Here is a 115,343-nt window from a genome sequence, read left to right as displayed (position 1 = left end):
TTTAATTGGTGGATTGCGATCGGCTCAAGCAGGTAGTTTGCAAGTGTTGGGACAAGAACTTGCTGGTGCGACAGCAGGGCAACTCACCCGCGCGCGTCGCCATCATGGGTATATTTTTCAGGCGCATAATTTGCACGGAAGTTTGACCGCCCTGCAAAATGTCAAGATGGGGCTAGAACTTCACCAAAATATTTCACTTACCGAAATGCAAGTTCGCGCCGCCGAAATGCTTACGGAAGTAAGATTAGAAGAAAGAATTAATTATTATCCCGACGATTTATCCGGCGGACAAAAACAGCGCGTTGCGATCGCACGAGCTTTAGTAAGTCATCCTCAACTTGTTTTAGCAGATGAACCTACCGCCGCCCTAGATAGTAAATCAGGACGCGATGTGGTCACTTTGATGCAAAAGCTGGCTAGGGAACAAGGTTGCACAATTTTGTTAGTCACCCACGACAATCGAATTTTAGATATCGCCGATCGCATTGTCGAGATGGAGGATGGTAAATTGACTAACAATACAACCGCCCTATCGTCTGTTGCCTAGTTAATGAATTGAGTGGAAAGCTTTCGCTAATACACCCTACCCCAAGAGCGATCGCTCATAATTTCAATTACCAAATCTACCCCCCTAGAAGTTGCGGTTAATGGTTTGATAAATAACTCTGGATGCAGACTTATCCAAAAGTAATTAACAAATTGCTCTATTTCTAAGTCACTCATTCCCGATTTACCAAGCAACTTTGCTTGATGTTCGGCTTGTTGTCGCCACTGCAAACTCCAACGGTAATCGAGCGGATACAACAAAATCAAGCGATCTATTCGTTTCCATAAAGGTAAATAGTTTTGTAATTTCGCATTCATATCGCGGGCAAATTGGCGATCGCTATCGGTAATAATTGGCGGTGGTGCGGTGTCAAAAGCCCCCGGATCGATTGGTCGAACACCCACAAACCAACCCTCAAATAAAACAATATCCGCCCCTGAAATTGCTTCAGGAGTTCCTCGATCTCCCGCACCGTTATGAGCCGATTTATCAAAGCGGGGAAGGTGAATTATTGCGTCAAAGTTGGGCTGACGCAGCGCATCCAAGACATTTATACCCAAATCTAGATCGTGAGTACCAGGGGGACCGCGCCAAATTAAACGTGGGTCTTGCTGCTTTAAAATTAGGCGATCGCGATAGGTTTTGTACAAGTCGTCCAAAGACAAACTGCAACTACGATAACCCATCTCACTCAAGATTAATATTAGGATGGAAGCTAAGGTAGATTTGCCTGTTCCTTGTCCTGCTAAAATACCTTGAATTAAAGGTTTTGATTGCGATTGACGGTAGGACGCTATCAGCATCGCTAGAGGCAGCCACCAAGTCCACAGATTGGTCGCAAACTTATCTGCTGGTAGCTTTAGAGTTTGTTGATTAAATTGGCTGCAAGCAGGGTAAACAGTGCGGAAAATGGGCGCGTACTTATCCACATTTTCCGGTGTAATCCCAAAGGCTTTAGCCCGTGCTGCATCGAATAATTGCGATCGGCTATTTGCCAAAATTTGTTCAAGCCATAAATCCATTGGGAGTAAATTAAACGCTAAGTATTATTATAAAAATGAAATTTATCGGTATCGATCTAGGTTGGAAATCGCAACCAAGCGGACTGTGTTGCTTGGAATTGGTAGACGGAGAGTTGTATTTATTAGATCTAGACCGTATTGAAGCGATCGCTGACGTATTTTTTTGGTTAGATAACTGCGTTCAACTTGAAGATAGCGCGATCGTTGCTGTAGATGCCCCTACCATCATTCCCAATCTTACGGGAACGCGCGCTCCAGACAAACTTACCCACAAATATTTTGGACGTTACCACGCTGGTTGTTATCCCGCAAATCTCAGCTTTGCTTTTGCCGATCGCACTGTCGGTTTTGGCATAGAGTTAGAAAATCGAGGTTTTAGCCACGCACCAGAAATTACAGCGCAACAATTAGGTAGATACCAAATAGAAGTATTCCCCCATCCGGCGATTGTGGAATTATTTAATTTACCTTTAATCTTGAAATATAAAAAAGGACGCTTGTTAGAGCGCCGCTTGGAACTAATTAAACTGCATAAATATATTGTGGAAGTTTTACCTACTTTTCAACCTGCCCTTAAGCTAAATTCTAATCCGGTACTGTTGGCAGAAATCCCCTTTACAGGAGCCGCCTTAAAAGCATTGGAAGACAAGTTAGATAGTATAGTTTGCGCTTACGTTGGAGCTTATTGGTGGTATTGGGGACTAGAACGAAATATAGTATTAGGCGATCGCGCTACGGGTTATATTGTAGTTCCCAAACGCGAAATTTAACGGTGCTTTTTTAAAACAACGCGATCGCCATAAACCAATAATCGCTCTATAGTATCGATCCGATTTGACCAAACTTTAAATTGATAGGGATTTTCTAACCTGTAAAAGCGCATCCCATCTTTAAACTGCGACTCAAAGGAACTCAGAGCCGCCTTGGCGGTACTCAATCGCCCCGATGTAGGATTAGCCGCAAGTTCTGCTAAGGCAGTTTCTAGGACTTGTGCTTCGGTATCAAAACTCGATTGCTTGCTTTTAACCAAAATCAGTTGATCGCTGGCAAGCAGATAATTCCACTGCTGTTGCAACAATGTGAACCTCGCCGCCGCCGTATGAAAAGGTTGACGGTAAGGAATTGGCTCCTTTGCGCCGCCTTGGGTACGTTGAAAAATACCTTGCAAGTCGCTGTTAAGGTTTTCTACAGCAAATAGCGCATAACCGCTAATTGGCAAATCTCGCGCTAACTGAATTTGATCGACAGCAACGGGAGAAGTCAAGTTAAATAAGCGAATTCCTGGTACAACTAGCGCCGAACCTAACTTCACCGAGCTAATCCAAGGTTGAGCAAGACGCTGGAAACGGTAAGTATCCAAAGCGTAAGTCATAGGAATAATTAAGTCTATATCACCCCGTTGCGCCCATACTTCCCAGTGCTGCTGTAACTTGTTGAGGCGCTCTTGTTCGGGAAGCGGAAATACGGCAACGGACATAATTATATTCGGGCGCACCTGACGCAATTGCTGCGCTACTTGGGCAACAAAGGAATCGATTTGGGAGGTGCGAAAATTCGTCCATTTTTGCCACAAAACGCGATCGCGTGGGCTAATTTTAGTCGGATCTACGCCTGTTAATTGCCTAAACTGCTGCCTTGCCGCTTTACCATAGCCGTAAGTGCGGTCGGCTCCCGGATCTTGGAATGGGTAACGAATATAGTCTAGTTGCAAACCATCTATTTTGTAGCGTTGGGCAATTTCATTGCATAGAGCTAGTACGTACTGACGTGCTTCGGGATTTGCCGGATCTAAAAACGGCTTATTTTGACCGGGCGGAAACAAGCTTCCCCGGTTATCATAGCTTGCCCAATCGGGATGAGCGGCAAGCACGGGTCCCGGATAGTTTGCGGGCAGATTGACTAACGTGTTGTGACGTTGATTGCCAACGGCGAAAGCCCATACCCAAGCGTGTAACTCTATTTTTCTTTCGTGAGCTAACTTAACTCCCGATGCTAAAGGATCCCAACCTTTTACTAAAGGATTTGCTTGGGGTGCAACTTGACTTGGATAAATAGGATAGCCAGCATTAACGGTTTCGAGAAAAACGGTATTGATTCCTGCTGCCGCTAGTTTGTCAAAAACTTTTGCTAATCCTTGCTCGGAACCTGCGCGGACAATTGTGCCTCGATCTAACCATATAGCGCGAATTTCTGGTTGAGAAGTCGGGCGATTTGTGGGGTAGTTTTCCCACAATAGTTTAGAAGCTTTGAGCCACTCACTTCTTGCTTTGGTGTAGTTTCTCGTGCTAACTAGCTGGGGTAAAGTTTTGGCGATTTTTCTAGCTTCAGCCAAGGCTTGAATAGCGCTTTGGGGCAGGGTTGTAATTTTAGAACTAGCTATTTCTGTAGTTTCTGTGGGGCGATGAGCGCGCGAATTTGCGGCTAGTTGGGCGCTTTCAAATCTACCAATCAAGTTTTCCAATTCTTGACGCAGCGCGATCACTTCTACGCCCGTAATTGGACTTTTGGCGTTGGGGGCAACTAATCCCCTTGGTGCAAGCCTATCTAATGGCTCATCCGAGGCGGGAGTTACAACTTTAGGGTTAACTATAGCTATTGGCTGATTTGTAACTGTTTGACTTCTGGGCTTTTGAGTAACTAGAGGCAGATTTGGGTTAACGACAGTTCTATTGGTAGTTGGCTTGGCGGCTACCGTACCATTGCAGTTTTTTGGTTTATTAGTGCTTTCATTGGCAGTTAACTTGATATGACGACCAAGAGCAGCTTTTAACCATGCTGTATCAAATTCGGCAGCTGTGGCGGTATTTCCCCAATTCCAGCCTAAAAGCGTTGTGCGCTCTGTAGTGACGACGGCAGAAGGCGTATTTGGCGTTTGCCAAATTGCTGCTGTTTGGCTAGTTATCCCAGTGGGAATTACTGAGCCTCCCCAAGCTGTACCGCCTAGAGAATCTTTGACCCATTGTTGGGAATTAGTTTTTAATGGTTGTAATTTTGATGGCGCTTCAAATCCAAGTCCCCAGTAAGCTCCCAACAGACTCCGCATTAATTGCCGAACTCCAGGCTGACTTTTATTACCCACAGCGCCGCTAGTAATTACCCGTCCGCCTCTGCTCATCCATCCTTCTAAAGCGATCGCTTGGGCGGGGGATATTGTCTCTACATTCGGTAAAAATACCACCGGGCGATCGCTCAAATCTGTAACGCTTCTTACGTTTGCAAGATCGATCACGCAGTAATTTATTCCCGATGCTTGCAAGCGCGTGGTAATATTCTGCCAGTTTTGAGCATTTTCTCCGCTCCTAACTACGCCCAATATTTCTGTTTCTACGGCTTTGGTGGGCAAAGCAAATAACGGCAATAAGCTCGAACCCCAGGCGATTGCGCCCAACCAAACATACAAATTTCTTGCTACTTTTTCGCGGCTAAAAGTGACCCGAACTATTGGTAGCAGCACGGTTAAACTTAATTTTGTCGGCATTATTTAATACAGGTTTCGATTAGCTCGGCAATCCCCTGGACGGGCAAAATTGGCGTACTGAGTTTGGAAGATAGTTCTGTAACGGTCATGTCGTCTAAAAAACAAGTATCGCCATGCTTAAGAATCATAGCAGGTAGTAACACTCCATCACCTAAGTATTTCTGTTGTAACCCTGATAACAAATCTTCGCCAGTCAATAAACCTGTAACGGTAATACTCTGTCCCCAATAATTACTACATAGAGCAATCATCGTTATTTCTAAGTTTTCTACTTCATTTAGCCGCTCTACAATTGGCTGAAAAGCTTTTTCTACAGCGTTGCCTACTACCCAAGTAAGTTTTTTGGCTGTAGGGATTTGTTTGGGCAAGTTCTTGGCAGCTAAGTCAAATTCTTTGAGAAAAGAGCGAATCGAGCCTACACCATTATCTATCTGCGGATAGTTTTCGTAGTGAGCTTCGGGCGGTAGCTCTGCCCCTGCAATCAAAAACCACTCATCAGCTAACCAAGCAAAGGTAGATTTTAACGAAGTACGAAATTTGGTTTGCAGACTTTGCACTTGTTGGATGACTCCGGCGGCTTGCTCTGGTGTCACTGGAGTTAATTCGTCTTCAGTGGGGCGAAACTTGGTTAAACCTACAGGTACAACCGCAACGGAAGCTACGGCGGGGGGTTTTTCTTTGTGAAAAAAAGCCAAATCGAGTAGAGTTTTTTTTTAATGCTTGCCGTCATTTATCCCTGGACATACTACTACCTGAGCGTGAATTTTCAGCCTTTTTTGTTGAAACCACTTTTGTTGTTGTAATATTTCCCCGGCGCGAGGATTTTTTAATAGTCTAATTCTAATATCAGGCTCGGTGGCGTGGACAGATACATATAAGGGCGATAATCGCATTTGCTCGATTCTTGCCCATTCTTTTGGACTCAAGTTAGTGAGGGTGAGATAAGAGCCGTAAAGAAAGCTCAGGCGGTAGTCGTCGTCTTTGAAGTACAGGCTTTGACGTTTGCCGGGGGGTTGTTGATCTATAAAGCAAAAAGGGCAGCGATTATTACACTGAATCAAGTTGTCAAATAAAGCGCTGTCAAATTCTAATCCCAAGCCTTCGTCGTACTCTTTCTCAATTTCTACATGATGAGTTTTCCCAGTAGTGTCGATTACTTCTAGTTCTAATAGTTCGTCGGCGCACAAAAATTGATAGTCTATTAAGTCGCGGGGGCGCGTACCGTTGATAGCTACAACAGCGTCGCCCACCTCAAAACCCATTTCGGCGGCGATGGAGTCGGGAAGAATTTTAGTGATTTTGGCGGGGTTGGTGGCATTCATAAATCTTTGAGGCGGCGCGGCTTTTAACTATTTGGCAATAGGTTAGTTGCGATCGCAATTAGAATTGCAATCCCAAAAGCTAGTCTGTACCAAACAAATACCCAAGTGTTTTGAGTTTGTAAAAAACGCAGTAACCAAGCGATCGCTAAATAAGAAAATATGGCGGCGGAAATTACGCCCACAACCATTGTAACTATGCCATCGTTGCTTATTCCTACGTCTATTGCTCCTTTTAGTTCGACAAGTCCTGCTAAAGTAATTGCTGGTATGCCAAGTAAAAAGGAAAATCGAGCGGCGGCGGCTCTTTCTAAGCCCATAAACAACCCAGCAGTAAGAGTTGAACCAGAGCGCGATACGCCAGGAATGAGAGCTATAGCTTGAGCAAGCCCCATCAAAATGCCATCGGTAATGTTTAGCTTTTCAAAGTTACGTTTACGCTTGCCTATTTGCTCTGCTAATCCTAAAAGCAGCGACATTATTATAGAGGCAGTAGCGATCGCCCCTAAACTCCGTATAGGTGAATTATCAAAGTCTGGAATGAAGTTTTTTATTAATAGTCCAAAAAATACTATTGGTAAGGTTCCCAGCGCAATGCCGATAGCTAGGCGCAAGTCGTAGGATTTATAATTTTTTTGCTTAATTGCCGTAAATGCCCCGATCGTAATTTGAGTTAGATCGCTCCAGAAATACCACAACACAGCAGCTATACTTCCCAACTGAATTACGGCGGTAAAGGCTACCCCCGGATCTCCCCAGCCTAATAATACGGGGATTACTTTGAGGTGAGCGGTACTGCTAATCGGCAAAAATTCTGTAAGTCCTTGCACCATACCAAGAATAATTGCTTGAAAAATATTCGGCTGTGCGGAGGTTGTTACTGGTGTTGTTTGACCAAATACTTGCACTGGCAAAGTTGCTGCACTAGCTGTCACAGCACTACAAAGGGCTAAAAATCGATATTTTGCTGAAATCATAATTTGTTTGTTGTTGTGCGATCGCAGTTTCTCCTTAAATTGACACTTTTGCCAACCTCCGTCAAACTCTTTTAGCTTTCTATTTCTCGGTATTCCATAATAATTAAGGTATTATTAATATGCCCCCCCAGGGGATCGATCTTGTGATATCGTTAAGTAAGATTAAGTTAAGTAAATAATATTCATATAGTACCTTGGTTAACCAAACATTGCCCCCTTACAGCATCGCGACTTCCGCGCTGGCAACTGCCGAGCCGCCGAGAGTTAGCAATATAAATATTTCTTGGCAAGTTGGTTTTCGGCAAGCCTGGTTAATTTTTGGAGCGGCGGTTTTTTTTGTAACCGTGCCAGTATTTGTGGAAGCGCCGCTAGTGAGAGTGCTGCCGTGGTTGAGTTTGGTACTAACGGCGGGGTGGCTATGGCTGAGTTATAAGTTGATGAACAAACCCAAAACTTACATTTGGGGAGACTTATTACTAGGTTTTAGTTGGAGTTGGCTTGCAGGTTCAGTCTACTGGGGCTGGATGCGCTGGGAACCGTTGTTACACTTGCCTGTAGAAGCGATCGCATTGCCTTTTGCGATCGTCTGTCTCAAGCGCGGCTGGGGTAAGGTAGGCAATTATTTTTATCTGGGTTCTTTATTAGGAACAGTATTAACAGATATATATTTTTATTTAGTAGATTTGATTCCTTACTGGCGGCAAATTATGCAAGAGCCAGAACTAACTCCCACAATTTTGCACAGTGCTTTAGGGCAAGTTCAAACGCCTTGGGGACAAGGTTTAGCAATAATTCTCGCTACAGTATTGCTAGTATGTGGAACGCTGCCTTTACTTTCTAAGCAATTGCACTGGTGGGCGTTTGGGGGAGCAGTATTGAGTACGATTTTGGTCGATAGCTTATTTTTAGTTGCGGCGATCGCTGCATAATAATTACCCGCCTAGGATTGAAATCCTAGGCTACCAGCTAAAGTAAGCTGAAGCCGACTAAGAAATTTTTGCACGTAGTGTTATTACTGAGGAATTTACTTTCTTTTTTGCTTGCGTGTCTTTGCCCGTGCAGCTTCGTGGACTTGATTGTTGATTAAATAGCCAAAACCAGCTTGCTCCAAACGGTAGATAAAGTCTTCATATTTAGGATTTCAGTATAAGTTGAACGCGAGCAGCAAGATAAGTTTCTAACTCGGAAAGTGGAGCGATACCTTCAGCAAACCCAGCAAAACTGAGCATTGTGGGCAAATTTTCCGCCTCTCGCATTCCCACGGTGGGAATTACGGAGCTTAAAGTTTTTAGGGAGAAGTCATCAGCATTAAATACTGGGTTGCAATGGACAATCGATGTCGTTAATTTTGGATCTAGTTTGCTCCGGTACACCCGCAACACCTCGGCGGCTCCGCAAGGTGGATTGTTCTCCAAACCATCAGAGACAATTACTACCAATTGCGCACCCCATTCTAAAGCATCCAAAAGCGGCGTAGCTAGATCGGTTTGTCCGCGAGGGTTGAGTAATAAAGGCGTTTCTATAGGTGCAGACCAAAAAGCCCGATACTTAGAGGCAGCAGCTTTTAAAAAGTAATGAGCCGCTAAAGCTACCCCAAGAGGACGGCGGCGTTTTTCACCTGAATTCGTAAATTGCCTCTGCTTGGTAGTGCGCTTGTCTAAATTTCTCTAATAGCTCAGTTTTGTAAACTTGCTTTTGCCAATGGCGAAACAAAAAAGTACCGAGTTCCCCTGGTAGCTGTAAGTGAGCGTGAATAGCAATGGCTCGAACTTTTGAGCGATACTTGACGGCATCAAAACTGACATCTCGTTTTTGACAGAGGTAGTCGCGGGCGATCGCTCGACTGCGGCGATTGTTGATACGTTTTTGACGTAGTTGTGCTAATACTTTCCAAGCTCGTTGGGGTGGTAAAGCTTTGAGCGTAGCAGCAATCAGCGCTCCTTCTTCTGCTTTATGTTCGGGGAGGGTATCTTTTCCCGTCGCCAAAAGCTTGAGGATAATTTGCGACTGATTAAAATGATTAATCCCCGCCGCCAGAGTGCGCGCGTACAACAAGCGATAATTGCCGAGAATATAGTCATGCAAAAAGTCTATCGATACTTGCTGCCCGTAAGCATGATCATAAAACTCTTTTTGCCCCGTGCAGGATAGGCACGCATTAATAAACATAACCAAATCTTCTCGCGCTACCTGCTCTAAGCGACTATTCCAGCTAACCACAATTTCTCAAATTTATTAACTAGACTGTTTGGGGAATGGCAGCACGACTAGCTAGGACAGCTTCAGAGACTGGGTTCGGAAATCGCACCAGAGTCCCGCAAACAGCTTGCTCAACGTTAACACGATTTAGATTAGCTCCGCCAAGATCCCTACTTGGCAAGTCCGTGTTCTAGAGCGAAACGCACTAATTCTGTGCGGCTATTTGTCCCAGTTTTACTAAATAAACGGCTGACGTACTTTTCGACATTGCGGACGCTAGTTTGCAAGCGGCGGGCAATTTCTTTATTCATTAGTCCCGTTGTAACTAAATCCAACACGCTTTGTTCTCTGGGTGTGAGGTCAATTTTAAACGGTGTTGGAGTTTGAACGATCGCACTTTTTTGAGTCAAAATTGCTTTAATCTGGGCTATTTGATTAGCTAAATCGGCAATATCTGGGATCTCGCCATTTTCAGTTGCGGTGGAATTTGCGACTACGCGGCGCTCTAGCAAGTTTTCGACAATAGCTACCAATTCGTCAGGATCGAAAGGCTTAGATAAATACGCATCGCACCGCGCTTGATAACCTTGAATGCGATCGCCTGTCATGCCTTTAGCGGTTAAAAATATCACCGGAAGGGCTTTAAACCGAGGATCGTCGCGTAATTGCTTGAGAAACTGGTAGCCATCTACTTGCGGCATCATAATGTCGGAAATTACCAAGTCTGGGGTATTTTGTTGCATCAACTCCCAGCCTTCACGAGCATTACTAGCTACTTGGACGCTAAAGCCGCTTTCGGTCAAATAATCTTTGACAGCTTCGCGCAATCCCGGCTCATCATCTACCAATAATAGTTGTGCTGACGACATTAATTAGGTTTCCTCTAGGATATTTTTTAATTTAACGAAAGTTTGCAGGTAGTTGCGATCGCGTGGGTGTTTAAAAAGTCTTTTTGTTGGTAGTTCATGCTTTATATCCCTCTTTTTATAAATTTAGGAGGAGCGCCTTTATCTTACAATTTACACACCATCCCTTTTGAAAAATCTTCTAAGGATCGGGTGGTGGGATAAAAGGATCTGGAGCAAAAAAGTTATCGCCACCAAAACTACGACAATACCAGATAGCTAATTCTCTTGCATATTTAAGATGTCTTAAAGCAATGGGGTGTTCGCCTGTATAATCGTGGGCGGCTTGATTGCCAACTCGGCGAATTTCCTGAAATATTCTATGAATATCGTCGGGAAGATAACCCGTATTATGAAGGCGATTGAGCAAATCTAGTTGGGGTTCATTAGGAATTGCGTATAACCCAACTTTTTTGGCAACTAATTGAGCTAATAGTTCGCCAAATTGCCGCAATTTCATTAAACAAGTAATAGGATCTTTGGTGTAATACTGCTCGGCTAAAGTTGCTAGGTTTGCTAGTTGCGGCTCGTAAGTTTGTAGAAAAGCAAAGTTACCTGAATTACTGGCATTTTCTCGAAAGCTACGCGACTGAAATTGTTTTAATTGAGCGAGGGTTTTATTGTAGTTATCCCAGTCTTGTTTGGCGCTAAATTGGCTGGCGGCGGTTTGGCGATCGCTAATCGCTTTTGACAATTCTTCTTGATGGGCGTAAGCTTGAGCGCGACTTAAATAGGCTTCGGGGTAATCGGGTTTAATTTTTATCGCTTGAGAAAAATCAATAATCGCATCTTGATAATTGCCCATCGCACTGCAAACCTCACCTCGCCCTACATAACTCATCGCATCTTGAGGATCGATTTGTAAGGCTCGATCGAGATCGGCACTCGCTCCCCAAAAATCGCTAATTTGCAAGCGCAGTTTACCTCGGTTGCGAAGCGCGATCGCATTATCAGGATTTTGTTGCAAAGCGTGGCTAAAATCAGCGATCGCTCCTTGCTTGTCGCCCATTTTACTTTTCACCACCCCCCGACAACAATATACTTGCGCGTCTTTGTCATCTACCTTGATTGCCCAATCTAATGCTTGCAGCGCTCCCGCGCAATCTCCCATTTCCGCCTGCTGGAGAATCTGAGCTAATAATTGCTCTTGAGACAACATTATCGGTTGTTGTGGCGGCAATTGCGGGGCTTTCAGTGCCGAAAATTGCAATTTTTCAATCTTTTGCAGGCAAATACGGCAATTATCGGTGTCTTTTGCTGGCAAATATAATTTTGCAGCTTGCTTAAAACTAGCGACGGCTGCTTGAGTCATCGTTAACTTTTCTTCGATTATCCCTTTTAGTTGATGAGCGGGAGCATAATTAAAATTGCGGCTAATTGCGGCTTGGATATCTGCCAAAGCACCAGGGAGATTTTTCAACTCCAAGCGCCCAAAAGCACGAGCGTAGTAAAACTCCATCCGTTCGCGATCGCAATTGAGTGCGGCGGTGTAATCAAAAACTGCCTCGTGGACAAAGCCTAGTTTTAAGTAAGCTAGTCCTCGACGATAATAAGCATCGGCTAAATAAGGATCGAAAGCAATGGCTCGGCTAAAAGTTGCGATCGCACCTCGATAATCTCCTTGATGCGCTTGTTCTTTGCCTCGTTCGAGATAAGATGGCTCCATAATTGGCGCTTGTTGTAGTAGTACCTACTATATCTCAGCAATCTGTGGTAGCGATTTTGTTAGCCAAGCAAGGTGCTTAGGCAAAATTGATTGCGAAAATTGCACCTAACTATTTTATAACAATGCTTCCCACCAATGACGATGGGTGAGATACCATTGGACAGTACGACGCAAACCGTCTTCCATAGTTGTTGTAGCTGTCCAACCTAGTTGATTTTTGATTTTACTTGCATTAATTGCATATCTAAAATCGTGTCCTGGTCTATCTTGAACGTAGGTAATTAATTTATTACTAGGATGTACAGGTATCGTAGCCAATTCATCCATTAATGTACATATTTTGTTAACTAAATCGATATTTGTAATCTCATTATTGCCACCAATGTTGTAAGTTTCGCCAGGCTTACCGCGCTCAATTACCGCATCTATTGCCGTACAATTATCGCCTACATAAAGCCAATCGCGGATATTTTGTCCATCACCATAAATAGGCAGACTTTTACCCTGCAAAATATTGATACAAATTAAAGGAATTAACTTTTCTGGGAACTGAAACGCACCATAATTATTAGAGCAATTAGTAACAATTGTTGGCAAGCCGTAGGTGTGAAAATAAGCACGTACTAAGTGATCGCTGCCAGCTTTAGAAGCAGAATAAGGACTATTTGGAGCATAAGGAGTAGTTTCAGTAAAAGCAGGCTCAGCAAGGCTCAAGCTACCATAAACTTCATCGGTAGAAATATGCAAAAATAGAGGCTCATTTATAACTTTTGCCGTTTCTAAGTATTGATGGAAAGCCTCTAATAAGGTAAAAGTTCCGACTAAATTGGTTTGAATAAAAGCCGCAGGTTGAAGTATAGAGCGATCGACATGAGACTCCGCCGCAAAGTGAACGACGAACTCAATATTTTCTGATATTAGTAACTTGTCTACAAGAGCGCGATCGCATATATCTCCCCGCACAAAGGAAAAATTAGGGTTTTGCTGCAAAGCTTGCAAATTCTGCAAGTTTCCTGCGTAAGTAAGCGCGTCTAATACAACAATGCGATCGCACGGATAAGCAGCGCCCCAATAATGCAAAAAATTTGTGCCAATAACCCCCGCCCCGCCAGTTACCAATAACCGACGCATTTATTTTTAGCCTCTCTAAAGTTTGTTATTCATTAATTCAGCTATTTCAAAAGGCATCTTTAGGTCTTTGAGAGTTGCTTGCTGGAGGGGCGCTCAAAGGCGTGGTTGTTGATTCGGGGGAGGGAGTAGGCTGTTGCGTACTCTCTGGGGAAGGTGTCGGTGTAGATTCAGGAGTGCTAGTTGCTGGCGAAGATGTGGGCGTAGGAGTGCTAGTTGTCGCTGGCAAAGGTGTAGATTCAGGAGTGCTTGTTGTTGGCGAAGATGTGGGCGTAGGAGTTGGCTTTGCTTGGGCGCATTTACTAGCAAGGTAATCAAACTCAAGCCGAAAATTGTAATTAGTAGTTTTGCCAGTTTTAGCAAACTCGTAATTTTTCACGTAATTTTGCGCTTGCACAACATCTGGCTTGCCATTTTTGATAATCAAATTAGGTTCAGATAGTCTTTTACCCTCTGGGTTAACTACTACACCCACCACTGCGTAATCACCATCTAAAGAGCGATCGCAAGTTGTTAGTTTACTGCGAATTTGTTTTGTACTTGCATCGGGGTTTTGAGCTTGGACTATTGCTTGTTGTTGTTTAAATTTATCTAAGTTATCAAGGGCGGTTTTTGTTTCCTCTGATGGTTCGTAAGATGGATTGCGGGTTTGTCCCCTTAAAGCAGCAGCTATTTCTTGACGGCTCATGGAGCGAGTATTTGGTGATGGTGTTGCTTGGCTAGAGCGCCCTCTCAGTGCGGCGGCAATTTCTTGACGGCTCATAGAATGAGTATTTTGTGGTGTAGTAGCCGCCCTTGAAGGAACATTATTCCTCATACTATCGCGCATTGCTAATAACTCTTGTTTGCCTTTTTCTGGCAGTTTGTTGGCTGCTATTGGTGGGTTTGCGGGAGTGGTTGAAGTAGGTTGTTGCGTTTGTGGGGGCGGCGTAGCGGTTGCGATAGTGTCATCAGAGGGTAAAGTGCGATCGGGAGTCAAAGGCGTATCTGGCAAGCCGTTATTTGGTGGTACAACAAAAGGTGGTGCTTGAGGGATAGGTGCTTGAGGGGTAGAACCTACTGGGTAAGAATTAGGTTGGTTTCCTGAAGGTATGGCAAAGGAGGTAGTTGGTGGTGGTGGTGGTACAGGTCCTTGATAAACTTGTGGAGGTGCAGAATTTTGAGTGGGAGGAGTGTTGTAAATGGGCGCACTACCCGGCGGTAGTTGCAATGGTGGCATTACGCTTGTTTGATAAGGTGGTGCGGGCGGTAATGGTGGCAACTCGGTTAGTTGCGAAGCAAAAGGCGGTAGCGTGTTGTCTAGGGGAGTAGAAACTTGGGGGAGACGGCTTTGCTCTTGGGGGGACAAGTCTACAAGCCCGATAGTTCTTTGGGATGGCGGTTCATTAGCTTGGGAGTCGATGGTTAATCCGGGCAAAATCACCCATAGTAATCCATGAATGCCTAGGGAGGCTAGTACAGCTACACCAGTTGTAGATAGTAGTTTTTTGTTAGCAGCGTCAGACATAAAATATTTTTGAGTTGTGAGCGTTTTTTAACTTAATTTTCGGGCGGAAAAAGAATGATTGGAGGGTAAAACCATCCTATTTTAATCAGCAACAATATACTTGCGTTAGCGATCGCAAATTAAGAAAATTTAGTAATTACCTCGACTTGTGACTTGCACAATTAAAATCGAAAAGTAGGGCAACTGCAAATTTGGGCGATCGCGTAAGCTATTATAAATTACCATTTCTGGTTGAGTGGCTCGTTCGACAACTCGGCTGCGTTCTAGTAAATTACGTTGGTTTAAGATTTGCCATACTTGTTCGTATACGGAAGCAACTTTCATTAGCACGACTACATCTGCCCAGTCTAGTACGGCTTCTAGTTCTTTGATTTGATATATTGCTGGCAAAACTACTAATTTTTCTGAGGCTATTGTTAACGGCAATCCCAATACTGAGGCGGCTGCCATGGGCGAACAAACTCCAGGAATTGATTGTACTAAAGATTCAGGATGAATTTGCTGCAAGGTTTGTGCCAGGTAACTAAAAGTGCTGTAAAAACTTACATCTCCTTCACAGACAAAAGCAACATCTTCTCCCTGTTGCAAATACTGCCAAACTTGCTCGGCGGCGTTTTGCCACGCAGATTTTAGCACTGCCTGCTCTTGCACGTAAGGAAAATTTAAGGCTAGTTGCTGCTGATTATGGTTCATCCAAGGCGCTACAATTTGTTGAGCGATGCCGAGTTTACCTTTTATTCCTGCCGGAAAAGCAACTACTTTAGCTGTTTGGAGAATTTTTAGCCCCTTAACTGTAATTAATTCTGGATCGCCCGTACCGACGCTAATTCCGTATAAAGTGCCAATTTTCACGATAATAGTAGTCTGAAATTTTTATTATTGGCATATTTTCGAGCTTAAACCTAATGTTGCCTACAGTTATTTTGCCTGGATACTTGGAAAGTGCGATCGCTTATTTGCCATTGCAACAAGCTTTACAGCAACTCGGTTTTCTCACATCCACCGTACCATTACGCCGCCGCGATTGGCTGCCTACTTTGGGGGGACGACCTGTAACGCCGATTTTGCAGCAACTCGATTCCACGGTAAAGCTGGCTTTGGAACAATCGGATACCGGACAAATTAATTTAATTGGTCATTCGGCAGGAGGTTGGATTTCCCGAATTTATTTAGGAGAAAAACCTTATTTAGGGCGCAAAGAAATCCAGTCTCAAGCTCTTTGTCATGCTTATCCTTATGTTGCTAATTTAGTTACTCTTGGTACGCCGCACGTTAGTCAAGAGCGGTGGACGCGGTGGAATTTGGACTTTGTGAATAACAACTATCCCGGCGCTTTTTATCCTAGCGTCCGCTACATTTGCGTAGCGGGAAAAACTATTTTTGGCGAGTACTTTTCAGGTAAATGGCTGGCTTACAGTAGCTATCAGCAAACTTGCGGCGTGGGAAATACTTGGGGAGACGGGATTACGCCCATTGTGGCGGCTCACTTGGAGGGGGCGGAAAATATAGTTATTGAAAATGTTTTTCACTCGCCGCGCTCGTCGGGACTTTGGTATGGATCTCCAACAGTTTTACCCGCTTGGGTGTCTTATTTGAGTTAAGTTTGTCCTTTGGTATGAGATACACAAATTGGCGATCGCGTTAAAATTGTAAACAAAACTATACATTTAGCAAAATCGCCCCCTTAAATATGATTTCTACTTACGATTTCAGATTGCGGCGGACAGCCACTATATTATCAGTAGCGATTGTAACTTTAAGTGCGATCGCGGCAATTACGGGAATATTGCTATCTTTTTACTACGAACCAGCTGCAGGCGGTGCTTATCAATCGCTCAAGTGGATTGATACAGAAGTTACCAATGGTTTATTAATTCACACGCTTCATGACCAAGCGGGAACCTTACTCATAGGCGTGAGCTTAATCCAAATGATAGTAATGTTTCTTGGTAGACAATTTCGCTCTAGCTGGTTAACGGCTTGGGTGAGCGGTATTTTGTTGATATTGACATCGATTGGTCTTGCTTGGACGGCAATTATTTTAGATTGGAGTCAAGAAGGTTACTGGCGCTTTCGGATTGAATTAAGCACTATTGAGGCAATTCCGCTAATTGGTTCGACGCTGAGAGATATATTAGTTGGTGGCGGGGCTTTAAATACAACCACCGTAGAGCATCTTTACACTATTCATAGCTACTTACTATCGGCTGGAGCAATATTGCTATCGGTAGTCCATTTGTGGAGCATATTGAAGCAAGAGAAAGAGATGAAAGGAGAGATTGCTCCTGCACCAGAATTACCAGCATCCAAAGAAGCTGAATTTAACGTAAGATAGCGGGCAAAGTTACACCTAACGGGCATCTCCAATTAAGATAAATGGCGACCAATACAAAGGATGCTTGTCAATCAAGCTCAAATTTTCCTGACGTGCGATCGCTAATCAAACCCTAAAACAATATTTAAGGCTTGCTGATCTGCTGCCAATACTCATTTTCCAACGTTCCAGCCCTAGTTAGCAATCTCTGACAACTGACTGCGCGGATCTGACCCACATCTAGAAACCGATCTCGATCTAGACCATTTTCTGGGGAAGCTTGCACATTAACAGCATAAGGAGCTTGCTTGCTGCCAGGGCGAAATGGTAAGAAAATGGTTACTTCTCCATACTGATTCATCGTATTATTTTGGAGGATTAAGCAGGAACGGGTCTTTTGTACTTCTGCTCTTACTGTCGGATTCATTTCTACCCAGTAAATTTCTCCTCTACGATAAGTAAGTCTACCCTTCGGTATTTTCTAACCCATCGGCGATCGCAGCATCCCAAACTTGAATCTCCGCTAAATAGTCAGGATCGGAGCAGTCCTCTTGAAGCGCCTTAATTAATTGAGCTTCAATGGTGCGTTTGCGTTCTTGTACAAGTAATTGGTTCAAATACTCACTGCGATTACCCCCAGCTTGCAAGTCAAGGAACGCGACTAATTGCTCGTCCAAAGTTATAGCTATCTTTTGCTTCATATAAATTTCTGCTATAGGATATTTTTATCCTACTAAAACCTATGGCACTTTAAGCATACCTGTAGCAGCTATCCTGTAGAGCGATCGCTCTGTGAAAAAGTTGTAGTTCGCTAATGGTAGAGTTGGGCATTATTCCAATTCAAGGTTGAGCAGAGTCTTCTAGGAACAGTAAAAATGACGAGATTTTAATTGCTGTCTTTAAGGTTCTAGTTGAGATTGAGTAGTTGCTTTGGATTGTCTCAAGAGGTGAGATTGCGAGTGACAATAATGATAAGCACCATTTGGACTGATGACTCCAATCGCAGTTGTTACATAATGTTGTACCCAAAATACAAAAGCCCAAACTCTGATACTTGAAGGGACTCTGATTGATACTTCTCTATAACCACTTTTTGCTCTCTGTTCTTCTACACGAATTTTGAAAAGCTTACTTACTTTAGTAGGATATCCTTATATAATTCAAACGCATTAATAAGCTTAATCAGTAATTAGCTCATAAGTAATGTAATTTATTATACTTATTTTACCTGTACCATTGGATTTATTGATACGCTTACGAGGCAGAAAATTAGGGGACTGATAGGATAAAAGAAAGTAATAAAATAATGGCTCGATGTTTTAACTTATGGCTTTAAGCAATGTCCGCGATTTATATCAGCAGGTAATTTTAGAACACTACAAAAAACCGCGCCATAAAGGGCAAACAAGCCCCATCCACCGCCAGCAACGCGGACATAACCCTTCTTGTGGCGATACGATTGAACTAACCGTACAGCTAAACGAGACGGGCGACGTAATTGAGGATGTAAAGTTTGAAGGCGAAGGGTGTGCGATCGCTATGGCTTCAGCAGACTTGATGGCAGATGCTTTACGCGGTAAACAAATAGACGAAGCTTTGGCAATGGTGAAACGCTTTCAAGGCATGATGAAAGGTGAAGACGAGTTTCCCAAAGAATTAAGGAAACTAAATGTTATGCAAGGCGTAGCTCAATTTCCTGTCAGAATTAAGTGTGCTAATCTCTCTTGGCATACAATCAAAGCTGCTTTGGAAAACGACCAAGCAGAAGCTATTAGCAACGAAAGCGAGTAAATTAAGTCAATGCCAACTACTGCTACTTTTCTTACTGTCGCTCAATGGGCAGGTATTATCACCCTATTCTGTGCTTTTTTAGCAGTGTTAGGTTTTAGTTTCAAATGGGCTGCTAGATTTCAGCTAGTCGGCGTTACAGGCTTTTTTGGCGTACTGACGGGCGGATTATTTGCTTTAAGCTTAGTCCCCATTAGTCGCACATTAGTACCGGGGGCGGTCAAATTTGATAGAGTGTACGACGGTGGCGCAAATCAAGCAGTGATCGCTGTAGCACCCACCATTACCGAAACAGAGCTAGAAGCAACCTTGCGCCAAGCCGCCGGAAACTTGTACTCTTATGGTCGATTGGGGCGAGATGAAGATAAACTAATTATCCGCGCTAGAACGATTATCCATCCCCAAAAAGGAATGTCTAAGCCGCTATATATCGGGCAAGTCAAGCGGAGTCTTGTCAATAAAGAAGACCCCCAAATGCAGATTGAGATTTTCCCCGACAAATTTGCTCAATTACCCAAACCTGATGCCTCGTAAAAGTCGATGAACCAAGCCTCAACTTCTCCAATTTTTACTCTTAGTGTCGCCCCAGCTAAAGTATTACGCGGCGAACAACTGCTAGAACAAGCCGGAAACGCGATCGCACGTCTAGGTAAACGTCCTCTCATTGTAGGGGGCGATCGCACTTTAAAAGCTACGCTATCGCGCTTGCAGCCCGTTTTAGCAGCCCAGCAACTAGAAGCAACTACCGCGAGTTATGGTGCTGATTGTAGTGAGGCGGGTTTGGCTACTATGCGCCAAGCCGTGAAAACCCATCAAGCAGATTTTATTATTGGTGTTGGTGGTGGTAAGGCACTAGATGCGGCAAAGTTATTAGCGTATCAGTGTCATGTACCTGTAGTAACAATTCCCACCAGTGCGGCGACTTGTGCGGCGTGGACGGCATTATCTAATGTTTATTCTGAGCAAGGAGCATTTTTGTACGATGTTAGTTTGGAAAATTGCCCCAATCTACTCTTGCTCGACTATGATTTAATTGCAACGGCTCCTGCTTACACATTAGTAGCAGGAATTGGAGATGCGATCGCTAAATGGTACGAAGCTTCGGTTAGTAGCAGCAATTCTGAGCAAACTTTGATTGTGTCTGCCGTGCAGCAAGCTAGAGTATTACGAGATATTTTGTTTCAAAAATCTGCCGCCGCCTTGCAATTCCCCGGTAGCGCTGTATGGAAAGAAGTTGTAGACGCAACGGTATTACTGGCGGGAGTAATTGGCGGACTTGGAGGGGCGGAGTGTCGTACTGTAGCTGCCCATGCCGTGCATAATGGCTTGACTCACTTACCCGTACATAGCAGCATTCACGGCGAAAAAGTTGCCTATGGAATTTTGGTACAGTTGCGTTTAGAAGAAATGGTACAAGGCAATCAATTAGCTGCTACGTCTCGCCAACAGCTATTAAAATTTTATGCAGATATTGGGTTGCCGCTAAAACTAAGCGATTTGGGACTAGGAGACATTAGTTTAAAAGAGTTAGAACAAGCGGCAGAATTAGCTTTAGCGCCAAAGTCTGACATTCATCGCTTGCCTTTTAAAGTCGCAATAGAACAACTCTTAGCGGCAATGGTTTCTACCACTGCGCCTACTAATAATAAAGACTCCCTCAACCATGTCTGCATCAATGAGGAGGTCAAGAAATGAGTTTAAGTTGGATTAGTCCCGCCGATCGCATTCAATCCTTACCGCCTTATGTGTTCGCACGTTTAGATGAATTGAAGGCTAAAGCTAGAGAACAAGGTTTAGATTTAATCGACCTTGGCATGGGCAACCCCGATGGCGCTACACCCCAGCCGATTGTAGACGCGGCGATTGCAGCAATGCAAAATCCGGCAAATCACGGCTATCCTCCCTTTGAAGGTACGGCTAATTTTCGCCGCGCGATTACTAACTGGTATCACCGCCGCTACGATGTCAAACTCGATCCCGATAGCGAAGCCTTGCCCTTAATTGGTTCTAAGGAAGGATTAACTCATTTAGCGATCGCATATATCAATCCTGGTGACTTAGTTTTAGTCCCTAGTCCCGCTTATCCTGCTCATTTTCGTGGTCCTTTGATTGCTGGCGGCAAAGTTCACAGCCTGATTCTCAAGCCAGAAAATGATTGGTTGATCGATTTAGCCACGATTCCTGACGCTGTTGCCGAACAAGCAAAGATTCTGTATTTCAACTATCCTAGCAACCCTACTGCCGCCACTGCTCCCCGCGAATTTTTTGAGGATATTGTTGCTTTTGCCCGCAAGTACGAGATTCTGTTAGTTCATGACTTGTGTTATGCCGAATTAGCTTTTGATGGCTATCAGCCTACAAGTTTGTTAGAAATTCCGGGCGCAAAAGATATTAGCGTTGAGTTTCACACTCTATCTAAGACCTACAATATGGCTGGTTGGCGAGTAGGCTTTGTTGTAGGCAATCGCCACATTATTCAAGGATTGAGAACGCTAAAAACTAACTTAGATTACGGCATTTTTGCGGCTTTGCAAACCGCCGCCGAAACTGCGTTGCAACTCCCCGACTCTTATTTGCACGAAGTCCAAAATCGCTACATCCGCCGCCGCGACTTCTTGATTTCTGGGTTAGGCGAATTAGGCTGGAATATTCCTAAAACCAAGGCAACAATGTATTTATGGATTCCCTGCCCAGTGGGGATGGGTTCTACAGATTTCGCGCTTTTGGTATTGCAGCAAACTGGAGTAGTTCTTACTCCAGGAAATGCTTTTGGAGTTGCCGGAGAAGGTTATGTCCGAATTAGCTTAATTGTCGAATGCGATCGCTTGGCGGAAGTTTTGCAGCGTTTTAAACAAGCCAATATCTGCTACTCGTTAGTAAATATTTAGTGCTATTAGTTGTACTTAGATAAAAAGATAAAACGACTAACATCTGATACTGGACATCTAGCGAGAGTAGCCAAATTTACCTTTCTATCTTTGTTATTGGTAGTATCCACGTAGGTATAAGCTAAATCGATATTGCGATCGTTAACTTTTACACCCCAGTAAGATTCGTAGCCTACAGTTCCTGCCGAGACAGAATTTATTTTTAGAGCTTTAGGGACAGTATCGGCGCAAAGTTCGCAAAATTGATAAATAGTTTGACCTTTTTCGAGGCGAGATACCGCATCTATTGCTTGCTGCTTGCTCGTATAGGCGCATTGATCTGCATATACTGCCGATTCTACCAGAGCAAAACCAATGCCCAGAGCCACTACTTTGAACAGTTTTTCTACTTTCATAACGTTACCTACAATTAATTTTTTAAGACTACAACTAATAAGTTATAGTTCCAAAAACATCAATTTATAGTCCGTTTTAATAGATTTTTACTGAATCTAAAAATTTACAATAAAATTATCCTATCTCGCCTACGCTAACAGCTAAAGTCATCTCTAGCTAACTAATAAAACTTTTACAATCAGTCTAATTAGTTAAGTTCCACACTTAATTAGACCGGAAGCTAGTCGGCTTTAACTATCAACAAGCGGGTTGCAACTCTGGGCAGAATTTAATACCTAAAAATGGTAGATGCGCTGCAAGAAACTCCAAAGCGATCGCCTTTCCTTTTATTCATCCCTTTCCAACTTCATAACTTTCTTTAGCTGGAGAAGTTTCTGGAGTTATTGCCACATCGCCAAACCAAATTTGGATTTTTGGACCTGAAGGCGCAATTCGGACAATTACCCCATCTATAGCTGGTAATTGAGAAATACGTTGCTCATTTATATAAGTACCATTAGCACCCTTACTAATAATTTCCCAATTTCCGTTACTTTCTCGTAGTTCAACGTGCAAGCGTGAAACTACAGAACTATACAACACGACTTCATTATCTGTTGCTCTGCCAATCCGAATTAGAGATTTGTTATTAAATTTCCAACCTTGCATTGGAGTAGAGTCTTGGGGATGCAAAAGCATTAATGTAATCACGTTGCTAGTATTTTAAAAGTTACTAAGAAATTTGAAATAAGAAAGTTACCAAATCTCCTTTACCCAGAGCAATGCGATCGCCTGCACGCAAGCGATGGCGATTGCCATGAGGCAACGGGAGGTTATTAACATAAGTGCCGTTAGCACTGCCTACATCTTCAAGATAGTAAGTATCACCTTCTACTCGAATATCGGCATGAACTCGCGAAACAATTTCTGAATTAGGAAAGCCAGAAACATCTACATCTGGCGGAATGCGATCGTTTTGCTTGCCAATGTGGACTACCGATAAATTTGGCGGTAATTCCATTAATGTATCAGTTTGAATATGCAGCAGTCGCGCTTTTTGTTGCTGCAATTGAGTTGTGGAACTTAGATTAGGAACCATTGCCTTCACTTGGGGTGCTACTGCCGGTTGAGCTACAGACATAACTTGCTCCTCGACTGGTGGCATTAATGGTGGTTCTGGTGCTGCCACAACTGGTGAAACTGACGCTTCCGTTGCTGGCAGCATCGCTTCAGTTTTATTGCTGGCGACTAAAGGCTCTGGTTGTACGAGGGGTTCAGGAGCCATTAGATCGGGCATGGGTAAGGAAATATCTGTAGCAACACTTGGTTCTACTTCTGTTGCTTCACTTGTTGCAGCAACAGAAGTAGTCAAGTTGGAGCCGCACTGACCGCAAAAAGTCGCATCAGCTTGAACCTCTGCCCCACAGTTGGGGCAATTTGTCATGCTTGGTAAAGGAGTATAGCAAGCCTCGCAGGATTGCGCGCCTTCGGGGTTGGAGTGATTGCAGTTAGGGCAGACGATCATAAATGGGAGGTGAAGAAAAGAACAACTTTCGCTTATTGCCGGGGAGAAAGAGAATCTTCCTACCCCATTTAAGTTTTAGCCTGAGAATTTACCAAAGATGGTAATAATTATTTTATTATGAGGTTTCTGAGGGCAATTCATGACCTGCCGCTCGATCGAGGAGCCACCATAGCGTCCCTTGCGGTTGAATTAATCGGCTGGGGTAGGTATCAGCGTTCGCAACGGGAGCAAAAATTTGTGCCAAAGCCGCTCTTTTACTTGCGCCAGCAACTAAAAACATCACGCAACGAGCTTGATTAATTAGCGTGTATGTAAAGGTAATTCGCGGCTGCCCGTCTTTATTACCTACAGTAACCGCGCGATCGCTTACTTTCAAGGCGGCGGTATGGGGAAACAACGATGCTGTATGAGCATCATCGCCGATACCGAGCAAAATTATGTCAAATACTGGTAGTTCTCCAGGGGAAACTTGAAAAAACTTTAGTAGTTCTTGCTCGTATATGCTTGCAGCTACGGCGGGATCGGCTTCACCAGTTGGGATGGGGTGAATATTTGCAGCCGGGAGCGGGACTTTGTTCAACCAAGCAGTGCGTGCCATCAATTGATTGCTATCTGGATGGTCTGGCGGTACGTAGCGTTCGTCGCCCCAAAAAATATGAATTTTGTCCCAAGGTAGCGACTGCTGAGAAATCGCTTCGTACAGGGGTTTGGGCGTACTACCACCTGCTAAGGCGATCGCGCACGCTCCTCGTTCTGCAATAGCTGTATGAATGCGATCGAGAGTAATTGCTAAACTGCGTTCAATTAGCGACTCTAAATCTGGTAATACTTCAACTATTTTTTTCATTTCTTGCTCATCACTACTCATCATTTAGCAAGACCTACCGAAGTTACCACATTTTAAGTTCTCTTTAATTAGGTGGCAATTTTCTATTAGTTTACTCGTAGTTACAATAGCAAAAATTTCTAAGTTATTAACACTTAGCTTCATCATGCAGCCGCCCAACATTGTCAATAGACGCTTAATAATTTTTACTCGTTATCCAGAGCCAGGAATTACCAAAACCCGCATGATTGGCTTATTAGGAGCCGTAGGTGCAGCAAAGCTCCAGCGCCAAATGACCGAGCATACTCTAGCGCAAGCCCAACTATTGCAAAACTTTTATCCTGTCTCTGTAGAAGTGCGTTTTGCTGGTGGCGACAAACAATTGATGCAAGATTGGCTAGGTCAAGATATTGAGTGTCTGGCGCAAGGAGAGGGCGATTTGGGTCAAAAAATGGCAAATTCTTTACTCTTTGCCTTCCAAAATCAAATAGAATCAGTAGCAATTATTGGTAGCGATTGCCCTGGACTAACGCCTCAATTGATGGCACAAGCATTTCAACAACTGCATCAGGGTAGCGCTCTAGTGGTGGGTTCGGCATTGGATGGGGGTTACTACTTAATTGCTATGAGTAGATTTATCCCAGAATTATTTGTAGGTATTAGTTGGGGAAGCGATCGCGTATTGCAACAAACGGTAGAAGTCGCCCAAAAACTTAATTTGGCAACTACTTATTTACCGCCTTTAGCAGATGTAGATCGCCCAGAAGATTTGCCTATATGGGAGCAAATACAGAAAGAATGTTAACTTACTTTACGGTTTTTCTACGGTACGATAGAACCGCTCTGTCACACGCTAGTTATCCTCATGTCGGCAACCTTAGTTACGGTCGAAACTACTACTCAGCTTACAGACGATCTGATTATTCAGCCGCCTGCTGCGGGAGTATCTTTGCAAGGTCAAATCGAAGTCCCTGGCGATAAATCCATCTCTCACCGGGCTTTAATGTTAGGTGCGATTTCTCAAGGTGAAACTCAAATCCAAGGTTTACTTTTAGGTGAAGATCCCCGCAGTACCGCAGAATGCTTCCGGGCGATGGGTGCAGAAATTTCTGACTTAAATACGCAAATGGTGCGCGTCCAAGGTATTGGATTAGGACAACTCAAGGAGCCTGTAGATACCTTAAATGCTGGTAATTCCGGCACTACTTTGAGATTAATGCTAGGGCTACTAGCATCCCATCCAGGGCGACTATTTACAGTTACAGGAGATAGCTCGTTGCGATCGCGTCCAATGTCTCGTGTGGTTAAACCCTTGCAGCAAATGGGTGCAAATATTTGGGGACGTGCGGGCGCCTCTCTTGCACCTTTAGCTGTCCAAGGACAAACTCTCAAGCCTATTCACTATCAATCCCCCATTGCTTCGGCTCAAGTTAAGTCCTGCATTCTGCTAGCGGGATTAATGACTGAAGGACAAACGACTATAACCGAACCTTCGGTATCGCGCGATCATAGCGAACGAATGTTACAAGCATTTGGAGCGCAGCTTACTACCGATCCCCAAACTAAAAGCGTAACGATTACTGGGGGAGCTACCTTGTACGGTCAATCAGTAGTTGTCCCTGGGGATATTAGTTCGGCGGCTTTTTGGCTCGTAGCTGGCTCCATTGTCCCAGGCTCAGAAATTTTAATTGAGAATGTAGGGGTTAATCCCACCCGCACTGGGGTTTTAGATGCCTTAGAAATGATGGGCGCTGATATTAGCCTTGAAAATCAGCGCGTGGTAGCTGGAGAGCCTGTCGCCGATTTACGGGTACGTGCAAGTGCTTTGCATGGTTGCACAATTTGCGGGGATTTGATTCCCCGTTTGATTGATGAAATTCCGGTACTTGCTGTAGCTGCGGTTTTTGCATCGGGGACGACGATAATTAAGGACGCGGAAGAATTGCGAGTAAAAGAAAGCGATCGCATTACGGTAATGGCAAATCAGTTAAATAAAATGGGCGCAAAGATTGCTGAATTGACCGATGGGATGGAAATTACTGGCGGTACGCCTCTAACAGGCACAGAAGTTGAAAGTCATGGCGATCATCGCATTACTATGAGTTTAGCGATCGCCGCTCTCAACGCCAAAGGCAAAACTACAATTCATGGTGCGGAGGCGGCGGCTATTTCTTACCCTACGTTTGTTGCTACTCTCAAACAAGTCGGCGGCGAATTTTAAAATTTATAAAAATAACTATGGATGTCATCCCAGCAATTGATTTATTAAATGGTGCGTGCGTGAGGTTGTACCAGGGAGATTATGCGCGATCGCAAGTTTTTAACGACAACCCTGTAGAAGTGGCTTTGCAGTGGGCAGAACAAGGCGCTACTTTGCTGCATATTGTTGACTTGGATGGCGCAAAAACTGGTCAAGTAGTCAACCATCAAGCGATCGCCCAAATCGTTAAAGCTGTACCTATAAGAGTTCAAGTAGGTGGTGGATTACGCGATTTTTCTAGTGTCGAGCAATTATTAAGTTTGGGCGTACATCGAATAATTTTAGGCACTGTTGCTGTAGAACAACCGAAGCTTGTAGCCGATTTATGTCAAGCCTTTCCTAACCAGATTGTTGTGGGTATAGATGCTCGTAATGGTAAAGTTGCAACTCGTGGCTGGCTAGAAACTTCCGAAGTTTTAGCCACCGATTTAGCTCAGCAAATGCAAGACTTGGGCGCGGCTACAATTATTTACACAGATATTCATCGCGACGGTACATTGCAAGGACCAAACTTAGAGGCATTGCGCGGACTCGCCGCCGCTATATCTATCCCAATTATTGCTTCTGGTGGGGTGAGTTCAGTTACCGACCTCCTCAGCCTACTCGCATTAGAACCCCAGGGGGTAAGCGGTGCGATCGTGGGACGCGCTTTATATACTGGCGATATCTCCCTCAAGCAAGCAATTCAAGCGGTGGGACAAGGACGCTGGCAAGATATCCCGCCAGACTTAGGTTCTTCAGCTTTTGCTTAAAAATTAGAACTATAGGCAAGAGCAGGTTAAAACAATTTTTTAACCTGCTCTTGCCAAAACTGCCTACTTATTTTTTATCTGAGTCTTTGCCTGTTCGATCGCAATTTCTTTTACAGTTTGGTAAGAGTTAATATTTGCTGCGCCTTCAATTGCTTTTACTGCCAAATCTTGTACTTGTTTGAGTGCAGACTCAAGCTGTTTTGCCAATCCTTGAATTCGCGATTCTTGATTTTGAATTGTTTGTTCTAGTAAAATTAGGGAACTTTGTTCTGCGTACAGAACAAATGTACTATCAAGATTTATACATAAAGTCAAGGTACAAAAACATTATTTCTTCACAACCAAAGAAAAAACTTATATGTCTCATCAAAGCGGATAATAACGATAGTGCAAAAACAGGCAAGTAGTTTTTCATTCATGATTACCCGCGAACTGACCAAAAGTCCTCCTAGGGCAGAAATCGGACAAATGAGCCGCGTTTTAGTAGTAGAAGATGAAGAACTGATTAGGGAAATGCTTATTTTGGGCTTGGAAGGCGAGGGTTACACGACTTCCACCGCTACAGATGGACGTACAGCTTTAGCTCTGTTGCAAAACCCCGAACCGAACTTTGGCGAGCTTCCCTTTGACTTAATAATTTTAGATATCATGCTGCCCCAAGTAAATGGTATGGATATTTGCCGTTTACTGCGCCACCAAGGAAATCCCGTACCCATACTAATGTTGAGTGCCAAAGGCAGCGAAATCGATCGCGTTTTGGGCTTAGAAGTTGGTGCTGACGACTACCTAACCAAACCTTTTAGTATGCGAGAATTAATCGCCCGTTGTCGCGCTTTGCTGCGCCGTCAGCGTTTAGGCGGTTTACCTCAATTGCCTGTATTGCAGTTTAAAGACATTGCTCTTTATCCTCAAGAGTGTCGGGTAATGGTGCGCGGCGAAGAAGCTAATCTTTCACCAAAAGAATTTCGCCTTTTAGAATTATTTATGAACTATCCGCGCCGAGTATGGTCGCGAGAGCAGTTGCTAGATAGAGTATGGGGAGGCGATTTTGTGGGGGATAGCAAAACTGTAGATGTGCATATTCGTTGGCTGCGAGAAAAATTAGAAGTAGATCCAAGTCATCCAGAATATGTTGTTACGGTACGGGGGTTTGGTTATCGGTTTGGATAAGGAAAATGTCCAGGGTTAGAGTCAGCCAATAAGCTAAAATTGTTGTATTCCTAGCAAAAATCGTTAAGCTGATACCTAAGAGCTTAATAGTGCCTGTGCTTCCATTTTTCCTTGGGTTAGCAGTCGCAATTGGATTTTGGTTTTGGCAACAAATTCGACTTAAACGTAAATTGCGACATTTACTTGCGACTTTCGACACTGAAGTCTCTGAAGTGTCATTGCCTTTAATTCCCCGCTTGCGGCGAGAAATTGCGCTGCAAAACCAGCGCCAGCAAGAATTGCAATCCCAGCTACAAACTTGGGAAACATTGCTCGACTCAGCACCAATCGGATACTTGCAAGTTGATGAAGAAAATCAATTGCTATGGTGCAATCAGCAAGCCCAGCAATTATTGGGATTGCAGAAATGGGAACCAGGACAAGTGCGCTTGTTGCTAGAATTGGTGCGCTCTTACGAATTAGATCAGCTAATTGAACAAACCCGCGATCGCCAACTGCCCCAAATGCAAGAATGGGTACATCATCCAGATTGCGCTGATGCCGCAGCGATGAGCAATGTGCAAAAAATCAGTTTGCGCGCTTCTACCTTGCCTTTACCCCAAGCCCAAGTTGGTGTATTTCTCGAAAATCGGCAACCCATGGTAGAAATTATTCAGACGCGCGATCGCTTAGTTTCTGATTTAGCCCACGAATTAAAAACACCCCTGACTTCTATTCGCTTAGTAGTTGAGACTTTACAGCAGCATATAGATTTGCCGATGCGGCGCTTTGTCGATCGCTTACTACCAGAAGTTGACCGCTTAATTAGTTTGGTGCAAAATTGGCTAGAAATCACTCATTTAGAGCTAGAACCTCACAAAAAGTTAAATCTGCAACCTATAGAATTACAAAGTCTAATTTACTCTGTCTGGCAAAATCTAGAGCCTCTAGCCCAAGCTCATCATCTCCCGCTTTCGTACTCCCAACCATATCCCGTATGGATTCGGGCAGATAAATCTCGGCTAACTCAAGTATTTTTAAATCTACTCCACAACAGTATTAAGTACAGCCCCGCCCAAGCTACTATTTACGTGGTTATCAATTTGCTACCTACAAAACAAAACCCTAAAAAAGTCCAAATTAATGTTATTGATTGCGGTGTAGGTTTTCCCCTGGCAGATTTGCCCCATGTTTTCGATCGCCTGTATCGATGCGAAACAGATAGAACTCGGCATTCTGGAGACTCTATAAATTCACCGATCATTAATGGTAGTGGCTTAGGTTTGGCGATCGCCCAGCAAATTATTCTTGCCCACGGCGGTACAATTAAAGCTAAAAACCACCCCGATACTGGTGGTGCGTGGCTACAAGTAGAATTACCTGAAGTTATAGCTGATACTGAGTAACTAGAACTATATTAAACAAAGAGTTCTGTAACTGGTTGCAACCAAAAGTCGATAGTGAATAATGCCGTTTCCGATCGCAATTTTGAACGACCTCACTTTCAACGCCGTATCCGGCGTTTAGAGCGCGATATTTTACGCATGGGTGCTTTGGTCGAAAACTCCTTTCGATTGAGCCACCAAGCTTTATTTGCTCGTAATTTGACTGCTGCTAAACAACTCCCCTTACTTGATAAACAAATCGATCAGTTTTATCGACACATAGAGTTAGAATGTGCCGCTTTAATTACTTTAGAAGGACCTGTAGCCCAAGATTTGCGGCTTTTGAGTGCTTTTATGCAGTTAGTACGAGATTTAGAGCGAATTGGCGATTATGCTGAAGATTTAGGAGAAATTGCCCTAAAAATTTTTCCCTACCCTCCTCATAACTGCCTCCCTCAAATTGAAACGATGTCTCATCACGCTCAGGCAATGTTAGCGACAAGCTTAGTGGCTTTAGCAGATTTAGATGCTCAAGCTGGGCGATCGGTAAAACGGTTGGATGATGCTGTAGACACGGCTTATAAAAGTCTCTATCAAACTTTAGCCAACGAACGCGATATCAAAGGAGTTGTAGAGCCAATTTTGCTATTAGCATTAGTTATTCGCCATTTGGAGCGGATGGCAGATCATGCTACAAATATTGGTCAAAGAGTATCGTACATAGTCACAGGACAAAAAGGTTGAGTATAGATATGCTCTTGAATAGTTAGCAAAAGTTTTTTAAGCTTTGCTTAGAACTAAGCAAAAAGTACCAACCTTTAAGAAAATCTTACCTATTCTTAAACTTGCTGTTCTAATATTCAGGGGGCAATCAATCTATACAACGCTACTTTCCTGTGCCGCACTGAAAAACAATGACATTTAGAAGTATTGGGTTAGCAATAGAAGAATTACTCTATAGTCTTACTCTCATACATTCTAATTAGGCTTGTAATTTTGGTTGTAGACAACCTAGAAACTCACGACTACCTCCTTAGAAAATTGTCTCAAAATTTAGTTTAGTTAAACTTTTTAAATAATTAAGTAATAGGGTAGATGTATCAATAGCGGTTTTAACATATGGCAATTTCTGCTTTAAATTCAACCTTACCCTCTATGCTGACGCAGCGAATATTTAGTCGCCGCGAGATGATCCCACCACGTCAAGACATTTTATGGAAAATCGACCGTGGAGCAGTTAGAACTTACACTTGGAGCGAACAAGGCACGGTGATTGTTCTAGGATACTGGGGTAAAGGGGATGTAGTCGGTCACTCCTTATCACGGGTTAATCCTTACCAAATAGAATGTTTAACCAGTGTAGAGACAAGTCTCCTCCCTATTAAGTTCTGGAATGAAGCAATGGAAGCGATGCTTTCCCATATCCAACAAACTGAGGAACTTTTGAGCATTATTCATCGCAAGCCTGTATCTCTAAGGTTGTGGCAATTTCTAAACTGGCTAAGTCAGAAATTCGGTCGCGATGTAGATCGAGGACAATTAATTGATATAACAATAACTCATCAGGAAATAGCTGAAGTTATTAATACAACAAGAGTATCGGTAACTAGAATGTTACAGCAATTCGAGGAGGAGGGAATACTAATACGCCACCAAAGACAATTAATCATTCCTTTGGTAAACAACCAAAAAATTAAGTTTAGATGAAGCGTGAAAAATGTATATCTTTGTGTTGACACATTTAAGCAAAAGATTTGTATAATTGAACTTGAGGTTCGAACGAAAGTAGCAACAGTGCAAGTCAAAAAGCACATTACTACAACTATTATCTAAGGTGTGAGTGAGAGGAATATATGTCGAAAGTTTTTTGGAATGCGCTTAAACTAAGTCCAGTTTTATTGGGAGCTACTCTACTTGTAGCCAGTCGCGCTCAAGCTGCGGAATTATCTGCCGCCGACCTAGCCCCAACCCCAAGTGTAGCTACAAGCGAAACTCTACAGATTCAACCAGTTGACAGCAAATTAGTAGCAGTAAATGCTCCCGCAGCTACTACAGAAGTTGCACCAATCAATCCTGCAACTCAAGAAATTATTGAATCAGCACCAGTAGTTGTAAGCCAAAACGCTCCAACTGCTCCAACCAGCGACAACCTAGCTCAAGTAACTTCCGTTTCTCAGCTATCAGACGTACAACCTACAGACTGGGCGTTTCAAGCATTACAGTCTCTAGTTGAACGTTACGGTTGTATTGCTGGTTATCCCGATGGTACTTATCGCGGCAACCGCGCCTTAACTCGTTATGAATTTGCAGCAGGCTTAAATGCTTGTTTAGACCGCGTTAACGAACTAATTGCTACTGCAACGGCAGACTTAGTAAGACGCGAAGACCTCGCAACCTTACAGCGCTTGCAAGAAGAATTTTCTGCTGAGCTTGCTACCTTACGCGGTCGTGTAGACGCTGTAGAAGCCCGGACTGCGGAACTAGAAGCTAACCAGTTCTCCACTACAACCAAATTAACTGGAGAAGTTGTTGCGGCTGTTTCTGATGCTTTTGGCGATCAGCGAGTTGATGGCACAGATCTAGAAACAGATACCAACACTACCCTTAGCGCTCGCGCTCGTTTGAACTTCAATACAAGTTTCACTGGTAGAGATTTACTCAGAACTCGTTTGCAAGCTTCAAATATTGGTACCTTTAATACTGGTACTCCTATGACCCGCTTAGGGTTTGAGTCGTCAAATCCTGATAACCGATTTGAAATAGACGACTTTTTCTATCGTTTCCCCATCGGTGAGAGATTCCAAGCGCAAATTGACTTTGCTAATACTGAATACAACGATAACGTCTATACCTTCAACCCAGCTTTTGAAAGTAGCGGACGCGGTGCAATCTCTCGCTTCGGTCGCTTTAACCCCATCTATCGTGTAGGTAGCGGTGCGGGACTAACACTCAACTTCAACCCCAATGGACCAATTGGCGCATCAGTAGGTTACATAGCAAATACTGCAAATAATCCATCTGATGGTACAGGCTTATTTGATGGTTCTTTTGCTGCTCTTGGTCAAATTGCATTCCGACCCAGCGAAGCAATCAACATTGGTTTGACCTACGCTCGGACTTACGATAAAGGTAATGGTGATCCTGCGACGCAGGGGGGTGTTGCCGGAGCAGGTGCTGTAAGTTTATTTGATGGTACAGGTAGCACTCTTGCTAATCGACCTTTTGGTAACGTACCTACAGCAGCTAATCACTATGGTGTACAAGCTAGTTTCCGCGCTAGTGACAGGTTTACACTTTCTGGTTGGGCTGGACTTACAGACGCAGAAGATAAATTCCGGGGCGGCGACATTAGTGCAACTGCTTTCAACTACGCAGTTGCTCTAGCCATCCAGGACGTTGGTTCAGAGGGTAGCCAACTTGGTTTAATCTTCGGTCAACCCCCAAGAGTTACGGACAACGATTTGACCGTAGCTAATGCTGGTATTGCTGGTGGTGGTGGTGAAGACCCAGACACTTCCTACCACATCGAAGCACTTTACCGTTTACAACTCAACGATAACATCGCTGTTACCCCTGGTTTGTTGGTAATTCTAAACCCAGAACACAACGATGCTAACGACACAATCTATGTAGGAACCTTGCGTACTACATTCACGTTCTAGAAATAGTCAATAATTAATGTAAAACTCGCCTCTGCTAAATTAGCAAAGGCGAGTTTTAATTTTGGGCAAATTGCCCAAAAGCGATCGCAATTAACCAAAGCCTGTTAACCTCTGAGAGAAACTTCAGAAAACTAGCAAGCAATTATGCAGATGTCTGTAAGCGATCGCGATTCAAAAATAGAGCCAAAAGAAATTAAATTGCTCGTACTAGATATTGACGGCACGATCGCTGGAGAATCAAACGCTATCAATCCCCGCGTCAAGCAAGCTGTTGTAGCCGCGCAAAATCAGGGCGTACAAGTAGCGATCGCCACCGGAAGAATGTACTGTTCGGCTTTGCGTTTCCATCAAGATCTAGGCTCCAACTTACCCCTTTTAGCTTACCAGGGTGCTTGGATTCAAAATCCTAGTAGCGGCAAGCTTCACCGTCATTGGTGCGTTGCTCCCTCTACCGCCCACCAGATTCTAGACTACTTCGAGCAACCGCAATTGCGAAGTCTTCTGTCGGTACACTTTTACATCAACGATTGTTTGTATGTACGGGAAATCACTCCAGAAACAGAAATTTATGCCCAAAGATCTGGAATAGAAGCGATCGCTGTGGGAGATTTGCGTAGCGTCCTTGGTGATGCACCAACTAAAATTTTAGCTTTGAGCGACGATACTGAAGTAATCGACCGCTTGCTTGGTAACTTGCGCCAGCAATACACCCCCGCCGAACTATATTTGACTAAATCTGTTGCTACCTTTTTTGAAGCCACAAATCCTCTTGTCAATAAAGGTATAGGCGTGCGCTATTTGGCAGAAGAATTACTAAACATAAACGCTACTAACGTTATGACTATTGGCGATAATTTTAATGATGTAGAAATGCTAGAGTATGCGGGATTAGGTATAGCTATGGGCAATGCCCCCGCCGATGTCCAAGCTGTTGCTCGTTGGGTAGCCCCTAGTGTGGAACAAGATGGAGCCGCCATCGCTATTGAGAAATTTGTGCTAGAAAATAATTAAAATCAGAAAGAACACCGACGACTTGCCGTGTTTCGTCTCGGTGTTCCTGCTGGTTCGCTCCTCACACAGTAATAAATATACTTGAATAGGATTAATTTGTCATCCGTTGGAATTGTAGTTTTTATCTTAAGTACATCGCTTAGAGTTCTTGAGGGGCAAAAACTCCTAAGCGTTGTAACAAAAGTTTTAACACAGCGTAAGTCGCTAATATCAAACCCAACCGCGCTTGGGCTAATTTGGGCATTTGGGCATTTGTTTCGCCAAAAATTCGGCAGTGACGATAAAAATCTGCAAAAGCTTGACTCAAATTTGTAGCCATTTTTACCCAGTAGTCTATATTTGATTGAGTAGAACAACAAAGGTCATCTACGACCTTAACAAGCTGAATAATTAAAGCGTATTCTGCTCTATGTTCAAACTGCAATTGCTGAACGCAATTTAACCAGGGAAACGGCTGTGGATGATTGGCAACTAAAATACTGCTTTCCTGTAGCGCGATACTGTCAGGAAATATTGACTTAATTTTATTTACTGATATTTCTTCTAAAGCAATCAAACCCTCTGCTTGAGACAACTGCATCAACGAATAGCAACGTGCATGAGCATACTGAACTGCAAATAAATTAGACTTATTTTTCAAAGGACTAGAATATTTTGGTGAAGACAAATTAGTTAATGGGAGGAGTAAAAATGGTAAGCACTGAAGCCAATTTGCTAGTTTTAGCTCAGTTAGCTTGAATTGCAAAAAACCTGGCGCAGTTACAGCGACTGTAAAATCTTGCTGGTAGTGATTGACTTGAGTACAGAAAATAGCAAAGTCTTTTGCTATTTCTAAAGGAGGAATATTTAAAAGTTTACTGAATACAAATGCTACGTTAGACATATATGCTATTTCACAGCACTGGTTAGCTCGGTAGAAGGTAGTAATAGAATAAATTTGCCGCCTTGGGCTATTCACAAAATATTTATCCGCAGTCTTTTTTAATTGGCTTAAAGCTAATTGCTTAATTGCCGGGTAGGCAAAATTTAATTGACATGAGTGATATTCTATACTTGAGCAACCTGCCATCAAAAAAATAATTAATAAATTTAGTAATTTGACAAAAACATTGAATTCCTTACTTTCTACCGATGCGATCACGAATAAATCTATGGCATATATTTTTTATTACACTATTTAGTAAGCAATTGCTGATTTTTATTTAACTAGATTGAATTACAATAGCTACAATTTTACCAGCAGTAAAATTAACTAAACAACAAGTAAACTTCACAACTACAAGCATTCGGATAAATGTATAAGTATAATCTAGCTTGATAGCCTAAACGGCTCTATTCATTTGTACAGAAGTATCATTGCAGAAAATCGGTAATGACTGTAATTAATAATCTAACTTTTCGCGCTTTATTGCCATTTGCTTTAAATTATGCAATCCCCATCTTTTTCAGAGCCATCAAGACCTTTTTTAACTTGGCAACGGATTCTCGACTGGGCTAACGAGCATTATCGATGCCGTAGTTTTAGTAAGGACGAGCGAATTCCTGCTAGACCTGGATTGCTGTATTTAGTCCAACGAGGTGCTGTGAGACTTGTTGGCACTGCTCAACCTAGCACGACTGCAAGTCAGCTAATGTCAAGGCGGATCAACCGTACTCCTGAAGAAGCTTTTTTAGGCTTTGTAGGGGCAGGACAGCCTTTTGAAATTGTTGCTCAATCGCCATTTACACTGCAAAGTTACGCCCACGTAGACCAAACATCGGTAGTGTGGATGTATTGGCACGATTTAGACAATTGGCCCCACTTCCGCCGAGAAGTATTAGATGCGTTTCGTTACCAGCACCAGCGCAAGCTTTTATGGCTTAGTGCTTTAGGTCAAAGACGAACCATCGATCGACTTTTGGGGTTTTTGACATTGTTAGTTGAAGAATATGGCGAAGCTTCTATAAGTGAAGACGATCCAGAAACTTTACGCGGCTACTATTTACCTTTCCCACTTACCCATGCCCAAATTGGTAGCGCTATTGGCTCTACGCGCGTCACAGTTACCCGCTTGATGGGGAAATTGCGCCAGAAGGGTTTATTGATTAATCAGGGAGATAACTTAATTTGTTTGCCTGCCGCTTCAATAAATTTGGTACGGCATTAGTAACTAGCGAATTCTTACAAACCCGCTTTGGCTAATTAGTTCTTGCCCCTGATTTGAGATCAAGAAATTCACGTAAGCCTCTCCCGCCAACTGCTCAGTTTGACCGTTTTGTTTGACGATCGCAAATAAATTACGAGTAATTGGGTACGCGCCCGATTGAAAAGCCTCTGTGTTTAGCTGATTGCGCTTACTAGGACACTGAGACAACGGCACAAAGGGTTCTTGGTAGGGGGCAACTAATGCGTCAGATTTAAGCCCTAGGGGTATGGGCTTGATCGTACATTGAGGGATAACTTCAGGTGCGGAAGCATAGTAAATTCCCCCAGGGCTACTAGCTAGTTTTTGCAAAGCTTGAGTAGTAGTTCCAACAATTTCGACGTTGGCGGCAAACTTTTGGTTCCCCAAAACATCTTGGACAAAAAGCTCCACCGTACCCCCATCACTAACAGGGCGAGAAAAAGGTTGGATTGCAATATTTGCGCCGCCTAACTGCTGCCAGTTAGTTACTTTGCCTGTATAAATAGACCGGAGTTGCTCTATGGTTAGTCCGGGGATATTTAAGTTGGGGTTGACAGCTACCGCCAATCCATCAATGGCTACAGGAGTTTGTTGCAGCTTGAATCCTCTAGCTTGAGCGCGGCTTAATTCCGCGTCTCGCAGGCTTCTTGATGACTGAGCAAAGTCGAGTTTGCCATCAATTAACATTCTAATCCCCGTCGATGACCCCGGTGATTCTCCTGTAGGCGTAACGTACCGCAAACGAAATTCAGGACGCGCCGCTTGAATTGCTGAATCCACTCTTAACCGGATAGGAGCCCAAGACGTACTACCACCATAATTAAATACACCGCTAGGAACATTTTGCACCGCCGCAAAATCGCGATCGCCGTTGGCAGACGGGGGAGAATTTGCTTGGTTATTGCTATTATCAGGTTGCAAAGGAGAATTTGGTGAGCTAGTAGTTGGACTAGGACTATTGCCAGTTATTTTACTCAAATCAATCCCAGACCTATTTATGAACCACCATAACCCGCCGCCCACAAGCCCCGCAGTAATCAACAAAGCAAAAATGAGTACGGGAGTTTCATTTTTTTGGGACATAAATTGCTCGTACTTAGGGGTGAATAATTCCAAGCATAAACTTAACTCTATAACCTCTCAACGGCAAGAATTAGCGAATACTCACAAATCCTGCTTTGGCAATGAGTTCTTGACCTTGGGCTGTCAACAGTAGCTTGGCATAACCTTCTCCAGCTTGTTGGTCAATATCTCCATCTTGTTTAACAATTACAAATAAGCGGCGAGTAATTGGATACTTACCACTTTGAAAAGCTGCGGTATTTAGTTGATTGCGCTGCTGCGGACACTGAGAAAGTTCAACAAATGGCTCCTGATAAGGCGGCACAAATTCTGTTGCTTCACGACCCAAGGGTAAGGACTTGACAGTGCATTGGCTGACAACTTCAGGCGCGGAGGCATAATAAATTCCGCCGGGATTGGCAGCTACGGCTCTTAGAGCTTGCGTAGTTGTAGATATAAACTGGACGTTGCTACCAAAATCCATACCCTCTAAAATATTTTCGGCAAAAAATTCGATCGTACCGCCTTCACTAATTTGGCGCGAGTAGGGAATAATGGCTAAATCTGTACCTCCTAACTGCTGCCAATTAGTTAATTTACCTGTATATATTTCTTGCAGCTGAAGTAGTGTTAGACCAGAAACATTCATCTTGGGATGAACGGCGATCGCAATTCCATCAATGGCGACAGGTATTGCTTTAAGCTGCAAGCCTCTAGTCATAGCACGCTTTAATTCTTTGTCATTGATTGACCGAGAAGATTGAGCAAAAGCTAATTGACCATCTAATAGCATTTTAATACCGCTACCTGAGCCAGGAGATCCAGATGTCGGGTTAGTGTAGCGCAGCCGAAAATGGGGATGAACAATCTCAATTGCTGGATCGACTATGCCCCGAATTGGGGCCCAAGTTGTACTACCACCATAACTAAATAGCCCTGCTGGAATGTCTGTTAATTGGGCAAAAGTATTGCTACTAAGAGCATTAGTTGGCTTGGCTTGATTTGTAGTTAAATCAGTTAATTTAATTCCACCTTGAGCAAACCACCAAATTGCACCAGCTACCAAACCTAACGTAGTTAGTAAAGCTAAAACCAAAACCGTGGTTTCGTTTCTTTCAGACATAGGTAGTAACTACTGTTAGCGAATAAATCGAGCAAGTAACTTGTAAATCAATTGATATAGCGCCGTTAAAGCGATCGCAACTAACGCCGCTACTACCGCTAATAGTAATACAGCTTGCCGTACTCCAATTCCTAGAATGCTACCGATAGTTTTGGGCAAATTCGGCAAAAACAATACAAGTGTTAAAGTTATACCAGCAATAATTATCAAGTCCCATTTTTCAATCCAGCGCTGCCATTGAGCGAACACTAAAACTGTGAAAATCAGCAACCATGCCCCTGTACTAACCAACGTAGTGCTGAGAAAACTAAAAAGTGCGATCGCAATTAACCCGCCTTCAAATCCAGTAAAAGCCCCACTACTTAATAATTCCCAGGTTGAAAAAGAGGGACGATGTTGTTGTCGTTGTTGCCTAGCGGGCGGTGGAGCGGGTGGAGTAGTCGCAATTGGTACTTGACTTGGAATATTGGTTAAGTATGGCGTAGTATTTGCCCCAGAGCTAGGTGGCGAGGCTTGAAGGGTGGGGGCTACAGGAGTTGTCAGGGCATTTAATGCCTCTTGGGCAGATTGAAAGCGCTGATTTGGTGCAGCTAAAAGCATTTTCTCTAACACGTTTGCCAGGTTAGGGCTAATACTGACTTGCTTTTGCCAACTCCATTGATGGTTATAACTATCAAACAATTCTGTTGCTTCTTTACCCGTTAGTAGCATCACACAAGTAATAGCCAAAGCATACAAATCGGTAGATGGGTAAACTTGCCCGCCGGACATTTGTTCTGGCGGCGCAAATCCTAAAGAATAAACACCTGTTGAAGGTCTGCTAGTGGCAGTGCTGGCTACTTGCTTGACTGCGCCAAAATCTAACAAGTACAAGCGTCCGTTGCGGTGACGCATAATATTTGAGGGTTTGATATCTCGGTGAATAGAGCCGCTATCGTGGACAAATTTCAAAACTTTAAGAATTTCTGTTAGTACCTCCATGACTTCGGCTTCAGAAAACTTGCCTTTTTCTTGCAATTCTTCCTCTAAGTTTTTGCCATCAATAAATTCTTGAACCAAATAAAAAAATTGCTCTTGTTTGGAAGGTTGGAGACTGGGAACAGTTAGCTCGAAAAAAGCAAATAAATCTGGTATTTGGTTATTTTGGTTGCCGATTTGTTCTAATACTTCAGCTTCGCGCTCAAATAATTTTTGCGCCGTTTCTAGTTGAGTTGCCGTTAAATCCCCGGCGGGCTTGAACTGCTTGACTACACACTTGCGCAAACCGGGAGTGTAGCGATCGCGCGCCAAAAATGCCGCCCCAAATCCCCCTTTGCCTAACAATTTTGATGGTAAGTAACGCCCTATCAAAATTAACGGCATCCCGCAAGTAGTACAATACTTTTGCTGCGTCGTCTTCAAGGTTGCCGGAGCGTCTAGATCGGCAAAATTATTTTGCGGACGGGGGCAACTTGAACGAGTGCAATAGACTTCCATAAGTATTTATTAGCTTGGCTGTAGCGATAAGCAAGTAATTTGTTTATAACTTATGCTCATTAACTTTTAGCTAAATACTAATTTTTTAGGCTCAAGGTGAGGTAGGCATTGGGCGATCGCTTGTATCTGCTATTACATCAGTAATTAACGGCGGCGTATGTAAAATTTCCTTATTCCACCCTGGAGTCGCAAACTGGGGTAAAACTTCTTGGCTAAAAGCTTCCGCAGCTTTCGATCGGTAGCGATTGGGATTAAAAATTAGCCACAGCGTCCGTTTGACGACAACGCCCTCAATGGGGGCGCAGTGGAGGACATTCATTTGCAACTCTTTGGCGATCGCACTTAACGACACAAAAGCCGCTCCTAACCCCGACTGCACCGCGTTTTTAATTGCTTCAATAGAATTAAGTTCCATTTCTATTTTCAAGCGGCGCGTATCTATTTCACAGCGAGTCAAGACTTGATCGATGACTTTACGAATTGTCGATTGGGAATCAAGAGCAATAAATTGCAGTTTGTATAAATCGTCTCTTTGAATTGTATGCAGTTTGGTGAAAGGATGAAATACAGGTAAAATCAGCGCTAATTCATCTTCTGCGTAGGGGATAATTTCCAAGGATTCTTGCAATTCGCTTGGTACTTCACCGCCAATAATTGCCAAATCTACCTGCCCGTTGGCGACGCTCCAAGCCGTGCGACGAGTAGAATGGACGTGCAACTGGACGGCAACATCTGGGTACTTTTGCCGAAATAAGCCAATCATTTGCGGTAAAAGATAAGTGCCAGTAGTTTGAGATGCGCCGACAATCAGCGTACCGCCTTGGAGGTTTTGCAAGTCTTCAATCGCGCGGCAAGTTTCTTGACACAAAGTGAGGATTTTTTCGCCATAACTAAGCAAAAGATGCCCTGCTTCGGTCAATTGAGCGCGTCGTCCACCGCGATCGAATAAAGGTACATCTAATTGCCTTTCTAAGTTTTGAACCTGGAGGCTGACGGCGGGTTGAGAAACGTATAAACTATCGGCGGCACGCTTGAAGCTTCCTTCAGCAGCGATCGCTTTAAGAATGCGTAACTGATCTAAAGTGAAAGGAAGGTCAGACATATGGCTACCAAGATTTAAAAAAGCGGAAAATCTGTCTGGAGGGTTTTCTTCCACAGATTCCAAGAGAGTAGCAAATCTGTGAGGAAGGTTTTCTTCCACAGATTCCAAGAGAGCAGTGAAAGCAAAGAATCACATTTCGACATAGCTCAATGACCATTCCGTTGCTAAGGGTTTAGACTTTTGATTGAGTGCCAAGGCAGAGAGCTTGCTCTAAAAATTGACACTAGCACAACGCTATGGACTTTAGTTTGCCAAAGACACTTTGCAAGCGACGTTGGGTAACAGATAAGAATAATCTATTAGTTATCAGCCTAGTACAAACTATGAACCAAAAATTACTAATTAGCTCCTGAGTCTCTAGTAGAGGTTTGTTCTCTAGTAAAACAAGTATTGATTTTAAGTTAATTTATTTATGATGTCAGAAGCAGAAGATAAAGATCGGCAACATCCTTTACATCGCCGCGATCGCATTATTGTTGACGATTTACTAACATCCCCCCCAAATGATTACAACCTGGCGGAACTTGCTAGGCTGCGGATTCGTTACAACGGCTTTCCTGGCGCTAGAGATATTCAAGGGGACTTAGATCGAGTTTTGCACAACTGGAGTATGACAGAAACCGAGTTGTTTGCTAAAACTCGCCAAATCCACGCTCAAGCGCCGCTTTATAAGGGTAAAGCAAACAAGGGTGAAGATGAGGACTGGAATTAATATAACGTTCAGCACGTCAGCCATTCCAGGTAAACTGTTTTAACTAGCAACTATATTTTATATGTCTGATTTTTTATTAGAAGTTGGTACAGAAGAACTACCTGCAAGCTTTGTTGCGGATGCGTTGCAGCAATGGCGCGTACTTATTCCCCAAAGTTTGACTCAAAATAATCTTACTACTCAATCAGTGGAAGTTTACGGTACTCCTAGAAGGTTGGCTGTATTAATTACAGGTTTACCCGCTAAACAACCAGATAGAGAAAGTGAAGTAAAAGGACCACCATCGCAGGCTACTTTTAAAGATGGTAAACCAACTCCCGCCGCCGTAGGTTTTGCTAAAAAGCAAGGTGTAGAAGTAGATGAATTAGAAATTCGTCCCACCGATAAAGGTGACTTTGTATTTATTCGTCAAACTATTTCTGGACGCGCGACGGCGGAAATATTAGCAGAAATTGCTACTGGGTGGATATTGCAATTAGAAGGTAAAAGGTTTATGCGTTGGGGAGATGGCGACTTGAGGTTTCCCCGCCGGATTGAGAGATTAGTTGCTTTGCTTGATGATACAGTTTTGCCAATTGAATTAGTTAACGGTTCGGAAACTATAGTAAGCGATCGCATTACGGCGGGTCATCGCGTCTTACATCCGCCACTTGTTACCTTAAACAAGGCTAGTGATTATGTTAGTAGCTTGCGCTCGGCATTTGTCAATGTAGATGAAAAAGAACGACTTGCCAAAATTCAAGAACAAGTCGAGTCCGTAGCGCGGAATTTAGGCGGAAATTTGGCTAACTATCCAGAATTATTAGAGGAAGTTACAAATTTAGTCGAATGGTCGTCTGCTGTTGTGGGGAAGTTTGACGAAGAATTTTTACTCTTACCCCCAGAAGTAATTACAACGGTAATGGTAACTCATCAGCGTTATTTCCCAGTGTTTAAAGCAGTTAGCGGGAATTTACAAGGAATTAGCGATCGCGCTCGTGCCAATAACACCCAATCGGTTGATACTCTATTACCTTATTTCATCACTGTTTCCAATGGCGATCCCCTTAAAAGCGATATTATTGCGGCGGGGAATGAAAGAGTAATTCGCGCGCGGTTGGCGGATGGGCAATTTTTCTATAATGCCGATTTAGCAAAACCTCTAGAAGACTATTTACCAAAGCTGGAAAAGGTCACATTTCAAGAAGATTTAGGCTCGGTACGTGCCAAAGTAGAGCGGATAGTTAGGATTGCTAGGCTGATTAACGAGCAATTGCAATTAGACGCACTAGCAAGTCAAGAAGTTGAACGCGCAGCTTTATTGTGCAAAGCCGACTTAGTTACCCAAATGGTCTACGAATTTCCCGAATTGCAGGGAATAATGGGGCAAAAGTACGCTTTAGCCAGTGGAGAATCAGAGGCTGTAGCTACTGCAATTGAGGAGCATTACTTACCCAAAGGTGCAGGGGATGCAATGCCGAAATCTTTAGCTGGTCAAATTGTCGGGATCGCAGACAGGCTCGATACTTTGGTTAGTATAATTGGACTTGGAATGTTGCCAACGGGTTCATCCGATCCTTTCGCTTTGCGCCGTGCAGCCAATGCCATTATTAATATCATTTGGATGGCAGACTTGCCAATTAACTTAGATGCTTTGCTAGAACAAATTGCCAGCGAAGAAACCAAGGTACAGTTGCAAGAGTTTTTTATTCAAAGAATCCGCAACCAATTACAAGACGAGCGCTGTATTGACTACGACTTGGTAAACGCAGCTTGTAGCGAGAAAGACGCGGAATATAATTTACGAGCATTGACGGATTTATTAGATGTACGCGATCGCGCAATATTCTTACAAACCATCCGCAACAATCGTACTTTAGAGAAAATCTACGAAACCGTCAACCGTTCTACTCGTTTAGCAGCACAAGGAAACTTAGACACTACCCAATTAAACCCCCAAGAAATTGTAAATCCAGAGTTGTTTCAAAAGTCCTCTGAATCTGCTTTTTATGAGGGTTTAGTGCAATTAGTCCCCCAAACTCAAGCCGCAAAGAGCGATCGCAATTATCAGCAGTTAGTTGAAGCAATAGGCGAGATTGCGCCCGTTGTCAGCAAGTTTTTTGATGGAGACGATAGCGTACTTGTGATGGATAATGACCCAAATATTAAACAAAATCGTTTGAATTTGTTGGGTTTATTGAGAAATCACGCCCGCGTTTTAGGTGATTTTGGAGCGATTGTTAAAGGGTAGAAACAGATGAAAACGGCTCATATAATTGGACTTGGAAAGTCGGGGATTGCCGCCGCCAGGTTGTTAAAGGGTGATGGTTGGAATGTAATAATAAGCGATCGCGCTTTTAATGAAACTCTCCAACAGCAGCAAGCGCAATTAGCCGCCGAAGATATAGAAGTAAAGCTAAATTATTCGTTGAATTTAGAGGATGGGGACTTACCAAAAATCATCGTTGTAAGTCCTGGCGTGCCTTGGGATGCGCCTATTTTGGTTGAAGCACGCGATCGCGCCATCGAAACCATTGGCGAGATAGAACTTGCGTGGCGCGTTTTAAATACACCCGCTTGGGTGGGAATTACAGGGACAAATGGCAAAACTACAACTACAGCAATAATCGCCGCTATATTTCAGGCGGCGGGTTTTAATGCTCCAGCTTGCGGCAATATTGGCTACGCAGCTTGTGAATTGGCGTTAGAAGCAAGAAATAAGGGCATCACTCCTGATTGGGTAATTGCCGAGCTTAGTAGCTATCAAATCGAGTCATCGGCGAGTATTGCGCCGAAAATCGGCGTATGGACAACTTTTACACCCGATCATCTCAGCCGTCACCAAACCTTGGAGCGCTATTTTGAGATTAAAGCCTATTTATTACGGCAGTCTAAACAACAAATTTTTAATGGCGATGATGAATATTTAAGCCATCTAGGGGCTAGTTTTTGGCAGCCCTCAGCTTGTTGGACGAGCGTTAGAGGTAAAGATTATGTAATCGGAAATCCAAAGTTTGGAGCGTATATAGAGGCTGACTGGGTAGTATTTGGTGGCGAACAAATTGTCGAAGTATCGGCTTTGCGGATGGCAGGAAAACACAACTGGCAAAATCTGTTGATGGCGATCGCGGCGGCGAAATTGGCGGGAATTGATAATAGGGTGATCGCATCAGCTATAGCTAATTTTCCTGGAGTTCCTCATCGCTTAGAACATATTTGTACTTGGCAAGGGATAAACTTTATTAACGACAGCAAGGCGACTAATTACGATGCGGCGGAAGTTGGGTTATCGGCGATTGATAGAAAGGCGATTTTAATTGCTGGTGGCGAAGCTAAAGCAGGTGACGATAGTAGTTGGATAAAGGCAATTCAAGCTAAGGCGGCGGCGGTATTACTTATTGGCAACGCCGCCAAACAATTTGCCGAACGTTTGCAACAAGAGGGTTACACTCATTATCAAATTGTCGAAACAATGGATAAAGCCGTAATCAAGGCGGCAGAATTAGCACCACAATACAACGCTTCTGTAGTGTTACTATCCCCTGCTTGTGCAAGTTTCGACCAATATCAAAATTTTGAGCAAAGAGGCGACTCTTTCCGTCAATTATGCTTGGCGCTGTAACAATCTATGAGTAGCATTGACCACAACTTGCGCCGCACCTGCAAAAAAAGGGCGATCAATATTTGCTACCGTGTCGCTTGGTTGATGATAGTGAGGCGATCGCAAATTTGCCGTATCTGTAACTAATACCGCGCCAATTCCTTGATACCAAAAAGGCGCATGATCGCTGCGTAAAACATCCGGGGTAAATAAACCTTTAAGCGGAATAGGTAGAGTTATTACGGGTAATGTGGCGCTGTTGAAAGCATTAATCAGTTGCAAGTTTTCCGCATCGCTGACTACGGCTAGAAAGTCACCGCGATCGCCCTTGGCGCTACGCTGTGCGTAATCGCATTGTGTAATTGTTGCCAATCCTGGCGGGTATTTCTGACAACCAGGAGTATAGCAAGCAAACCCAATCATATCCATAACCACAACGCCGCTCAAGTTAGCTAAATTTGCTTTATTTGCCGTAAATGCCAAACTACCGCGCAAGCCGATTTCTTCGGCATCAAAGAAAACTAACTTTAAAGTCTGTGGAGTAGGGAGAGATTGAAAAATTCGAGCAATTTCGAGTAGAGTTGCAACTCCACTTGCATTATCATCCGCCCCAGGAGAACCGGGGACAGTATCGTAATGAGCAGCAACAATAATTGTGCCAGCTTTTGGTCTTACTCCCGGACGTTCGGCAACAATATTTATACCATCAGCAAAACGTTGTAGACTAGGCGACCAACCGAGACTTTTTAGAGATGCCGTGATGTAATTGCGGGCAATAGTGCGATTTTTATTGGTGTAGCGATCGCCTTTGGCGCTACGCTGTGCGTAATCGTGATTTAACTTCTGAAGATGTGTAAATAAGCGAGTTGTTGATACTTGTGGCGTAGAAAGTACAGGTTTACTTGTAGCTACTTTTTGCTTAATCTCAATCGGTGCAGATACAGGTTGAGGAGAACTAAAGAATTTACTACTAACTACTCCCACACCTAAGAGTAGTAATAGCAAAAACAGAATCAATTTACTCATTTGAAAGTGCGATCACCCCCTTTTTAGCATAACAACTAGGATAGGGCGATCGCACTGCTAATATTCAATTCCTGGTTGAGCTTTTACGCCTTGTTCGCGAAAAGGATGCTTAATCATCGTCATTTCTGTAACTAAGTCCGCGTGTTCAATTAGCGCCAAAGGAGCGCCTCTCCCAGTCAGGATAACGTGAGTATCTACAGGCTTTTCTTCTAAGCCAGCTAAGACTTCCTCAACCTGCAAGTAGCCTAGTTTTAGAGCAACATTTACCTCATCTAGCAGCACCAACTTATAATCAGGGTTGCGGATAAAAGTTAAAGCAGTTTGCCAAGCTTGCCCAGCTTTTTCAATATCGCGGCTTCTGTCTTGCGTTTCCCAAGTAAACCCTTCACCCATAGCATGAAACTCTAATTGTTCTTGCCATAGACTAAATACAGCCTTTTCCGCAGGTTCCCAAGCGCCCTTAATAAACTGGACGATCGCTACTTTATAACCATGACCTAAACTCCGCAACACCATTCCTAAAGCGGCGGTAGTTTTACCCTTACCATTGCCTGTATTGACAATAATTAAGCCCTTTTCTTGAGACGCTTTAGCTACGCGCTCTTGTTGTACTTCCTTGCGCCTCTGCATCTTGCTTTGATACTGTTCTTCAGTCAGCAGAGATGAGTTCGCTCCCGCTACATCCGTTTCATTGTTTAAAGAATTAGTTTGCATCAATTTTTGGCAATCACTATTACTAAAAATTGTAAGTTGAAACAGTAGGGAGCGGCATTTTTGGAAAGAAGGATTCTTCCCAAAAGATGCCTTCGCAATGTATTGCGTCCCTACGTTCGCAATTGATCTAGGATTGCTATATCTGTGGGGGATGAAAAGATGATAACAGTTATTCAAAAGGACATTACAACCCTAGAAATAGATGCCATAGTTAACGCCGCCAACAATTCTTTACTAGGCGGTGGTGGAGTTGATGGGGCAATTCATCACGCCGCCGGAATTGGACTTTTGCAAGAATGCCGCAAGTTAAACGGCTGTGCTACTGGTGACGCTAAAATTACTAAAGGCTACAACCTTCCGGCTAAATGGGTAATTCATACCGTGGGACCAGTTTGGACGGGTGGAAGACAAGGTGAAGACGATTTATTAGCTAGTTGTTATCGCCGCAGCTTAGAACTAACTAAAGATTATCAAATTAAAACGATCGCTTTTCCGGCAATTAGCACAGGCGTATACAAGTTTCCGGTAGAAAGAGCGGCAAATATTGCTGTTACAGAAATCCAAAAGTTTTTGAGCGCTAATAACCATCTAGAACAAGTAATTTTAGTTTGCTTTAGCAAGGATTCTTACAATTGTTACCTGGAAGCCGTGAAAAAACTTGCCGAAAATGGCTAAATTAGATCGGCGCGTCCATAATAGAGAACCAAAATAATGTCAAAACTGGCTAGTAACAAAATCTCCCCTACTCCTATGCAGCCCCAAATTGGCGTAGTAGATTTAATTGATAATTACTTCACTGCCTACAATTCAGCACGTCTACGGGAAATTTGCCAACTGCTGAGTAAACAAGTCTTGCAACCAGGCGTTACCGTAGGCGTAAGCTTGTCAGGGGCCATGACTCCGGCGGGTTATGGGGTTTCGGTACTTGCGCCACTTATCCGTAATGGCTTTATTGACTGGATGATTAGCACGGGTGCAAATTTGTACCACGATATGCACTACGGCTTAGGTTTTGAACTCTATAGCGGACATCCTTTTGTTGATGATGTCAAGTTGCGCCAAGAAGGAACTATTCGGATTTATGACATCATGTTTGGCTACGACGTGCTGCTAGAAACCGATGCTTTTATTCGGAAAATCTTGCAAGCCGAGCCGTTTCAAAAACGTATGGGAAGCGCGGAATTTCACTATTTGCTAGGTAAATACGTGCGGGAAGTAGAAAAGCAAATTGGCGTAAAGCATTCTTGTTTACTAGCTACAGCTTACGAGTGCGGCGTACCTATCTACACTTCATCCCCCGGTGATAGTTCGATTGGGATGAACGTTGCGGCTTTAGCCTTAGAAGGATCGCAGCTAATAATCGATCCCTCAATGGACGTAAACGAAACTGCTGCGATCGCCTATTCTGCCCGCGATTCTGGTATACCGGATGTAGAAGGGAAAAGCGCGGCGGTAATTATCGGTGGTGGTAGCCCAAAAAACTTTTTATTGCAGACTCAGCCGCAGTTGCATGAAGTCCTAGGCTTAGAAGAACGAGGACACGACTATTTCATTCAATTTACCGACGCACGCCCTGATACAGGCGGCTTATCGGGGGCTACACCATCGGAAGCTGTAAGCTGGGGCAAAATTGACCCCGAAGAATTGCCCAATACAATTGTTTGTTATACCGATAGCACGATCGCGTTGCCTTTACTAACTGCCTACGTGTTGCAAAAGTGCCAGCCGCGTCAATTGAAGAAGTTGTACGACAGACGAGAAGCGATGTTAGAGAAGTTGCGGACAGATTATTTAGCAGCCAAAACTCAGCCTATAGAGGAAATTCCGGCGGCGGTATCTTCCGAGCAAACTACAACTACTTATCCTTGTGGCAGAATGATTCCCAGTAGTTAGATTTTTTTAAAGCAGTTTACTTGAATCGCCTGGGATGAAAATCTCAGGCAAAAGCGCAAATCGCCTATAAAAATTATGCTGCTTAAAATAAAACAATCGCAAATATGATTTTTCTCCTAGCTTTATTAGCTTTTTATGTAGCCTGGAACTTAGGCGCGAACGATGTTGCAAATTCAATGGGAACATCCGTTGGTTCCAAAGCTGTCACGTTGCGCCAAGCACTGGTAATTGCTGGAGTTTTAGAATTTACTGGAGCGGTATTATTTGGACAAGAAGTATCGCAAACTTTAGCTACCGAAATCGTTAACCCCGCTTTATTTACGGATGCACCGCAAGTATTGTTAATTGGGATGGCTTCAGTTTTAATTGCGTGTGGCGCGTGGCTGCAAATTGCCACCAGTCGAGGCTTACCTGTAGCATCATCTCACGCGGTGGTAGGTGCGATCGCGGGGTTTAGTGCTTGCGCGGTGGGCATAAATGAGATCGCTTGGTCGTCTATTGGTTTAATTACTCTAGGCTGGATAGTTACACCGCTATTAAGTGCGATCGTTGCGGCGGTGTTTTATAGTGCGATCAAACGCTGGATTTTAGACCAACCTAATCGGCTAGAACAACTTGATGAGTGGATTCCTTGGTTGAGTGTAGCTTTAGTCAGTATATTTGGTGTAATTGTCTTACCACCGATTATTGATACGCCATTAATGGCTAATTTACCGCTTCCTAGTCACGATATACCTTTAGTGATAGGGGCGATCGCAGCTACGGGTATTACTCTAAATTCCTGGCGACAACTGAGTAATGCAAATCTTAGCGATCCTTCACCTGTAGAGCGCCAATTAGCCAAATTTCAACTATTAAGTGCTTGCTTTGTCGCCTTTGCTCATGGTTCAAACGATGTGGGAAATGCGATCGCGCCTTTAGCTGTAATTGCTTACATTAATAACACTGGTAACGTTCCCCAAGGAGTCTTAAATATACCTTTATGGATTTTGATACTAGGCGGCGCTGGTATTGTTGCTGGGTTAGCAGTTTGGGGAAAAAAAGTTATTGCAACGATTGGCGAAAGTATTATTTCTTTGCAACCTAGTGGTGGTTTTTGTGCGGAACTTGCTACAGCTACAACAATTTTGCTTGCTTCTCGCTTGGGTTTACCTGTTTCTACTTCTCATGCTTTAGTTGGCGGCGTTGTAGGGATTGGACTTGTGCAAAACTATAAGTCAATCCAATTTTCGACTATAAAAAATATTGCTTTAGCTTGGCTAGTTACTATCCCCGTTAGTGCCGCTTTAAGTGCGGGTTTGTTTAGCTTGGCCAGGTTGTTATTTCTGTAGCTAACAAGAAATATGCGATCGCGCGTTTAATGATTCAATCGTTGGTACGCCTCCAGCGTTAATCCAAGCAATTTGTCCAATCCGCCGATTGCGGGCGTACTCGCGGATAATATTGCTATTTCTGCCTTCTAGCTCCATCTCTACTTGCACTTTATGGTTTGAGTTTCTCAATTTTTGGGCATAAGCAAAAGCGGCGGCGTAAGCACTGGGGTTTTCTGGCACTACTAGCCAATTACTCGCAGGGGTAAACTTGGGTAACTGACTGCTACTAAGCAAGACTTGCTGTAGTTCTTCTATATTCAAAGCAAAGCCAATGCCTGGGGATGTTTCGCCTTGGGGGTGATAAAGCCCTAATAAGCGATCGTAGCGTCCCCCTTGCCCTAATATATGAGTTTGGTTGCTGTCCGTGACAACTTCAAAAACTATTCCCGTGTAGTAGTCCAAAGTCTGCACCAAGCTTAAGTCTAAAATTAAGGGAAATTGACTATTGGCTCCCGGATAGCACTCATCTAGCAAGGATATTAACGATTTAAGATGATGCACTGCCTCGGTTTGCGCTTCGTCCAAATCTAAACTAGCAACGCGCTGCAAGACATCGGCGGGATTACCGCGTAAGTCTAATAATAATAACGCCCGCGATCGCAACTGCTCGCTTAAGGGTAAGCTTTCTAACGTTACTCGATCTATTGATGCGATCGCTTTTCTAACCGTAGCTTGCAATTGGGGAGGAAAGGGCGATAATAAACTCCGAGCGATTCCCGCTTCTCCTAAAATCAACCGCCATCCAGTCGATAACCCTAGTTCTTGCAAACACTCCGCTACCAGTAATAGTATTTCGGCATCAGCGAAGCCACCACCACCGCCTAGCAACTCTACTCCTGCTTGATAAAATTCTTGCTGGCGATTGTGAGAACTGCCTTTAGTGCGGCGAAAAACGTTAGCTATGTAGTACAACCTTTGCGGATAAGTTACTCCCGCCATGCGAGTTACGGCGGCTCTAGCAATGGAGGCTGTAAGTTCGGGGCGCAAGCCCAATTCTTCCTCATCCGAGCCTTGCAATTGAATTACCGAGCGTCGCTCGATTGCACCCCCCGCCATCAGCGTGTCTAATCTTTCTAAGGTTGAAGTAATAATTTGGTGGTAGCCGTAGCGTTGAAATACTTGCTGCAACCGCTCCTCAATCCAGTGTTTTTGGGCAACATCTAGCGGTAATAAATCTCTTGCGCCCGTGGGTGGTTGATAAATCATTTATTTTTCTTCCCGCCAAACAATCCACCAAATAAACCGCCACCTTTTGGTTTATCTGAGCTATCTGTTGTTCTATTTAAATTTGTTTGCCCTTCGATTTTTGGTGTAGCCGCTGCTAAAACTTGTTTGCTTCTTAATGCCATTGGTTCATTTGGATTTAATTGTAAAGCTTTATTGATGTGAACCCTAGCCATTGTTAATTGATTTTGTTTTAAATAAACTATACCCATTAAGCTATGAGCAATAGTGTGGTTAGGTTCTAATTTTAAAGCGTCTTGCAATTCTACTCTGGCGTGAGGAAAGTTGTTCTTTTCCATCAACTTTTGAGCGCGACGCAGGTATTGATCGACTAGAGTTTCTTGGGCTGGTGTATCTGGCGGCGGGGGCGGCGTTTGTTTGCTTTCTCCTGGCGGTTTTTGGATACTACTTGGAAATGGTTGCGATCCAGAAATAAAGGCTTTATCTGCTTGACGCATCAAATAGACTAAATTTAGTTCGCTAATTTGAGCAATAATTTGTGTGACTTGCTCTAAGTCTTGATATTGATTGGGGGCGAGTTTATGCAGCGCAATTTTATAAATATGTTCTACATTGTTTGTTTTAGCCAACTCTTGAGATAGTTCGTGCTGCAATGGTGGAGGATTTTGTTCTTGTCTTACCCGTCTGCTAATATCTTTTAAAAGCACCAGGTATTCGGCACGCGATCGCTCTGTGGTAAATTTTTCGTAAGCTGGATTGACAATTTTAGAGAATAAATCGTTGGCTCTTTGTTTTTCGACTTCCCCTTTAGCTGCCGTACTATCAGGGTGCAAGCGGCGGGCAATTTTTAAGTATCGTTGGCGAATGTCCTTAAAATCTGCATCAATAGGTACGCCTAAAACTGCGTGGCAATCTGTAAAGTCAAATTTGAATAGCCCGATATCAATATGTAAAGACATAAAACGCTGTTCGCTTGCCTGTCATAAAAGTTTATTTACGGGTGCTACAATCCCCTTTTAGCTAAGTCAAAACGGTAACATCTATTCTTGGCTATTTAGCAATTATATTGCTTCTAGCAGCTTTAGCAGGTACTTTTATTAGTTCCTGACTCAAACTCTGGTGAATCAAGCCATTAGTAGCCAAAATTCGCCCAGATTCAATGCTCAACGGACTCTCATCATAAGCTGTGACTTTGCCGCCAGCTTCTTGAAGTAGAATTACTCCAGCGCTAATATCCCAGGGGGCAATTCCTCGCTCCCAGTAGCCATCCAAACGCCCACAAGCAACGTGGGCTAAATCTAGTGCTGCCGAGCCACTGCGTCGCACTCCTTGGGTAAGATGAGTTAGGTGACAAAATTCGGCATAATTATTATCTGCTGTTTCGTGGCGATCGTAAGCAAACCCTGACACCAACAAGCTTTCACTTAATTGAGTTGTAGCAGAAACTTGAATGGGGAGACGATTTTTGGTTGCACCTAGCCCCTTAGCAGCGCGGAATAGTTCTTGAGCAAAGGGATCGAAAATTACTCCAACTTCTGGTACGCCAGCAATCAATAGCCCAATGGAAACAGCAAAAAAGGGGTATTGATGAGCATAGTTAGTTGTACCATCAAGCGGATCGATTGCCCACAAGTATTGACTTTCTGGTAATCCTAGTTTGCCCGATTCCTCAGCAAGAATTGAGTGGTCGGGAAAGTGTCGCTGTAAAATTTCTAAAACTACAGCTTCAGAAGCTTGATCAGCAATCGTAACTAAGTCACCTGGACGACCTTTTTGAGTCGCCGTACCGATATTACCTAAATAACTGAGCAAGACTTCACCCGCCGCTAGGGCGGCTTCGGTGGCAATTTCTAGAAAACCTAACAATTGTTGTGGTGAAGTCATAGTTAGCGATACTGAGCGCGAAATTCGGCGGGAGTCATAGTCAACGGTTGCTTGGGGTTCCAGATTCCCTGCTCTTGAAGTCTAGCCCATTCTTGAGCGCGAACTAAGCGGGTGTCGTATTTGTGATTTGGCGACTTCATTGCCACAATTACTACTCCTTGTTTTAGCAAATATTCGTTTATTAGGCGATCACTCCACACGTAAGCTAAGTACCGCCCAAATTCGTCTTGCTTTTGTTCGTCAAGTTCGAGAATTACTTCTTTATCGGTGACTATTTGAGTTAACAAAGCTTTGGCTGCTTGTCCGTGAGGCTGTTGTTGCAAGTCGGGCGCGTCAATTCCAATTAGCCGCACTTGCATTGTTTTATCATTACTGACTACTTCTATCGTTTGTCCGCTAAGTACCCGTTTTACTTGTACAGTCAAGCCTTGAGGTTTGGTTGCACTCTGACACCCAATTAGTAGAATTAACAGTATACAAGCAAACTTTTTACTCCTCATCTAAGGGCAAACCCACTTTAACTTTACCTCTGCCGAAGTATTGCCCAAATTGGAGTTCGTAAACTTCATCTTCGTCTTGAGTTTCTACTTCTAAGTCAGAGCGAGGATAGCTTACACACAGTAGAGCATAGCCTTGTTTGCGCAATTCATGGGATAGACCCATGGCTTCAGGCTGATAGATTTCTCCCGATACTACCCGCACGGCGCAGGTGGTGCAAGCGCCATTGCGACACAAGTAAGGTAATTTTACCCCTTGATTTTCAGCATTTTGCAAAATGTAGCTAGTTTCGGGTACTTGGAGAGTGTGAACTTGGTTAGAAATGCGATCGCGTATCTTAACAGTGAAGTAACGAGTCATAATTAAAAGAAATATTTTCAGCTTTATTCAATTTAACGTCTCATTGCGTGTACAATTGGAGATCGCGACATCTGGAGAGGTGGCCGAGTGGTTGAAGGCGCAGCACTGGAAATGCTGTTTAGGGCAACTTAACGTGGGTTCGAATCCCACCCTCTCCGTTTTGAGAATCGTTTTAATACATTAGTTTGAGCCTATTACCTACAAGAAATAAATCTTGGACGTAAGGTTATTTTCACTATTTTATTGAATTTTTGACTATTGTTAGCAATTAAATTCAAAGACTTAGGTAAATCAACTGAGTATTTGCACTCTTTTTTATATCTAACCGTAAATCTACTATAGCTATCTGAATTTTTAGGAGATACCTTTTTAAACAGCATTTAAAAAGGTTGTTTGTTATGAATGAAGATTCAAATTTATTAGAACTAGCAAGACAGGGAAATATAAATGCTATTGAAACTATTTAAATCAGCAATTAGAAGCTAAAAATATTACGGTTAAAGTTGTTCTCAAAGATAGTTGCTTGCAAGTAATGCTGGTATCAGAACAAGTACCAGATCAACAATTTATAGCTGTTTTTACCTGCAAGAAGATAAAAAACTTAGGTATTGAATCTATTGAAAGGCTAAAGATTCACGGAAAACAAACAGAAGATGAGTTTCCTGCTTGGAGTCAAGAATTTGAATTAGCAGGAAAACAACCAACTTTATCAAGTTCAACCGTTGACAATCTTGCAAGCCATAATTTTCCCAAAGCATTACATACAACTGCGAATAAGAAGAATCAAGAGAAAAAAGTTAGTGAGAACAAGGTAGAAAATATAAGCAGTAGCAATAGAACTAACTATGATATTGAAACGTTGTTTCCTTTAACTAAAAAAATACGTTTATCCTTAATCGACGAAAATAGTAAACTTACTGCTTTTACTACTATTTTGATGCTTGTCTGCTTACTATATTTTCTGTCACTTCTTCTTCTTTTTTTAGAATGGGCTATAGGAGTGCCTTTACTTTTTTTAAGTATAGGTTCAGGATATTTAATTGCTGTATTAGCTAAACGAAAAAAATTGAATTCTTATACCTGTTTTACTTAGGATTTATTCTTTCCTTCTATGCAATACCACTTTTATTTATCGTTGCTTTTTTTAAATCTCAAGCTAAATCTGAAGCTAAATTACTAGCTCAAGAAACCAATAAAGTTAAGAAAACTCTATTGAATCCTAATGAGAATATCACTTTTCAACAATCAGCAAGCTACTTAGGAGGTATTAAAGGTCATCCTGAAAAAACAAACTACACTGGAGCGATTTTAGTTCTAGAGAATTTTTGTGCTTTCTACGATAATAATATCACTTGGAAATTAATGTATGAGCGTGTGAGTAAAGTAGAGCTTGGTTTATTTCAAATGGGTGAAACTCGTGCGTTATGGGCTAATGGAGATGTTGGACGGCAACTTCAGCAAACAAAAAACACTCTAGAGTTATATTATCTCGATAGCAATGATACTGAACGCTGTGCAAGGTTTCAAATTCATGGCGCGGCTACTATACAAGGCGAAGCAGTCAATGCACAACAAGTTTTAAATCATATTCTTGAGTTTAAAGATCAGTTTCTAGATAAAACTGCCGATAATGTAACCTCTTCTTTTTCCAAGTTAGAAAAACTAAAAAAGCTCAAAGATGAAGGAGTAATTAGTGAATCTGAATTCAATGAGAAAAAAAGTAAATTCCTTGAGGAACTATAAAATTAATTTCACCGAATTCAAGAGCAACCGTTTGTCAAGCAATCGAGCTAGGCATCTATTTTCTCACTTTTTCGCGCAATACCTAGCTTTGCTTTTCTCAAGCGGTAAGCATTTAAAGGACTATTACGAATGTCTGCTTCTACTAGAGCGATCGCTTCATCCAAGAGTAAATTGAGAGCATCAAACTGACGACAAACCTCGCGCATTTTCTCAATAGAGCGTCTTCTTGTTTCTGGATCGGGAATTCTTGGTTGGTTCATGACACATTCCAATTTCTCTTTGTATCTTGGACGCTGGCTTTAGCCGCCGCATTGGTAGCTTCTGCTTGTTCAATGGAATTTTCTAACAATTTTAAGATAGCAGAAGTAGCTAATGGTTGCGACTCATATACTCTTAAAAGTAAAGTATATAGTCGTGAGTAAGAAGTTGTTGCCCTCTCTCTAATCTTTTGGAGTTGTTCGAGTTCGGCAAGTGTTTCTTCATTTTCACCGAACTGCTCAAAGATAATTGCTTCTGTAGCGGTTGCTTCATCAATACGCTCTAATAGTTGCCTTTGCAAATCAAAGATGACTTTTACTGTAGTGTCTGGTAGCTTTGCCATGTGGTTTTATTTGTAGTGATGCGATCGCACTACACAGCATATTACGCTTGCAAGTAATTAATATTACTGGTCAATCCTAAGTAAGCAATTGTTTATAGGATTCAATAGCAGAAGTTTTATCTATACTTATATTCTTATAAAGAATAACCAAGGGCTAATTCATGTCCTCTCTGCGTTCTGCACGTACCAAAAAAAATCATACTGCCCGAAATGTAGGCAATCATTACCAGTCGTTATTTATCATGCTGGGCATTACTTTACTCATGTTTGGCGGGATTGGTAGCCGTTTAGCTTACTTGCAAATAGTTCGAGGTAGCCAGTATCGCCAACAAGCAGATAGCAACCGCATTCGCGTGATTCCCAAACAACCAGAACGCGGCAATATCTTCGATCGCAATGGTAAAATTTTAGCTAGTAGCCGCCTTTCTCATGCGGTATATCTGTGGCCCATGGCTCCCAAAAATGTAGCATGGGCAGCAACGAAAGCAAGACTTGCTCAAATTCTCCATACGCCGGAAGCAGAAATTCAAAAACGCCTAGAAAAAGCAGGCTACAATTCCTCAACCTTAGTACGAGTAGCACGGGATCTAACTCCGGCTCAAATTACTGCCTTAGCTGAATATCACAACCAATTAAAAGATGTGGAAGTGTATATAGAAGCGGTCAGAGAATATCCCAATGGTGAAATAGCTTCCCACGTCCTCGGCTATACCGGAGAAATGAGCGATCGCCAGTTAGTCAAAAAGCGCTCTCAAGGCTACCGTTTGGGAGATGTCGTCGGACAAATGGGGATAGAGGCAGCTTTTGAACAGCAGTTACGGGGAGAGTGGGGAGGACAACAGGTAGAAGTAGATGGAAAAGGCAGAATAATTAAAGTTTTAGGCGCAAAACCAGCTAAAACTGGGCAAGATGTTTACTTAACTATAGATTTAAACTTACAAAAAGCCGCAGAAACAGCATTAGGCGATCACCAAGGAGCAATTATTGCCCTAGATCCACGTAATGGTGAGGTTTTGGCAATGGTTAGCCGTCCAGCTTTTGACCCGAATATATTTACCAAACGCATCGCCCCGCAAACGTGGAAAAGCTTGCAAAGTAAGGATCATCCCTTTGTTAATCGCGCTTTGCGAGGCTTTACCCCCGCTAGTACATTCAAAATTATTACAACCACCGCCGCAATTGAATCGGGCAAATTTGCCCCTACTACCGTACTCCCAACTTATGCTTGCATGAACATCGGCGGTACTACCTTTTGCGACTGGAATCGCGCCGGATTTGGACCATTAGGATTTGCAGGCGCTTTGGCTTGGAGTAGCAACACATTCTTCTATCAAATTGGCAGAGGAATTGGCGGACCTACTTTAATTGACTGGACGCGCCGTTATGGGTTTGGGAAAAAAACAGGCATAGAATTAGCAGGAGAAGAAGCACGGGGATTGGTTGCTGATAATAAATGGAAGCAAGAAAACCTCGATTTGCCTTGGAGTGTAGGCGATACCGTTAATATGTCCATTGGTCAAGGGTTTTTGCAAGTATCCCCCCTGCAAACTGCGATGATGTTTGCTGTACCTGCTAATGGCGGCTATCTAGTCCAACCACATCTACTCAAAAATAACGAAACAGCAAAAACTTGGCGCAAATCTTTAAACCTCAAACCAGATACCGTGCGCGTACTGCGTCAAGGATTGCGTCAAGTAGTCGATGGCGGTACGGGAAAAGCCTTAAACTCCCCCAACATTCCCCCAGCGTCAGGCAAAAGTGGAACCGCCGAAGCTTTTGGTCATAAATCTCATACTTGGTTTGGCGGCTACGCACCTAGCAGTAGACCAGAAATTGTCGTTGTTGCCTTTGCCGAACATTCTGGCGGCGGCGGCGGAAAAATTTGCGCTCCAATGGTGCTGAAAGTGATGGAAGCCTATTTTAAGAAGAAATAGTGCTGGTATTTGGCACACAAATAAGGCTGTGGTAGGATAGTAAATTGCTGCATTATCAAATAAATTGAGTTTTTATGGCACTGACACAACAGCGCAAACAAGAATTAATTACTAGCTATCAAGTTCACGAGACTGATACTGGTTCCTCGGAAGTCCAAATTGCCATGCTGACGGACAGAATTACCCGTCTTAGCGAACACTTACGCGCAAATCAACAAGATCACTCATCGCGCCGGGGATTATTAAAAATCATCGGTCAACGCAAACGCCTTCTAGCCTACGTTCAGAAGCAAAACCGCGAGAAGTATCAAGCCTTGATTGCTCGATTGGGAATCCGTGGTTAAGGAGTAGTTATTATGGCTACCGAAAGCGATCGCCAACCCTTACCTTTTGAACCAAGCAAAAAAGCGTCTAAAGTAGCTAAAAGTACCGAAAAGCCTACTGCTAAAGCTAAACCCGCGAAAAAACTGCAAAGCAATTATCAGCCCCAAAAAGCCCCGGTAAGCCCCAAACAACAAGCAAATAAGCCACCATTTACCAAAGAAGAGATGGCACTACCAAAAGTAGTAAGCGATCGCATGGCGCGGCGAATGGCAGTATTTTGCGGCGTACCAACAGTTTTGGGCATGGTAACTTTAATTGGTGGCTATGTAGCTATCAGTCACGGGATCAAACCGCCTGGTGTCTTAGTCCTATTAGTTAGTATGGGCTTTTTGGGCTTGAGCGTTCTGGGAGTAACTTATGGTATTTTGTCTGCTTCCTGGGATGAGGAAGTAACTGGTAGTAAGTTAGGAGTGCAAGAATTCGCCGTAAATTGGGGACGGATGCTGGCAGCTTGGAAGGCAACACGGCAGAAAAACGTTTAGTAATTCTGGTTTAAGATGCTTGACATCAACTTTTTAGGGCAAACGCAAACATAAAAAACATCAACTTGCGTTTGCTCCCCCTAGAAATAAAATAATTTCTACAATTGAATAACTACCTTCAATCGAGGAATTTGCCATGATTGTAGTCATGAAAGCTGGTTCGCCAGAAGTTGAAATTGCCCGCATCAGCGAAGAACTAAATAGCAGAGGACTCACCGCCGAAAAAATTGTCGGCAAGCACAAAGTAGTCCTCGGTTTGGTGGGTGAAACGGCTAGTCTCGATCCCTTGCAAATTCAAGAAGTAAGTCCTTGGATCGAGCAAGTCATGCGTGTAGAACAACCATTCAAACGCGCCAGCTTAGAGTTTCGGCACGGACAAGCAAGCGAAGTAGTAGTTAATACACCTAATGGGGCAGTGCATTTTGGTCAAAATCACCCGATTGTCACAATCGCGGGACCTTGCTCGGTAGAAAATGAAGCAATGATTGTAGAAACCGCCCAGCGCGTCCAAGCCGCCGGAGCGCAGTTTTTACGCGGTGGTGCTTACAAACCCCGGACATCACCCTACGCTTTCCAAGGACACGGTGAGAGTGCTTTAGAACTACTCGTCGCCGCGCGGAGGGCAAGCGGACTTGGAATTATTACTGAAGTAATGGATGCCGCCGACCTTGATAAAATTGCCGCCGTCGCTGATATCATCCAAGTCGGCGCGCGAAATATGCAGAACTTTTCTTTGCTCAAGAAAGTAGGAGCGCAACCAAAACCCGTATTTTTGAAGCGGGGAATGTCTGCAACCATCGAAGAATGGCTAATGGCAGCCGAATATATTATGGCAGCAGGCAATCAAAACGTCATTCTCTGCGAACGGGGGATACGCACCTTTGACCGTCAGTATGCCCGTAATACCCTAGACTTATCAGTAATTCCTGTATTGCGGAGTCTTACCCACTTACCAATTGCCATCGACCCCAGCCACGGTACAGGTAGAGCCGAGTACGTCCCCTCCATGGCATTGGGTGCGATCGCGGCGGGAACAGATGCTTTAATGATTGAAGTTCACCCCAACCCCGCCCAGGCGCTATCTGACGGACCTCAATCTTTGACCCCAGACCGCTTTGATAGTTTAATGTCCGAGCTTGCCGTAATTGGTAAAGCTGTAAATCGCTGGCAGCAACCTACCGCCTTAGCATATTAAAATTATGTCTAAAGAATTTGTTATTGGTGAAAAAGTCCGAGTCATCACCCTACCTCCTTACCTCAAAACTGCCGACCCCATGCCGATGTTGCGTCCTGCCGATGTCGTGGCGCTAGGAGAAGAAGGTACAGTAAGCGATCGCCGTCCGGCAAATTATTGGGCGGTACGCTTTACTCAGGGGACTTTTTTAATTGATAGTCAGTACATCGAAGCTGTAACCCACACCACCGAACAAGTAGATTTGGGCTTGCAACCTAAAGACTTGTAGAATGTAAACTTATATTAATCATTTGGTATACATAAATGCGATCGCGTCGCACCTTTCTAACTCTCATACTTGTTAGTTGCTTTACCCTGCTTAGTTGGTTAAATACACCAATCGCTAAGGCAATGGGCGGTAAACTTCCAGCCATAAATCAACCTGCACCGGAATTTACTTTACCTACAAATACCGGAGATGGCGAAATCTCCCTTGCCGAACTTCAGGGTAAGTGGTTGGTAGTTTACTTTTACCCCAAAGACTTCACCTCTGGCTGCACTATAGAAGCGCGGAGATTTCAACAAGACTTACCTAAATATGTAGAAAAAAACACGCAAATTCTTGGTATTAGCGCCGATTCTGTGGATTCTCATGCCCAATTTTGCGACTCAGAGGGGCTAAAATTTCCTTTACTCGCAGACCCTACGGGAACTGTAAGCAACGCCTATGGCTCGTGGATGGGGGCGGTATCAGTGCGCCATAGCTTTATCATCGATCCGCAAGGAATTTTGCGCGAAACCTTTGTCAAAGTAAATCCCACTGTTTACAGTACCGAAGTATTAGCGCGGCTTGAGCAATTGCAATCGATTAGTTAAGTATCACAATATCCAATTCTTTGCCGGATTCAGCCCGTATTAGTCCAACTACCAGCAACCTAACCGCTTTATGGATATTTTGATCGTTGAAGACGAGCCAGAAATAGCGAGGTTGATCCAACTATCTTTGGAAAAAGAAGGCTTTTCTTGCCATATCAGCCGGGATGGTTTGAGCGCTTTGCGGATAATTCAGGAGCAACAACCAGATTTAATTATTCTTGACTTGATGCTACCTGGATTAGATGGGCTAGAATTGTGTGCCAGAATCCGGCAAAAACCTGGGGCAAAAGATCCTTATATTTTGATGTTGACAGCTAAGGGAGAGGAAATAGACCGAGTTATTGGTTTATCTACGGGGGCTGACGATTATTTAGTTAAACCTTTTAGCCCCAGAGAATTAGTTGCTAGAGTTAGAGCTTTATTGCGCCGCAGTCTCCGCCAAGGAGGACAAGCGCAGGTATATAAAACAGGACATTTTATAATTGATATAGATGGGCGCTCAGCTAGTCGGAAGTTGACAACTGAGGCGGCGGGAGAACTTCTCGATTTGACAACCTTAGAATTTAACTTGTTAACGGTATTTGTGAGCAATCCTGGGCGAGTATGGAACCGTACCCAGTTAATAGATAAACTTTGGGGTAGCGACTTTTTTGGTGATGAACGGGTAGTAGATACTCATGTTGCTCGGTTGCGGAAAAAAATCGAGCCAGATTCTAGCAATCCTACGTTTATTAAAACTGTTGTTGGTGTGGGCTATAAGTTTGAAGACTCGGCTAGTTGATTGTCCCTCTACCCAAAAAACTTTTAATCGGTGAATTTGCGATCGCGTTTATTTCTTTCTCACATTCTGGTGATGATTGTAGGCATCCTCAGCCTAGTAATTATTGGTAAAGTTTCTTCACCGCGCTTTTTTGTGTTGCGCCTAGAGGAGCTAGAAGGCACTGGTTATCGCTTGCGTTACGCTCGTCCCCAACTAATTGAGGGCTTTGAAAATGCTTGGTATCGCGGCACGCTTTGGTCTTTGGTCGTCAGCACCACTGCATCGGGAGCCTTGAGTTATTGGGTATCGCGGCGCATTGTCAAAAGTTTGACCCTAATGGAACAAATCACCCGCCAAATTGCCGCCGGACAATTAGATAGACGTTTACCAAATAGTGACATCCCCGAACTCGATCGCCTCAGCGCTAGTTTTAACCGCATGACTGCTAGTTTGGAAGGCGTAGAACAACGGCGGCGCGAACTAATTAGTGATTTGACTCACGAATTGCGAACACCTTTAACTATTGTCCGGGGATATTTAGAAGAATTAGCCGAGGGCGGAATAGAACCAACGGCGGAAGTTTATCTACGTCTATCCACAGAAACCAAGCGTTTAGAGCGGCTAGTCAATGATTTGCAAGAGCTTTCCAAAGCCGAAGCAGGTTATTTAGAAATTAATTTGCAGCCTGTAAATATTCGCCCTTTATTAGAATCTTTGGTGCAAAGATTCTCCGACCAACTATTAGACGAAAGCCCAATTTTACTTTTAGAATGCCCGCCCCAATTGCCGCTAGTGTGGGCAGATATAGACCGAACCGAGCAAATATTAGTTAATTTGCTCGGTAATGCGCTGCTTTATACAAATTCTGGCTCAATTAAGCTTTCGGCTTGGTCTGAAACGGGCAAATTATGGATAGCTGTAACAGATACAGGTATTGGGATTGCTCCAGAACATTTACCCCATATATTCGAGCGCTTTTATCGGGCGGATAGATCGCGATCGCGTCATTCGGGCGGTACGGGGATCGGGCTTGCTATATCTCGCCGCCTAGTAGAATTGCAAGGCGGCAAGATATCAGTCGAAAGTGAGTTTGGTCGAGGCAGTACGTTTAAGTTCTTTTTGCCATTGGCTTAATTACTGCACGTTCGCAGGTAATGCCCCAGGACGTACTGCAAGGTCGAGGGTTTGCCCGTTGCGCCGCAAGTCTAAGCGCAAGTTTCCACCCACAGAAGCATCTTCTACAGCTTTTTGAACGCTCTCCGCATCGGTTACGGCTTGACCATTTAGGCTTTGAATTACATCCCCAGCTTGTAAGCCAGAAGTAGCGGCGGGTGAATTAGGTAAGACGCGGACGACTAATACGCCTCGATCTTCGGCGATGGTTAAACCACTATCAGGATCGCTGTTAAAATTTTGCTTGACTTCTGGTGTAAGGGCTACCATCTCAATGCCTAAGTAAGGATGTTCTACCTTCCCTTGAGCAATTAGTTGATTGGCAATTCTTACCGCCGTATTGATGGGAATGGCAAAGCCCAAGCCTTGTGTACCTTGAATAATCGCTGTATTCATCCCCACTACTTCACCGCGCTGATTTAGTAGCGGACCGCCAGAGTTGCCAGGGTTAATTGCCGCATCGGTTTGAACAAATGCCACCCGCTTATCAGGTACTCCTACAGCGCTGCTAGAACGACCTGTAGCACTGATAATTCCAGTGGTGACAGTGTTATCAAGTCCTAAAGGATTGCCGATCGCGATCGCCCATTCTCCAGCTTTTAGTCCTTCAGAATTGCCTAACTTGGCTGTGGGTAAGTTATCTGCTTGAATCTTGATTACAGCTACATCTGTTACTGGGTCAGTTCCTAACACCCTACCCGTAAAGCGCCGACCATCTTTTAAGATTACGTTTACATTTGTCGCCCCATCAACTACGTGGGCATTAGTCAAAATTTGTCCATCTTTACTAATAATAAAACCCGATCCAGTTCCTCTTTCAACTCGGCTTCCCGATCTCGGTACGTTATTGCCAAAGAAGCGGCGCAAGCGTGGATCGTTTGGCAATTCACGAGTAACCGTGCGCGAAGAATTGATGCGCACAACGGCGGAACCAACTTGATCTACTACCGAGGTCACATAGTTAGGGTCGGTTGTACTGGGTAGTTGAGCAATCGTATTGTTTCCAATTGCCGGAGTCGCAGCGATTGCTGGGGCGGTTTGAGTTTGAGAAGCTATATAATTGCCAGAAAATGTTGCTCCCGCTCCTAGGAGCATCAGGGATAAATAAGTAGCCGATTTGCGCCAAGAAACTTTTTTCTGATTGTTCATTTTGAGTCTGCCGACGAAATGCAGGTTTAAGAATTTAACTATGTTGTTGCTTACTTTTATCAATCTATATCTTTGATATGAAGTTGCTATGACAGTGCTATTACGCGCCAATGAATTTTTTAGCAATGCCTTGCTCTATAGCAAAGGGTAGGTAGGGCGATCTCCTTACCTACCCTTTGTTCAAATAACTACTTTAAGCGAGATTTGCTAAAGCTTCTTCACGTTCAATTGCACTAAATAAATGATTTTTAGAATTAGCTACAGCTACTTCTAATTTTTGTTCTACTTCACTGTAATCAATATCTACTAAATTATACTCAGAGCCTTGGTGTTGTAATTGATTGGATAAAACTCGATCTTTTAGACCGTAATCCTTTAATAAATCCCCCGTTTTATTTGACTTGTTTGGGTTAAGAATTACCGTAAACTGCCTCTTGAAAATTATTGAAAATATTGTTCCATGATAAGTATTGGTAACAATATAAGCAGCTTTTTTGAAATATCCTAGCCACGATTTAGGCTCGGCTTCTATAATATTTATATTTGCTACTTGATTAGCTTGTCCAATGGAAACTATTATCAATTTTCTATCTCTAGCAGTAGTTTTGATAAAGTCTTCTTCTAAGCTTGTAAAACTTTGCTGATTGTAAATTAAAAGATATTGTTCTTTCAATTTTGGCAATACTATAATTGGATCGTAGTTAATCAAAAATGTAGGATCTACAACTTTTGCTGCCGGAAGATTGCATTCTTTTTCTACTAGCCGCAAGCTATTAGCATCTCGAACCAAAATTGTATCAAAAGCTTTTAGTAATTGAAATATTGACTCTTGATGTTGTCCTAAACTATCGGTATCGCTAAAGCTGGCAGCATAACTCATTCTCCGACAACCAGTCTTACTATCTATAAAGTCTAAAAAAAACGCCGAATCAAAACCATAAACTGGATCGATCCGCCATATTTGATCGCTACCACAAATTACCAAATCATAGTGCTGATGATGTTTTTTTAGGCTGGCTCTTGTGTAGGCTCTTTTTTTGCTTAATGGTAAGTTATCAAGGACAAATCTCCTCATATTTAAGCATTTTCTTAAATTAATAAAAAGTTGAGTATTAATTTGGAGCTTTTTATTAATTGGCTGAATTGGTCTAAGGAAAAAGTGCCTAAGCATGGAATAGGGTTGATAGTTGATAATTTCTACATTGTTCCACCCTTGATGCTTAATGGCTGTTAGTAACGCATAGGCTTGTAAAGTTGCACCGTAGTTTGTCGTACAGTGATAAGTCAAAATTCCAATTTTCATTTTTCACTAATAAAGGTTGACGTTTAGGAGTCAAAGTACAATATTGAAACTCCTTACTACTCCTAGGGCTATTTAATTATTTATGTAATTCAAACGGAACAATCGTTAAAAACCTCAAGATTATTTTAGTAAAATTTAACACATAGATAGTTATAACAAAAATTTAGATTTTATACATTTATTTAACTGCTTGTCGATTAAGGGGAGTAGATACAAACAACTAAAGATTGCCGTACCTAGGAGTAAATTTAATCCTATAGGTGTTAATTTAAACCAAAAAAGACGCTTTAGTTTACCAATTATAAAACGTCTCTATAAAAATGCGATCGCAATTCTCAGAATTTGTAGCTTAATAATTGAATTGCCATATCTTTTTGGGGCAAGCTACCCGTACTAATTGTCACAGTATCGCTATCTGAGCGGCGTATGGTCGTACCCTGCATCAATGCCAAAAACTGGTCTACTCCCACCAGGTCACAACTACTGCTATCCGCCGCTTGAGTGCTGAAATGAGTCGGAATTACTAACTTCGGATTTAGCTGACTAATCGCTGCTTGGGCTTCGGTCGGGTTGTAAGCTTTAACGCCACCGCCTACGGGTATTAAAAGCACATCAGGACGACCAATGAGAATTTTTTGCTCAATAGTAATGGGAGCCGCCGCCCCACCCAAATGCACGATATTAATTCCCGCTTGTTGCCAACGCCACACTACATTATTGCCGAATCTTCTACCATTAACGCGATCATGTAAGGTATTAATTCCTTGCACTTGAATACCATCAAATCGATAAACTCCAGGCTCGTAAATCAACTGAGGCTTACCTGGCAAGCCTTCTATGGCTCCTTCATCCAATAATTGACTGCTAATTAGCACTAAACCTGCTTCCACCTTGGGCGCGCGGTATTTTGCCGTACAGCCAATAGTCCGAAATGGATTAACCAAAATTCGCGTTTTGCCACTACTAAACAAAAAACAAGTATGACCTAACCATTTAACTGACAAAGAATCACCAGTTTGCGCCGTTGCACTCAAACTTGCAAACAAGGTCGTTGCTAACCCCGCTCCCGCGTAGCCTAATATTTGTCGCCGTTTCATAAATTTCTCCCTCACCCTATGGACGACTGTAGCTGTGCCAAAAAGTTTCGCAACAGTTGCTTGCCTAAAGTAGTTAGTACACTTTCAGGGTGAAACTGTACGCCTTCAATATGGGGATAGTTGCGATGTCTGACTCCCATAATGGTTCCATCTTCCACCCAAGCTGTAATTTCCAGCACTTCCGGGCAAGTTCGCGGCTCAATGACTAAACTATGATACCGAGTTGCGGTCATTGGGTTATCTAAACCGCGAAAAACACCTACTCCTGTATGAGTTACTTGCGACGTTTTGCCGTGCATTAATTCGGGAGCAGAAACAATTTGTCCCCCAAAAACTTGCCCAATGCTTTGGTGTCCCAAGCACACGCCTAAAATCGGTAACGTTTGTCCCAGTTGACGAATTATCTCTAAAGAAATCCCCGCATCTTCTGGGCGACCGGGACCTGGAGAAATAACTATTCCATCTGGCTGCAATTGGCGGATTTGCTCAAGGGAAATCTGGTCGTTACGGTAAACTTGAATAACTGAAGCAACCGGAAACTCTGTCCCTAGTTCTCCTAAATACTGTACCAAGTTATAAGTAAAGCTATCGTAATTATCAATAACTATAATCAAAACTCAATTTTCTCCTAGTTTAGGTTGGTAGCACCTCAAAATTGGCTACAAATAAGCTTGCTCTTTACCCCCAAAGATCCCGCATTTGGGCAATTAATGGCGGCATAATTAAAACTCCCGCAACTAAAACTGCTACCAACGCAGAGACTAAAACCGCCGCCGCCGCACAATCTTTAGCTATTTTGGCTAAGTCGTGATAAGACTGCTTGACGGTCAAATCGACGACCGATTCTATTGCTGTATTCAATAGCTCCATCACCAACACTAAACCACAAGTTAGTCCAATTACTGCCATTTCCAGAAGTGGCAAGTGTAAGAAAATTGCCAATCCCATCGCCAAAACACCCACCATTACATGAATGCGAAAATTACGCTGAGTTTGAAAAGCATAAGCTATTCCACACCAAGCATATTTGAAACTAACAAATAAATTTGTGGCGACAAGCCACGATAACTCGCGCTTAGCAGCAACCTTTTCTGGTCGGGTGGGCGTTGATGTCGGAGGGTTTTGAGACATAGACAGGAGACGACAACAGAAAAAGTAGTTATTAGTTGGATAGTTATAGCAGTTTTGATTGCATTTGGGGGCATAATCCTGCTAGAAGGTGCGAATTAATATATTGATCTAGATTTAGAGATTATATTCGCCATTGATAGTCAGCCCGATAAGTTGTAATAAAACTGCTTGCCGCTCTAGCATCAGTAATAAGCTAGTTTCATCAGGATGATCCCAACCTACTAGATGCAGTAGACCGTGAGTTGCAAGCCATGCTAATTCTGTTTGCAGTGAATGCGCTTGTTGAGTAGCTTGGCGATTGGCGGTATCTACTGAAATAACAATATCACCAAGATATAGCGGCAGATGCGATCGCATTTCTTCACTCATGGGAAAATCTACTTCTAAAGCCGCAAAAGCCAGTACATCGGTTGGTTTATCTTGCTGGCGGTATTGGTAGTTAAGAACTCTAATTTGGGCATCGTTAGTTAAGCGCAAACTAAGCTCATAATTATTCGCTACGGGCAATTGAGATTTTAAGTCCTCCATCCAGCACTCAAACCATGTTTCCCAAGGAGTGCTGGCATCTGTCTGTAACTCTAAAGATTCATCAATGCGGCTGTCTTGTACGCTTACTTCTACTTCCACCTTTTCTCCATTTGGTTAGCGCGTCAAGTAGGCAAGCCCTACCAACACTGCTAATAAAGCGATCGTTGTTAAGGCAAAATGTTTTAAAGAAGTTCCTCGCTTCTGTACCATATTCCGCATGGCAAGCTTAACATAACTTGATTTTGCTTCTGCTTGTTCTGGTTTCTCTGTAGTTGGTGCGTTCATAATTGCCTTTTACTTCTAAAACTATTTACTTCATCAATTTAACAGACCCTAGATCCGCAGAAAATGTCTTTAGCTATTGACTAAGTGATTTTCTTGCCGCAAATAAGCTTGGATAAATAAATCAATTTCCCCATTCATCACATCCGTAACCGCCGTTGTCTCCACATTAGTTCGTAAATCTTTTACCATTTGGTACGGATGAAACACGTAATTGCGGATCTGATTTCCCCAAGCTGCTTCTACTATATCGCCGCGAATTTCGGCAATTTCTTGCGCGCGTTGCTCTTCTGCAATAATTAACAGCTTTGCTTTTAAAATCGCCAAGGCTTTCTCTTTATTTTGCAGTTGACTTCGTTCTTGGGTACAGCGCACAGCAACCCCCGTCGGAATATGGACGATTCTAACAGCAGTTTCTACTTTGTTGACATTTTGCCCACCTTTACCACCCGCGCGAGTTGTCGTAATTTCCAAATCTTTTTCCGGAATATCTAATTGAACAGTGTTGTCAATCAGAGGCATTATTTCCACCCCAGCAAAACTTGTTTGTCGCTTGTCGTTGGCATTAAATGGCGAAATTCGCACCAAACGATGAGTACCTTTTTCCGATCGCAAATAGCCGTAAGCATACCGCCCAGAAATTTCTACAGTGGCAGACTTTAACCCTGCTTCATCTCCCTGGGAAATTTCTGCTAAGTTGACTTTATAGCCCCGTGTTTCTGCCCAACGAGTGTACATTCTCAATAGCATTTCTGCCCAATCTTGAGCATCCGTACCCCCCGCGCCAGCATTGATTGTCAAAACTGCGCCTTTTTCGTCATAAGTACCTGATAGCAGTTGTTGCAACTCCCATTGGTCGAGTTCGCGGCTAAGGTTGTGGAGGTTTGTTTGAGCTTCAGCAAGTAGCCCTACATCATTTTCTAGCTCTAATAGCTCTAAAACCGCCTTGGCATCCTCTAAACTAGCTTGCCACTTATGATATTGCTGATGGTGGTCTTTAAGGTTGTTAAGCTCTTGTAAAGTCTTTTGCGCCGCATCTTGGTCTTCCCAAAATTCTGGCACTGAAGCTACTTGTTCTAAGTCTTGAATTTTCGCGTTGAGTGCAGGAATGTCAAAGATAGTCCTGAGTTTTACCCAGGCGGCTAGACAACGTGGCAACTTCGCGCTTGATATCTAAAATGTCCATAGCGATCGCGCTTTTGTTTACATATACGTGCATTGTCTATTTTAGCCCTAGCTGAGTCTGAGGCAATGAGTACGGAGGTTGTATTTACGTAAAGCTCTCCGGGGGGAGTATCCCTCCGGAAGACTTTACTCAAAGCTAGATAGACTTTAATACCTCGAATCTGCTAAACACGAATCTTCTGTTTCTTCAATCGGCAACGCTTGTTTCCTCAATTAAACTTAATCATTTATTCAATTACTCAGAGAATATACGTAGAAATGCGCTTCTAGCCCGTAAGCTCTTTGGGAATTTCAGTAAAACAACGATGGTTTGTTCCGGCTATTCTACGGACAATAATCTCAGGGATTTGAGGAAAGTTCAAGCAGCAAGTCCTCAATTATTACTAAGTGATAGAGATTATTATTTAAAGTAGGATTTATATGACGGCAACTCAATCTTGTATCAAGTCCAACAGCCTAGAATTATTAGTTGCATATTATCAAAATCCCTCTATTGAACTTCGCAATAGATTAGTCAATTTACACGCCGGGTTAGTACGCAAAAGCGCCCATCAATTTAGCCATCAATGTACCGAACCTTATGAAGATTTGGAGCAGATTGGTTATTTTGGTTTAATCCGTGCTATTGAGCGTTTTAATCCCAAACAAGGCTATGCTTTTAGTTCTTTTGCCGTACCTTATATTCGCGGCGAAATCATGCATTTTTTACGCGATCGCGCTGGACTTGTAAAAATCCCCCGCCGTTGGCAAGAAGTTTATAACCAGGGGCAAAAAGTTCGTAAAGAATTAACAATAACTTTAGGTCGTTGTCCAACAGATACGGAACTTGCGCGTCAGCTTAATGTGTCTATTCAAGAATGGTACGACAGCAAATTAGCCGCTCAAAATCGCATGGCTTTAAGTTTAGATAGCACGGTAGTACAAAATATTGATTGTGCATTAACTTTGGGTGATATTTTGCCTGATAGACAAGCTAATACCATGCAACAACAAGCTGAAGATCGAGAACAATTACACGGCGCAATGAGTCAATTAGAAGAGAACACTAGAACTGCCGTTGAATTTGTATTTCTTAAAGAACTTTCACGCAAAGAAGCCGCAAAAAGAATTGGCATTAGTCCAATGACAGTGACTAGATACTTGCAAAGAGGGAAAGAGCAATTGGTATCTTTACTTCAATCCCAAATGATGCAAACTGGCGCTTAAAAATCGGTTTTAACTTTTCAAGCAAACAATTTTAGAAAATCTGATTATGAAAAACATAGCTAATACTTTAGAACTAAATATTTCAAAATTAATGACTATAGACAAAATACATATCACTAACTTCACGCATAAATGGGTGGAAAATAAAAAAATAGCTAAAGCAGAAAATAATAGCAAATGTAAAGGTATCAAGGATGATACAAGTTCCTTACTATTAACAATGCTGGACTTGGTATGTGAAGAAAATTCTGAATTTCCATTAAACAACTCGCAATTTTACAGTGATGGAGTAGAAATATTACTAAAACAATGGGATAGCAACTGCGATACAGAAGGAAGTGAAATATACAAAAAAATCTCCTTGCAGAGTAAGCAAGATTTGCTGAGTTATATTGCTTCCAAAACCTTTGCTAGTGGTGATTACTTTTTTACACAGCAAGCCGTAGAAGAATATATTAGCGATTACATTAATAATTTACCCAATGCTACAACCAATATTCAGGAATTACAACTCAACAGCAAGGCAGTATTAAAATCTATTGAGTCCCAACATGGGGTAATTGTCCAGCAGTCAAAAGGTATTTACTCGTTTTCCGATTTGGCACTACACGAGTATTTTACAGCTAGAGAAATTGCCAATAGCTCTACTCCTCAACAATTAGAAAAATCTCTACAAAATTTAGTAGATAAATTAACAGAAAATCGCTGGCAAGAAGTATTTTTATTGTTAGCTGGGATGTTACGCAACGCTGACTATCTACTTAATTCAATCAGACACCGAGCTAATGCGTTAGTTGCTAAGGACGAAATTTTATTGCATTTCCTCAAATGGAATACCCAAAAAGCCCTTGAAATCAAAGCACCTTACAAAGCTTCAGCTTTCCGCGCCTTATCTTTAGAATTTATCCTCAACCTTGACTTTGATTTTGCCTTAGCGTTAGACAATGATTTTGCCTACGATATTGGGTTAAATACCTCTCACTTACACATTTACACTCAAGAACTAAAAAATTGTCAGTTTAGCAAGCATCAAAAGCAAGTATTAAAGCAATATTACTACGCCAATAAGCTATTGGCAGATTGTGTCAATCATTCTCGCTATGTCAGCCGCCCGGTGCGCGAAGAAATCGCCGACAATATATTAATTCCCTTTGATATGTGGCAGCAAACAAATAAGTAAAAAAACACTACTTTAAAGGGGATAAAAACATGAACTTAACAACATTAAAGTGGACTAAGAATGTAAACAAACCATAACGGTGATGATAAATACTGGGCTTATCAAGACATCGAGCCAGATTTGAAAATATTTCCATTACATTGGAAAAAAGATTGCAAAGACAATGCTTATAAGCCAAGAGAAGGTGAGCTTATACTTTTAAGACAGCGTACGAAAGTAACTCATATTGTAAAAATTCTAAATAATACTCTGTATGATAATTGCATTGGTAAGGACTTTAATATTTGCCGTCTAGTCCAAGCAGTTTGGATGGTGAATTATTGGGATACCCCTCCAGAGCAAAACATAGTGTTTGATTATGATGTCCGTCTTGAAGGAGGTAAAGTTATGCAGTTGGAAACTCCCAAGTTTAGAGAAAACTGGGATAACCGAGGAGGGTTACAAGCATTTCAAAAGCACGTTCAAAAAGTGCTTAATCTTGAGTCCAGACCGCAACCAAGTTTCCGAGAGTTAGATGAAGTTGGAGAAAGCGATCGCATATTGAATTGAGCGAAAGCAATTATGCCTGTACTTGATGAAAGCTTAACGCGATCGCAAATCAGCCATAGCCCCCTTAGTCACCGATGCGATCGCGCTATCGGTGGCTTTTGGTAAATGGTAATACTTCCCCCCCGAAGTTGCTGCCAATTCCTTGGCAAAACCTGTAGAAATAAACTTATTTTCCGTATCAATTACCAATAACTGCATCCCCAAAGCCCGAATTCTTGCCGCAATATTGAGCAACTCAGCTTTGATATCGGGCTTCTCGCCTTCAGCGAGAGGTTCGCCCAAACTGCGCGACAAAGAAATATTCCCGCGTCCATCGGTAATTGCGACAATTACCACCTGCCCAATATCGCCGCTCATTTGGGCATTAGTGCCTACTCTCACAGCCTGAGTCAAGCCGTGCGCTAGGGGAGAACCGCCACCGCAAGGCATTCGTTCTAGCCGCTTTTTGGCGGCGGAAATGGAACGAGTAGGGGGTAATAATACTTCTGCCTGTTCGCCGCGAAACGGAATCAAAGATATTTGATCGCGGTTTTCATAGGCTTCTGTTAGTAGGCGCAACACCGCACCTTTTGCTGACTGCATCCGATTTAACGCCATTGAGCCTGAAGCATCGACCACAAAAACAATTAAAGCTCCAGCTTTGCGGACTAGGCGTTTGACGCGCACATCTCCTTGTTCTACTACTACCCGCTTATTAGGTTGACGTTCGCGGCGGGCTTTTTGATAGGGAGCAGCCGCTCGTAGTGTTGCATCTACAGCAATTCGGCGCACCGTACCTTTAGGCAACATCGGCTTAATATAACGTCCGCGATCGTCGGAAAAAATTACACTCCGAGCGCCAGATTTTCCCCGCCGTTGAGCCATTTGTGCAAAATACAACACGCTGGGGTCAAGAATTACCCCTTCCGCATCAAAAACAAATTCTTCGGGAATACTAGGCTGTTCTTCCTCTTTTTGTGGTTCTTCTGGTTCTTCTTGCTCGTCTTGCTCTTGCTGGGATTCCTCTTGATTTTGGGGAGGTGGTGGCGGTGGGGGTGGCGCGTCCTCTGGGGGCGTTTGAACTGTGGTTGCTCTAGGGACGATCGCAAGTTCCACCCCTCGGCGCAAATCTTCCGCATTCACGCTGTTTCGTCCATCTATCGCCGCCGCCGCTTTAGCTACTTTAGCTGCAAATAATTCCGCTCTATGTCCTTGTACCCCCGCGCGAATTGCTTCATCAACTAAGTAAATAATTTGCTCATGGCTAATAGTGACATCTTTGAGCCATTCTCTCGCCAAAATAATTTGAGTTTTGAGATTGTCTAAGTCTTCGTCATACTGTTGCAGAAAGTCTTGAGGGGAAGCCGAGTATTGAATAACTTGGTCTACAGCTTGGACTCTTTGATCTAAACCCAGGATGGCATCAGCGCTGAGAGTAATAGCAATGCGATCGAGCAAATGCTCTCGTAAAGCACCTTCTTCGGGATTGTAAGTAGCCACAAATAAGGGTTTGCAAGGATGCTCGAAACTAATACCTTCCCGTTCGATAAAGTTGCGCCCTTCGCTTAAGACTGTTAACAACTGATTGCTAACTTGGTCGTCTAATAAATTAATTTCATCTACATACAAAACTCCCCGGTGGGCCTCGGCAAGTAATCCCGGCTGAAAAACTGATTCGCCAGTTTTTACCGACTGCTCTACATCTACCGAGCCAAGCAACCGATCTTCAGTAATACCAAGAGGAATTTGGACAAAGGGAGCCGGAATTACTTTTGTATCGAGGCTATCAATTCCTGGTTCTTCGTTGCAGATGCTCTCTATCACAACCTCAATAGGTGGCAATAAAGCATGAAGGGCGCGAGCCATCACCGATTTTGCCGTACCGCGCCTACCAGCAATGGCAATTCCCCCCAATCCTGGATCTACAGCTACTAGCAATAAAGCTAATTTTATGGCTTCTTGACCTACCACCGCCGTTAAGGGAAAAGTAGGAATTGAGAGAGAGGGCATGGTTTTTATCGTTAGTTGCTTTAGATCAGCATATCAAATTTAACTACCTCACCAAAGAGACAGCTAAAATATAAATAACTAAGCATTTTTTTTGCAGCCTCTTTTATTTTTATGTCTCTACCAATAGTCGCAATTATCGGTCGTCCCAATGTGGGCAAATCAACAATAGTAAATCGTCTGGCAGGTACGAATGCGGCTATTGTGTACGATGAACCTGGAATTACGCGCGATCGCACTTATCTCAATGCCTACTGGGGCGATCGCGATTTTGTCGTGGTCGATACTGGCGGGCTAGTATTTGATGACGATACCGAATTTTTACCCATGATCCGCGAACAAGCTGCCCTGGCACTCAAAGAAGCTAGTGCCGCCCTGTTTATCGTAGACGGTCAAGCAGGGATTTGCGCCGCCGATGAAGAAATTGCCCAATGGCTCCGCCAACAAAGCGTCCCGGTAGTTCTAGCGGTCAATAAATGCGAATCTCCTGAACTAGGTTTAACCCAAGCAGCGCAGTTTTGGGAATTAGGCTTAGGCGAACCCTTCCCAATGTCGGGAATTCATGGCAATGGTACGGGAGAATTATTAGACGCAGTAATTTCCTACTTGCCTCCTACTGACCAGCTTCCTGAAACCGAGGAAATAAAAATCGCGATTGTTGGGCGACCAAATGTAGGCAAATCTAGCTTGCTGAATGCTTTTGTTGGTGAAAATCGCGCGATCGTTAGTCCGATTTCTGGCACTACCCGCGATGCGATCGATACTTTAATCGAACGAGATGGCAAAACTTACCGTTTGATTGACACCGCAGGGATTCGCCGCAAGAAAAACGTTGAATACGGAGCCGAATTTTTTGGCATCAATCGCGCTTTTAAAGCGATTCGCCGCGCAGATGTCGTTTTGCTAGTGCTTGATGCGGAAGATGGCGTGACAGAGCAAGATCAAAAATTGGTGGCGCGGATTGAAGAAGAAGGACGCTCCTGCGTCGTCGTCGTCAACAAATGGGATGCGGTCGAGAAAGATTCTTACACAATTTACGACCACGAAAAAACTCTCAAAGAGCGCCTGTATTTTATTGAATGGGCAGAAATGATTTTTGTGAGTGCCAAAACGGGGCAGCGTGTAGAAAAAATCTTAGAATTAGCAGATACGGCAGCCACCGCTCACAAACGCCGAGTTAGTACCTCAGTAATTAATGAAGTCTTAGAAGAAGCCCTGCGCTGGCATTCTCCACCTACTAGCCGCCAAGGTCGTCAAGGCAAAATTTATTACGGGACGCAAGTTAGTACCCAGCCACCCGCGATCGCTTTATTTGTCAATGAAGCCTCGCGCTTTCACGAAAACTACAAGCGCTATATTGAAAGGCAGTTTCGCCAACAACTAGGGTTTATTGGTACTCCCATCCGCTTGTTTTGGCGCAGCAAAAAAGTCCGCGATGTCGAAAGCACTGGCAGCAATGCCAATCGTGCTACGCGCGTTTAAAAGCAATTAGCAATACTCTGGACTAAAAAAATTTTGATCGATCGTCTTTGCCCTAAAGTCGATTACGATTCGATTATGGCGCTACAAGCTAAAAGCTAAAAATGGATTTACTGCGAAATCTTCCGATTGGGCTATACCTAGAACAACCGATTACTTGGCTGCACAAACTCGATCCTAGAGTAAAGCTAATTTGGCTATTAAGTTTTTTAGCTGCACCGATTCTAGCTAGTTCGCCTTGGCGGATTGCCTTAGTATTAATGCTAATTGCTATTACTCTAAGTGCAAAAATTCCGCTTAGAGCATGGCGGCAACAAATGGGTTGGCTGTTGATGCTATCTGGTTTTGTGTTTCTTTTAGGTGCTTTTGTCCCCGACTCTTTTGATGTCAACTACCAACCCCGCTTACCATCAGTAGAGCCGACTTCTACTGCCTCCGACTACCAATATGTATTATTCCAAATAAATCGATTTACTATCACCCGGCGATCGCTTGATTTGGCAATCCGTATTAGTACAATTATATTTACCCTAATTTACAGCAGCAATCTCTACTTGCTCACAACCGCTCCCGAAGAAATTACCGCCGGGATTGAAAGCTTAATGCGCCCTTTGCGCCGCTTTAAAGTTCCAGTTACAGAAATTGCTTTGACGCTAACTTTGTCTTTACGGTTTATTCCTTTGGTTTTAGAAGAAGTCCAAAACCTGATTCGCTCTGTCAATACCCGTGCTATTAATTGGAAAAAGCTTGGTTTGAAGGGAGCAATTAGAATATGGATGTTAGTAGCCGAGCGATTGCTAGAAAACTTGCTGTTAAGAGCCGAGCAAATGGCTAATGCGATGACAGTACGGGGTTTTACCAGCCCAAATCAACATCGAGTCCAGTGGCAGCAGTTACGGCTAAAAACAATTGATGGTATTGCGATCGCTTGTTTAGTAGTATTTTGGATAGCTCGGCTACTTCCCTTGCAATTAATTGGCTACCGATAGCCCTCTTAACTTATAGAATAGCGATCGCAATTTTGTATAAATACCATTACTCAAGTATTGTTTTACGTATATTAACAAAGTTAACCGTTTATAGTTATCGCTATTTTGCAACTCAGGAGAATAAAATAATGCCTGCTTGCGGTAGGCATTTGCTGTTTTATAATCTTTCTGAAGCAGAGGTTTCCAAGCTATGGAAAGATACGCACGACCATAAGCTCGATCTTTCAAGTATTGCAAGTCAGCAGGAACAGATTGAAATGTTTTATCAATGACTTTTAATCGGTGAAATAAATGCTTGTGTAAGTTGTTAGATTTGCTTTTGAGATGCTGGCGGTAGGAAACTAAAGGCTCTCTAATTACAGCAAAAGAATATTTTGCTGCAATGCGAATCCACATATCCCAATCTTCCGCAGACAGTAAATTAGTATCAAAAACTCCAACATCTTCAAAACAACTGCGCCGGATCATCGGGACACTACCGCACAAAATTAGATTTTCCTCTATTATTTGGTTCCAGGCATTGCTCCCAGCTTCTGGCGTTTGCACAGTGGTCAAATAATTCCCTTGCTCGTCTATATTCTCAATCCAAGTATTTACTAAGCCTACATCAGGATTTGCTTCCAAACACTCTACTTGTTTCTCCAGTTTTGTTGGCTTCCATAAATCATCACTATCTAAAAAAGCTATATATTTTCCTGAAGCAAGAGCAATACCTTGGTTTCGAGCTACAGCTACACCTTGGTTAGTTTGTACTACTCCCTTTATACGTGCATCGGTTAAATTACCAACCCACTCTTGCGTTCGATCCGAGCTGCCATCGTCAATAATTATTACTTCAAAATCATTAAACGTTTGATTGAGTAGACTTTCTAAAGTCTCCGGTAAGTAAGCCATGGCATTGTACGTAGGAATAACCACTGTTACCGTCGGCATAGGTTTGCTTTTTGTTTTAATTAATGACTGTATGATACCTCGAACATTTTTATTTGCAACTAACTTTTAACATTTAGTTTTTGGCTCTTGGAGGTTTAAAATAGCAATCTCAATCTGTTTGTATAAAACGTAACTATTAAGTTGTAATTGGCTTAGGACTGAGTAATTTTTATAACTCAAATTATTGATAGTTCTTAACCGTTAGTTAATCTTTGCGCTCAATTCGCAATTCAAACAGAGGCTACCAGTAAACCTTCCTAAAAATTGTCTGCACCATACATTTATATTCCATCTTTGCCAAATCTTTATAAAAGCCCCGAAATAAGTAAAGAATCTAACATAAGCCCAAAATACCTATAAATAAGAAAAATTCTCCAAGCTAAATTACGTATGCTTAACTTAACAGCGAAAAAAAGAGGACTAAAAAATAGCTTGCTCAAATTAGTTAAAAATTAAAAAATGCTATGAGAGTTGCTTTTGTGGTAGCCAAGTTTCCAGTATTATCGGAAACATTCATATTGAATCAAATTGTAGGTTCAATTGAACGCGGGCTTACAGTTGATATTTATGCACTTGAAGGTAGTGCATACATAGATACGACTAAGGTGCATCCAGATGTAGAAAAATACAACCTCCTCTCATGTACGCACTATGTGCCTAAAATACCAAGGAATCTTTTAGTTCGCGCTCTTAAAGGTGTAGCTCTATCTCTTGGCTTTTATCAAGATCCTTTGCTGTGGTTGCGGAGTCTCAATGCGATCGCTTATGGTTCTCAAGCAATGTCTTTGCGACTGCTATACCAAGCCAAATTTTTAGTAGGCAAAAAACCCTACGACATTATTCATTGTCAGTTTGGCACTATCGCCCTGGCGATGATGGTACTACGCGACCTCGATGCGATTCAAGGTAAGTTAGTTACATCCTTTCGGGGCTATGACATCAGTGAAGTTATCCAACAACAAGGAGAAGAAGTTTATGACGAACTATTTGCAACTGGAGATTTTTTCCTGGCAAACTGTGATTACTTCAAAAATCGATTGCTAAAACTTGGTTGCGATCAAAGCAAGACATTTGTATTGGGGTCGGGTATAGACTGTAGTAAATTTACTTTTAGTCCTCGCACTTTCCCTGCGGACGGTGTAGTGAGAATTGCCACTACTGGTCGCTTGATAGAGAAAAAGGGTATAGAATACTGCATCCGTGCCGTTGCCAAACTTGCTAAAACTAACAAAAACGCGAAGTCTGTCGGGATGAATAATTCATCCGACGAGCTTCGCATTGAATACAACATCATTGGCGATGGTCCCTTAAAAGCACAATTGCAACTATTGATAGATGAATTAGGGGTAGGCGATCGAGTGAAAATTTTAGGATGGAAAAAACAGCAAGAGATCGTTGAAATTCTCGCTCAATCTTCTATTTTTATGGCGACAAGCGTTACAGCTTCTGACGGGAATCAAGATGCTCCTGTTAATACGTTGAAAGAAGCAATGGCAATGGGAATGCCTGTAATTGGCACTTTGCACGGTGGCATTCCCGAACTTATTGAAGATGGTGTTTCAGGTTTTTTAGTTCCAGAAAGAGATGTAGATGCACTAGCATATAAACTATCTTGGCTAATAGAACACCCACAAAGTTGGCTAAGTATGGGTCAAGCAGGTCGTGCTTATGTAGAGAAACACTATGATGCCAATCAGCTTAACGATCGTTTAGTAGAAGTTTATGAACAAGTTATGGCTGAAGATGCTAATAAACTAAGCACAAATCTTAGGTTCGCTTAACCAAAAGCAAGTTTATAGCTAAAACTTGAACAGTCAGATTTTTAGTAACAACTGCTAATAACCTCGTAAAGCAGCTTCATTTAAATTCACCAGGAGAAAGTAATGAAGAATTCGCAATTGACAGATTATCAAGTTACTATCGTTGTCTCGCCTAGAGAGCGTTTTAACCATACTCGCCAGTCTCTTGAAAGTATCTACGAACATACAAAGTTTCCCTTTGAACTCATTTATATAGATGGTGGTTCGCCAGAAAACATCAAAAGCTATTTGCAGCAAGCAGCAAGCGAGAAAGGGTTTGAATTAATTAGAACAGATTACTACCTCTCACCCAATCAAGCCCGTAACATTGGTTTATCCAAGGTAAATAGTAAGTATGTTGTCTTCGTAGATAACGATGTAGAGATGACACCAGGCTGGTTGAAAAAACTTGTAGATTGTGCGGAAGAAACAGGCGCTACAGTAGTTAGTCCATTAATTTGTCAAGGTACACCAGTGCATGAAATAGTCCACTGTGCTGGAGGAGAATCAGGGGTACTGGTAGAAAATAAAGATGGTAATGTTCGGCGGCGGATTCTAGAGAAAATCTACAAACAAGGTCGGTCGGTTACAGACGTGCGCGACGGCTTGAAGCGAGAGCAAACTGGGCTTGCAGAATTTCATTGTATGTTAGTTCGTACTAGCATATTTGAGCAGATTGGTCAGCTAGATGAAGGTATGCTCAATACCAAAGAACACGTAGACTTTTGCATGACAGTAGTAGCGGCAGGTGGGACGGTTTACTTAGAACCAGATTCAATCATCACTTATGTACCGGGACCTCCTTTAGAGATGTCTGACATGGCTTATTATATGTTGCGTTGGAGCGATGCCTGGGAACTATCTAGTTTGCAGCACTTGCGTGCCAAGTGGGATCTCACCGAAGACGATTACTTCAAAAATAAGTACAAGCGCTTGGGATGGCGACGACACATGACTCTAATTGAACCTTGGATAAATCGCCTTTCCTTTGGAAAAAGCAATTCGCTGTGGAAAAGAGTTATCCGTAAAATCTTTGTTACTGGCGACAAAACTGCAAATAAGTACATTACTAAATACTACGAGCGCAACAACTCTAAGTTCCAGCCAGTACAGGCTGGAACTCAACCGCAGTAGGCTACAACAACATCATCCCGGAGTTAAAGACAAAGCCAAGTCGTCCAGATTTTACCTACCTTAATACAACATACTTCTTGCAAAAGTATGTCGGTACTTATAAAAGAGCTTGTTGCGCTAAGGCAAGTTCGTAATTGTAAAGTCCAGCTATCAAGTTTGTTTCGTAAACCAAAACGACGACGATTGCGATAGTAAAAGAAGCAATGGCGATGGGAATGCCTGTAATTGGCACTCTGCACGGTGGCATTCCCGAACTTATTGAAGATGGTGTTTCAGGTTTGTTAGTTCCAGAAAGAGATGTAGATGGTTTAGCCGAGAGATTATCTTGACTGATAGGAAATCCTGCTGATTGGATAAGTATGGGTCAAGCAGGTCGTGCTTATGTAGAAAAGCACTACGATATCAATCAGCTTAATGATCGCTTAATAGAGATTTATCAACAGATCGCAACGGACAATGTTAGTGCAAACAGAGAAATGAACTACAAACAACTTGCAAATTCTAAAAATATTTAACTAAAACGGACAGACTTACTAGCTAAATTTTTAAAAAGTGAATTTTTGTACTAACTTGTCAAGCTAATTGCGTTTAATTTTATCAGGAGAAAGTAGTGGAGAATTCGCGAATGATAGAGCCTCAAGTTACAATTGTTGTCTCGCCAAGAGAGCGTTTTAACAGTACTGCTCAATCTCTGGAGAGCATCTACAAGCATACACAGTTTCCTTTTGAACTTATTTATGTAGATGGTGGTTCGCCAAAAAATATCAAAAGTTATTTGGAACAAGCCGCGCGTGAAAAAGGATTTGAATTAATTAGAACAAATTACTACCTGTCGAACAATCAAGCTCGTAATATTGGTCTAGCTAAGGTAAATAGCAAGTATGTCGTCTTTATCGATAACGACGTAGTAGTTGCGCCAGGGTGGTTAAAAAAACTGGTAGAGTGTGCAGAAGAAACAAGCGCTACAGTAGTCAGCCCATTAATTTGCCAAGGGACACCTCTCCATGAAATAGTCCACTATGCTGGCGGAGAATCCACTTTAGTAATAGAAAACAAAGATGGTAGCGTCAGACGGCGGATTTTGGAAAAAATTTACAAACAAGGTCAATTGGTTGCAGAGGTGCGTGATGGACTAAAACGCGGAGAAACAAGGCTGGTAGAGTTGCATTGCGTGTTTGTCCGTACAAGTATATTTGCTAAAATCGGTCAGCTAGATGAAGGTATGTTGAATACTAAAGAACACGTAGACTTCTACATGACAGTAGTAGAAGCGGGTGGAACAGTTTACTTGGAACCAGATTCCCTAGTCACGTTCTTGGGCGGCGTAATAGAAGCCGCGCTCAACGAAAGGGCGATACACAAGAGAAAAGTTCACTTAGAATCAGATTCTCTAGTAACTTACGCACCAGTACCTCTGTTAGAGTTTTCTAGTGTGGCTTATTATATGTTGCGTTGGAGCGATGCTTGGGAACTAGCCAGTTTGCAGCACTTGCGTACCAAATGGAATCTCATGGAAGACGAGTACTTCACAAAAAAGTACAATAATCTAGGATGGCGACGACACAAGACGCTGATCGAGCCGTATATAAACCGCTTTTTATTGGGAAAAAATATTTCTTTATGGAGAAGAATTGTCCGTAAAACCCTTGTCATCGCCGACAAAATTGTTAATAAACACATTACCAACAATTACAATCAAAACAAGCCTAAGCAGCAGCCAGCCCAGACTGTGAGCCAATTGCGAGAGTATGCGGCAACAACATCATCCCAGAGTTAAAGACAAAGCTGGGTCATCAAGATTTTACCTACCTTAATACATTGAAAAAGCTTGAGACACGCAATTCCAACACTATGTGTCTCAAACCTTTTTTGGCTAATGTTGTAACCTTGCTATCAGTCGATGTTTCTTCAGAAAATTATGTATTGATAGTTTACAAAGTGCCGATCGCTGAAGCAACAGGCAATATTTGTGAATGTAAATCACGCCAGTACAACATAAACTATGAACTCAACAAGTTTATTTTCTAACCGAGCAACAAACTACGTCAAGTACCGTCCAAGCTATCCCTATACGGCAATTGAAGCCATTTTAAAAGGGCTAGGCGCATCGCTAACAGCAGCAGATATTGGTGCTGGCACAGGCATTGCCTCGCGCCTTTTGGCTGAACGTGGAGTAAAGGTTGTTGCTATTGAACCCAATGGCTCGATGAGGATGGCTGCGGACCCTCACCCGTTAATAGAATATCGTGATGCTACCGCCGAACAAACCAATCTATCTGATGCCTCCGTTGACTTAGTTACTTGCTTTCAGGCTTTTCATTGGTTCCAGCCAATACCAACTTTAAAAGAGTTCCATCGCATTTTGAAACCGTCAGGGCGATTAGCTTTGATCTGGAATGAATGGGTTGCCAAAAACGATGTTCTTGCAGAATTTAACAGCATTGTTTCTCAAGCTTTACCAAATAATGCGCCGAGGGAAAAGCAAAGCGGTGCAATGAACCCGTTGTGGTCGAGTCCAGATTTTAGGCACATCCGTCGTCATAAGTTTATGCACAAGCACGAGCTAGATTTGACTGGGCTTGTAGGGTACGCCCAAAGTAAATCTTTTGTTCCTCAAGAAGGAACCGTACATCAGGAACTGCTCTCAAATTTGCAGAAGCTACACGCTCGATGGGCAGACGATCGCGGCATAGTCAGTTTACCCTACTGCACTACCATTTATACTGCTTGCCCCCACACTTCCAAACTTAACTTGCCGATGATGCCACCTTGGTTTGTGGGCAAATGGCGAAAATTGAATCAAAAAGCACTTGATTTGCTCAAAGCTTAATAGAAAAATATTTTGCAAGCGATCGCCATGTAAAATCAAAGCTTGCAGTTATTGGCTCGGCTAATGACTGCAAGCTATTTGAATAGATTTAGATGAAAAATTGATGCAACAAAGTTGGTACTGGAAGTCACTACCATTAGAAAATCGTACGGGCGCGGAGATTTTTGCAGCTTTGTTTGGTCATGCCGAGATTTGTACGCTCTTAGAAAGCCCTCTACCGACAAAAGGCGATCGTACTTCCCTTGCTAGATATTCGATTTGTGCCGGATCTCCGCGCCTAGTTGATGGATGTCTGCAAATGTGGACACCACCAATTGGCAAGATTTTTGCCCTTCTTGACGAACTCCTCAACCAACCATCTGTAGAAAAAAACCTCAATTACTGCCCCAAGGAGCTACCTTTTACTGGCGGTTGGTTGGGTTGGCTGGGGTACGATGCCGCCTGGGGAATCGAAAAATTGCCCTGGCTTAGAGCCGATAGTTTGCCGTTTCCGGTTGCCTTTTGGTATCAACCAGAAAGTTTTGCTGTGTTAGACCATTACGAACAAATTCTCTGGTTAGCCGCCGCAAATATTAGTCAACTAGATACCCTTGCAAACCAACTAACATCATCCCTTACTCCCCCAGTTCCTTTTGCCTCAGAGACATCTCCAGTCTTTTTCCTCACAGAGCAAAGTGACTACGAAGCTGCCGTTAGACGTGCCAAAAAATATATTCAAGCTGGCGATATTTTTCAGGCTAATCTATCGGTAAGATTTGGCACTCAAACTACTACCGATGCCTGGGAAATTTACCGCACCTTGCAGCAAATTAATCCTTCACCTTTTGCAAGCTTCTGGCAGACACCTTGGGGGAAAGTAATTAGCTGCTCTCCCGAACGACTGGTACAACTGCATAATGGCATTGCTCAAACAAGACCCATTGCCGGAACGCGATCGCGCGGAGCGACTTTAGAACAAGATAACAGGCTGGCTCAAGAGATGATGGCAAGTCTCAAAGAACAATCCGAACATATTATGCTAGTAGATCTTGAACGCAACGATTTAGGGCGAGTGTGTCAGTGGGGATCGGTCAAAGTTGATGAATTACTCACCATAGAACGCTACAGTCATGTCATGCACTTGGTAAGTAATATAAGCGGAGTTTTGCAACCCCAATCCGCGATCGCGCTAATTCGTGCTATGTTTCCTGGCGGGACAATCTCCGGTTGTCCCAAAGTTCGTTGTATGGAAATTATTGAAGAACTAGAACCCTTGCGTCGCAGCTTATTTTATGGTTCCTGCGGTTATCTTGATTGGCGAGGAAACTTAGACTTAAATATTTTGATTCGCACTTTACTCGTAACTCCAAATAGCCGCACTAACTCGGTATGGGGTCAAGTAGGAGCCGGAATCGTCGCCGATAGCGATCCCGAAGCTGAATGGTACGAATCTCTGCAAAAAGCCCAAGCCCAGATTGCAGCTTTATGTATTTAGATCCAATCCCTCTACTGGGTAAAAAAAATTTCAACTACTTTTTGCACCCAAAGCAAGCTATTATCGGCATAATCTGCCTAATTCTTTGGAAAGTTGGTGTTACCTGCGTCAAGATTTGATGAACACAGAAAACTATATAAATCATCCAACCTTTGGTTTACTTTCTAGAATTTGCGTACTCGAACAACACCAAGAGTTATTTACTACCCTCTATGCCCAGCGCTTGTTTTTTTTAGTTACCCACGAACCGTCCGGAGGGGGCATGAAATTTGAATCTGTCAGCCGATCGCAAGCTCGGTTATTTCTAGAAAATCGTTTGCGCCTATTGCGCCGAAGCGGGCAGTATGAAGAGTACGAACAACTACAAAAAATTCTGCAAAGCACTTTCCAATGAGTCTGATTATTGCCGAACGGATTAATCAAATTCGTCAAAATTTTCCGCCTGATGCTGTCAAGCTGATTGCTGTTAGCAAACAAGTGCCTGTAGATGCAATGCGCGAAGCTTACGCTGCGGGAATTCGGGATTTTGGCGAAAGTCGCGTCCAAGAAGCGCAAGCAAAGCAATTGCAATTAGCAGATTTGACCGATATTACCTGGCATTTTATTGGCAGATTGCAAAGTAATAAAGCTAAAAAAGCTTTGGAGTTGTTTCAGTGGATTCACTCGGTAGACAGCTTAAAATTAGCACAACAATTAAATAAACTTGCGGAAGAAATCAATCGCAAACCTCAAGTGTGCCTGCAAGTAAAAATAGAGAGCGATCCGCAAAAAACAGGCTGGACTGTACCTCAGCTATGGGCAGATTTACCCCATTTAGATCGGTGTCACAATTTACAAATTTGTGGGTTAATGACAATTCCGCCCTTGGGATTGGATGAGGGTCAAATAAAAAGCGTGTTTGACCGCACTCGCACCTTGCTTAAGGAAATTCAAGCCCAAAATTGGGCTTCTTTGCAACAAATGCAGCAATTGTCTATGGGAATGTCTGACGACTATACAAGCGCGATCGCCTCCGGTTCAACCATGGTGCGTTTAGGCAGAATTTTGTTTGGAGAACGAGTAGTCAAACAAGATTTATAAGTGCAAAGGTTGCGTTAATTACTAACATGGGTTATTAATCTTATAAATTCATAAACTGCCAAAAAGGCATTGCTCGGCAAGAATTTATAGTGCATTTTTAGGCTTGTCCTATTGCACTTGATAAAAGTTGCTTTTACAAGTTAACTAAAGGTGTAAATCGTCAGGAGGAAAGTAAACAGTGAACAATATTTTTTCAAAGTTGCGAGAATTTGTGGGTCTAAACGACCCAATTGAGTACGAATACGACGAATATGAAGATAATGGTAATGGCGATGGCTACCGCACCACATACCAGCAAGAGCAAATTCAATCTATGCCAGAAGAAGAACGCAGCCAACGTCGCCGGATGCGTGAAAGAATTTCCGTTGCGCCAGACAACGCCGAGATGGGTACACCACTAAATAATGTGATTGGTATGCCAGGAACAAATAATAGCACCTATGAAGTAATAGTAATGGAACCGAGATCGTTTGAAGAAATGCCCCAGGCAATTCAAGCCCTGCGCGATCGCAAATCGGTAGTCCTTAATCTCACCATGCTAGATCCCGATCAAGCCCAAAGAGCCGTAGATTTCGTTGCAGGTGGAACTTATGCCATAGACGGTCATCAAGAGCGGGTAGGGGACAGTATCTTTTTGTTCACGCCCCTCTGCGTTCAAGTTACAACTCAGTCTGGCAGCGTTCATGAAGTCGTGCAAGCTCAAGTCCGCGCCGGACGCAGTACAACCCCAACCGCCGCTTGGACACCCGAATCTACGCGCATAGCCCAATCTAGCTAATAGTTGTTAAATGTTTATATAAGGGGCAATAATTCCCGTAAGCTAGGGTTGCTCCTGTCAAAAACAGGGGAAAATAACAACTGCTCGTAAAAGGATAATTCCGTTGCTCGAACGCAAGCTTGGTTTAATAGGTGGCGGGGTAATGGGCGAAGCGCTGTTATCCCGCTTAATAGTCGCACAAATCTATCAACCCCAAGAAGTGATAGTCAGCGAAGCCAATGAGCAGCGCCGTCACTATTTAGCTAACCAGTACGGCGTACAAGTAACTACTGCCGACAATCAAGGGTTAGCCGATCGCGCCTCAGCGATTTTGCTGGCGATTAAACCCCAAATATTTGCAGAAGTTGCAAGTTTGCTCAACCAATCTTTGACTAAAAACGGCTCAAAACCATTAATAATTTCGATTTTGGCAGGGGTGAAGTTGAGTCAATTAGAGTCCGCCTTTCCCCAAATGCCTGTAATTAGAGCAATGCCCAATACCCCAGCTACGGTAGGCGCAGGCATCACCGCCTTGTCTCTAGGTACTCATACAAGCGATGAAGATCGCCAAAACGCCAGTCAAATATTTGCCGCCGTCGGCGCTGTGGTAGAAGTTCCTGAAAACTTAATGGACGCAGTAACTGGATTATCAGGATCGGGTCCAGCTTATGTCGCAATGATAGTGGAAGCCTTAGCCGATGGTGGGGTAAAAGTTGGCTTGCCAAGAGAAATTGCGATGCAACTAGCCCTTGCAACCATCAAAGGTACAGTAGAGTTATTACAAGCAACAAAAATTCACCCCGCCGAACTAAAAGATCGAGTTACAAGCCCTGGGGGAACTACCATTGCTGGCGTAGCTGAGTTAGAACGAGGTGGGCTGCGCTCGGCTTTGATTCAAGCGGTGCAATTAGCCACAGCGCGATCGCAAGAATTAGGCAAATAAACTCCGGTCTTGCCGTCAAAATATTTAATTAATAATTTGCCCTACAATCAATGTAGACCAAGTATTGATAGACCAAAAAGTTGGCAATGCCGATCTGCCTTCAATATATATTGCCTCTCGCCTAACTAAAAGTGGACGTTTCCCAAATATTTCCCGAACTAGATTTAAAAAATATATTTCCGTTTGAACTAGACGAATTTCAAATTCAAGCGATCGCGGCTTTAAACGAAGACAAGTCAGTAGTGGTGTGCGCGCCCACAGGTTCGGGCAAAACATTAATTGGAGAATACGCTATTTATCGCGCCCTCAGCCGGGGACGGCGAGTATTTTATACTACACCTCTTAAAGCACTATCTAATCAGAAATTGCGCGATTTTCGGAACGCATTTGGAGCAGACAAAGTAGGACTATTGACGGGAGATGTTTCGATTAACCGGGAAGCGCCAATCTTAGTAATGACTACAGAAATCTTCCGCAATATGCTTTACGGCACTCCCATCGGTGAAGTTGGCACGTCGATGCAGGGCGTAGAAGCCGTAGTATTGGACGAATGCCACTACATGAACGATCGCCAACGCGGTACGGTGTGGGAAGAATCAATTATTTACTGCCCTAGAGAAATTCAATTAGTTGCTCTTTCTGCCACCGTTGCCAACAGCGACCAACTTACCGACTGGATTAATACGGTTCACGGACCTACTCAACTAATTTACTCAGACTTCCGCCCTGTACCTTTAGAGTTCAAGTTTTGCAATCTCAAAGGTTTATTTCCTCTCCTTGAAGGCGGCAAAATTAATCCTCGTCTCCGACCAAAACGAGGTAGCATTGACGCTCAAAAGGCTAAAGATGCTAGACGCAACGGTGCAAGACCTGAAGCACCAAGTATAATTTACCTACTCAATCAACTAAATTCTAGGGATATGCTCCCAGCTATTTACTTTATTTTCAGCCGTAGAGGTTGCGATAAAGCCGTAGAAGATCTGGGAACGCTGACATTAGTTAATTCCTCCGAAGCAGCACAGTTGAAGTGGCAAATTGATGAATTTTTACAGCGCAATCCGGATGCAGGGCGTTCTGGACAAGTTCAGCCCTTATATCGTGGCATTGCAGCTCACCATGCGGGAATATTACCAGCATGGAAGGGGTTAGTCGAAGAACTATTCCAACAAGGACTAATCAAAGTTGTATTTGCAACGGAAACCTTGGCAGCAGGAATAAATATGCCTGCTCGAACCACAGTAATTTCTAGTTTATCCAAACGCACCGATCGCGGACATCGGTTATTAAACGCTTCCGAGTTTCTGCAAATGGCAGGTAGGGCAGGGAGAAGGGGCATGGATAAGCGCGGCTATGTCGTCACTGCGCAAACACCCTTTGAAGGGGCAAAAGAAGCCGCCTACTTGGCTACAGCTAAAGCCGACCCCTTAGTTAGTCAGTTTACGCCCACCTATGGCATGGTACTGAACTTACTACAAACTCACACCCTCGAAGAAGCAAAGGAACTGGTAGAACGCAGCTTTGGGCAATATATCTCCAATTTGTACTTAAAACCCCGATACGAAGAACTTGCCCTTGTTCAAGCACAACTGGCTCAAGTTCAACAGCAGCTTGCATCAGTAGATCCGATGCAGTTGCAAAACTATGAAAAGTTGCGGCAACGGCTAAAAGTTGAAGCCCAGCTATTAAAAACTTTACAAGAGCAAGCCGCCGATGACCGGATAGAGCAACTAAGTTTAACGATTAGCTTCGCCATGACTGGCACTCTCCTCAGCTTGAAGGGCAAAAATGTCGCCACTTCCGTACCTCTAACCGCCGTGCTAGTCGCCAAAACCCCAGGAGCGGGACAAGCACCCTACCTAGTGTGTTTAGGGGCAGACAATCGCTGGTATGTAGTTACAACTAGCGATGTTGTAGATTTGCACGCCGAGTTGCCACCAGTAGAAATTTCTAGCGATCTTTTGCCTCCTGTAGAAATGCCGATCAAACCCGGACAATCTCGCCGAGGAAACCAAGAATCTCAACTGGTAGCGGCTTTAATTCCTAATTCGGCAGCTATTATTCACACTGCGCCCGAAGTTTTAGCTCAACAACAGCGTGTTGCAGCAGTAACAGCACAAATTGAGACTCATCCCTTACACGAACTAGGTAATCCAGCAACACTTTTCAAACGTCGCAATAAAGCAATCGAACTAGAAACTGACCTTGCTATCCGGCAAGCAGAATTAGAAAAAACCTCCCAGCGTCACTGGGAAGAATTTTTACATCTGATCGAAATTTTGCAGCGATTTGGTTGTTTGCAAGACTTAGTACCTACAGATTTAGGTCAGATTGCCGCCGCAATTCGCGGCGACAATGAATTATGGATCGCTCTTGCTTTAGCTAGTGGCGAATTTGATGAATTAGATCCCCACTGTTTGGCGGCGGCGGTAGCAGCTATCGTTACCGAAACCCCCCGTCCCGATACCTGGGTGCGTTATACCTTGTCTATTCCCGTAGAAGAAGCCCTAGCAGGCTTGCGCTCTACTCGTCGGAATCTATTTCAATTGCAACGCCGTTACAATATCGCTTTACCAATTTGGTTAGAGTACGATTTAGTTGCTCTACTAGAAAATTGGGCGCTGGGGGTAGATTGGGTTGAACTATGCAGCCACACAAGTTTAGATGAGGGTGATGTGGTGCGCCTCTTGCGCCGCACTTTAGATTTGCTGTCGCAGATCCCTTACGTCCCCCACTTGCCAACCTCTTTACAACGCAATGCTTATCGCGCCGTGCAGTTAATAGACCGCTTTCCTGTGAATGAAACGGTTTAGTAAAGCAGAATTGACGGCAACGATATTTGGCTCAATTGAGATAAATGTATTGTAGGATACGGAATTGCAGTTAAAGATATTGATGCAATGAGATTCACTGCACTCAATTGATAGATGTAAAAGGTTAGATTAAGTGGTGAAGAAAATACTGATTACGGCAGCGATCGCCCTAATGCTGCTAGGCTCCGCTTTAATGTCTCCAGCCTTGGCTGCCCCCTTTGATGCTCAAGCGGCGGTGACAACTGCTCAGACGGCGGCGGATACAGGGTTTATGTTGATTTGCTCTGCCCTAGTATTGTTGATGACCCCAGGGTTGGCTTTTTTCTATGGCGGGTTTGTCCGCGATCGCAATATTTTAAATACGCTGATGATGAGCTTCTTGCTCATGGGTATAGTCGGAGTTACCTGGGTTCTTTGGGGTTATAGTCTGTCTTTTGCTCCAGGGTTGCCTTTTATTGGTGGCTTGCAATGGTTTGGTCTTAACGGTGTTAGTCATGTAGATACAACAGGCTATCTACCCAACTTTGCTTACGAAAACGCACTCAAAGCTGCTGACCTAAACTATAGCAACGTAGAGTCATACGCCTCAACCATCCCTCACCAAACATTCATGATCTATCAAGCAATGTTTGCAATTATTACTCCAGCCCTAATTTCTGGAGCAATTGTCGAGCGAGTCAGCTTCCGGGCTTACGCCCTATTTGTGCTAATTTGGTCAACTTTTATCTATTGTCCTCTAGCGCACATGGTCTGGGCAAAAGGTGGGTTTTTGGGCTTGTACGGCGGCATTGGCGCTCTAGATTTTGCGGGCGGTACAGTAGTCCACATTAGCTCTGGGGTTTCGGCTCTAGTCGCGGCGATGGTAATTGGTCCGCGCAAAACCTATCCGACTCAGTTAGCGTCTCCTCACAACGTACCTTTTATCTTGCTAGGTGCGGGTTTGCTGTGGTTTGGTTGGTTTGGCTTTAATGCTGGTAGTGCTTTTGCTTCCGGGAGCTTGGCTACTGTTGCTTTTGTAGCTACCAATACGGCGGCGGCGGCGGGGGCTTTGACTTGGTTAATTTTAGAAAAAATTTTACGCGGCAAACCAACGGCTGTAGGGGTGGCGACTGGTGCAGTTGCTGGTTTAGTCGGCATTACACCCGCCGCCGGATTTGTGACCCCTCTAGCTGCCATATTAATTGGTAGCATTACGGCGGTGTGCTGCTTTTTTGCCATTAGTGTCAAGCATAAATTCCAAATTGATGACTCTTTAGATACTTTTCCCGTGCATGGTGTGGGCGGTACTGTAGGAGCAATTTTAACCGGAATTTTTGCTACCGTTGAAGTCAATGAGCTTGGTAAAGATGGGCTACTGCGCGGTAATTTCAATCAACTAGGAATTCAAATAGCAGCGATCGCTGTTGCCTATATTTTTGCTGGCGTTGGTACGTTTGTAATTCTCAAAATCCTTGATGCCACTGTCGGTTTGCGGATCTCCGCCGAGGAGGAATATCAAGGTATGGATATCCACGAACACGGCGAAGAAGGCTATGGAGAAGAATTTGCTGGTGGCATAAATATCAAGCAAAATTCTTAGCCTCTGCGCACAATAGACTTCTGACAAAATGCTTATAAGTTTACTTGAGTTCTTAAGTTGGGCAGATCGGTGAGCGAGTTAAAGCGTAAACCGACATGATTTGCTGTAAAGCTCGAACAAAACTTTGCTTGTTTTGAGATTATTGCTGAAATTATTTAGTTATGGAAAGAGCGAACCTGCCCGTAAGCTTGTAAGTTTATGGGCAGGTTTTTAAGTTGAGCCACTAACAGAAAGAGCCTCACCCAAAACGTTCCGCTATTGCCTAGTATGACTTGCTAGATAAATCTCCCGGTCGCTTGGTTATATTCCCATGAGTATCAGTTTCATAAAGCCCAGTAGCATCGGCTTCTTTGAGGAACCCACTGTATGCTTCCATGCCATGTTCGCTAATATCCAAGCCTTGAAATTCTTCTTCCGCAGTCACGCGAATACCCAAGGTAGCCTTGAGTGCCAACCAGAAAATTGTACTTAGGAGAACAGTAAAGCCGCCTACCGAGACAATACCGATAACTTGCGACCAAACTTGCTGAAAACCACCACCCAATAGTAAGCCCCTGATTGGTCCTAAACCTTCTCCATATAGATTCAAAGCCCCAGCAGGTCCTTCGGCAAATAAACCTACCGCCAGGGTTCCCCAAATGCCACAAACTAAGTGAACGGAGGTTGCACCTACAGGGTCGTCAATTTTGATTCTGTCAAAGAAGGTAACAGAAAAGACGACAATTACTCCCGCGATCGCCCCAATTACTGCTGCCCAATGCAAGCTAACAAAAGCACAACTTGCTGTAATCCCGACTAAGCCTGCCAAGATCCCATTGATAATCATCGACAAGTCAGGCTTGCCAAGATATAACCAAGCTGTGACTGTAGCAGCAATACCACCTAAAGATCCTGCTAAGTTCGTTGTTAAAGCAATATGGGCAATACTTGGATTTACGGACATTGTTGAACCAGGATTAAACCCAAACCATCCTAGCCAAAGGATCAAAGCGCCCAAAGTGGCAATGCTCATATTATGTCCTGGCATTGCTACCGACTCTCTATTTTGATATTTGCCTAAGCGAGGTCCTAATAAGGCTGCACCCATCAAAGCTGCCCAACCACCAACGGCGTGAACCACCGTCGATCCGGCAAAGTCCCAAAATCCAGCTTTTGCTAGCCAGCCACCACCCCAAATCCAATGTCCTGTAATTGGGTAGGCAATACCGACAAGTAAAAGACTAAAGATTAAAAAGCAAACAAGTTTAATGCGTTCGGCAACAGCGCCAGAAACAATTGTTGCGGCAGTTCCGGCAAACACTAACTGAAATAAAAACTTTGCTCCTAGGGGTACGCCTGTCCAATTTAGAGCGCTAAAAACACCTTGATAGGCATCTCCAGTAGCGGGGCTGTTGTCCGCTCCACTTAAGAACCAGCCATTGGTACCAAAGAATGGATTGCCATCACCGAACATTAAGCCAAAACCAATCGCCCAAAATGCTACGGTAGATAGCGCAAATACGATCAAATTTTTCGCCAGAACGTTAACGGCGTTTTTCTGACGGCAGAACCCAGTTTCTAGCATACAGAAACCAGCATTCATAAAAAATACCAAAAAGGCAGCGATCGACACCCACAATGTGTCTATCCCTACCCTCAAGCTTTGCAAGTCTTGCGTTACCTTGTCAGTAGTTGCAGGCGGTGCCTCTTGGGCAACTGCTGCGTAACCCCATACCAGCACAATCAAGATTGCTAGAGGAATGCAGGCTTGCCAACTAGGAGTTAATTGTTTAATTGCCCGCTCTAACTGAGCTAAAATCGGGATACCTTTGTTAAAGCGCGACTTTGAATACCCGTATGGTCGCCTTTTCTTGTTTTTCAACTTGTGCTTGTGCGTGAGTCTTACCTTCATCCGTCGCAACGATCCTTACTTAAATTAGTAAATACTTAATAAGCTGGTAAAATCTTAACTTCTAACAACATCGAGCTTTAGCCCTCGAAAAAGTCACCCAAGGGCAATAGATAAGCCTAAAGTAACTTGTCCTTTGACTAAAACTAAAATGTGTTGTTAACACCTTTTGAGTAGTTAATCTTGTATCAAGAAAAGCATAATTTCTGTATAAAAGATTACAAATATTTGAATGCGATCGCGAAACGGAGGTATTTGATAAATTTATGCTTTAGTTGTTTGCAAATAATCCAGTATTTACACTTAATCTCTCGTCAACAAATAAATTATGTCACCGAAAATATACTGTTTTCGATCTAAATAATCTGCAATAGCTTAGATATGGAAAGCAAGTTAGCCGTTGCCTGAATAAAATTATTCAGGCAATTTTTTATGTACATTCGCTATTTGGGTTAAAAGGTAAGTTTTGATTAATTGCCTCAATTTCTTTGTGTTCCATCAGGTTTACCTCTTTGATATAAGGCAATAATATTTGAGTCAATCGGCGATTGTAGAAGCGGTGCAAACTGTGATTGGGGCTTGCCGGAAAACCTCGCCGTTTTTTGTGTCTGCCACCCGCACCGGGGTCAAAAGTTTGAATTTTTCGACTAATTGCCCACTCGATCGGCGCGTAATAGCAAGCATCAAAGTGCAAGCAATCAATATCTTGAAAACTACCCCAGTAGCGTCCGTAAAGGCGATCGCCTTTAGTCAAGCAAAAAGACATTCCCATCGGTTGGCGCTTATCCAACTGGTTATAAGCGGCTACAAATACCACCCGATGTCGATAATTGGCGTGTAGCTGCTCAAAAAATCCCTTAGTTAAATACTTACTTCCCCACCAGCCAAACTTGTCGCAAGTATCGGCGTAAAAGCTATACATGAGCGGAAACAAGGACTTAGGGATTTCATCGCCCGTTAATACTTGCAACTGCAAACCAGCTTTTTCGACAACTTTGCGTTCGCGCTTGATATTGCGGCGCTGATTGGCGTTGAACATTTTCAAATAATCATCAAAGGTTTGAAATTCTTGATTTTGCCAAATCGAGCTATGGTGCAGCCAAGCCGTAAAACCATGCCGCTCTAATACAGGTTTCCATTGGGGATCGACATAGAGAAAATGACAGCCTGAAATGCCTTGGCGATCGCAAAAGTAATCGATCGCCCCCACCATCAACCCGGTAATCTCGTCCTCATCTTCTCCCGGCGCAATCAAAAATCGATAGCCTTCAGCAGGCGTAAAGGGCGACATTCCGAGTAATTTTGGGTAATACTCCACCCCAATGCGTTGCGATACTTCTGCCCACTGTTGGTCAAAAATAAATTCGCCGTAGCTATGCCCCTTAAGGTACATAGGTGCTGCGGCGATTAATTGGCGATCGCGCCAAATAGTTAAATGATTCGGCAACCAACCAGCCTGCGGTATGGCACTCCCAGAGCTTTCTAAATTATTTAACCATTCCCACTCTAAAAAAGGCGTTTTGAGAGGCATAGCGAGGGCATCCCACGCCGCTTGTGGGACTTCCGCAATCTTGTTAATCCAAGCAACTTTATAACTAGGCTGAATCGATTTGACCATACAAAAAATCTATGACAGCAAGGCTACTTCTACAGCGTACTCAAATCGTCCCCGCGTTGGCGGCGATAATGCAAAAAAACTTCCGAAGCAATTACTTTTGCTGATAATAGTTTTAAGCGCGGTGCAACGGCTTCAGTAAATCCTTTCCCGTCTACAGGACTGGGTGCATTAATGCCCCCTAGAAGCAACGGACAAACCGTTAGCCACAATTCATCAATCAAGTCGGCAGCCAACATCGCAGCTACCACCTCACCACCACCCAATACTGCCAAACGCTTTAAACCCATTGCAGATAGTTGTTGCAGGGCATTAATCCAATCAATCCGACTTTTAGCAACTGTTTCGCAGACAATAATTCGGTCAAATTCCGGCTGATTGTGCCATAACTTTGCGCCGTAGCTTGTAGTTAATAAATACCGAGGTACAGGTTGGCGAAAAAAGCGCCATTGGCGATCGAGATTGGCACTGCCAGAAACAACAATTTGAATTGGTTGCGGCGGTAACAATTGTTGGTATCTTTGTTGTATAAGTTGTGGCTCAACGACACGTATAGTGGAGCCGTAAGCTCGGAGCGTACCCGCACCGAACAAAACGGCATCGGCGGCGGCAACTTGCTCCTCTAAGTGAGCTTTGTCGGCTGGGGAAGAAAACCGCGCAGGCGACTTCTCCTCCTCAGCAATTTTGCCATCGGCACTCATTGCCAAAACTACGGTAGTATAAGGACGATTTTCTGGTGGTATCATCATGCCTACTTAGTAATTAGTTGAGAAGACACTTGTACATAGATAACAGCTTTTTAAGAGAGAGCAGGATACTATGACGGGTGAGACGACTATTTATACAATCTAAAGTCGGAATTTATTTATAAGTATTGCCACTTAACAAAGGTATTTCTTAAATTGGTCTGGAGAATCAAGCATTTAAACTGTAGGTATCAAAAATATCCAAAATCTAGAAAAATTTTGCTCTTACAATCTCAGATCGTGAGGAAGTCAAAAAAAACTGATGTTATTACTACGCTCGTAAATATTTTTAGGGTTTGTCTTTCCTTGAGGACATTGTCATATGGTTAAGCTCAATCAATCCTCGTTTCGCCGCATTTTGCTGTCGAGAATATTGCTTTTGAGCGTACCAGTTTTGTTGATCGGTGAAGCGGTAGCATTCCGCAAAGTCCGCTCTAGTATGCTAGAAACATCGCGCCAGCATCTCAATGTCAGTGCCGTCCGCAAAAGCGAACAAGTCGTCGAACAAATCGCTACCATGCAATCAAAAATGCTGTTAGCAAGTCAAAGTACAGCACTCCAGTCAGGTTCGCCGACTGCGATCAAACAATTTTTGGCAAAGTTCAATCTGCAGTTCCCAACTAATACGATTAAGTGCCTTCAACTGACGAGCTTTCCAGAAGATAGACTAATTGCTAGTACCTGCAACGAGGGTGATTCAGTCTTAGAAGCAAACTTGCGATCGCAAGTACAAGCAAGTTTGCCCCCAAAGCCGCAAAGTGTTGAGATTAAATCTGTATTTACGACTTTAGCGCCTGCCAACAAACAATTGCAGCTACTACTATCTACGCCTGTATACAATAATGCGCTTCGGCAGCGTTATGTTTTGAAAATGCAAGCGATGTTAAACAGTCAACGATTACAAGGCATTACTCGCGAGTCCGATTTGAGATCGTTGGCAGATTCCACCGTAATAATTGCTGAAAATGGTACTATTATCGCCCATCCACTAACTGAGCGGGTAGGAGGAAATATTAGTCAAGAGATAGATCCTCAGCAATGGAAAAAAATAATTAGGAATGCGTCTCAACAAGAAAATGGCTTCAAAAATTTATTTTTTACCCACAAGGGCGTACCTCTACTAGCAAGCTATCGCGCCATTGATAGTCCGATTACTCAGGAGTTAGGGCAGCACTGGATTGTACTTGCCGTAACGCCCCAAAGCACGGCGTTAATGGGTTTGGAAGAAATCAAATTAATTTTATTTTTACTAACTTTGAGCTTGCTAAGTGCCAGCTTGTTCACCGCCTTGCGTCTAGCACGGGAACTAGCAGAACCCCTAGAGCAACTACGAGACTACGCCCTCAAGCTGCAAAATCACCATGAAGTCAAACGGATGCCCCATAATTTTAAAATTAAGGAGTTTAATCAGTTAGCGGCGGCTCTAGATCGGATGGTAGAACGGCTAAAAATGTCCGCAGAAGCCATAGAAATAGCTTGGCAAGAAGCGAAAGCCGCCAACGAGAGTAAAAGTAATTTTTTGGCAACCACTTCTCACGAACTGCGAAACCCCCTCAACGCTATTATCAATTGCATTCGTTTAGTTCGAGATGACTGCTGCGACGACACGGAAGAAGAAGAGGAATTTTTAGAACGGGCAGAAGGCGCAGCAATTCATTTATTGGGCATTATCAACGACTTACTCGACATTGCCAAAATTGAATCTGGCAAGCTTTCTTTAGCAATCGAAACTCTCAACTTGGAGGAAGTATTGCAAGAAGTAATTAGTTTGCAAGCACTTCATATTCAACAAAAAAACTTGGAACTAATCGCAACTAGAACCACCGAACCAATTGTAGTTAGAGGCGATCGCGCTAAGTTGAAGCAAATACTCATCAATATCATTGGCAATGCTGTAAAATTCACCGAAATTGGCAGTATCACTATCAAAACCCAAATTGAAACTGAGGCAAATAGCAACAATTTGCGGGTAGCAATAATTGTTGAGGATACAGGCATAGGTATCAATCCATCGCAGCAACACAAACTCTTTCGCCCCTTTGGGATGGCTGATGGCACAACAACGCGAAAATTTGGCGGTACGGGGTTAGGACTTGCTATTTCAAAAAATCTAGTGGAACTAATGGGCGGCAGTATTATGTTGTGTAGTGCAGGTCTTGACCGAGGTACAACAGTAGCGATTGCTTTACCTGTAGTCAATGTTTTGGAACCGCCCCAAGACTTGCCAGTGCTAGGCACAACTTTTTTAGCGGCTACTCCCCCTGCTGGCTCAATGCCATAAATGCTACTTGAGCCGCAGCCTGTTCTGCGGCTTTAATCGAGCGTCCCTTCCCTTGACCAAGGTGCCGATCTTGCAGCCAAACTTCAGCAGTAAATCGCTCCTCTGCGCTTTCCGGGCGGTGCTGTAGCGTATTTTCTACCACCCGATACTCTGGTAATACTTTAAAGTGACCCTGAGTCCATTCTTGCAAGGCAGCTTTGTAATTGAGCCGCGCTGGATCGCTGCGAATTTCTGTGGCTAATTGTATAAAGTGCGGATCGAGCCAAGGTCTAATTAGTTCTAAAGTGTGAGTGCTGAGGTAAAACGCACCTAATACGGCTTCAAAAGCATCTGCTAACCTTGACTGTTGACCCTCCTTGTCACTACTTGTTACTAGCAAGTAGGGTTCGATGCCATAATGAGTTGCCAAAGAAGCCAAAATGCGATCGCTTACCAGTACCGAACGAATCGCCGCAAACTCCCCCACTTTCCAATCTGGGTAAACTTCCCACAATACTTCTGCTGCTACAAGCCGCACCACCGCGTCACCCACAAATTCCAACTGTTCGTAATTTGCCTCCGCCGACACGCTTGGATGAGTCAGCGCCAAATCCAACAATTGCCAGTTTACCGGAGCTTTTGCTGGAAGTCCGAATATTTGGAGCAATTTTGCTAATTGCTTTTGGCGACGCGGATAACTCAAAAAGTTCGACATGGAAATTGTTTAGCAGCAAGTTTGAGCAAATTGTCTATATTATTGGCACAGTTTGATTGATTTGCTGGAAAAGTAATTAAAGAAGTCGCATTTTCCTTTGCTCTAAACCCCGATCTTTATGGATTTACCGCTAATTTATCATCCCGATTATGTTGTACCTCTGCCAGAACAGCACCGTTTTCCCATGCCCAAGTTTCGGCAACTGTACGAACTATTATTAAAGGATGAAGTCGCCCGTCCATCGCAATTTTTTCTGCCAGAAACTCCCTGCCAGCAATGGTTAGAGCTAGTTCATACCTCCGAATACGTGCAAGCTTACCTCCAAGGAACCTTAGATGCTAAAGCCCAGCGTCGGATTGGCTTACCCTGGAGTCCAGCATTGGTTAAACGGACTTGCACCGCCGTAGGGGGAACAATTTTTACCGCCCAACTCGCCCTCAAATATGGTTTGGCTTGCAATACGGCGGGGGGTACTCATCATGCTTTTCCGAGTTACGGATCGGGTTTTTGTATTTTTAACGATTTAGCGATCGCCTCGCGCGTTATTCAACACCTCAATCTTGCCCGCAAAATCTTAATTGTTGACTTAGACGTGCATCAAGGGGATGGTACGGCGTTTATTTTTCAAAACGACAACAGCGTTTTTACTTTTTCTATGCACTGCGAGGTTAATTTTCCTGGTACTAAACAAGTCAGCGATTTAGATATTCCGCTTCCGGTGGGAATGGAAGATGAGGATTATTTACAAACTTTGGCAAGTCACTTATCAGATGTCCTAAATCAAGTGAAGCCCAATTTAATTTTATACGATGCCGGGGTAGATACTCATATAGGCGATCGCTTGGGTAAATTAGCCCTTACCGACACGGGCATTTTTCGTCGGGAAATGCAAGTTCTAAGTACCTGCATTGCTGCTAGATACCCAGTGGCGTGTGTAATTGGTGGCGGTTATGCTGACGATCTTAGTAGCCTAGTATATCGTCACTCTTTGCTGCACCGCGCCGCTAGTCAAATTTATCGTCAATACAACCTATAAACAATTTTGACCAATATTTGCTTTATTTTTTCCCATAGCAAAAGGTATGGCGATTCCATACCCTTTGATTTAGACAGTATTCCGGCTTTGAGAAATTAATCCTTACTGAATATTTACTTGCTTGGGAGTTGTTGGCATCCCACCAGCCATAGGATTATTCTGAATAACATATTTATCTTTGTCTACTGGCACTAAAATGTAGGCAGTTTGAGTGTCGCTTGGCTGTTGCGTAGCAGTCTGTTCATTTTCTGCTCCTGATATAGGTTCGCTGACAGCATCCACCGTACTTTTTACATTCTGGCTTATACTTTCACCAGCCGTTTTAATTACGTCGGCTGTCCCTTTAACGGTGTAATTAACGTTTTGAGCGGTACTCTTAACAACGTCTACTGTACCTTTCAAGTTTTGGTTAACTTCGTCCGCCGTACCCTTGACACTCGTGCCAACGTCTTTGAGTGTATAGTCTACATTTTCAGCTACATTCTTGACGGCACTTCCTACACCTTTAACGGTGGCATTCACGCCTTCGGCTGCACCTTTAACAGCATCGCCAACACCTTTTACGGTATTGTTTACGCTTTCAACAGTAATTTTACTAGCAAAAGCCGCCGCCGCTGCGCCCATCAAAGCCCCAAAAACTGCTCCAACTCCAATAGCTGCTACGTTATAACCCTTATTTGTATCTACTTCTACACTATCTTGAGGAGCGGTCTGCTCTTCTGTAATTGTATTCATAGTTTCGTCTTTATCTATCGAAACGCGATCGCTCATTTTAATTATCTCCTTGGGACTAAAACTGATTAAGTATTGTCAAATAAAGACAATACCTGTTGTTTTTCACAGGCATTTTTTAGCTAAACAAATTGCACTTTATAACTTTTTGATTACTGACTCTTGTAAGCCTGTAAGCAGATATAGTTTAAATTGAGCAATTTATGCCAACCTTTTGTAGCTTTTAACTTAGTTGCAAGGCGTGGAGTTGAATTTACTTAGCTTAGGAAGCAACTGCTTACTTTTCCACGCACTTGCCACTACAAGAAATCTTTAAGTCAAAAGGGAAACGTTTCTTTCTAGGTTTAGTATCAATAACGTTTCCTTAGATAAACTTACTCCTGAAAATCAGATGCTTGCTCGTTGAATTGATCTGTTTGGTAAGTATCTTGGCTTTGCTGATTCAATTCGTCAGGCATTAAACTACTTTCCTCAGATTCTTCGGGCATTGCGGGTTCTACAATGATTGTGCGCTCAATAATTCGTTCTTTTTCTACAGGAATTAAAACGTAAGTTGTTTGGGGTTCAAATTCTTGGTCAGCAGGATTAATATACTCAGCAGTTTGCTTTAGCTGATCTGCTGCGTTTCCTAGGGATTTTTTAGTACCCTCTGCGGTATTTTTTAGCGCATCTACCACTGGACTTACTAAGCCTTGGTTAACACCTTCGGCTACGGTTTTCGCTGCATCACCAACGCCTTTAGCAGCGACGTTAACACCTTCCCCTACACTCTTCACCGCGTCGCCAACACCTTTGGCAGCAAGATTAGCACCTTGAGCCGTTTTTTTATTAGCCAAAGCAGCCGCTAATGTACCTAAAGTAGCTCCAAGAAGCCCGCCAAGTAAAACTTTATTTAAGTTATTATTGCCTTTTTGCTCGTTGGATTGAGGCTTATTGTTAGAAGCTTTTTCTCCAGGAGTTGAATTGCCATTAATATTTTCATTTTTAGGTGTTTCGGTATTTGTACTTCTACCGACTGCCCGGATATAAAATTGTCCTACTGGAACGTTACCAATGTTTTCATCTTGCTGATTAAAAACTGTTTGTGGATCTAAATTCATAACAACGATCTCCTTGATTTGTAAATAAATTGAATGTTTGCAAAGTAAAATTACTGACTGAGCAAGACTGTAAAAAATACAAGTATTAGCACCTATTAATTAGCTACTTTGCAAAGACTTAAATATTTGAGGCAACCTCGAATTTACTTTAAGCTTGCTACTTTTATATCCTGCTGCTTATCAGTAATCTAACAATTGCCGACCGCCACCTTCACTAGACTAAAGGTGTACATCACTAAATTCGTAGTCTTTCTTTAGTTGTAATTTATTCGCTCTGACTTAAGTAAAATATTTTTTATCAAATAAAGCTGGGATATTTTTTCCTATCAATTGTTATTGAGCAGAACATTACTGTTATTTCAAAAAGTAGGAAATAAGTGATAAAAGGTGAAAATGGCTAATAAACGGATAAAATCTCAACCGAGTTGTAAATTTGGCTAATTATCTAGTTAAAACTAGGTATTTGCGATTAATTGCCTAGTTGGAGTTAAATAAGCAAAAGACAATACTGAAACGCGATCACGATGGTAGGGATAAATGATAAAATCGAACATTATCAGCCAAAAAAACGGATTAGGTGAATGCTGCAATTAGCTTAGACTTAGCGGCAAATAAATTTCCGCCTTTGTAAGCTTGACGGTGTAAGGAGCGAAAACAAAGCAATTACTAGAATATCGCCACCCTAGACTAGGCTCTTATTCTGAAGACAGATGAAGCATTTTGTTTTGCTGGATACAATTTTTTAAAACTGCCGAGGAAAAATCTGTGCTGCTATCAAAGGGCTTTGAAATAGAGATGTATACGGGAACGCCTCAAGGCGATATTGTTGGTCTTTCCGACCAAATCGTGGCATCTGTTGATGGGTATATGCGCGAACCAGATAGCCGCAATGTGGAATATATCACCCAGCCCTCTAGTCAATACGAAAAGCTCTTATGCGACCTAGTGCTACCTCGGCAACGGTTGCGAAAGTATTTGCAGCGCTTAGGAGATTACACGCTCATTCCTGGCAGTACCTTATCATTGGGTGGCAGCGACACTTTTTACAGATCTGATCCTCACAACCCCTACCACGACTATATTGAGCAGACTTACGGTACTAAAGTTGTTACCGCTAGCGTCCATATAAATATTGGTATTGACGATCCGGAATTACTCATGCAGGCGTGTCGTCTTGTCCGGGTGGAAGCACCTTTATATCTTGCTCTTAGCGCTTCTTCACCATTTTTAGATAGCAAAGTTACTGGGTATCACTCTACTCGTTGGGGATTATTCCCCCAAACTCCCACCGATGTCCCCTTATTTACAAGCCATGCCCATCATATTGAATGGGTAGAAAACCAACTCGCCGCCGGAACAATGCAAAATGTCCGCCATTTGTGGACTTCCGTGCGACCAAATGGTGATCGCCGTCCTTACGATCTCAATCGTCTAGAGCTAAGAATTTGCGATTTAGTCACTAATCCAATTTCCTTACTAGCAATTACTGCTTTTATTGAAGCTCGTCTTTGGCAGTTGCTCTCCCATCCCGACGAATTAGATCCGCTTGTTAGCAGCACCTTCTCGCCCGCAAGTTTAGTAGAAGTAACCAAAAATAACGAAGAATTGGCGGCGGCTCAGAGCTTAGATGCTCGGTTAACTCACTGGCAAGATGGTAGAAATATTGTAGCTAGAGATTGGATTGAAGAAATTTACTCGCAAGTATGGGACTTCGCCAAGCAAAAAGGTTTTAGCTGTTTTCTCTCACCCTTAGTAAAAATTCTCCGCGAAGGTAATGAAGCCGAGCAATGGCTGAGACTAAATTCTTGCGGCTTCGATCCTAGGCAAGTTATTACCTATGCTCAGGCGGCTATGGCAGAACAAGAATTAGAGTTAGAAGACAAACTATGTCCGTCTTTGCTTGCTTAAATTGTCCAAAAACTTCCAAAGTATATTCCCAAAGCAAAATATCTAATTGATTAGTACCAACTATTAATAAAACCTATGTAAAAATCATAGGCTTTATTAAACTATGATATTGCCCAACAACTCGTTTTTCTGGTGCAATACAAGCGTAAATGCCTGAAGTTGTCTTAATTAACCCCCAAATTCCCCCGAATACAGGCAATATTGCCCGCACCTGCGCTGCTACCTGTACCAAGCTACACTTAGTCGCACCTCTAGGATTTGAAATTAGCGATCGCTACCTCAAACGTGCAGGACTAGACTACTGGCCCTATGTAGATTTGCACTGTCACGAATCAATTGCTGCTTTCAAAGCTTACCAGCAGCAGCAAGGAGGGCGCACAATTGGTTTTAGTGTTGCGGGCAAATGTAGTTATTTAGACATCCAATATCAACAGGATGATTGGCTTCTATTTGGCAGTGAAACTACGGGATTGCCGCCAACAGTTTTAACTTCTTGCAGCACCACAGCATACATTCCTATGAGCCAGCCAGGAGTAAGGAGTTTAAACCTATCCGTAAGTGTTGCTGTCGGTTTATTTGAAGCTTGTCGCCAACTGCGCTTACTAAAATAATTGCAAATTTATCCGTAATTTTACGGCGAAAATAATGTCTTTAAGTTTAGTTGTATTTGCCAAAACTCTCACTTATCTCTGCTTTTAAGTAATTCAAAGGAAAAATTTAGCAGGCAAATCAGCTATAAGAAATTCCTATGATATTTGAGAGAGTTGACTGCAACTTGAGCGCAACTTTTACGCTCCTAATTGAGCCAATTGAAGAGCTTGCAAAGCAGTCATAGAGCTAGGTTGCAGTGAATTGATAGCTAAAAAATATTTTGTGGAGGTAAATAAAGAATCTCCTCGCTGCCCTTGTTTTTATTGAAGTAATTAGCTAAATTTTGAGGCTGTATTTCAATTAATCAAAGCACGTTGAACGTGAGGTTATGTTACAAAAATCTAATTATTCTTTGCGACTGTCAGCGACTTAGCCTATGCTAAATCGAGAAAATTATGTAGATCTGCCATTGTGCGCGATCGCTTACTTTAAATTCTTCATTTGTTTGGCTTAGAGATGGCACAGATTACTTTATAACCAACAATCAATGTTTGCTAGCAAAATGCTCAGATATTGAAAAGTTCCCAAAGTAGTGTAAACTTGTGTAAATTAAATTATCCGCAAGACTATGAATCAAATTATGTCTGTTGGATGAGGGCGAAAAGAAAATTATAGTGTTGTTAATGCAAGACCATAATTGATTAAATAAATCAAAAGTAGTCAAGCAGAGCATGTTTCTAGGAGGTCGTTTTTGAAACGAGCATGGACTAAAAAGGTTAAAAGTTTGCCTTGTGCAATCGACAGAGAGGCACTGGAAAGACAATTACAGCCACAGCCAAAAGTAAAATGTCGGATATTTCGGACTTCGGCGGCAATGATTGGCTTGACGGTATCCATAGGAACGCCAAACCTTCTGCTGGTACAAGCAGCCCAAGTACCAGAGAGTATTAGCAACGGATTAACGCCTATTCAGGACTCTGCCCCAGAAACGGTGCTATTACCCCCAGCAACGCCAGTACCTGCGGTAGTAACACCCAATCCGTTGAGCGCTGCACCTACACGAGGTATAGCTAAACAGCTAATAGCCAAGAAAGTTGTTATACCGACTTACAATCCGCCGACTTTAATAATTCAACCCAGCGCACCAGAAATAAACTCTACTCCTGAAACCCAGCTATCTAGTCAAGTAGCGACGCAAACACCAGTTGTAAAGCAGGATGTAAGAGCTTTACTAAAGCAGCACCAACAAACAACCGCCTTAGAGCATCAACAGCTAGCAACTAACGAGGTAACGCTATCGACGGAAGCTAATGAAAAAGCTGAGATAGCCCAAAATCAAGCATTAGAAACTGCTTCTACTCCAGTAGCTATCAATTCCAGTCCCCTGGAAGTTGCAAGTTCAGAGGCAAATAATAGTGGTTGGACAGCAAAACAAAGGCTGCTAGTAGACAGGTTAAGAAATCAAGAAAATCCTGCGTCGGCAAACAAAGAAACAGTACAAGCACCTATCAGCGCTAATTTAGCTGTACCAGCAACCAGCCAGCCGCCAGTAGAGTTGTCAGCCCCAGAAATTGGCTCAACAGAACAAACCTTGCCAGCACCTCTAGCTACCGAAACACCAGCAGTAGTGGCAACGGGCAATGAAAGCATGGAATTTGAAGCGCTACCATTGCCTGCGGAAGCAATAACATTGCCGACAGCAGCGCAAGATAACCAAAACGTAGCTACTATTCCAGCAGAAATTGCCCAACCTTTGCCTGCTAACACCGCAGGGACACCAGTAGCACCAACACTGCAACCAGTATTTGTAATTCCAGAGGGAGTTATAGCTCAGCCAGCAGACACGGCTCCAATCGCCGCAGCAGAAGTTGATAAACAAGTAGCAGCCCAAGTGCCTAAAGCAGAAGCTACTCTAGCGACAAAAGCAGTACCTAGTGTCAACGAGCCAATTATAGTAACTTCCACAACGTCAGAATATCAAGTAAAGCCAGGAGATACCCTTACAAATATTGCATCGGCACATCGCCTATCTCTCCCAGTAATTGCTAACTTCAACCGTTTGCCAAATCCAGACTTGCTGCTAGTAGAGCAAAAAATAAAACTCCCAAGCTTGACTAGCATGAAGACCCAAGCAAACGTTGCGGTTTTGCCGCCAATTGTAAAAGTAGAACCATTGGCACAGGCTAATAGCCTCACTGCCCCGGCACTACAAAAACCTGTACTAACATCGCAAGCCTCAGCTTATACAGGTGTGGGCGGTAATGTAGAAGAATCAGTAGCAGAAGCAAAGCCATTGGAGCAAACAGCCCTCGATGACTTACGAGTACAGTACGTCCTGAATCTGCAAAACGACGTACAGAAGCTAAAGCATAAATACTATGCTCGAAATAACAGCAACCCTGTGGTGACAGCACAGATTCCAAAAAGTAATCGCCTACCCGCAGCAATCAAGCCTAGTAGCTTAAATGACGAACCTATCAATCCAGATTTCCGAGTTGCTCAAACTTTTCAAGATCTAAAGCCTATACCGCAAAAGAAATTAGTCAATCGCGTAAACTATTCGGCTCCGGCTACAGTTAGAGGCAGAGTAGCGACCGCTCCCGCGAGCGCAGATAATTTGGAGGAATCTTTCACTGGGCGGCAAGTTGCTCCAGAGTTACCACCTTTAGCTCCAGCTTTGAACTATCTGCCTCAGCCTAGTAGCACGGCTCCTTTGAAGGGTTATATATGGCCAGCAAAGGGTGCTTTGACATCTAAATACGGCTACCGTTGGGGACGGATGCACAGAGGTATTGATATTGCCGCGCCTGTTGGAACGCCAATATTTGCCGCAGCACCGGGTGTAGTAATTAAGTCTGGTTGGAATAAGGGAGGATATGGCAACTTAGTTGATATCCAGCACGCCGACGGTTCTTTGACTCGCTATGCTCACAACTACAAACTGTGGGTGCAGCCCGGTCAATTTGTAGCGCAAGGGCAGCACATTTCTGATATGGGTAACACGGGACGCAGCACTGGTCCTCACCTCCACTTTGAAGTACATTCTGGTGGAAAAGGTGCAGTTAATCCTATTGCTTTGTTACCAAAAACTAGGTAGAAAGCCTTTAATTCCATAGATGGTTTTGTAAGCCTGTTCCTATATTAGGAACAGGCTTACAATTTATTTGAAGTTATTTAGCATCCCATAAACTGCCCAAATTGCCATTGGACGGAGATAGTGGCAAGCTCGGAAGGTTCCTACTGCCGTAATTGCTTCGGGAGTACGAAATTGCAGCCCATTGTTGTAAATTTGTTGCACCACCGTTTCTGTAAGCTTAAATGCTTCCTCTTTCATATCCATTTGGATTAGAAAAGCTGCTATACCAAAGTTGATACCCGTCCACACTTCCAAAGGATGAGTAGCATCAGGGTTTTCTGGGGAACCATCAATTTTTAAGCCGTTAGCAGCACCGAAAGCACCATTGTGGAATTTGAGAAAGCAAGCATCGTAGACAGTTTTGAGGCTAGAAAGAGCGCGATCGCGTTCTACAATATCGGGTAAGCCGAGTAATCGGGCATAAAATTGCCCGCACAACTGATCTGCCATCACTACATCCGAACCGCTTTCGCTATCGAGGCGATAATACTGTCCGTTCCAAAGTTTTTCTTGATAAATTGGACGCGATTGTGATAACCAAGTTTGATAGGTAGCAATTGTTTCAGCAATTGGCGGTTGATTTAAGGGAGAAGTCAGCATTTCTCCTAACGGGTGATCTGGGGGATAACTCATTAAAGTTTTGCCAATAGCGATCGCACTTTCTAGTCCCGCTAACCACAATCCGCCACAGTAGGCACTAACTCCTTGCAAGCGCCAATCGTCAAAAGTTTGATCGGGCGCTCCTGAATTTTCGGGGATACCATCGCCGTCAAGGTCAAAAGTTTTGAGATAATTTAAAGTCTGGACAATTGCTGCCCAACAATCCCACAATAATTCCCAATCGGTAGAGCCTGTAAGGACAAAATCGCGGTAGACTTGCAAGACAAAATCGCTAGGTAAATCTTTCCATAAGTTGCAATCTTGGTAGCTAGTGTAATTAGTCTTTTCCCAAGGGTGTTCGTTTGGTGCGCCTAAATCGTGGGGAGTCGCGTTAGCAACTTTTCTTAGTCCCGTAGCTTTGTTGTAACCAATTTCTCTAATCGTGCGATCGCTTGTCGAAATTGCTCTGGCGTAAGCTCGTAAAATAGATTTATCTAACTTTGACCACAGCATTAATAAGCCAAACGATCCATACAGCCGGACATCCAAGCTTTCATACCAACGGTAATCTACGCATTCTAAGACGGCAAATTGTCCAACTGGATCGCGTTCATCTGCCGCACTCCACAGCGTACCACCACTGGTTAAATCGTAAAGCTCGTTAAATAAAGCCATCTTAAACCAGTCCGGCAAATCTTGGCGATTGATAATTGGTTGCTGCCAAGATTGGACTTGCTTTTGCCAGTTTTGGTATTGTTGCAAAGCAGTGGATGCGACTTCCCAAGCATTGTGACCGTTGCGCCCAAAAAAGTCTGTATAGCGACGATAATAATCTACTCCCGGCGCAAACTCCGTAATCGGAAAATCCCAGGCTAAAACGAATGGTATTTCTAGACTTTCGCCAGGCTCTAGAGTAAATTTAATTGCGATCGCACTTGCTAATTGTTCGCCATCAGAAATTGGTGTTTCATCTATATAGTTAGGTAAAGAGCCGTCGGTAGAGAAGCTTTGCCAAACATCAGCGCCCGTACCTGTAGGATTCCAGCGCGTATGATGGAATACTTGATATTTTGGATTAAGGGAAGTTGCGATCACCCATTGTCCTACACCTTCTTCCACCACATCTTCGCTACCAACTCTACCCAAGACGCAGCCTAAACTCTTAACATCTTCTACTAATTTGTTGTAATTTCCCGTACTTTGCCCCAAACGCGGCTCGTACTCATAAACTGGACTACCATCATCTCTAACTCGTACTTGCGGAGATTTAATTGAGTTAGTAAACCAGCCCACCATATTTTGCCATGTCAGCATAATACTAAGCGTTAGCGGCTTATCGGTAGGATTATGGGCTTTCCAGACAAATACAGCTACAGGATAGCTAGTTTCTTGGTAATTATCCGGTAATATAGGCGAAAACTGTTCGCAAGTAAGTTGAGAAAGAAATACACCTTCATACACAAACCAACTTCGAGGATAAAGAGCGTGATATGTACCCGCCTCTTTTGGATACCATTGCCAAGATTGCAAAGTGCCGTCCTCTGGCGGTTCTGTACATAAAGCATAAGCTGAATTACTTTGCTCCTCAAAAACGCTAAATTGACAAGCAGGGATACTTTTAAAAGTATGCTCTCCCCCGTCAATATGCCACAGATTAAAATCCCCTTTAGAGGAACGCCCAATACACCCCGCGCCAAAGCCACCTAGAGGCATTCCATGCCAAGAACCATCGTCGAGATTGCTGGGATTGCGGACAGTGTAAGGTTTGTCCCATCCTAAGCCAATGGGACGATTCCAGGTACAAGGGGGAATTTGGGGTAAGTGGTAATTTTTCATCTCATCATCTTACAGTGTCATAGCAGAAAGCCCAATGGTTTGTAGCTGTTGTATAGCAATAATACAGGAAGCGCAGTAGCCTACTTTTTATAGCTAACATGACTATTCCACCAGAAATCCAAGATCTTATTGATAGACTCAATCAGGAGTTGGATGAGACAGATCTCCAAGCAATTGATGGACTTAACCTCGTACGTCCTCTGCTTGTCAACTTCAGGGATAATATTGTCTTAACTCAGTTTTTTGCCTCCTTTTCTAATTCTTGTCTATTTGTAGAAATATCAGAAGACGTATTCAAGTCACGGTAAATCGCCTCTCATCTGCGAATATAACTACCGAAATCCTAGAAATTGGAGAAGACCTAGCAATAGAGCTAGGAAAAGTCCTAGAAGTTAAAATACAGATTGAACGATTGCGCGATCGCGCTATTGGAAATTTTATGAAAGAACTCCCAGACGAGAAAATTTTACTTGAACTGCTATCTCTAGCTCAAGAAGCTGAACAAAAAGCAAAAGAACTATGTGACTTAGCAGAATTTGACGAAAAATGGCGTATTCGACTAAAAGCAACGACAGAGCAGCCATCTATTCGCAGCAACGCCTAAAAACGCTTCTTTACTTAGAGGCGATGATTTTTGATTGCGTCAAATGTGCCGCCAAATAAGCGATCGCGTATCATGTCGCTACCAAGGAAGTCATGAGGGAAACCTAGTTCAATTTGGCTAACTTCATTTAGGCGTTGGAGATGCTCTGGCGCAAGCTTAATATCAAGGCAAGCAAGATTATCTTGGAACTGCGACAATTTCCGCGCTCCAATTATAGGGATAGTTACACCGCTTTGTGCTAATAGCCATGATAGAGCAACTTGAGAAGGTGAATGTCCAATTTCTGAGGCAACTTGACTAACAACTTGAGCAATAGCTAAATTCTTGTCAGAAATCGCATCTAATCGTCTTTGCTCCTCACCATTCCCTTGAGGCTTGTTATATTTTCCTGTAAGTACGCCACCACCCAAAGGACTCCAAGGCGTAACAGCTAAATCAAAAGCTTTTGCCATCGGCAATAAGTCTCTTTCGGGGGTTCTTTGCACCAAACTATACTCAACTTGCAAAGCTACAAAAGGTGTCCAACCATAACACTGCGCTAAAGTATTGGCTTGCGCCACAATCCAAGCGGGGGCATCAGAAATGCCGATATATAGTACCTTTCCGGCGCGTACCATATCATCAAGACTTCGCATTACTTCTTCAATCGGTGTCATGAAGTCCCACGCATGAAGCCAAAATAAATCGATATAGTCAGTATTGAGCCGTTTGAGGCTGCCTTCTAGAGACTGCATCATATTTTTGCGATGATTGCCGCTACCATTGGGGTTACCTGCTTTATCGTTCATTTGTAACGGAAACGAATATTTAGTAGCAACAACATATCGTTCTCTATCTGAAGCAATAAAATCGCCAACAATTTTTTCACTAGAACCATCAGTGTAACCATTGGCAGTATCAATAAAGTTGCCGTCTGCTGCGACGAAAGCATCAAATATTTGACGGCTTTCATCTTTAGAAGCTCCCCAACCCCAATCTTCACCAAAAGTCATTGTACCTAAACAAAGTTCAGAGACTCTTAAACCGCTTTTACCTAGAAGTTTGTATTGCATAGTTAGATTACTCTCCTGTTGTTTGTTGCTTGGACAAATTGAAAATAGAACCTAGTGAAGTGCGATCGCTAAAAGCCTCACTGAGAATAATGGGATTGAAATATTCCCGAAACAGCACGATATGAGCATCGCGCAAATGGAATAAAGCGCAGTAACGGTTGTTGTATGCCTTACCCGTCAGCGCAGTAACGGTTGTTGTATGCCTTACCCGTCAGCGCAGTAACGGTTGTTGTATGCCTTACCCGTCGCGGCGATATCGATTTCCCCTCGGTACTCAGCAAGCAGCCAGTTAGGGTCAAGCATCGGGTAGATTGTGAAGTCAGGAAAGGTCATGCGGCTGTAAGCATGGGGTAAACCTTGATAGTGACGATAGATTGCAGCTTTGCCATCAATCCTACTGGGAAAGTTACTAGGAGAGTAAGGCATTTCTTGAACGCCGTCGTCTGCCCATAGTTTTATCCAAGCATCAATATCTTTTTCCTCAAGCAGGCGGAGAAAATCTTGAATTACCTGCTGGTGGCGTAAACGCTCGTTTTGGTCAGTCACTTTATCTCCTTGCCCTGGAATTTGCCGTTAGTATTTGCCTTACAGCTTGCTGGCGCTGGTGGTTTTTGAGTATTGGCGATCGCACTATTACTTGTTGCGACTGCGGCTAATCCGACAACTCCTTCGCCGATTGCTTGACGGCGGCTAATGGAGAATTTTTTATTGCTCATAGTTAGTGATTTTTGGGTAAAAAAGTAAGTAGTGCGTGCGATGCGATCGCCTTGATACATGACTTCTAGCGGTTCACCAAGGCAAAGTACCATCGATTTTGTCTTTTTTATAGCTTAAATACATTAAGAAGCTGATTCCTAGCTATTTCTTGCCCAGAAATATCAAAATCTTGCTAACCTTACAAACTATCTCGATAACTTTTAGGCGTTGTACCTACAGCTTTACGAAACTGAGCAATAAAATGGCTGTGATTGGCAAACCCAAGCCCGTAAGCAATTTCAGCTATAGAAATTCTTGTTACTTTTAGCAGTACCTTTGCCCTTTCTATGCGTCTTAAAATTAGGTAGCGATGAGGTGAAGTACCTGTAGCCGTTTTAAAAGCACGGGCAAAGTGAAACTGACTCATATGCACGATAGCAGCCATATCGGCAATACTTAAATCTTCAGCTAGCCCGTCTTCAATAAAATTTTTTACTTTATTTAGTTTGAAAGTATCTAATGCTCCATCTACCAGCACAGGCTTTGTTACCGTAAAGTTGTAGTTTCTAAGCAGATGAACGGCTAATAAGTTTCTCAATGATTTAACATACAACTTTCCTGCTATCCCACCATTGAGAAGCTCCGATTTAAACAATTGTGCTATATGCACAATAGTAGAGTCTGAAAAGATAACGCGGTGTTGTAGTTCAATTAGTGAAGATAGACCGCTATCTTCGGCAACTTGCGCCAAAAACTTTGGCTCTAATAAAATATTGATGTATTCGCTCGCTCGTTCCCTTTTGTGCCACACAAAATTGCGATCGCCGTAAATAAATACACTTCCTGCTGGTAGAGGAGTTGACTTGCTGTGTCCATCAACTGACCAAGTTAAGCGATCGTGAGGTAAAAAAGCAACGCTAATAGCCTGAGTTGGCATAGCAAAATCAAATTCACCGATCGCCTCTAGACAAGCATACTCAACTTCAATGTTTTCCCAACAGGCTTTGAGATTGAAGGAAAGTTGTTGATACCAAGTTGCGTTCTAACAAAGTAGCTATAGAGGAGGGAAGAAAGTTAGAGAGCGAAGACGGTCTGGGTCAGCACAAAGTTCTAATAGACCTAAGCTAAGTTCATCTTCAACCTTGTCCAAAGATGGAAAAACATGGTTGTAAAAATATTTTTCTCTAATCTCTTCCCAAATATGTTCTACAGGCATTAGTTGAGGGCTGTAGGATGGTTGATGAATTAGACGAATGTTCTCAGGAATTTTTAGCTGTTTTGACCGATGCCAAGAAGCTCGATCTACCTGGATGACAATAAAATACTCAGCTAGTTCTAGGGATACTTGCTGTAGAAATAAGTTCATCATTTTGGTATTAGCATGGGGCAGAATCAGGCAGGTCATTTTGCCGAGGGCTGGTGCTACCGCAGCATAAGCGTAAATATATTGTCTGACCTGTTG

The 115,343-nt window shown here is 43.1% G+C and carries 108 protein-coding genes, 1 tRNA gene and 4 pseudogenes (1 of these 113 running past the window's edge); 59 read left to right on the top strand and 54 right to left on the bottom strand.

The genetic code is table 11. The features are described from left to right. On the top strand, nt 1-547 hold the 3' portion of the coding sequence (locus AC2VE5_RS00565; RefSeq protein ID WP_486885831.1) for a DevA family ABC transporter ATP-binding protein. It extends 158 nt beyond the left edge of the window; only the last 547 of its 705 coding nucleotides appear in the window; its start codon lies beyond the left edge, outside the window; the stop codon is at nt 545-547. 26 nt (nt 548-573) lie between these two features. Here AC2VE5_RS00565 and AC2VE5_RS00560 read toward each other — a convergent pair whose 3' ends face one another. After that, complete coding sequence (locus tag AC2VE5_RS00560; RefSeq protein ID WP_486885830.1) at nt 574-1,569, bottom strand: glycerate kinase; 996 nt, start codon at nt 1,567-1,569, stop codon at nt 574-576. A gap of 35 nt (nt 1,570-1,604) precedes the next feature. Between AC2VE5_RS00560 and AC2VE5_RS00555 the strand changes: the two genes are divergently transcribed. Then, nucleotides 1,605-2,339, top strand: coding sequence for a DUF429 domain-containing protein (locus AC2VE5_RS00555; RefSeq protein WP_486885829.1), 735 nt, complete (start codon nt 1,605-1,607; stop codon nt 2,337-2,339). Here AC2VE5_RS00555 and AC2VE5_RS00550 read toward each other — a convergent pair. The 3 genes and pseudogenes from AC2VE5_RS00550 to AC2VE5_RS00540 all read right to left on the bottom strand — a co-directional run bounded on the left by AC2VE5_RS00550 (nt 2,336) and on the right by AC2VE5_RS00540 (nt 7,343). Further along, nucleotides 2,336-5,047, bottom strand: coding sequence for a glycoside hydrolase family 10-like protein (locus AC2VE5_RS00550; protein WP_486885828.1), 2,712 nt, complete (start codon nt 5,045-5,047; stop codon nt 2,336-2,338). The genes AC2VE5_RS00555 and AC2VE5_RS00550 overlap by 4 nt on opposite strands. Further along, nucleotides 5,047-6,369 (bottom strand): annotated as a pseudogene (locus tag AC2VE5_RS00545) (TIGR03279 family radical SAM protein). The gene AC2VE5_RS00550 and the pseudogene AC2VE5_RS00545 overlap by 1 nt, the downstream one beginning before the upstream one ends. 23 nt (nt 6,370-6,392) lie before the next feature. Further along, on the bottom strand, nt 6,393-7,343 hold the full coding sequence (locus tag AC2VE5_RS00540; RefSeq protein ID WP_486885827.1) for an undecaprenyl-diphosphate phosphatase: 951 nt from the start codon (nt 7,341-7,343) through the stop codon (nt 6,393-6,395). Nucleotides 7,344-7,615: 272 nt separating this feature from the next. Between AC2VE5_RS00540 and AC2VE5_RS00535 the strand changes: the two genes are divergently transcribed. Then, nucleotides 7,616-8,272, top strand: coding sequence for a DUF3120 domain-containing protein (locus AC2VE5_RS00535; RefSeq protein ID WP_486885901.1), 657 nt, complete (start codon nt 7,616-7,618; stop codon nt 8,270-8,272). A gap of 204 nt (nt 8,273-8,476) precedes the next feature. Here AC2VE5_RS00535 and AC2VE5_RS00530 read toward each other — a convergent pair. From AC2VE5_RS00530 to AC2VE5_RS00505, 6 genes and pseudogenes are all read right to left on the bottom strand, one after another. Beyond that, nucleotides 8,477-9,566, bottom strand: a pseudogene (locus AC2VE5_RS00530) (hypothetical protein). Nucleotides 9,567-9,712: 146 nt separating this feature from the next. Next, the gene (locus AC2VE5_RS00525) at nt 9,713-10,411 is read right to left on the bottom strand and encodes a response regulator transcription factor (RefSeq protein WP_486885826.1); all 699 of its coding nucleotides are present in this window, start codon (nt 10,409-10,411) and stop codon (nt 9,713-9,715) included. Between the two features lie 178 nt (nt 10,412-10,589). After that, a complete protein-coding gene (locus AC2VE5_RS00520; protein WP_486885825.1) occupies nt 10,590-12,113 on the bottom strand; it encodes a tetratricopeptide repeat protein in 1,524 nt (507 codons plus the stop codon). Nucleotides 12,114-12,227: 114 nt separating this feature from the next. Beyond that, entirely contained in the window at nt 12,228-13,244 is a 1,017-nt protein-coding gene (gene rfbB, locus AC2VE5_RS00515) for a dTDP-glucose 4,6-dehydratase (protein ID WP_486885824.1), read from the bottom strand. A 46-nt stretch (nt 13,245-13,290) separates the two neighbouring features. Further along, entirely contained in the window at nt 13,291-14,748 is a 1,458-nt protein-coding gene (locus tag AC2VE5_RS00510) for a hypothetical protein (RefSeq protein ID WP_486885823.1), read from the bottom strand. Between the two features lie 129 nt (nt 14,749-14,877). Continuing rightward, nucleotides 14,878-15,600, bottom strand: coding sequence for a precorrin-2 C(20)-methyltransferase (locus tag AC2VE5_RS00505; protein ID WP_486885822.1), 723 nt, complete (start codon nt 15,598-15,600; stop codon nt 14,878-14,880). A gap of 53 nt (nt 15,601-15,653) precedes the next feature. On the opposite strand from AC2VE5_RS00505, the gene AC2VE5_RS00500 reads away from it, so the two are divergent. Beyond that, a complete protein-coding gene (locus AC2VE5_RS00500; protein ID WP_486885821.1) occupies nt 15,654-16,349 on the top strand; it encodes an esterase/lipase family protein in 696 nt (231 codons plus the stop codon). Nucleotides 16,350-16,438: 89 nt separating this feature from the next. Beyond that, nucleotides 16,439-17,083, top strand: a complete 645-nt coding sequence (locus tag AC2VE5_RS00495; protein WP_486885820.1) for a cytochrome b N-terminal domain-containing protein — start codon at nt 16,439-16,441, stop codon at nt 17,081-17,083. A gap of 124 nt (nt 17,084-17,207) precedes the next feature. Here AC2VE5_RS00495 and AC2VE5_RS00490 read toward each other — a convergent pair whose 3' ends face one another. Beyond that, the gene (locus AC2VE5_RS00490) at nt 17,208-17,489 is read right to left on the bottom strand and encodes a type II toxin-antitoxin system PemK/MazF family toxin (RefSeq protein WP_486885819.1); all 282 of its coding nucleotides are present in this window, start codon (nt 17,487-17,489) and stop codon (nt 17,208-17,210) included. Between the two features lie 37 nt (nt 17,490-17,526). After that, complete coding sequence (mazE, locus tag AC2VE5_RS00485; RefSeq protein WP_486885818.1) at nt 17,527-17,763, bottom strand: type II toxin-antitoxin system MazE family antitoxin; 237 nt, start codon at nt 17,761-17,763, stop codon at nt 17,527-17,529. Between the two features lie 625 nt (nt 17,764-18,388). On the opposite strand from mazE, the gene sufU reads away from it, so the two are divergent. The 4 genes from sufU to AC2VE5_RS00465 are packed head-to-tail and all read left to right on the top strand — an operon-like array spanning nt 18,389 to nt 21,738. Continuing rightward, complete coding sequence (gene sufU, locus AC2VE5_RS00480; protein WP_486885817.1) at nt 18,389-18,853, top strand: Fe-S cluster assembly sulfur transfer protein SufU; 465 nt, start codon at nt 18,389-18,391, stop codon at nt 18,851-18,853. Nucleotides 18,854-18,862: 9 nt separating this feature from the next. After that, nucleotides 18,863-19,384, top strand: a complete 522-nt coding sequence (locus AC2VE5_RS00475; RefSeq protein WP_486885816.1) for a DUF2518 family protein — start codon at nt 18,863-18,865, stop codon at nt 19,382-19,384. Nucleotides 19,385-19,390: 6 nt separating this feature from the next. After that, entirely contained in the window at nt 19,391-20,545 is a 1,155-nt protein-coding gene (locus AC2VE5_RS00470) for an iron-containing alcohol dehydrogenase (RefSeq protein ID WP_486885815.1), read from the top strand. Further along, on the top strand, nt 20,542-21,738 hold the full coding sequence (locus tag AC2VE5_RS00465; RefSeq protein ID WP_486885814.1) for an aspartate aminotransferase: 1,197 nt from the start codon (nt 20,542-20,544) through the stop codon (nt 21,736-21,738). Before AC2VE5_RS00470 ends, AC2VE5_RS00465 begins: the two co-directional genes overlap by 4 nt. A gap of 5 nt (nt 21,739-21,743) precedes the next feature. Here the strand turns inward: AC2VE5_RS00465 and AC2VE5_RS00460 are convergent, their stop codons facing one another. From AC2VE5_RS00460 to pgl, 4 genes are all read right to left on the bottom strand, one after another. Continuing rightward, nucleotides 21,744-22,133, bottom strand: a complete 390-nt coding sequence (locus AC2VE5_RS00460; protein WP_486885813.1) for a hypothetical protein — start codon at nt 22,131-22,133, stop codon at nt 21,744-21,746. Between the two features lie 331 nt (nt 22,134-22,464). Then, nucleotides 22,465-22,824, bottom strand: a complete 360-nt coding sequence (locus AC2VE5_RS00455) for an FHA domain-containing protein (RefSeq protein ID WP_486885812.1) — start codon at nt 22,822-22,824, stop codon at nt 22,465-22,467. A 22-nt stretch (nt 22,825-22,846) separates the two neighbouring features. Next, the gene (locus tag AC2VE5_RS00450) at nt 22,847-23,638 is read right to left on the bottom strand and encodes a double zinc ribbon and FHA domain-containing protein (RefSeq protein ID WP_486885811.1); all 792 of its coding nucleotides are present in this window, start codon (nt 23,636-23,638) and stop codon (nt 22,847-22,849) included. A gap of 115 nt (nt 23,639-23,753) precedes the next feature. Then, complete coding sequence (pgl, locus tag AC2VE5_RS00445; RefSeq protein ID WP_486885900.1) at nt 23,754-24,485, bottom strand: 6-phosphogluconolactonase; 732 nt, start codon at nt 24,483-24,485, stop codon at nt 23,754-23,756. A gap of 142 nt (nt 24,486-24,627) precedes the next feature. Here pgl and AC2VE5_RS00440 point away from each other — a divergent pair, with 142 nt between their 5' ends. The 3 genes from AC2VE5_RS00440 to hisA are packed head-to-tail and all read left to right on the top strand — an operon-like array spanning nt 24,628 to nt 27,476. Beyond that, complete coding sequence (locus tag AC2VE5_RS00440; protein WP_486885899.1) at nt 24,628-25,269, top strand: TIGR04282 family arsenosugar biosynthesis glycosyltransferase; 642 nt, start codon at nt 24,628-24,630, stop codon at nt 25,267-25,269. 60 nt (nt 25,270-25,329) lie between these two features. Continuing rightward, nucleotides 25,330-26,685: a 3-phosphoshikimate 1-carboxyvinyltransferase gene (gene aroA / locus AC2VE5_RS00435; protein ID WP_486885810.1), complete on the top strand. Its 1,356-nt coding sequence runs from the start codon at nt 25,330-25,332 to the stop codon at nt 26,683-26,685. A gap of 17 nt (nt 26,686-26,702) precedes the next feature. Further along, nucleotides 26,703-27,476, top strand: a complete 774-nt coding sequence (gene hisA / locus AC2VE5_RS00430; protein WP_486885809.1) for a 1-(5-phosphoribosyl)-5-[(5-phosphoribosylamino)methylideneamino]imidazole-4-carboxamide isomerase — start codon at nt 26,703-26,705, stop codon at nt 27,474-27,476. A gap of 63 nt (nt 27,477-27,539) precedes the next feature. Here hisA and AC2VE5_RS00425 read toward each other — a convergent pair. After that, a pseudogene (locus AC2VE5_RS00425) lies at nt 27,540-27,725 on the bottom strand (hypothetical protein); the annotation flags it as partial. Nucleotides 27,726-27,893: 168 nt separating this feature from the next. Here AC2VE5_RS00425 and AC2VE5_RS00420 point away from each other — a divergent pair. The 6 genes from AC2VE5_RS00420 to AC2VE5_RS00395 all read left to right on the top strand — a co-directional run bounded on the left by AC2VE5_RS00420 (nt 27,894) and on the right by AC2VE5_RS00395 (nt 34,683). Then, nucleotides 27,894-28,646, top strand: coding sequence for a winged helix-turn-helix domain-containing protein (locus AC2VE5_RS00420; protein ID WP_486885808.1), 753 nt, complete (start codon nt 27,894-27,896; stop codon nt 28,644-28,646). An 89-nt stretch (nt 28,647-28,735) separates the two neighbouring features. Further along, a complete protein-coding gene (locus AC2VE5_RS00415) occupies nt 28,736-30,031 on the top strand; it encodes a sensor histidine kinase (protein ID WP_486885807.1) in 1,296 nt (431 codons plus the stop codon). 54 nt (nt 30,032-30,085) lie between these two features. Next, entirely contained in the window at nt 30,086-30,754 is a 669-nt protein-coding gene (gene phoU, locus AC2VE5_RS00410) for a phosphate signaling complex protein PhoU (protein ID WP_486885806.1), read from the top strand. A 375-nt stretch (nt 30,755-31,129) separates the two neighbouring features. Beyond that, nucleotides 31,130-31,717 carry a Crp/Fnr family transcriptional regulator gene (locus tag AC2VE5_RS00405; RefSeq protein WP_486885805.1) on the top strand — a complete coding sequence of 196 codons (588 nt, stop codon included), beginning with the start codon at nt 31,130-31,132 and terminating at the stop codon, nt 31,715-31,717. Between the two features lie 146 nt (nt 31,718-31,863). Next, complete coding sequence (locus AC2VE5_RS00400; protein WP_486885804.1) at nt 31,864-33,672, top strand: iron uptake porin; 1,809 nt, start codon at nt 31,864-31,866, stop codon at nt 33,670-33,672. Nucleotides 33,673-33,816: 144 nt separating this feature from the next. Then, nucleotides 33,817-34,683, top strand: coding sequence for a Cof-type HAD-IIB family hydrolase (locus AC2VE5_RS00395; RefSeq protein WP_486885803.1), 867 nt, complete (start codon nt 33,817-33,819; stop codon nt 34,681-34,683). A gap of 139 nt (nt 34,684-34,822) precedes the next feature. On the opposite strand, the gene AC2VE5_RS00390 is transcribed toward AC2VE5_RS00395, so the two are convergent. Continuing rightward, nucleotides 34,823-35,566 (bottom strand): DALR anticodon-binding domain-containing protein, encoded by a 744-nt coding sequence (locus AC2VE5_RS00390; protein ID WP_486885802.1) that lies wholly within the window; start codon nt 35,564-35,566, stop codon nt 34,823-34,825. Nucleotides 35,567-36,110: 544 nt separating this feature from the next. Between AC2VE5_RS00390 and AC2VE5_RS00385 the strand changes: the two genes are divergently transcribed. Further along, nucleotides 36,111-36,830, top strand: coding sequence for a Crp/Fnr family transcriptional regulator (locus AC2VE5_RS00385; RefSeq protein ID WP_486885801.1), 720 nt, complete (start codon nt 36,111-36,113; stop codon nt 36,828-36,830). A gap of 3 nt (nt 36,831-36,833) precedes the next feature. On the opposite strand, the gene AC2VE5_RS00380 is transcribed toward AC2VE5_RS00385, so the two are convergent. The 4 genes from AC2VE5_RS00380 to AC2VE5_RS00365 form a co-directional block, all read right to left on the bottom strand. Beyond that, nucleotides 36,834-37,931: a PstS family phosphate ABC transporter substrate-binding protein gene (locus AC2VE5_RS00380; protein ID WP_486885800.1), complete on the bottom strand. Its 1,098-nt coding sequence runs from the start codon at nt 37,929-37,931 to the stop codon at nt 36,834-36,836. 70 nt (nt 37,932-38,001) lie between these two features. Beyond that, nucleotides 38,002-39,033, bottom strand: a complete 1,032-nt coding sequence (locus AC2VE5_RS00375) for a PstS family phosphate ABC transporter substrate-binding protein (RefSeq protein ID WP_486885799.1) — start codon at nt 39,031-39,033, stop codon at nt 38,002-38,004. Nucleotides 39,034-39,048: 15 nt separating this feature from the next. Further along, nucleotides 39,049-40,509, bottom strand: coding sequence for a protein kinase domain-containing protein (locus AC2VE5_RS00370; RefSeq protein ID WP_486885798.1), 1,461 nt, complete (start codon nt 40,507-40,509; stop codon nt 39,049-39,051). 91 nt (nt 40,510-40,600) lie between these two features. Continuing rightward, nucleotides 40,601-41,611: a LysR substrate-binding domain-containing protein gene (locus AC2VE5_RS00365; protein WP_486885898.1), complete on the bottom strand. Its 1,011-nt coding sequence runs from the start codon at nt 41,609-41,611 to the stop codon at nt 40,601-40,603. 412 nt (nt 41,612-42,023) lie between these two features. Here AC2VE5_RS00365 and AC2VE5_RS00360 point away from each other — a divergent pair, with 412 nt between their 5' ends. The 3 genes from AC2VE5_RS00360 (at nt 42,024) to murD (ending at nt 45,924) form a co-directional block, all read left to right on the top strand. Beyond that, entirely contained in the window at nt 42,024-42,323 is a 300-nt protein-coding gene (locus AC2VE5_RS00360; protein ID WP_486885797.1) for a DUF3288 family protein, read from the top strand. A 61-nt stretch (nt 42,324-42,384) separates the two neighbouring features. Then, the gene (gene glyS, locus AC2VE5_RS00355; protein ID WP_486885796.1) at nt 42,385-44,553 is read left to right on the top strand and encodes a glycine--tRNA ligase subunit beta; all 2,169 of its coding nucleotides are present in this window, start codon (nt 42,385-42,387) and stop codon (nt 44,551-44,553) included. 6 nt (nt 44,554-44,559) lie between these two features. Beyond that, nucleotides 44,560-45,924: a UDP-N-acetylmuramoyl-L-alanine--D-glutamate ligase gene (murD, locus tag AC2VE5_RS00350; RefSeq protein ID WP_486885795.1), complete on the top strand. Its 1,365-nt coding sequence runs from the start codon at nt 44,560-44,562 to the stop codon at nt 45,922-45,924. On the opposite strand, the gene AC2VE5_RS00345 is transcribed toward murD, so the two are convergent. Both AC2VE5_RS00345 and cobO read right to left on the bottom strand, forming a co-directional pair. After that, nucleotides 45,907-46,929: a M20/M25/M40 family metallo-hydrolase gene (locus AC2VE5_RS00345; protein WP_486885794.1), complete on the bottom strand. Its 1,023-nt coding sequence runs from the start codon at nt 46,927-46,929 to the stop codon at nt 45,907-45,909. The two genes, murD and AC2VE5_RS00345, sit on opposite strands and share 18 nt — an antisense overlap. A gap of 57 nt (nt 46,930-46,986) precedes the next feature. Continuing rightward, entirely contained in the window at nt 46,987-47,643 is a 657-nt protein-coding gene (gene cobO, locus AC2VE5_RS00340; protein ID WP_486885793.1) for a cob(I)yrinic acid a,c-diamide adenosyltransferase, read from the bottom strand. 159 nt (nt 47,644-47,802) lie between these two features. On the opposite strand from cobO, the gene AC2VE5_RS00335 reads away from it, so the two are divergent. The 3 genes from AC2VE5_RS00335 to AC2VE5_RS00325 all read left to right on the top strand — a co-directional run bounded on the left by AC2VE5_RS00335 (nt 47,803) and on the right by AC2VE5_RS00325 (nt 50,867). Continuing rightward, the gene (locus AC2VE5_RS00335; RefSeq protein WP_486885792.1) at nt 47,803-48,318 is read left to right on the top strand and encodes an O-acetyl-ADP-ribose deacetylase; all 516 of its coding nucleotides are present in this window, start codon (nt 47,803-47,805) and stop codon (nt 48,316-48,318) included. 36 nt (nt 48,319-48,354) lie between these two features. Further along, nucleotides 48,355-49,536, top strand: coding sequence for a homospermidine biosynthesis protein (locus tag AC2VE5_RS00330; RefSeq protein WP_486885791.1), 1,182 nt, complete (start codon nt 48,355-48,357; stop codon nt 49,534-49,536). Between the two features lie 104 nt (nt 49,537-49,640). Beyond that, entirely contained in the window at nt 49,641-50,867 is a 1,227-nt protein-coding gene (locus AC2VE5_RS00325; protein ID WP_486885790.1) for an inorganic phosphate transporter, read from the top strand. Here the strand turns inward: AC2VE5_RS00325 and AC2VE5_RS00320 are convergent, their stop codons facing one another. From AC2VE5_RS00320 to AC2VE5_RS00300, 5 genes are all read right to left on the bottom strand, one after another. After that, nucleotides 50,868-52,115, bottom strand: a complete 1,248-nt coding sequence (locus AC2VE5_RS00320) for an ATP phosphoribosyltransferase regulatory subunit (protein ID WP_486885789.1) — start codon at nt 52,113-52,115, stop codon at nt 50,868-50,870. Beyond that, nucleotides 52,112-53,053: a J domain-containing protein gene (locus tag AC2VE5_RS00315; protein WP_486885788.1), complete on the bottom strand. Its 942-nt coding sequence runs from the start codon at nt 53,051-53,053 to the stop codon at nt 52,112-52,114. Before AC2VE5_RS00315 ends, AC2VE5_RS00320 begins: the two co-directional genes overlap by 4 nt. 91 nt (nt 53,054-53,144) lie before the next feature. Further along, nucleotides 53,145-53,978, bottom strand: a complete 834-nt coding sequence (locus AC2VE5_RS00310; protein WP_486885787.1) for an inositol monophosphatase family protein — start codon at nt 53,976-53,978, stop codon at nt 53,145-53,147. A 2-nt stretch (nt 53,979-53,980) separates the two neighbouring features. Beyond that, entirely contained in the window at nt 53,981-54,403 is a 423-nt protein-coding gene (locus tag AC2VE5_RS00305; RefSeq protein ID WP_486885786.1) for a thermonuclease family protein, read from the bottom strand. A gap of 64 nt (nt 54,404-54,467) precedes the next feature. After that, nucleotides 54,468-54,836 (bottom strand): 2Fe-2S iron-sulfur cluster-binding protein, encoded by a 369-nt coding sequence (locus AC2VE5_RS00300; RefSeq protein ID WP_486885785.1) that lies wholly within the window; start codon nt 54,834-54,836, stop codon nt 54,468-54,470. 73 nt (nt 54,837-54,909) lie between these two features. Between AC2VE5_RS00300 and AC2VE5_RS00295 the strand changes: the two genes are divergently transcribed. From AC2VE5_RS00295 to AC2VE5_RS00285, 3 genes are all read left to right on the top strand, one after another. Beyond that, nucleotides 54,910-54,994 (top strand) — tRNA-Ser (locus AC2VE5_RS00295). 374 nt (nt 54,995-55,368) lie between these two features. After that, nucleotides 55,369-55,929, top strand: a complete 561-nt coding sequence (locus AC2VE5_RS00290; RefSeq protein ID WP_486885784.1) for a hypothetical protein — start codon at nt 55,369-55,371, stop codon at nt 55,927-55,929. A gap of 119 nt (nt 55,930-56,048) precedes the next feature. Beyond that, the gene (locus AC2VE5_RS00285) at nt 56,049-56,579 is read left to right on the top strand and encodes an SHOCT domain-containing protein (RefSeq protein ID WP_486885783.1); all 531 of its coding nucleotides are present in this window, start codon (nt 56,049-56,051) and stop codon (nt 56,577-56,579) included. 47 nt (nt 56,580-56,626) lie between these two features. Here the strand turns inward: AC2VE5_RS00285 and AC2VE5_RS00280 are convergent, their stop codons facing one another. Then, nucleotides 56,627-56,839, bottom strand: a complete 213-nt coding sequence (locus AC2VE5_RS00280; RefSeq protein ID WP_486885782.1) for a hypothetical protein — start codon at nt 56,837-56,839, stop codon at nt 56,627-56,629. Next, nucleotides 56,836-57,180: a hypothetical protein gene (locus AC2VE5_RS00275; protein WP_486885781.1), complete on the bottom strand. Its 345-nt coding sequence runs from the start codon at nt 57,178-57,180 to the stop codon at nt 56,836-56,838. Before AC2VE5_RS00275 ends, AC2VE5_RS00280 begins: the two co-directional genes overlap by 4 nt. A gap of 161 nt (nt 57,181-57,341) precedes the next feature. On the opposite strand from AC2VE5_RS00275, the gene mrdA reads away from it, so the two are divergent. The 8 genes from mrdA to AC2VE5_RS00235 all read left to right on the top strand — a co-directional run bounded on the left by mrdA (nt 57,342) and on the right by AC2VE5_RS00235 (nt 63,924). Then, nucleotides 57,342-59,114: a penicillin-binding protein 2 gene (mrdA, locus tag AC2VE5_RS00270; RefSeq protein WP_486885780.1), complete on the top strand. Its 1,773-nt coding sequence runs from the start codon at nt 57,342-57,344 to the stop codon at nt 59,112-59,114. Between the two features lie 74 nt (nt 59,115-59,188). Next, nucleotides 59,189-59,458 carry a 30S ribosomal protein S15 gene (gene rpsO / locus AC2VE5_RS00265; RefSeq protein WP_486885779.1) on the top strand — a complete coding sequence of 90 codons (270 nt, stop codon included), beginning with the start codon at nt 59,189-59,191 and terminating at the stop codon, nt 59,456-59,458. A gap of 12 nt (nt 59,459-59,470) precedes the next feature. Next, nucleotides 59,471-59,980, top strand: coding sequence for a photosystem II biosynthesis protein (locus AC2VE5_RS00260; RefSeq protein WP_486885778.1), 510 nt, complete (start codon nt 59,471-59,473; stop codon nt 59,978-59,980). A 136-nt stretch (nt 59,981-60,116) separates the two neighbouring features. Beyond that, on the top strand, nt 60,117-61,175 hold the full coding sequence (gene aroF, locus AC2VE5_RS00255) for a 3-deoxy-7-phosphoheptulonate synthase (RefSeq protein WP_486885777.1): 1,059 nt from the start codon (nt 60,117-60,119) through the stop codon (nt 61,173-61,175). Between the two features lie 4 nt (nt 61,176-61,179). After that, the gene (sipA, locus tag AC2VE5_RS00250) at nt 61,180-61,443 is read left to right on the top strand and encodes a regulatory protein SipA (protein WP_486885776.1); all 264 of its coding nucleotides are present in this window, start codon (nt 61,180-61,182) and stop codon (nt 61,441-61,443) included. A 35-nt stretch (nt 61,444-61,478) separates the two neighbouring features. Then, entirely contained in the window at nt 61,479-62,030 is a 552-nt protein-coding gene (locus AC2VE5_RS00245) for a peroxiredoxin (protein ID WP_486885775.1), read from the top strand. A 70-nt stretch (nt 62,031-62,100) separates the two neighbouring features. Further along, entirely contained in the window at nt 62,101-62,811 is a 711-nt protein-coding gene (locus AC2VE5_RS00240; protein ID WP_486885774.1) for a response regulator transcription factor, read from the top strand. Nucleotides 62,812-62,883: 72 nt separating this feature from the next. Then, complete coding sequence (locus AC2VE5_RS00235; protein WP_486885897.1) at nt 62,884-63,924, top strand: sensor histidine kinase; 1,041 nt, start codon at nt 62,884-62,886, stop codon at nt 63,922-63,924. Here the strand turns inward: AC2VE5_RS00235 and AC2VE5_RS00230 are convergent, their stop codons facing one another. The 8 genes from AC2VE5_RS00230 to prfB all read right to left on the bottom strand — a co-directional run bounded on the left by AC2VE5_RS00230 (nt 63,925) and on the right by prfB (nt 70,639). Continuing rightward, a complete protein-coding gene (locus AC2VE5_RS00230; RefSeq protein ID WP_486885773.1) occupies nt 63,925-65,112 on the bottom strand; it encodes an HhoA/HhoB/HtrA family serine endopeptidase in 1,188 nt (395 codons plus the stop codon). It lies immediately after the preceding gene. Nucleotides 65,113-65,305: 193 nt separating this feature from the next. Then, on the bottom strand, nt 65,306-66,415 hold the full coding sequence (locus AC2VE5_RS00225; RefSeq protein WP_486885772.1) for a polysaccharide pyruvyl transferase family protein: 1,110 nt from the start codon (nt 66,413-66,415) through the stop codon (nt 65,306-65,308). 335 nt (nt 66,416-66,750) lie between these two features. After that, nucleotides 66,751-67,512 carry an MBL fold metallo-hydrolase gene (locus tag AC2VE5_RS00220; RefSeq protein WP_486885771.1) on the bottom strand — a complete coding sequence of 254 codons (762 nt, stop codon included), beginning with the start codon at nt 67,510-67,512 and terminating at the stop codon, nt 66,751-66,753. Between the two features lie 11 nt (nt 67,513-67,523). Further along, entirely contained in the window at nt 67,524-68,126 is a 603-nt protein-coding gene (locus tag AC2VE5_RS00215) for an anthranilate synthase component II (protein WP_486885770.1), read from the bottom strand. Nucleotides 68,127-68,190: 64 nt separating this feature from the next. Continuing rightward, on the bottom strand, nt 68,191-68,643 hold the full coding sequence (locus tag AC2VE5_RS00210) for a diacylglycerol kinase family protein (RefSeq protein WP_486885769.1): 453 nt from the start codon (nt 68,641-68,643) through the stop codon (nt 68,191-68,193). 114 nt (nt 68,644-68,757) lie between these two features. Continuing rightward, nucleotides 68,758-69,270, bottom strand: a complete 513-nt coding sequence (gene ybeY / locus AC2VE5_RS00205; protein ID WP_486885768.1) for an rRNA maturation RNase YbeY — start codon at nt 69,268-69,270, stop codon at nt 68,758-68,760. 15 nt (nt 69,271-69,285) lie between these two features. Beyond that, nucleotides 69,286-69,456 (bottom strand): DUF3285 domain-containing protein, encoded by a 171-nt coding sequence (locus AC2VE5_RS00200; RefSeq protein ID WP_486885767.1) that lies wholly within the window; start codon nt 69,454-69,456, stop codon nt 69,286-69,288. 69 nt (nt 69,457-69,525) lie between these two features. Next, nucleotides 69,526-70,639 (bottom strand): peptide chain release factor 2 gene (gene prfB / locus AC2VE5_RS00195; protein ID WP_486885896.1). Its coding sequence is split into 2 segments (ribosomal slippage): nt 69,526-70,566 and nt 70,568-70,639, totalling 1,113 coding nucleotides; the frame shifts between segments, so codons are not numbered across the junction. Nucleotides 70,640-71,058: 419 nt separating this feature from the next. Here prfB and AC2VE5_RS00190 point away from each other — a divergent pair. The 3 genes from AC2VE5_RS00190 (at nt 71,059) to AC2VE5_RS00180 (ending at nt 73,573) form a co-directional block, all read left to right on the top strand. Next, entirely contained in the window at nt 71,059-71,844 is a 786-nt protein-coding gene (locus AC2VE5_RS00190; protein WP_486885766.1) for an RNA polymerase sigma factor SigF, read from the top strand. A 46-nt stretch (nt 71,845-71,890) separates the two neighbouring features. Beyond that, entirely contained in the window at nt 71,891-73,024 is a 1,134-nt protein-coding gene (locus AC2VE5_RS00185) for an NACHT domain-containing protein (RefSeq protein ID WP_486885765.1), read from the top strand. A 309-nt stretch (nt 73,025-73,333) separates the two neighbouring features. Continuing rightward, the gene (locus tag AC2VE5_RS00180; RefSeq protein ID WP_486885764.1) at nt 73,334-73,573 is read left to right on the top strand and encodes a hypothetical protein; all 240 of its coding nucleotides are present in this window, start codon (nt 73,334-73,336) and stop codon (nt 73,571-73,573) included. A gap of 33 nt (nt 73,574-73,606) precedes the next feature. Here the strand turns inward: AC2VE5_RS00180 and bchD are convergent, their stop codons facing one another. Further along, nucleotides 73,607-75,562, bottom strand: coding sequence for a magnesium chelatase ATPase subunit D (gene bchD, locus AC2VE5_RS00175; protein ID WP_486885763.1), 1,956 nt, complete (start codon nt 75,560-75,562; stop codon nt 73,607-73,609). Nucleotides 75,563-75,673: 111 nt separating this feature from the next. Between bchD and der the strand changes: the two genes are divergently transcribed. Together der and AC2VE5_RS00165 are read left to right on the top strand one after the other, a co-directional pair. Continuing rightward, nucleotides 75,674-77,041 carry a ribosome biogenesis GTPase Der gene (der, locus tag AC2VE5_RS00170; protein WP_486885762.1) on the top strand — a complete coding sequence of 456 codons (1,368 nt, stop codon included), beginning with the start codon at nt 75,674-75,676 and terminating at the stop codon, nt 77,039-77,041. Between the two features lie 101 nt (nt 77,042-77,142). Beyond that, nucleotides 77,143-78,027: an energy-coupling factor transporter transmembrane component T family protein gene (locus AC2VE5_RS00165; RefSeq protein WP_486885761.1), complete on the top strand. Its 885-nt coding sequence runs from the start codon at nt 77,143-77,145 to the stop codon at nt 78,025-78,027. On the opposite strand, the gene AC2VE5_RS00160 is transcribed toward AC2VE5_RS00165, so the two are convergent. Next, nucleotides 78,010-78,960 (bottom strand): glycosyltransferase family 2 protein, encoded by a 951-nt coding sequence (locus AC2VE5_RS00160; RefSeq protein ID WP_486885760.1) that lies wholly within the window; start codon nt 78,958-78,960, stop codon nt 78,010-78,012. The genes AC2VE5_RS00165 and AC2VE5_RS00160 overlap by 18 nt on opposite strands. Before the next feature lie 464 nt (nt 78,961-79,424). Between AC2VE5_RS00160 and AC2VE5_RS00155 the strand changes: the two genes are divergently transcribed. The 12 genes and pseudogenes from AC2VE5_RS00155 (at nt 79,425) to AC2VE5_RS00100 (ending at nt 93,366) form a co-directional block, all read left to right on the top strand. Continuing rightward, nucleotides 79,425-80,741, top strand: a complete 1,317-nt coding sequence (locus tag AC2VE5_RS00155; RefSeq protein WP_486885759.1) for a glycosyltransferase — start codon at nt 79,425-79,427, stop codon at nt 80,739-80,741. A 102-nt stretch (nt 80,742-80,843) separates the two neighbouring features. Beyond that, a complete protein-coding gene (locus AC2VE5_RS00150) occupies nt 80,844-81,893 on the top strand; it encodes a glycosyltransferase family 2 protein (protein WP_486885758.1) in 1,050 nt (349 codons plus the stop codon). Nucleotides 81,894-82,084: 191 nt separating this feature from the next. Further along, nucleotides 82,085-82,408: pseudogene (locus AC2VE5_RS00145) on the top strand (glycosyltransferase); the annotation flags it as partial. A 110-nt stretch (nt 82,409-82,518) separates the two neighbouring features. Next, nucleotides 82,519-83,670 carry a glycosyltransferase family 2 protein gene (locus tag AC2VE5_RS00140; RefSeq protein ID WP_486885757.1) on the top strand — a complete coding sequence of 384 codons (1,152 nt, stop codon included), beginning with the start codon at nt 82,519-82,521 and terminating at the stop codon, nt 83,668-83,670. A 225-nt stretch (nt 83,671-83,895) separates the two neighbouring features. Next, the gene (locus AC2VE5_RS00135) at nt 83,896-84,723 is read left to right on the top strand and encodes a class I SAM-dependent methyltransferase (protein ID WP_486885756.1); all 828 of its coding nucleotides are present in this window, start codon (nt 83,896-83,898) and stop codon (nt 84,721-84,723) included. Nucleotides 84,724-84,826: 103 nt separating this feature from the next. Further along, nucleotides 84,827-86,197 carry an anthranilate synthase component I gene (locus AC2VE5_RS00130; RefSeq protein WP_486885755.1) on the top strand — a complete coding sequence of 457 codons (1,371 nt, stop codon included), beginning with the start codon at nt 84,827-84,829 and terminating at the stop codon, nt 86,195-86,197. Nucleotides 86,198-86,315: 118 nt separating this feature from the next. Next, a complete protein-coding gene (pipX, locus tag AC2VE5_RS00125) occupies nt 86,316-86,591 on the top strand; it encodes a transcriptional coactivator PipX (RefSeq protein ID WP_486885754.1) in 276 nt (91 codons plus the stop codon). Then, a complete protein-coding gene (locus AC2VE5_RS00120; RefSeq protein ID WP_486885753.1) occupies nt 86,588-87,277 on the top strand; it encodes a YggS family pyridoxal phosphate-dependent enzyme in 690 nt (229 codons plus the stop codon). The genes pipX and AC2VE5_RS00120 overlap by 4 nt, the downstream gene beginning before the upstream one ends. A gap of 178 nt (nt 87,278-87,455) precedes the next feature. Then, the gene (locus AC2VE5_RS00115) at nt 87,456-88,055 is read left to right on the top strand and encodes a cell division protein SepF (RefSeq protein ID WP_486885752.1); all 600 of its coding nucleotides are present in this window, start codon (nt 87,456-87,458) and stop codon (nt 88,053-88,055) included. A 103-nt stretch (nt 88,056-88,158) separates the two neighbouring features. Continuing rightward, on the top strand, nt 88,159-88,977 hold the full coding sequence (proC, locus tag AC2VE5_RS00110) for a pyrroline-5-carboxylate reductase (RefSeq protein WP_486885751.1): 819 nt from the start codon (nt 88,159-88,161) through the stop codon (nt 88,975-88,977). Nucleotides 88,978-89,108: 131 nt separating this feature from the next. After that, nucleotides 89,109-91,787 (top strand): DEAD/DEAH box helicase, encoded by a 2,679-nt coding sequence (locus tag AC2VE5_RS00105; RefSeq protein WP_486885750.1) that lies wholly within the window; start codon nt 89,109-89,111, stop codon nt 91,785-91,787. 193 nt (nt 91,788-91,980) lie between these two features. Beyond that, nucleotides 91,981-93,366, top strand: coding sequence for an ammonium transporter (locus tag AC2VE5_RS00100; RefSeq protein ID WP_486885895.1), 1,386 nt, complete (start codon nt 91,981-91,983; stop codon nt 93,364-93,366). Between the two features lie 262 nt (nt 93,367-93,628). Here the strand turns inward: AC2VE5_RS00100 and AC2VE5_RS00095 are convergent, their stop codons facing one another. The 3 genes from AC2VE5_RS00095 to AC2VE5_RS00085 all read right to left on the bottom strand — a co-directional run bounded on the left by AC2VE5_RS00095 (nt 93,629) and on the right by AC2VE5_RS00085 (nt 97,615). After that, a complete protein-coding gene (locus AC2VE5_RS00095; RefSeq protein ID WP_486885749.1) occupies nt 93,629-95,257 on the bottom strand; it encodes an ammonium transporter in 1,629 nt (542 codons plus the stop codon). Between the two features lie 427 nt (nt 95,258-95,684). Beyond that, the gene (locus AC2VE5_RS00090; protein ID WP_486885748.1) at nt 95,685-96,872 is read right to left on the bottom strand and encodes a GNAT family N-acetyltransferase; all 1,188 of its coding nucleotides are present in this window, start codon (nt 96,870-96,872) and stop codon (nt 95,685-95,687) included. A 29-nt stretch (nt 96,873-96,901) separates the two neighbouring features. After that, on the bottom strand, nt 96,902-97,615 hold the full coding sequence (locus AC2VE5_RS00085) for a RibD family protein (RefSeq protein WP_486885894.1): 714 nt from the start codon (nt 97,613-97,615) through the stop codon (nt 96,902-96,904). 322 nt (nt 97,616-97,937) lie between these two features. On the opposite strand from AC2VE5_RS00085, the gene AC2VE5_RS00080 reads away from it, so the two are divergent. Next, a complete protein-coding gene (locus AC2VE5_RS00080) occupies nt 97,938-99,896 on the top strand; it encodes an ATP-binding protein (RefSeq protein ID WP_486885747.1) in 1,959 nt (652 codons plus the stop codon). On the opposite strand, the gene rnc is transcribed toward AC2VE5_RS00080, so the two are convergent. Continuing rightward, a complete protein-coding gene (gene rnc / locus AC2VE5_RS00075) occupies nt 99,868-100,590 on the bottom strand; it encodes a ribonuclease III (protein ID WP_486885746.1) in 723 nt (240 codons plus the stop codon). The two genes, AC2VE5_RS00080 and rnc, sit on opposite strands and share 29 nt — an antisense overlap. A gap of 118 nt (nt 100,591-100,708) precedes the next feature. Here rnc and AC2VE5_RS00070 point away from each other — a divergent pair, with 118 nt between their 5' ends. Then, nucleotides 100,709-101,626, top strand: a complete 918-nt coding sequence (locus AC2VE5_RS00070; RefSeq protein WP_486885745.1) for a histone deacetylase family protein — start codon at nt 100,709-100,711, stop codon at nt 101,624-101,626. 102 nt (nt 101,627-101,728) lie between these two features. On the opposite strand, the gene AC2VE5_RS00065 is transcribed toward AC2VE5_RS00070, so the two are convergent. Further along, nucleotides 101,729-102,397 carry a hypothetical protein gene (locus tag AC2VE5_RS00065; RefSeq protein ID WP_486885744.1) on the bottom strand — a complete coding sequence of 223 codons (669 nt, stop codon included), beginning with the start codon at nt 102,395-102,397 and terminating at the stop codon, nt 101,729-101,731. A 335-nt stretch (nt 102,398-102,732) separates the two neighbouring features. Further along, nucleotides 102,733-103,458, bottom strand: a complete 726-nt coding sequence (locus tag AC2VE5_RS00060) for a hypothetical protein (RefSeq protein ID WP_486885743.1) — start codon at nt 103,456-103,458, stop codon at nt 102,733-102,735. A gap of 765 nt (nt 103,459-104,223) precedes the next feature. On the opposite strand from AC2VE5_RS00060, the gene gshA reads away from it, so the two are divergent. The 3 genes from gshA to AC2VE5_RS00045 all read left to right on the top strand — a co-directional run bounded on the left by gshA (nt 104,224) and on the right by AC2VE5_RS00045 (nt 109,054). Next, complete coding sequence (gshA, locus tag AC2VE5_RS00055) at nt 104,224-105,366, top strand: glutamate--cysteine ligase (protein WP_486885742.1); 1,143 nt, start codon at nt 104,224-104,226, stop codon at nt 105,364-105,366. 149 nt (nt 105,367-105,515) lie between these two features. Next, entirely contained in the window at nt 105,516-105,977 is a 462-nt protein-coding gene (locus tag AC2VE5_RS00050) for a tRNA (cytidine(34)-2'-O)-methyltransferase (protein WP_486885741.1), read from the top strand. A gap of 731 nt (nt 105,978-106,708) precedes the next feature. Continuing rightward, nucleotides 106,709-109,054 (top strand): peptidoglycan DD-metalloendopeptidase family protein, encoded by a 2,346-nt coding sequence (locus AC2VE5_RS00045; protein WP_486885740.1) that lies wholly within the window; start codon nt 106,709-106,711, stop codon nt 109,052-109,054. A gap of 63 nt (nt 109,055-109,117) precedes the next feature. On the opposite strand, the gene AC2VE5_RS00040 is transcribed toward AC2VE5_RS00045, so the two are convergent. Continuing rightward, on the bottom strand, nt 109,118-111,529 hold the full coding sequence (locus tag AC2VE5_RS00040; RefSeq protein WP_486885739.1) for a GH116 family glycosyl hydrolase: 2,412 nt from the start codon (nt 111,527-111,529) through the stop codon (nt 109,118-109,120). Nucleotides 111,530-111,791: 262 nt separating this feature from the next. Between AC2VE5_RS00040 and AC2VE5_RS00035 the strand changes: the two genes are divergently transcribed. After that, a complete protein-coding gene (locus AC2VE5_RS00035; RefSeq protein ID WP_486885738.1) occupies nt 111,792-112,133 on the top strand; it encodes a hypothetical protein in 342 nt (113 codons plus the stop codon). A 14-nt stretch (nt 112,134-112,147) separates the two neighbouring features. Here the strand turns inward: AC2VE5_RS00035 and AC2VE5_RS00030 are convergent, their stop codons facing one another. The 6 genes from AC2VE5_RS00030 to AC2VE5_RS00005 all read right to left on the bottom strand — a co-directional run. After that, the gene (locus AC2VE5_RS00030; RefSeq protein ID WP_486885737.1) at nt 112,148-113,185 is read right to left on the bottom strand and encodes an aldo/keto reductase; all 1,038 of its coding nucleotides are present in this window, start codon (nt 113,183-113,185) and stop codon (nt 112,148-112,150) included. Nucleotides 113,186-113,192: 7 nt separating this feature from the next. Continuing rightward, a complete protein-coding gene (locus tag AC2VE5_RS00025; protein ID WP_486885736.1) occupies nt 113,193-113,321 on the bottom strand; it encodes a hypothetical protein in 129 nt (42 codons plus the stop codon). A 68-nt stretch (nt 113,322-113,389) separates the two neighbouring features. Then, complete coding sequence (locus AC2VE5_RS00020; RefSeq protein WP_486885735.1) at nt 113,390-113,731, bottom strand: nuclear transport factor 2 family protein; 342 nt, start codon at nt 113,729-113,731, stop codon at nt 113,390-113,392. After that, nucleotides 113,728-113,994: a hypothetical protein gene (locus tag AC2VE5_RS00015; RefSeq protein ID WP_486885734.1), complete on the bottom strand. Its 267-nt coding sequence runs from the start codon at nt 113,992-113,994 to the stop codon at nt 113,728-113,730. The genes AC2VE5_RS00020 and AC2VE5_RS00015 overlap by 4 nt, the downstream gene beginning before the upstream one ends. 86 nt (nt 113,995-114,080) lie before the next feature. After that, nucleotides 114,081-114,818: a helix-turn-helix domain-containing protein gene (locus tag AC2VE5_RS00010; protein WP_486885733.1), complete on the bottom strand. Its 738-nt coding sequence runs from the start codon at nt 114,816-114,818 to the stop codon at nt 114,081-114,083. Nucleotides 114,819-114,935: 117 nt separating this feature from the next. Further along, a partial coding sequence (locus AC2VE5_RS00005; protein WP_486885732.1) for a transposase occupies nt 114,936-115,343 on the bottom strand: 408 nt, incomplete at its 5' end.

The sequence above is a fragment of the Aliterella sp. E5.1 genome, assembly GCF_057473825.1.
Note: the sequence above shows the minus strand (reverse complement) of the source record. Positions and strands in the feature narration are given on the sequence as shown.

Bases quoted from the DNA above. Each gene is read 5' to 3' on its own strand.
- AC2VE5_RS00560 (WP_486885830.1), bottom strand. From the start codon at position 1,569: ATGGATTTATGGCTTGAACAAATTTTGGCAAATAGCCGATCGCAATTA.
- AC2VE5_RS00555 (WP_486885829.1), top strand. From the start codon at position 1,605: ATGAAATTTATCGGTATCGATCTAGGTTGGAAATCGCAACCAAGCGGA.
- AC2VE5_RS00550 (WP_486885828.1), bottom strand. From the start codon at position 5,047: ATGCCGACAAAATTAAGTTTAACCGTGCTGCTACCAATAGTTCGGGTC.
- AC2VE5_RS00540 (WP_486885827.1), bottom strand. From the start codon at position 7,343: ATGATTTCAGCAAAATATCGATTTTTAGCCCTTTGTAGTGCTGTGACA.
- AC2VE5_RS00525 (WP_486885826.1), bottom strand. From the start codon at position 10,411: ATGTCGTCAGCACAACTATTATTGGTAGATGATGAGCCGGGATTGCGC.
- AC2VE5_RS00520 (WP_486885825.1), bottom strand. From the start codon at position 12,113: ATGGAGCCATCTTATCTCGAACGAGGCAAAGAACAAGCGCATCAAGGA.
- rfbB (WP_486885824.1), bottom strand. From the start codon at position 13,244: ATGCGTCGGTTATTGGTAACTGGCGGGGCGGGGGTTATTGGCACAAAT.
- AC2VE5_RS00510 (WP_486885823.1), bottom strand. From the start codon at position 14,748: ATGTCTGACGCTGCTAACAAAAAACTACTATCTACAACTGGTGTAGCT.
- AC2VE5_RS00500 (WP_486885821.1), top strand. From the start codon at position 15,654: ATGTTGCCTACAGTTATTTTGCCTGGATACTTGGAAAGTGCGATCGCT.
- AC2VE5_RS00495 (WP_486885820.1), top strand. From the start codon at position 16,439: ATGATTTCTACTTACGATTTCAGATTGCGGCGGACAGCCACTATATTA.
- AC2VE5_RS00490 (WP_486885819.1), bottom strand. From the start codon at position 17,489: ATGAATCCGACAGTAAGAGCAGAAGTACAAAAGACCCGTTCCTGCTTA.
- mazE (WP_486885818.1), bottom strand. From the start codon at position 17,763: ATGAAGCAAAAGATAGCTATAACTTTGGACGAGCAATTAGTCGCGTTC.
- sufU (WP_486885817.1), top strand. From the start codon at position 18,389: ATGGCTTTAAGCAATGTCCGCGATTTATATCAGCAGGTAATTTTAGAA.
- AC2VE5_RS00475 (WP_486885816.1), top strand. From the start codon at position 18,863: ATGCCAACTACTGCTACTTTTCTTACTGTCGCTCAATGGGCAGGTATT.
- AC2VE5_RS00470 (WP_486885815.1), top strand. From the start codon at position 19,391: ATGAACCAAGCCTCAACTTCTCCAATTTTTACTCTTAGTGTCGCCCCA.
- AC2VE5_RS00465 (WP_486885814.1), top strand. From the start codon at position 20,542: ATGAGTTTAAGTTGGATTAGTCCCGCCGATCGCATTCAATCCTTACCG.
- AC2VE5_RS00460 (WP_486885813.1), bottom strand. From the start codon at position 22,133: ATGAAAGTAGAAAAACTGTTCAAAGTAGTGGCTCTGGGCATTGGTTTT.
- AC2VE5_RS00450 (WP_486885811.1), bottom strand. From the start codon at position 23,638: ATGATCGTCTGCCCTAACTGCAATCACTCCAACCCCGAAGGCGCGCAA.
- pgl (WP_486885900.1), bottom strand. From the start codon at position 24,485: ATGAAAAAAATAGTTGAAGTATTACCAGATTTAGAGTCGCTAATTGAA.
- aroA (WP_486885810.1), top strand. From the start codon at position 25,330: ATGTCGGCAACCTTAGTTACGGTCGAAACTACTACTCAGCTTACAGAC.
- hisA (WP_486885809.1), top strand. From the start codon at position 26,703: ATGGATGTCATCCCAGCAATTGATTTATTAAATGGTGCGTGCGTGAGG.
- AC2VE5_RS00420 (WP_486885808.1), top strand. From the start codon at position 27,894: ATGATTACCCGCGAACTGACCAAAAGTCCTCCTAGGGCAGAAATCGGA.
- AC2VE5_RS00405 (WP_486885805.1), top strand. From the start codon at position 31,130: ATGGCAATTTCTGCTTTAAATTCAACCTTACCCTCTATGCTGACGCAG.
- AC2VE5_RS00400 (WP_486885804.1), top strand. From the start codon at position 31,864: ATGTCGAAAGTTTTTTGGAATGCGCTTAAACTAAGTCCAGTTTTATTG.
- AC2VE5_RS00395 (WP_486885803.1), top strand. From the start codon at position 33,817: ATGCAGATGTCTGTAAGCGATCGCGATTCAAAAATAGAGCCAAAAGAA.
- AC2VE5_RS00390 (WP_486885802.1), bottom strand. From the start codon at position 35,566: ATGTCTAACGTAGCATTTGTATTCAGTAAACTTTTAAATATTCCTCCT.
- AC2VE5_RS00385 (WP_486885801.1), top strand. From the start codon at position 36,111: ATGCAATCCCCATCTTTTTCAGAGCCATCAAGACCTTTTTTAACTTGG.
- AC2VE5_RS00380 (WP_486885800.1), bottom strand. From the start codon at position 37,931: ATGTCCCAAAAAAATGAAACTCCCGTACTCATTTTTGCTTTGTTGATT.
- AC2VE5_RS00375 (WP_486885799.1), bottom strand. From the start codon at position 39,033: ATGTCTGAAAGAAACGAAACCACGGTTTTGGTTTTAGCTTTACTAACT.
- AC2VE5_RS00370 (WP_486885798.1), bottom strand. From the start codon at position 40,509: ATGGAAGTCTATTGCACTCGTTCAAGTTGCCCCCGTCCGCAAAATAAT.
- AC2VE5_RS00365 (WP_486885898.1), bottom strand. From the start codon at position 41,611: ATGTCTGACCTTCCTTTCACTTTAGATCAGTTACGCATTCTTAAAGCG.
- AC2VE5_RS00360 (WP_486885797.1), top strand. From the start codon at position 42,024: ATGATGTCAGAAGCAGAAGATAAAGATCGGCAACATCCTTTACATCGC.
- glyS (WP_486885796.1), top strand. From the start codon at position 42,385: ATGTCTGATTTTTTATTAGAAGTTGGTACAGAAGAACTACCTGCAAGC.
- murD (WP_486885795.1), top strand. From the start codon at position 44,560: ATGAAAACGGCTCATATAATTGGACTTGGAAAGTCGGGGATTGCCGCC.
- AC2VE5_RS00345 (WP_486885794.1), bottom strand. From the start codon at position 46,929: ATGAGTAAATTGATTCTGTTTTTGCTATTACTACTCTTAGGTGTGGGA.
- cobO (WP_486885793.1), bottom strand. From the start codon at position 47,643: ATGCAAACTAATTCTTTAAACAATGAAACGGATGTAGCGGGAGCGAAC.
- AC2VE5_RS00335 (WP_486885792.1), top strand. From the start codon at position 47,803: ATGATAACAGTTATTCAAAAGGACATTACAACCCTAGAAATAGATGCC.
- AC2VE5_RS00330 (WP_486885791.1), top strand. From the start codon at position 48,355: ATGTCAAAACTGGCTAGTAACAAAATCTCCCCTACTCCTATGCAGCCC.
- AC2VE5_RS00325 (WP_486885790.1), top strand. From the start codon at position 49,641: ATGATTTTTCTCCTAGCTTTATTAGCTTTTTATGTAGCCTGGAACTTA.
- AC2VE5_RS00320 (WP_486885789.1), bottom strand. From the start codon at position 52,115: ATGATTTATCAACCACCCACGGGCGCAAGAGATTTATTACCGCTAGAT.
- AC2VE5_RS00315 (WP_486885788.1), bottom strand. From the start codon at position 53,053: ATGTCTTTACATATTGATATCGGGCTATTCAAATTTGACTTTACAGAT.
- AC2VE5_RS00310 (WP_486885787.1), bottom strand. From the start codon at position 53,978: ATGACTTCACCACAACAATTGTTAGGTTTTCTAGAAATTGCCACCGAA.
- AC2VE5_RS00300 (WP_486885785.1), bottom strand. From the start codon at position 54,836: ATGACTCGTTACTTCACTGTTAAGATACGCGATCGCATTTCTAACCAA.
- AC2VE5_RS00290 (WP_486885784.1), top strand. From the start codon at position 55,369: ATGCTGGTATCAGAACAAGTACCAGATCAACAATTTATAGCTGTTTTT.
- AC2VE5_RS00280 (WP_486885782.1), bottom strand. From the start codon at position 56,839: ATGAACCAACCAAGAATTCCCGATCCAGAAACAAGAAGACGCTCTATT.
- AC2VE5_RS00275 (WP_486885781.1), bottom strand. From the start codon at position 57,180: ATGGCAAAGCTACCAGACACTACAGTAAAAGTCATCTTTGATTTGCAA.
- mrdA (WP_486885780.1), top strand. From the start codon at position 57,342: ATGTCCTCTCTGCGTTCTGCACGTACCAAAAAAAATCATACTGCCCGA.
- rpsO (WP_486885779.1), top strand. From the start codon at position 59,189: ATGGCACTGACACAACAGCGCAAACAAGAATTAATTACTAGCTATCAA.
- AC2VE5_RS00260 (WP_486885778.1), top strand. From the start codon at position 59,471: ATGGCTACCGAAAGCGATCGCCAACCCTTACCTTTTGAACCAAGCAAA.
- aroF (WP_486885777.1), top strand. From the start codon at position 60,117: ATGATTGTAGTCATGAAAGCTGGTTCGCCAGAAGTTGAAATTGCCCGC.
- sipA (WP_486885776.1), top strand. From the start codon at position 61,180: ATGTCTAAAGAATTTGTTATTGGTGAAAAAGTCCGAGTCATCACCCTA.
- AC2VE5_RS00245 (WP_486885775.1), top strand. From the start codon at position 61,479: ATGCGATCGCGTCGCACCTTTCTAACTCTCATACTTGTTAGTTGCTTT.
- AC2VE5_RS00240 (WP_486885774.1), top strand. From the start codon at position 62,101: ATGGATATTTTGATCGTTGAAGACGAGCCAGAAATAGCGAGGTTGATC.
- AC2VE5_RS00235 (WP_486885897.1), top strand. From the start codon at position 62,884: ATGATTGTAGGCATCCTCAGCCTAGTAATTATTGGTAAAGTTTCTTCA.
- AC2VE5_RS00230 (WP_486885773.1), bottom strand. From the start codon at position 65,112: ATGAACAATCAGAAAAAAGTTTCTTGGCGCAAATCGGCTACTTATTTA.
- AC2VE5_RS00225 (WP_486885772.1), bottom strand. From the start codon at position 66,415: ATGAAAATTGGAATTTTGACTTATCACTGTACGACAAACTACGGTGCA.
- AC2VE5_RS00220 (WP_486885771.1), bottom strand. From the start codon at position 67,512: ATGAAACGGCGACAAATATTAGGCTACGCGGGAGCGGGGTTAGCAACG.
- AC2VE5_RS00210 (WP_486885769.1), bottom strand. From the start codon at position 68,643: ATGTCTCAAAACCCTCCGACATCAACGCCCACCCGACCAGAAAAGGTT.
- AC2VE5_RS00200 (WP_486885767.1), bottom strand. From the start codon at position 69,456: ATGAACGCACCAACTACAGAGAAACCAGAACAAGCAGAAGCAAAATCA.
- AC2VE5_RS00190 (WP_486885766.1), top strand. From the start codon at position 71,059: ATGACGGCAACTCAATCTTGTATCAAGTCCAACAGCCTAGAATTATTA.
- AC2VE5_RS00185 (WP_486885765.1), top strand. From the start codon at position 71,891: ATGAAAAACATAGCTAATACTTTAGAACTAAATATTTCAAAATTAATG.
- AC2VE5_RS00180 (WP_486885764.1), top strand. From the start codon at position 73,334: ATGGTGAATTATTGGGATACCCCTCCAGAGCAAAACATAGTGTTTGAT.
- bchD (WP_486885763.1), bottom strand. From the start codon at position 75,562: ATGCCCTCTCTCTCAATTCCTACTTTTCCCTTAACGGCGGTGGTAGGT.
- der (WP_486885762.1), top strand. From the start codon at position 75,674: ATGTCTCTACCAATAGTCGCAATTATCGGTCGTCCCAATGTGGGCAAA.
- AC2VE5_RS00165 (WP_486885761.1), top strand. From the start codon at position 77,143: ATGGATTTACTGCGAAATCTTCCGATTGGGCTATACCTAGAACAACCG.
- AC2VE5_RS00160 (WP_486885760.1), bottom strand. From the start codon at position 78,960: ATGCCGACGGTAACAGTGGTTATTCCTACGTACAATGCCATGGCTTAC.
- AC2VE5_RS00155 (WP_486885759.1), top strand. From the start codon at position 79,425: ATGAGAGTTGCTTTTGTGGTAGCCAAGTTTCCAGTATTATCGGAAACA.
- AC2VE5_RS00150 (WP_486885758.1), top strand. From the start codon at position 80,844: ATGAAGAATTCGCAATTGACAGATTATCAAGTTACTATCGTTGTCTCG.
- AC2VE5_RS00140 (WP_486885757.1), top strand. From the start codon at position 82,519: ATGATAGAGCCTCAAGTTACAATTGTTGTCTCGCCAAGAGAGCGTTTT.
- AC2VE5_RS00135 (WP_486885756.1), top strand. From the start codon at position 83,896: ATGAACTCAACAAGTTTATTTTCTAACCGAGCAACAAACTACGTCAAG.
- AC2VE5_RS00130 (WP_486885755.1), top strand. From the start codon at position 84,827: ATGCAACAAAGTTGGTACTGGAAGTCACTACCATTAGAAAATCGTACG.
- pipX (WP_486885754.1), top strand. From the start codon at position 86,316: ATGAACACAGAAAACTATATAAATCATCCAACCTTTGGTTTACTTTCT.
- AC2VE5_RS00120 (WP_486885753.1), top strand. From the start codon at position 86,588: ATGAGTCTGATTATTGCCGAACGGATTAATCAAATTCGTCAAAATTTT.
- AC2VE5_RS00100 (WP_486885895.1), top strand. From the start codon at position 91,981: ATGTCTCCAGCCTTGGCTGCCCCCTTTGATGCTCAAGCGGCGGTGACA.
- AC2VE5_RS00095 (WP_486885749.1), bottom strand. From the start codon at position 95,257: ATGAAGGTAAGACTCACGCACAAGCACAAGTTGAAAAACAAGAAAAGG.
- AC2VE5_RS00090 (WP_486885748.1), bottom strand. From the start codon at position 96,872: ATGGTCAAATCGATTCAGCCTAGTTATAAAGTTGCTTGGATTAACAAG.
- AC2VE5_RS00085 (WP_486885894.1), bottom strand. From the start codon at position 97,615: ATGATACCACCAGAAAATCGTCCTTATACTACCGTAGTTTTGGCAATG.
- AC2VE5_RS00080 (WP_486885747.1), top strand. From the start codon at position 97,938: ATGGTTAAGCTCAATCAATCCTCGTTTCGCCGCATTTTGCTGTCGAGA.
- rnc (WP_486885746.1), bottom strand. From the start codon at position 100,590: ATGTCGAACTTTTTGAGTTATCCGCGTCGCCAAAAGCAATTAGCAAAA.
- AC2VE5_RS00070 (WP_486885745.1), top strand. From the start codon at position 100,709: ATGGATTTACCGCTAATTTATCATCCCGATTATGTTGTACCTCTGCCA.
- AC2VE5_RS00065 (WP_486885744.1), bottom strand. From the start codon at position 102,397: ATGAGCGATCGCGTTTCGATAGATAAAGACGAAACTATGAATACAATT.
- AC2VE5_RS00060 (WP_486885743.1), bottom strand. From the start codon at position 103,458: ATGAATTTAGATCCACAAACAGTTTTTAATCAGCAAGATGAAAACATT.
- AC2VE5_RS00050 (WP_486885741.1), top strand. From the start codon at position 105,516: ATGCCTGAAGTTGTCTTAATTAACCCCCAAATTCCCCCGAATACAGGC.
- AC2VE5_RS00040 (WP_486885739.1), bottom strand. From the start codon at position 111,529: ATGAAAAATTACCACTTACCCCAAATTCCCCCTTGTACCTGGAATCGT.
- AC2VE5_RS00030 (WP_486885737.1), bottom strand. From the start codon at position 113,185: ATGCAATACAAACTTCTAGGTAAAAGCGGTTTAAGAGTCTCTGAACTT.
- AC2VE5_RS00015 (WP_486885734.1), bottom strand. From the start codon at position 113,994: ATGGTACTTTGCCTTGGTGAACCGCTAGAAGTCATGTATCAAGGCGAT.
- AC2VE5_RS00010 (WP_486885733.1), bottom strand. From the start codon at position 114,818: ATGCCAACTCAGGCTATTAGCGTTGCTTTTTTACCTCACGATCGCTTA.